The organism is Bacillus sp. RC51, assembly GCF_044908115.1.
Classification (GTDB): domain Bacteria; phylum Bacillota; class Bacilli; order Bacillales; family Bacillaceae_G; genus Bacillus_A; species Bacillus_A mycoides.
The window spans coordinates 403,699-519,041 of record NZ_JBIYCW010000001.1 but is presented as its reverse complement, the minus strand read 5'-3'; the positions used below and the strand labels follow the sequence as shown (position 1 = coordinate 519,041).

The 115,343-nt window shown below is 34.3% G+C and carries 112 protein-coding genes, 3 pseudogenes, 1 riboswitch and 2 other annotated features (2 of these 118 only partly in view); of the genes and pseudogenes, 29 read left to right on the top strand and 86 right to left on the bottom strand.

Annotation, left to right across the window (positions count from 1 at the left end; translation table 11 throughout):
• The 4 genes from thrB to ABH959_RS02655 form a co-directional block, all read right to left on the bottom strand.
• Positions 1-307: the beginning of a homoserine kinase gene (gene thrB / locus ABH959_RS02670; RefSeq protein ID WP_404492244.1), read on the bottom strand. Its footprint begins 587 nt before the window's first position; only the first 307 of its 894 coding nucleotides appear in the window; the start codon lies at positions 305-307; the stop codon falls past the left edge of the window.
• Entirely contained in the window at positions 304-1,362 is a 1,059-nt protein-coding gene (gene thrC, locus ABH959_RS02665; protein ID WP_404492243.1) for a threonine synthase, read from the bottom strand. Before thrC ends, thrB begins: the two co-directional genes overlap by 4 nt.
• A complete protein-coding gene (locus ABH959_RS02660) occupies positions 1,355-2,650 on the bottom strand; it encodes a homoserine dehydrogenase (protein WP_113938241.1) in 1,296 nt (431 codons plus the stop codon). The genes thrC and ABH959_RS02660 overlap by 8 nt, the downstream gene beginning before the upstream one ends.
• Before the next feature lie 306 nt (positions 2,651-2,956).
• Positions 2,957-3,189 (bottom strand) — a binding site (T-box leader).
• Between the two features lie 114 nt (positions 3,190-3,303).
• Positions 3,304-3,535, bottom strand: a binding site (T-box leader).
• A gap of 234 nt (positions 3,536-3,769) precedes the next feature.
• The gene (locus ABH959_RS02655; protein ID WP_404492242.1) at positions 3,770-4,408 is read right to left on the bottom strand and encodes a pyridoxamine 5'-phosphate oxidase family protein; all 639 of its coding nucleotides are present in this window, start codon (positions 4,406-4,408) and stop codon (positions 3,770-3,772) included.
• A gap of 81 nt (positions 4,409-4,489) precedes the next feature.
• Here ABH959_RS02655 and ABH959_RS02650 point away from each other — a divergent pair, with 81 nt between their 5' ends.
• Positions 4,490-5,098: an NUDIX hydrolase gene (locus ABH959_RS02650; RefSeq protein WP_404492241.1), complete on the top strand. Its 609-nt coding sequence runs from the start codon at positions 4,490-4,492 to the stop codon at positions 5,096-5,098.
• 49 nt (positions 5,099-5,147) lie between these two features.
• Here ABH959_RS02650 and ABH959_RS02645 read toward each other — a convergent pair whose 3' ends face one another.
• The 8 genes from ABH959_RS02645 to ABH959_RS02610 form a co-directional block, all read right to left on the bottom strand.
• On the bottom strand, positions 5,148-5,486 hold the full coding sequence (locus tag ABH959_RS02645) for an SdpI family protein (RefSeq protein WP_242308932.1): 339 nt from the start codon (positions 5,484-5,486) through the stop codon (positions 5,148-5,150).
• Positions 5,487-5,558: 72 nt separating this feature from the next.
• Positions 5,559-6,389 (bottom strand): peptidoglycan-N-acetylglucosamine deacetylase, encoded by an 831-nt coding sequence (locus ABH959_RS02640; RefSeq protein WP_404492240.1) that lies wholly within the window; start codon positions 6,387-6,389, stop codon positions 5,559-5,561.
• Between the two features lie 117 nt (positions 6,390-6,506).
• Entirely contained in the window at positions 6,507-7,379 is an 873-nt protein-coding gene (locus ABH959_RS02635) for an aminoglycoside 6-adenylyltransferase (protein WP_113938237.1), read from the bottom strand.
• Positions 7,380-7,512: 133 nt separating this feature from the next.
• Positions 7,513-8,184 (bottom strand): O-methyltransferase, encoded by a 672-nt coding sequence (locus ABH959_RS02630; RefSeq protein WP_113938304.1) that lies wholly within the window; start codon positions 8,182-8,184, stop codon positions 7,513-7,515.
• Between the two features lie 149 nt (positions 8,185-8,333).
• Complete coding sequence (locus ABH959_RS02625) at positions 8,334-9,053, bottom strand: 3-ketoacyl-ACP reductase (RefSeq protein WP_000818985.1); 720 nt, start codon at positions 9,051-9,053, stop codon at positions 8,334-8,336.
• Between the two features lie 168 nt (positions 9,054-9,221).
• Complete coding sequence (gene hitS / locus ABH959_RS02620; RefSeq protein WP_002135757.1) at positions 9,222-10,295, bottom strand: envelope stress sensor histidine kinase HitS; 1,074 nt, start codon at positions 10,293-10,295, stop codon at positions 9,222-9,224.
• Positions 10,292-10,969 (bottom strand): envelope stress response regulator transcription factor HitR, encoded by a 678-nt coding sequence (hitR, locus tag ABH959_RS02615; protein WP_085310518.1) that lies wholly within the window; start codon positions 10,967-10,969, stop codon positions 10,292-10,294. The genes hitS and hitR overlap by 4 nt, the downstream gene beginning before the upstream one ends.
• An 86-nt stretch (positions 10,970-11,055) precedes the next feature.
• Complete coding sequence (locus tag ABH959_RS02610; protein ID WP_113938236.1) at positions 11,056-12,816, bottom strand: ABC transporter ATP-binding protein; 1,761 nt, start codon at positions 12,814-12,816, stop codon at positions 11,056-11,058.
• Between the two features lie 275 nt (positions 12,817-13,091).
• Here ABH959_RS02610 and ABH959_RS02605 point away from each other — a divergent pair, with 275 nt between their 5' ends.
• Positions 13,092-13,856 carry an alpha/beta fold hydrolase gene (locus tag ABH959_RS02605; protein WP_002086164.1) on the top strand — a complete coding sequence of 255 codons (765 nt, stop codon included), beginning with the start codon at positions 13,092-13,094 and terminating at the stop codon, positions 13,854-13,856.
• 167 nt (positions 13,857-14,023) lie between these two features.
• Here ABH959_RS02605 and entFM read toward each other — a convergent pair whose 3' ends face one another.
• Complete coding sequence (gene entFM, locus ABH959_RS02600; RefSeq protein ID WP_113938235.1) at positions 14,024-15,316, bottom strand: enterotoxin EntFM; 1,293 nt, start codon at positions 15,314-15,316, stop codon at positions 14,024-14,026.
• A gap of 715 nt (positions 15,317-16,031) precedes the next feature.
• On the opposite strand from entFM, the gene ABH959_RS02595 reads away from it, so the two are divergent.
• The gene (locus ABH959_RS02595; RefSeq protein ID WP_002086168.1) at positions 16,032-16,202 is read left to right on the top strand and encodes a hypothetical protein; all 171 of its coding nucleotides are present in this window, start codon (positions 16,032-16,034) and stop codon (positions 16,200-16,202) included.
• Between the two features lie 43 nt (positions 16,203-16,245).
• Here ABH959_RS02595 and ABH959_RS02590 read toward each other — a convergent pair whose 3' ends face one another.
• Entirely contained in the window at positions 16,246-16,845 is a 600-nt protein-coding gene (locus ABH959_RS02590; protein ID WP_113938303.1) for a nitroreductase family protein, read from the bottom strand.
• A 266-nt stretch (positions 16,846-17,111) separates the two neighbouring features.
• A complete protein-coding gene (locus ABH959_RS02585) occupies positions 17,112-18,065 on the bottom strand; it encodes a D-alanyl-D-alanine carboxypeptidase family protein (protein ID WP_404492239.1) in 954 nt (317 codons plus the stop codon).
• A 218-nt stretch (positions 18,066-18,283) separates the two neighbouring features.
• On the opposite strand from ABH959_RS02585, the gene ABH959_RS02580 reads away from it, so the two are divergent.
• From ABH959_RS02580 to ABH959_RS02570, 3 genes are all read left to right on the top strand, one after another.
• Positions 18,284-19,285, top strand: a complete 1,002-nt coding sequence (locus ABH959_RS02580; protein ID WP_219302032.1) for a S66 family peptidase — start codon at positions 18,284-18,286, stop codon at positions 19,283-19,285.
• 201 nt (positions 19,286-19,486) lie between these two features.
• Positions 19,487-19,828, top strand: a complete 342-nt coding sequence (locus ABH959_RS02575; RefSeq protein WP_002086172.1) for an EamA family transporter — start codon at positions 19,487-19,489, stop codon at positions 19,826-19,828.
• Positions 19,821-20,159, top strand: a complete 339-nt coding sequence (locus tag ABH959_RS02570; RefSeq protein ID WP_002165951.1) for an EamA family transporter — start codon at positions 19,821-19,823, stop codon at positions 20,157-20,159. Before ABH959_RS02575 ends, ABH959_RS02570 begins: the two co-directional genes overlap by 8 nt.
• A gap of 35 nt (positions 20,160-20,194) precedes the next feature.
• On the opposite strand, the gene ABH959_RS02565 is transcribed toward ABH959_RS02570, so the two are convergent.
• The 12 genes from ABH959_RS02565 to ABH959_RS02510 all read right to left on the bottom strand — a co-directional run bounded on the left by ABH959_RS02565 (position 20,195) and on the right by ABH959_RS02510 (position 31,712).
• Positions 20,195-20,644 (bottom strand): DUF6376 family protein, encoded by a 450-nt coding sequence (locus ABH959_RS02565; protein ID WP_113938232.1) that lies wholly within the window; start codon positions 20,642-20,644, stop codon positions 20,195-20,197.
• Between the two features lie 244 nt (positions 20,645-20,888).
• Positions 20,889-21,110, bottom strand: a complete 222-nt coding sequence (locus ABH959_RS02560; RefSeq protein ID WP_063217781.1) for a hypothetical protein — start codon at positions 21,108-21,110, stop codon at positions 20,889-20,891.
• 195 nt (positions 21,111-21,305) lie between these two features.
• Positions 21,306-23,030 (bottom strand): thiol reductant ABC exporter subunit CydC, encoded by a 1,725-nt coding sequence (gene cydC / locus ABH959_RS02555; protein WP_113938231.1) that lies wholly within the window; start codon positions 23,028-23,030, stop codon positions 21,306-21,308.
• On the bottom strand, positions 23,027-24,748 hold the full coding sequence (gene cydD / locus ABH959_RS02550; RefSeq protein WP_113938230.1) for a thiol reductant ABC exporter subunit CydD: 1,722 nt from the start codon (positions 24,746-24,748) through the stop codon (positions 23,027-23,029). Before cydD ends, cydC begins: the two co-directional genes overlap by 4 nt.
• Positions 24,748-25,764: a cytochrome d ubiquinol oxidase subunit II gene (cydB, locus tag ABH959_RS02545; protein WP_002141342.1), complete on the bottom strand. Its 1,017-nt coding sequence runs from the start codon at positions 25,762-25,764 to the stop codon at positions 24,748-24,750. Before cydB ends, cydD begins: the two co-directional genes overlap by 1 nt.
• Entirely contained in the window at positions 25,751-27,154 is a 1,404-nt protein-coding gene (gene cydA / locus ABH959_RS02540; RefSeq protein WP_002012335.1) for a cytochrome ubiquinol oxidase subunit I, read from the bottom strand. Before cydA ends, cydB begins: the two co-directional genes overlap by 14 nt.
• A gap of 625 nt (positions 27,155-27,779) precedes the next feature.
• Positions 27,780-28,835, bottom strand: a complete 1,056-nt coding sequence (locus ABH959_RS02535; RefSeq protein WP_113938229.1) for an LLM class flavin-dependent oxidoreductase — start codon at positions 28,833-28,835, stop codon at positions 27,780-27,782.
• A gap of 16 nt (positions 28,836-28,851) precedes the next feature.
• Positions 28,852-29,793, bottom strand: a complete 942-nt coding sequence (locus tag ABH959_RS02530) for a ring-cleaving dioxygenase (RefSeq protein ID WP_404492238.1) — start codon at positions 29,791-29,793, stop codon at positions 28,852-28,854.
• A 52-nt stretch (positions 29,794-29,845) separates the two neighbouring features.
• Entirely contained in the window at positions 29,846-30,289 is a 444-nt protein-coding gene (locus ABH959_RS02525) for a MarR family winged helix-turn-helix transcriptional regulator (protein ID WP_113938227.1), read from the bottom strand.
• 101 nt (positions 30,290-30,390) lie between these two features.
• A complete protein-coding gene (locus ABH959_RS02520; protein ID WP_235661805.1) occupies positions 30,391-30,714 on the bottom strand; it encodes a carboxymuconolactone decarboxylase family protein in 324 nt (107 codons plus the stop codon).
• Positions 30,711-31,121, bottom strand: a complete 411-nt coding sequence (locus ABH959_RS02515; RefSeq protein ID WP_113938225.1) for a tautomerase family protein — start codon at positions 31,119-31,121, stop codon at positions 30,711-30,713. Before ABH959_RS02515 ends, ABH959_RS02520 begins: the two co-directional genes overlap by 4 nt.
• A gap of 45 nt (positions 31,122-31,166) precedes the next feature.
• On the bottom strand, positions 31,167-31,712 hold the full coding sequence (locus tag ABH959_RS02510) for a DUF4865 family protein (RefSeq protein WP_113734663.1): 546 nt from the start codon (positions 31,710-31,712) through the stop codon (positions 31,167-31,169).
• Positions 31,713-31,832: 120 nt separating this feature from the next.
• Here ABH959_RS02510 and ABH959_RS02505 point away from each other — a divergent pair, with 120 nt between their 5' ends.
• Positions 31,833-32,621, top strand: a complete 789-nt coding sequence (locus tag ABH959_RS02505) for a LysR family transcriptional regulator (RefSeq protein WP_113938224.1) — start codon at positions 31,833-31,835, stop codon at positions 32,619-32,621.
• Positions 32,622-32,785: 164 nt separating this feature from the next.
• Here the strand turns inward: ABH959_RS02505 and ABH959_RS02500 are convergent, their stop codons facing one another.
• From ABH959_RS02500 to ABH959_RS02470, 7 genes are all read right to left on the bottom strand, one after another.
• Positions 32,786-33,739: a branched-chain amino acid ABC transporter permease gene (locus ABH959_RS02500; protein WP_113938302.1), complete on the bottom strand. Its 954-nt coding sequence runs from the start codon at positions 33,737-33,739 to the stop codon at positions 32,786-32,788.
• 49 nt (positions 33,740-33,788) lie between these two features.
• A complete protein-coding gene (locus ABH959_RS02495) occupies positions 33,789-34,649 on the bottom strand; it encodes a branched-chain amino acid ABC transporter permease (protein ID WP_002135738.1) in 861 nt (286 codons plus the stop codon).
• Between the two features lie 22 nt (positions 34,650-34,671).
• The gene (locus ABH959_RS02490) at positions 34,672-35,373 is read right to left on the bottom strand and encodes a branched-chain amino acid ABC transporter ATP-binding protein (protein ID WP_113938223.1); all 702 of its coding nucleotides are present in this window, start codon (positions 35,371-35,373) and stop codon (positions 34,672-34,674) included.
• Positions 35,351-36,124, bottom strand: a complete 774-nt coding sequence (locus ABH959_RS02485; protein ID WP_002135736.1) for an ABC transporter ATP-binding protein — start codon at positions 36,122-36,124, stop codon at positions 35,351-35,353. Before ABH959_RS02485 ends, ABH959_RS02490 begins: the two co-directional genes overlap by 23 nt.
• 90 nt (positions 36,125-36,214) lie before the next feature.
• A complete protein-coding gene (locus ABH959_RS02480) occupies positions 36,215-37,432 on the bottom strand; it encodes a substrate-binding domain-containing protein (RefSeq protein WP_044444543.1) in 1,218 nt (405 codons plus the stop codon).
• 287 nt (positions 37,433-37,719) lie between these two features.
• Positions 37,720-38,637: a CobW family GTP-binding protein gene (locus tag ABH959_RS02475; RefSeq protein WP_181777958.1), complete on the bottom strand. Its 918-nt coding sequence runs from the start codon at positions 38,635-38,637 to the stop codon at positions 37,720-37,722.
• A 117-nt stretch (positions 38,638-38,754) separates the two neighbouring features.
• Complete coding sequence (locus tag ABH959_RS02470) at positions 38,755-40,191, bottom strand: flavin monoamine oxidase family protein (protein ID WP_113938221.1); 1,437 nt, start codon at positions 40,189-40,191, stop codon at positions 38,755-38,757.
• Between the two features lie 200 nt (positions 40,192-40,391).
• Here ABH959_RS02470 and ABH959_RS02465 point away from each other — a divergent pair, with 200 nt between their 5' ends.
• Together ABH959_RS02465 and ABH959_RS02460 are read left to right on the top strand one after the other, a co-directional pair.
• A complete protein-coding gene (locus ABH959_RS02465; protein WP_113938220.1) occupies positions 40,392-41,336 on the top strand; it encodes an L-lactate dehydrogenase in 945 nt (314 codons plus the stop codon).
• Positions 41,337-41,448: 112 nt separating this feature from the next.
• The gene (locus tag ABH959_RS02460; RefSeq protein WP_113938219.1) at positions 41,449-41,733 is read left to right on the top strand and encodes a YesK family protein; all 285 of its coding nucleotides are present in this window, start codon (positions 41,449-41,451) and stop codon (positions 41,731-41,733) included.
• A 46-nt stretch (positions 41,734-41,779) separates the two neighbouring features.
• Here ABH959_RS02460 and ABH959_RS02455 read toward each other — a convergent pair whose 3' ends face one another.
• The 3 genes from ABH959_RS02455 to ABH959_RS02445 form a co-directional block, all read right to left on the bottom strand.
• Positions 41,780-42,799 carry an AI-2E family transporter gene (locus ABH959_RS02455; protein WP_002031308.1) on the bottom strand — a complete coding sequence of 340 codons (1,020 nt, stop codon included), beginning with the start codon at positions 42,797-42,799 and terminating at the stop codon, positions 41,780-41,782.
• A 157-nt stretch (positions 42,800-42,956) separates the two neighbouring features.
• Positions 42,957-44,567: an amidase family protein gene (locus ABH959_RS02450; protein ID WP_404492237.1), complete on the bottom strand. Its 1,611-nt coding sequence runs from the start codon at positions 44,565-44,567 to the stop codon at positions 42,957-42,959.
• 107 nt (positions 44,568-44,674) lie between these two features.
• Positions 44,675-44,809: a hypothetical protein gene (locus tag ABH959_RS02445; protein ID WP_002012306.1), complete on the bottom strand. Its 135-nt coding sequence runs from the start codon at positions 44,807-44,809 to the stop codon at positions 44,675-44,677.
• A 217-nt stretch (positions 44,810-45,026) separates the two neighbouring features.
• On the opposite strand from ABH959_RS02445, the gene ABH959_RS02440 reads away from it, so the two are divergent.
• Positions 45,027-45,446, top strand: coding sequence for a GNAT family N-acetyltransferase (locus tag ABH959_RS02440; protein ID WP_002031303.1), 420 nt, complete (start codon positions 45,027-45,029; stop codon positions 45,444-45,446).
• A gap of 164 nt (positions 45,447-45,610) precedes the next feature.
• On the opposite strand, the gene ABH959_RS02435 is transcribed toward ABH959_RS02440, so the two are convergent.
• From ABH959_RS02435 to ABH959_RS02420, 4 genes are all read right to left on the bottom strand, one after another.
• Positions 45,611-46,213, bottom strand: a complete 603-nt coding sequence (locus ABH959_RS02435) for a nitroreductase family protein (protein ID WP_002012304.1) — start codon at positions 46,211-46,213, stop codon at positions 45,611-45,613.
• Between the two features lie 73 nt (positions 46,214-46,286).
• Positions 46,287-46,937 carry a DsbA family oxidoreductase gene (locus ABH959_RS02430; RefSeq protein ID WP_404492236.1) on the bottom strand — a complete coding sequence of 217 codons (651 nt, stop codon included), beginning with the start codon at positions 46,935-46,937 and terminating at the stop codon, positions 46,287-46,289.
• Positions 46,938-47,041: 104 nt separating this feature from the next.
• Positions 47,042-47,473, bottom strand: coding sequence for an Rrf2 family transcriptional regulator (locus ABH959_RS02425; RefSeq protein WP_002012300.1), 432 nt, complete (start codon positions 47,471-47,473; stop codon positions 47,042-47,044).
• A 118-nt stretch (positions 47,474-47,591) separates the two neighbouring features.
• Complete coding sequence (locus ABH959_RS02420; RefSeq protein ID WP_002012297.1) at positions 47,592-48,461, bottom strand: LysR family transcriptional regulator; 870 nt, start codon at positions 48,459-48,461, stop codon at positions 47,592-47,594.
• Positions 48,462-48,558: 97 nt separating this feature from the next.
• Here ABH959_RS02420 and ABH959_RS02415 point away from each other — a divergent pair, with 97 nt between their 5' ends.
• Both ABH959_RS02415 and ABH959_RS02410 read left to right on the top strand, forming a co-directional pair.
• Positions 48,559-49,464 carry a DMT family transporter gene (locus tag ABH959_RS02415; protein WP_113938216.1) on the top strand — a complete coding sequence of 302 codons (906 nt, stop codon included), beginning with the start codon at positions 48,559-48,561 and terminating at the stop codon, positions 49,462-49,464.
• Between the two features lie 186 nt (positions 49,465-49,650).
• Positions 49,651-50,057 (top strand): annotated as a pseudogene (locus ABH959_RS02410) (alpha/beta fold hydrolase).
• A gap of 117 nt (positions 50,058-50,174) precedes the next feature.
• Here ABH959_RS02410 and ABH959_RS02405 read toward each other — a convergent pair.
• From ABH959_RS02405 to ABH959_RS02375, 7 genes and pseudogenes are all read right to left on the bottom strand, one after another.
• Positions 50,175-50,795, bottom strand: a complete 621-nt coding sequence (locus ABH959_RS02405) for a YcnI family copper-binding membrane protein (protein WP_002126863.1) — start codon at positions 50,793-50,795, stop codon at positions 50,175-50,177.
• A 35-nt stretch (positions 50,796-50,830) separates the two neighbouring features.
• Positions 50,831-52,480, bottom strand: a complete 1,650-nt coding sequence (locus tag ABH959_RS02400) for a copper resistance CopC/CopD family protein (RefSeq protein WP_113938215.1) — start codon at positions 52,478-52,480, stop codon at positions 50,831-50,833.
• Between the two features lie 444 nt (positions 52,481-52,924).
• A pseudogene (locus tag ABH959_RS02395) lies at positions 52,925-53,032 on the bottom strand (glyoxalase); the annotation flags it as partial.
• Between the two features lie 60 nt (positions 53,033-53,092).
• Entirely contained in the window at positions 53,093-54,106 is a 1,014-nt protein-coding gene (locus tag ABH959_RS02390; RefSeq protein WP_002012286.1) for a CgeB family protein, read from the bottom strand.
• A gap of 308 nt (positions 54,107-54,414) precedes the next feature.
• Positions 54,415-54,834 (bottom strand): VOC family protein, encoded by a 420-nt coding sequence (locus ABH959_RS02385; protein WP_033730341.1) that lies wholly within the window; start codon positions 54,832-54,834, stop codon positions 54,415-54,417.
• Positions 54,835-54,920: 86 nt separating this feature from the next.
• A complete protein-coding gene (brnQ, locus tag ABH959_RS02380; RefSeq protein WP_113938647.1) occupies positions 54,921-56,279 on the bottom strand; it encodes a branched-chain amino acid transport system II carrier protein in 1,359 nt (452 codons plus the stop codon).
• 237 nt (positions 56,280-56,516) lie between these two features.
• Positions 56,517-57,209, bottom strand: coding sequence for an FMN-dependent NADH-azoreductase (locus ABH959_RS02375; protein WP_016092819.1), 693 nt, complete (start codon positions 57,207-57,209; stop codon positions 56,517-56,519).
• A gap of 312 nt (positions 57,210-57,521) precedes the next feature.
• On the opposite strand from ABH959_RS02375, the gene ABH959_RS02370 reads away from it, so the two are divergent.
• Positions 57,522-58,487 carry an arsenic resistance protein gene (locus tag ABH959_RS02370; RefSeq protein WP_113938648.1) on the top strand — a complete coding sequence of 322 codons (966 nt, stop codon included), beginning with the start codon at positions 57,522-57,524 and terminating at the stop codon, positions 58,485-58,487.
• Positions 58,488-58,612: 125 nt separating this feature from the next.
• Here ABH959_RS02370 and ABH959_RS02365 read toward each other — a convergent pair whose 3' ends face one another.
• Both ABH959_RS02365 and ABH959_RS02360 read right to left on the bottom strand, forming a co-directional pair.
• Positions 58,613-59,860 (bottom strand): DUF4153 domain-containing protein, encoded by a 1,248-nt coding sequence (locus ABH959_RS02365; protein WP_404492235.1) that lies wholly within the window; start codon positions 59,858-59,860, stop codon positions 58,613-58,615.
• A gap of 547 nt (positions 59,861-60,407) precedes the next feature.
• Positions 60,408-61,283, bottom strand: coding sequence for a LysR family transcriptional regulator (locus tag ABH959_RS02360; protein ID WP_002086234.1), 876 nt, complete (start codon positions 61,281-61,283; stop codon positions 60,408-60,410).
• Positions 61,284-61,421: 138 nt separating this feature from the next.
• Between ABH959_RS02360 and ABH959_RS02355 the strand changes: the two genes are divergently transcribed.
• Positions 61,422-62,090 carry a YczE/YyaS/YitT family protein gene (locus ABH959_RS02355; RefSeq protein WP_113938658.1) on the top strand — a complete coding sequence of 223 codons (669 nt, stop codon included), beginning with the start codon at positions 61,422-61,424 and terminating at the stop codon, positions 62,088-62,090.
• A gap of 440 nt (positions 62,091-62,530) precedes the next feature.
• On the opposite strand, the gene topB is transcribed toward ABH959_RS02355, so the two are convergent.
• Positions 62,531-64,675: a DNA topoisomerase III gene (topB, locus tag ABH959_RS02350; RefSeq protein ID WP_113938145.1), complete on the bottom strand. Its 2,145-nt coding sequence runs from the start codon at positions 64,673-64,675 to the stop codon at positions 62,531-62,533.
• Positions 64,676-65,113: 438 nt separating this feature from the next.
• Here topB and ABH959_RS02345 point away from each other — a divergent pair, with 438 nt between their 5' ends.
• Positions 65,114-65,659: a hypothetical protein gene (locus ABH959_RS02345; RefSeq protein ID WP_002141309.1), complete on the top strand. Its 546-nt coding sequence runs from the start codon at positions 65,114-65,116 to the stop codon at positions 65,657-65,659.
• 51 nt (positions 65,660-65,710) lie between these two features.
• On the opposite strand, the gene ABH959_RS02340 is transcribed toward ABH959_RS02345, so the two are convergent.
• Entirely contained in the window at positions 65,711-67,363 is a 1,653-nt protein-coding gene (locus ABH959_RS02340; protein ID WP_113938144.1) for a multicopper oxidase family protein, read from the bottom strand.
• Positions 67,364-67,481: 118 nt separating this feature from the next.
• Positions 67,482-68,765, bottom strand: coding sequence for an aminopeptidase P family protein (locus tag ABH959_RS02335; protein WP_113938143.1), 1,284 nt, complete (start codon positions 68,763-68,765; stop codon positions 67,482-67,484).
• A gap of 220 nt (positions 68,766-68,985) precedes the next feature.
• Between ABH959_RS02335 and ABH959_RS02330 the strand changes: the two genes are divergently transcribed.
• The 3 genes from ABH959_RS02330 (at position 68,986) to ABH959_RS02320 (ending at position 70,863) form a co-directional block, all read left to right on the top strand.
• Positions 68,986-69,978 (top strand): F510_1955 family glycosylhydrolase, encoded by a 993-nt coding sequence (locus ABH959_RS02330; RefSeq protein WP_113938142.1) that lies wholly within the window; start codon positions 68,986-68,988, stop codon positions 69,976-69,978.
• Positions 69,979-70,029: 51 nt separating this feature from the next.
• A complete protein-coding gene (locus tag ABH959_RS02325; RefSeq protein ID WP_181777956.1) occupies positions 70,030-70,203 on the top strand; it encodes a hypothetical protein in 174 nt (57 codons plus the stop codon).
• Between the two features lie 150 nt (positions 70,204-70,353).
• Entirely contained in the window at positions 70,354-70,863 is a 510-nt protein-coding gene (locus ABH959_RS02320; protein WP_235661793.1) for an urease accessory protein UreH domain-containing protein, read from the top strand.
• 54 nt (positions 70,864-70,917) lie between these two features.
• Here the strand turns inward: ABH959_RS02320 and ABH959_RS02315 are convergent, their stop codons facing one another.
• Complete coding sequence (locus ABH959_RS02315; protein ID WP_113938140.1) at positions 70,918-71,790, bottom strand: LysR family transcriptional regulator; 873 nt, start codon at positions 71,788-71,790, stop codon at positions 70,918-70,920.
• A gap of 142 nt (positions 71,791-71,932) precedes the next feature.
• Between ABH959_RS02315 and ABH959_RS02310 the strand changes: the two genes are divergently transcribed.
• Positions 71,933-72,640, top strand: a complete 708-nt coding sequence (locus ABH959_RS02310; RefSeq protein WP_113938139.1) for an alpha/beta fold hydrolase — start codon at positions 71,933-71,935, stop codon at positions 72,638-72,640.
• A 71-nt stretch (positions 72,641-72,711) separates the two neighbouring features.
• On the opposite strand, the gene ABH959_RS02305 is transcribed toward ABH959_RS02310, so the two are convergent.
• Positions 72,712-73,626, bottom strand: coding sequence for an HPP family protein (locus tag ABH959_RS02305; protein ID WP_113938138.1), 915 nt, complete (start codon positions 73,624-73,626; stop codon positions 72,712-72,714).
• 246 nt (positions 73,627-73,872) lie between these two features.
• Here ABH959_RS02305 and ABH959_RS02300 point away from each other — a divergent pair, with 246 nt between their 5' ends.
• Positions 73,873-74,103, top strand: a complete 231-nt coding sequence (locus ABH959_RS02300) for a DUF896 domain-containing protein (RefSeq protein WP_061689763.1) — start codon at positions 73,873-73,875, stop codon at positions 74,101-74,103.
• Between the two features lie 50 nt (positions 74,104-74,153).
• On the opposite strand, the gene ABH959_RS02295 is transcribed toward ABH959_RS02300, so the two are convergent.
• The 6 genes from ABH959_RS02295 to deoC all read right to left on the bottom strand — a co-directional run bounded on the left by ABH959_RS02295 (position 74,154) and on the right by deoC (position 78,954).
• Complete coding sequence (locus ABH959_RS02295; RefSeq protein WP_113938137.1) at positions 74,154-74,636, bottom strand: CcdC family protein; 483 nt, start codon at positions 74,634-74,636, stop codon at positions 74,154-74,156.
• A 15-nt stretch (positions 74,637-74,651) separates the two neighbouring features.
• On the bottom strand, positions 74,652-75,047 hold the full coding sequence (locus ABH959_RS02290; protein ID WP_113938136.1) for a DUF2871 domain-containing protein: 396 nt from the start codon (positions 75,045-75,047) through the stop codon (positions 74,652-74,654).
• A 181-nt stretch (positions 75,048-75,228) separates the two neighbouring features.
• Entirely contained in the window at positions 75,229-75,624 is a 396-nt protein-coding gene (locus ABH959_RS02285) for a cytidine deaminase (protein ID WP_002158324.1), read from the bottom strand.
• 33 nt (positions 75,625-75,657) lie between these two features.
• Positions 75,658-76,959 (bottom strand): pyrimidine-nucleoside phosphorylase, encoded by a 1,302-nt coding sequence (locus tag ABH959_RS02280; RefSeq protein WP_002141297.1) that lies wholly within the window; start codon positions 76,957-76,959, stop codon positions 75,658-75,660.
• A gap of 36 nt (positions 76,960-76,995) precedes the next feature.
• Positions 76,996-78,177, bottom strand: a complete 1,182-nt coding sequence (locus ABH959_RS02275) for a NupC/NupG family nucleoside CNT transporter (RefSeq protein WP_002035026.1) — start codon at positions 78,175-78,177, stop codon at positions 76,996-76,998.
• Positions 78,178-78,282: 105 nt separating this feature from the next.
• Entirely contained in the window at positions 78,283-78,954 is a 672-nt protein-coding gene (gene deoC, locus ABH959_RS02270; RefSeq protein WP_002012110.1) for a deoxyribose-phosphate aldolase, read from the bottom strand.
• A 156-nt stretch (positions 78,955-79,110) separates the two neighbouring features.
• Between deoC and ABH959_RS02265 the strand changes: the two genes are divergently transcribed.
• The gene (locus ABH959_RS02265; protein WP_113938135.1) at positions 79,111-79,473 is read left to right on the top strand and encodes a hypothetical protein; all 363 of its coding nucleotides are present in this window, start codon (positions 79,111-79,113) and stop codon (positions 79,471-79,473) included.
• A gap of 48 nt (positions 79,474-79,521) precedes the next feature.
• Here the strand turns inward: ABH959_RS02265 and ABH959_RS02260 are convergent, their stop codons facing one another.
• The 6 genes from ABH959_RS02260 to ABH959_RS02235 form a co-directional block, all read right to left on the bottom strand.
• Complete coding sequence (locus ABH959_RS02260; RefSeq protein WP_113938134.1) at positions 79,522-80,469, bottom strand: DNA-binding transcriptional repressor DeoR; 948 nt, start codon at positions 80,467-80,469, stop codon at positions 79,522-79,524.
• A 654-nt stretch (positions 80,470-81,123) separates the two neighbouring features.
• Positions 81,124-82,014 carry a Vgb family protein gene (locus ABH959_RS02255; RefSeq protein ID WP_113938133.1) on the bottom strand — a complete coding sequence of 297 codons (891 nt, stop codon included), beginning with the start codon at positions 82,012-82,014 and terminating at the stop codon, positions 81,124-81,126.
• A 115-nt stretch (positions 82,015-82,129) separates the two neighbouring features.
• Complete coding sequence (locus tag ABH959_RS02250; RefSeq protein WP_113938132.1) at positions 82,130-82,525, bottom strand: DUF3224 domain-containing protein; 396 nt, start codon at positions 82,523-82,525, stop codon at positions 82,130-82,132.
• 551 nt (positions 82,526-83,076) lie between these two features.
• Positions 83,077-83,607, bottom strand: coding sequence for a GNAT family N-acetyltransferase (locus tag ABH959_RS02245; protein WP_002126830.1), 531 nt, complete (start codon positions 83,605-83,607; stop codon positions 83,077-83,079).
• A gap of 241 nt (positions 83,608-83,848) precedes the next feature.
• Positions 83,849-84,292 carry a carboxymuconolactone decarboxylase family protein gene (locus tag ABH959_RS02240; protein WP_113938131.1) on the bottom strand — a complete coding sequence of 148 codons (444 nt, stop codon included), beginning with the start codon at positions 84,290-84,292 and terminating at the stop codon, positions 83,849-83,851.
• A gap of 685 nt (positions 84,293-84,977) precedes the next feature.
• Complete coding sequence (locus ABH959_RS02235; protein ID WP_002126827.1) at positions 84,978-85,928, bottom strand: nucleoside hydrolase; 951 nt, start codon at positions 85,926-85,928, stop codon at positions 84,978-84,980.
• A 341-nt stretch (positions 85,929-86,269) separates the two neighbouring features.
• Between ABH959_RS02235 and ABH959_RS02230 the strand changes: the two are divergent.
• A pseudogene (locus tag ABH959_RS02230) lies at positions 86,270-86,538 on the top strand (hypothetical protein).
• A 243-nt stretch (positions 86,539-86,781) separates the two neighbouring features.
• Here the strand turns inward: ABH959_RS02230 and ABH959_RS02225 are convergent.
• The 5 genes from ABH959_RS02225 to ABH959_RS02205 form a co-directional block, all read right to left on the bottom strand.
• Complete coding sequence (locus ABH959_RS02225) at positions 86,782-87,408, bottom strand: LysE family translocator (RefSeq protein ID WP_113938130.1); 627 nt, start codon at positions 87,406-87,408, stop codon at positions 86,782-86,784.
• A 234-nt stretch (positions 87,409-87,642) separates the two neighbouring features.
• Positions 87,643-88,722 carry a non-hemolytic enterotoxin NHE subunit C gene (gene nheC, locus ABH959_RS02220; protein WP_113938129.1) on the bottom strand — a complete coding sequence of 360 codons (1,080 nt, stop codon included), beginning with the start codon at positions 88,720-88,722 and terminating at the stop codon, positions 87,643-87,645.
• Positions 88,723-88,830: 108 nt separating this feature from the next.
• Complete coding sequence (gene nheB, locus ABH959_RS02215) at positions 88,831-90,039, bottom strand: non-hemolytic enterotoxin NHE subunit B (protein ID WP_113938128.1); 1,209 nt, start codon at positions 90,037-90,039, stop codon at positions 88,831-88,833.
• Positions 90,040-90,076: 37 nt separating this feature from the next.
• Positions 90,077-91,237 (bottom strand): non-hemolytic enterotoxin NHE subunit A, encoded by a 1,161-nt coding sequence (gene nheA / locus ABH959_RS02210; RefSeq protein ID WP_002135640.1) that lies wholly within the window; start codon positions 91,235-91,237, stop codon positions 90,077-90,079.
• A 605-nt stretch (positions 91,238-91,842) separates the two neighbouring features.
• Positions 91,843-93,669, bottom strand: a complete 1,827-nt coding sequence (locus tag ABH959_RS02205; RefSeq protein WP_044440488.1) for an APC family permease — start codon at positions 93,667-93,669, stop codon at positions 91,843-91,845.
• Positions 93,670-93,813: 144 nt separating this feature from the next.
• Positions 93,814-93,960: riboswitch (cyclic di-AMP (ydaO/yuaA leader) on the bottom strand.
• Positions 93,961-94,099: 139 nt separating this feature from the next.
• On the opposite strand from ABH959_RS02205, the gene ABH959_RS02200 reads away from it, so the two are divergent.
• Positions 94,100-94,228 carry a hypothetical protein gene (locus ABH959_RS02200; protein ID WP_002086273.1) on the top strand — a complete coding sequence of 43 codons (129 nt, stop codon included), beginning with the start codon at positions 94,100-94,102 and terminating at the stop codon, positions 94,226-94,228.
• A gap of 63 nt (positions 94,229-94,291) precedes the next feature.
• Here ABH959_RS02200 and panE read toward each other — a convergent pair whose 3' ends face one another.
• Complete coding sequence (panE, locus tag ABH959_RS02195) at positions 94,292-95,224, bottom strand: 2-dehydropantoate 2-reductase (RefSeq protein ID WP_113938127.1); 933 nt, start codon at positions 95,222-95,224, stop codon at positions 94,292-94,294.
• 176 nt (positions 95,225-95,400) lie between these two features.
• On the opposite strand from panE, the gene ABH959_RS02190 reads away from it, so the two are divergent.
• The gene (locus ABH959_RS02190) at positions 95,401-96,882 is read left to right on the top strand and encodes a hypothetical protein (protein ID WP_113938126.1); all 1,482 of its coding nucleotides are present in this window, start codon (positions 95,401-95,403) and stop codon (positions 96,880-96,882) included.
• A 206-nt stretch (positions 96,883-97,088) separates the two neighbouring features.
• Here the strand turns inward: ABH959_RS02190 and trhO are convergent, their stop codons facing one another.
• Positions 97,089-98,048, bottom strand: coding sequence for an oxygen-dependent tRNA uridine(34) hydroxylase TrhO (trhO, locus tag ABH959_RS02185; RefSeq protein WP_002086277.1), 960 nt, complete (start codon positions 98,046-98,048; stop codon positions 97,089-97,091).
• A gap of 493 nt (positions 98,049-98,541) precedes the next feature.
• On the opposite strand from trhO, the gene ABH959_RS02180 reads away from it, so the two are divergent.
• Positions 98,542-99,837, top strand: coding sequence for an Nramp family divalent metal transporter (locus ABH959_RS02180; protein ID WP_113938125.1), 1,296 nt, complete (start codon positions 98,542-98,544; stop codon positions 99,835-99,837).
• 59 nt (positions 99,838-99,896) lie between these two features.
• On the opposite strand, the gene ABH959_RS02175 is transcribed toward ABH959_RS02180, so the two are convergent.
• The 3 genes from ABH959_RS02175 to ABH959_RS02165 form a co-directional block, all read right to left on the bottom strand.
• Positions 99,897-100,757, bottom strand: a complete 861-nt coding sequence (locus ABH959_RS02175) for a M23 family metallopeptidase (protein WP_113938124.1) — start codon at positions 100,755-100,757, stop codon at positions 99,897-99,899.
• Positions 100,758-100,839: 82 nt separating this feature from the next.
• Complete coding sequence (locus ABH959_RS02170; protein WP_404492234.1) at positions 100,840-101,907, bottom strand: sensor histidine kinase; 1,068 nt, start codon at positions 101,905-101,907, stop codon at positions 100,840-100,842.
• Entirely contained in the window at positions 101,897-102,595 is a 699-nt protein-coding gene (locus ABH959_RS02165) for a response regulator transcription factor (RefSeq protein ID WP_016104516.1), read from the bottom strand. Before ABH959_RS02165 ends, ABH959_RS02170 begins: the two co-directional genes overlap by 11 nt.
• 142 nt (positions 102,596-102,737) lie before the next feature.
• On the opposite strand from ABH959_RS02165, the gene ABH959_RS02160 reads away from it, so the two are divergent.
• Entirely contained in the window at positions 102,738-103,268 is a 531-nt protein-coding gene (locus ABH959_RS02160; RefSeq protein ID WP_088039196.1) for a GNAT family N-acetyltransferase, read from the top strand.
• A gap of 65 nt (positions 103,269-103,333) precedes the next feature.
• Here ABH959_RS02160 and ABH959_RS02155 read toward each other — a convergent pair whose 3' ends face one another.
• From ABH959_RS02155 to ABH959_RS02135, 5 genes are all read right to left on the bottom strand, one after another.
• Entirely contained in the window at positions 103,334-104,962 is a 1,629-nt protein-coding gene (locus tag ABH959_RS02155; RefSeq protein ID WP_404492233.1) for a peptide ABC transporter substrate-binding protein, read from the bottom strand.
• Between the two features lie 156 nt (positions 104,963-105,118).
• Positions 105,119-106,444 (bottom strand): bifunctional S-methyl-5'-thioadenosine deaminase/S-adenosylhomocysteine deaminase, encoded by a 1,326-nt coding sequence (locus ABH959_RS02150; RefSeq protein WP_113938121.1) that lies wholly within the window; start codon positions 106,442-106,444, stop codon positions 105,119-105,121.
• Positions 106,445-106,497: 53 nt separating this feature from the next.
• Positions 106,498-106,857, bottom strand: a complete 360-nt coding sequence (locus tag ABH959_RS02145; protein WP_404492232.1) for a YunG family protein — start codon at positions 106,855-106,857, stop codon at positions 106,498-106,500.
• A gap of 121 nt (positions 106,858-106,978) precedes the next feature.
• Positions 106,979-107,584, bottom strand: a complete 606-nt coding sequence (locus ABH959_RS02140) for a pentapeptide repeat-containing protein (protein WP_113938119.1) — start codon at positions 107,582-107,584, stop codon at positions 106,979-106,981.
• A 56-nt stretch (positions 107,585-107,640) separates the two neighbouring features.
• On the bottom strand, positions 107,641-108,564 hold the full coding sequence (locus ABH959_RS02135) for an alpha/beta hydrolase (RefSeq protein ID WP_113938118.1): 924 nt from the start codon (positions 108,562-108,564) through the stop codon (positions 107,641-107,643).
• A gap of 209 nt (positions 108,565-108,773) precedes the next feature.
• Between ABH959_RS02135 and ABH959_RS02130 the strand changes: the two genes are divergently transcribed.
• Positions 108,774-109,535, top strand: a complete 762-nt coding sequence (locus ABH959_RS02130) for a DODA-type extradiol aromatic ring-opening family dioxygenase (protein WP_113938117.1) — start codon at positions 108,774-108,776, stop codon at positions 109,533-109,535.
• Positions 109,536-109,590: 55 nt separating this feature from the next.
• Here ABH959_RS02130 and ABH959_RS02125 read toward each other — a convergent pair whose 3' ends face one another.
• From ABH959_RS02125 to ABH959_RS02115, 3 genes are all read right to left on the bottom strand, one after another.
• Positions 109,591-110,805, bottom strand: coding sequence for a multidrug efflux MFS transporter (locus ABH959_RS02125; protein WP_113938116.1), 1,215 nt, complete (start codon positions 110,803-110,805; stop codon positions 109,591-109,593).
• Positions 110,806-110,921: 116 nt separating this feature from the next.
• Positions 110,922-111,782 (bottom strand): GNAT family N-acetyltransferase, encoded by an 861-nt coding sequence (locus ABH959_RS02120; RefSeq protein ID WP_113938115.1) that lies wholly within the window; start codon positions 111,780-111,782, stop codon positions 110,922-110,924.
• Between the two features lie 15 nt (positions 111,783-111,797).
• The gene (locus ABH959_RS02115; protein ID WP_113938114.1) at positions 111,798-112,517 is read right to left on the bottom strand and encodes a DUF554 domain-containing protein; all 720 of its coding nucleotides are present in this window, start codon (positions 112,515-112,517) and stop codon (positions 111,798-111,800) included.
• Between the two features lie 213 nt (positions 112,518-112,730).
• Here ABH959_RS02115 and ABH959_RS02110 point away from each other — a divergent pair, with 213 nt between their 5' ends.
• Both ABH959_RS02110 and ABH959_RS02105 read left to right on the top strand, forming a co-directional pair.
• Complete coding sequence (locus tag ABH959_RS02110) at positions 112,731-113,834, top strand: CapA family protein (RefSeq protein ID WP_113938113.1); 1,104 nt, start codon at positions 112,731-112,733, stop codon at positions 113,832-113,834.
• Positions 113,835-113,886: 52 nt separating this feature from the next.
• Complete coding sequence (locus tag ABH959_RS02105; RefSeq protein ID WP_404492231.1) at positions 113,887-114,114, top strand: hypothetical protein; 228 nt, start codon at positions 113,887-113,889, stop codon at positions 114,112-114,114.
• A gap of 99 nt (positions 114,115-114,213) precedes the next feature.
• Here ABH959_RS02105 and ilvA read toward each other — a convergent pair whose 3' ends face one another.
• A protein-coding gene (ilvA, locus tag ABH959_RS02100; RefSeq protein WP_002012149.1) for a threonine ammonia-lyase IlvA crosses the window boundary here: on the bottom strand, positions 114,214-115,343 show its 3' portion. 133 nt of this gene lie beyond the right edge of the window; only the last 1,130 of its 1,263 coding nucleotides appear in the window; its start codon lies off the right edge, out of view; it ends in the stop codon at positions 114,214-114,216.

Here is a 115,343-nt window from a genome sequence, read left to right as displayed (position 1 = left end):
GATTCGCAAGCTCTATTCCTGCTACAATCGCTGACGCGCTACTTCCTAGCCCTCTTGTCAGCGGAATATTACTAGTAACTTCTATTATATGGGGTGATAAAGAAGGACATACTTTACATGCCGTGCTAACAATTAAATTTTTATCGTCTTTTGGAATTGAATCGTCAAAAGAATGTATCACTTGCCACTTATCAGCTTCTCCCTTTACACTCACTTCTAAATATAATGACAAAGCTATTCCAACAGAATCAAATCCTGGTCCAACATTTGCTGTACTAGCAGGAACACGAACGCTTAATGGTATCACGACATAATCACCCCTTTTATATGATCTTTAATTTGTTCTATATTATTTGAAACACTTGCAATGTCTAATTTATTAGAAGAAATAGCAATATCAGGATCTTTCAAACCGTTTCCAGTTAATACTGCAACAACCGTTTCGCCTTTTTTGATTTTTCCAGATTGCACATGTTTAATGACGCCCGCTAATGAAGCATTCGATCCTGGCTCTGCGAAAACTCCTTCCGTTTTTGCTAACAATCTATACGCATGTAATATTTCCTCATCTGACACCATATCTATTTCACCATGAGACTGTTCGGCTGCCTCTACTGCATACGACCAACTTGCTGGATTACCGATGCGAATCGCTGTTGCAATTGTTTCAGGTTCTTCAATTACATGTCCTTTTACAATTGCCGCCGCTCCTTCCGCTTCAAAGCCGTGAATTCTTGGTTTCTTATAACCTTTTTCTTTCTCGTATTCACAGAAGCCCTTCCAATATGCTGTAATATTCCCTGCATTCCCAACAGGGATAGCTAGAACATCTGGTGCACTTTGCAACTGGTCACAAATTTCAAATGCTGCTGTTTTTTGCCCTTCAATTCGGTACGGATTCACTGAGTTTACTAATGTAATCGGCTCTTCTGCAGCAATATGTCTTACAGCTTTAAGTGCATCATCAAAATTCCCTTCTATTGAAATGATTTCAGCTCCATAGGCGACCGCTTGCGCTAATTTCCCATGCGCAATCTTTCCTTCTGGGATTACGATAATACATTTCATTCCGAGGCGTGCCGCATATGCGGCAGCTGATGCTGATGTATTACCTGTTGATGCACAAATGATTGCCTCCGCCCCTTCTTCCTTCGCCTTTGCAACTGCCATTACCATACCACGGTCTTTAAAAGAACCTGTTGGATTCGCTCCTTCATATTTACCGTATAACTGAATCCCTAATTGTTTTGATATATTTAATAATGGAATAAGAGGTGTGTTCCCTTCCATTAAGCTAACATCAGGTGTGTTTTCATTCACTGGTAAATAAGAAGCATACTGGTTTAATAATCCTTTATACATATTGTTTTTCCTCCTCAATAATGTAGTGGCTGTTTATTTCACTTGCGACAGCTTCTATCGCTCCTAAAACTCGTTCGAATTGATATTTTGAAGTGTGATGTGTCACAACAACGACTTCTGCAAGTTCACGATTCAAAGGTAATTGGATAACTTCTTTTAAACTTACAGAATAACTAACGAAACATTCTGTTATTTTTCGCAACATCCCAGGCTCATCTCGTAATGAAATACGTAAGAAATATTTCGAAACTACTTCTTCATCTCCTTGTAATTCGTACGGTTCTGGTTCTTTTAACACACTTTTATTTTTCGGAACTTGATTCATATTTTTAACGATTGAAATAATATCACTTACTACAGCAGAACCAGTCGGCAACTTCCCAGCTCCAGGTCCGTAAAACATCACTTCTCCTACTGCTTGACCGTGAACATACACCGCATTAAATTCATTATTAACATTTGATAACGGATGATGGTTTGGTAATAAAGTCGGTTCTACACTTAAGTGAATGGATGATCCTTGTTTCTCTGCTTTACCAATTAACTTCATAGTAAATCCTAACTTTTCAGCCATTTGTAAATCTTCTTTTTCGACCTTTCGAATCCCTCTTACTTGCACATCATCTAATGCAACATTCATCGAAAATCCTAAATTTGCAAGAATTGCTACCTTTCTCGCCGCATCTAGCCCATCTACATCCGCTGTCGGATCTGATTCTGCGAAACCCAATTTTTGTGCTTCCTGTAAAGCCTCTTCATACGACCATCCATTTTGACTCATCTTTGTTAACATGTAATTTGTTGTTCCATTTACGATTCCCATTATTTTTTCAATTTGATCTGACGCTAGCCCGTCTGATAATCCTCGTAATATCGGAATCCCACCAGCTACACTCGCTTCGTAACATAAGTCACATTCATTTTTATTTGCTAATTGCAAAAGCTCCGCACCGTATACGGCCATTAAATCTTTATTTGCTGTTACGACATGTTTCTTACTTTGTAAAGCCTTCACAATATGTTCTTTCGCTTCTTCAATTCCGCCCATTACCTCTACTACAATATCAATATTTGAATCATTTAGAACTTCATCAACATTACTTGTTACTACGATTCCATCAATGCAAACATCACGTTCTTTTTCCAAATCACGTACAACGACTGTCTTTACCTTTACTTTACATCCTGTATCAAGAGTAATTTTTTGATAATGTTCTTTCAAAATATGGACAACACCACTTCCGACAGTACCTAATCCTAATAGCCCAACATTAATAACATTATTCATCTTCTAATCTCCTCCTAAAATTTTATTTTTTATCTCTATCAATCACCTTGCTCTGCCATTTTTTCATGCAGGTGGTGGTTATTTCCGTACGTACTAATCGTTTCATGTTACCGCACCTCCTTTCAAAGTAATAAAGTGAAACTTTAATCAGTGGGGATTTTGTCCATTCCTCACTGATTATTAGTTGAACCAATCGGGCTTTTACGGACAGTTGATCTCCCATCTTACTCCCTCGTATCCGCCAAATTTTGAGATGGGAGTCTTACTGACCGTTAATGCGGGATAAAAAAACACACTCATCCCTAGGAAAGGGACGAATGTGTTTTCGTGGTTCCACCCTTGTTCCAACCCAGATTTATTTCCTTCTAGGTTGCTCAAGTTCAGATAACGGCTGATACCGTCAATAATTACTAGATTACTCGTTCACTATTGAAGTTCAAAGGTGGTAAGATCATTTCTCGTGTTAGGAAGCTCACAGCCTTTGGCTTCCCTCTCTGTAAACCGTAAAAATGTTCTCATGTCCTTATCGTTACTTTTTCGTTCATGTTTATTTGTTAACTCATTATACTCGCATAAAAAACAAAATCAATACTATTTTTAAATTATTTTTAATTTTCAATCTAATAACTATAAAAAAACACACTCATCCCTAGGAAAGGGACGAATGTGTTTTCGTGGTTCCACCCTTGTTCCAACCTAGACTTACTTTCTTCTAGATTGCTCAAGTTCAGATAACGGCTGATACCGTCAATAATTACTAGATTACTCGTTCACTATTGAAGTTCAAAGGTGGTAAAATCATTTTTCGTGTTAGGAAACTCACAGCCTTGGCTTCCCTCTCTGTAAACCGTAAAAATCATCTCATGTCCTTATCGTTACTTTTTCGTTCATGTCTATTTGTTAACTTATTATAGTTATGAAAATTTTAAAAAGCAAGCCTATTTTCACTCACTATTTTAAAGATACTTTTTTATTATATTTCACAATAACATTTTACAAAGACTTCTCTTATTACCTATATTTTAAATTTCTAACTTATAAATCAGCAGTTCATATATAAATAATTCATTCTAAAACGAGAAGCCTCCCACTTCCTAAAACTATATTTATAAAATATTTTTAATACAATCTTTTCGTATAACTTTCTTCTAAAGAACGCGCAACATCCTCTTCTGAAGCATTCACTTTCGCATGCTCTAATAACATCTTCGCTGCTGAAGGTAGCTCTTTTTTATTTAACCACGATTCTGGATCCCACATTTTTGAACGTATAAAAGCTTTTGCACAATGGATATAGCACTCCTCTATCTCAACAACAATTCCAAGTAACGGATTACGTCCATTCGCCTGCATTTCTTTCAAAATTTCTTCATCGTTTGTAATATATGCTGTACCGTTTATTCGGAGTGTTTCCCCAAGACCAGGAATAAAAAAGATTAACCCTACATTTGGATTTGAAATAATATTTAAAATTGAATCTATACGACGATTACCCGGTCTTTCTGGGATGATAATTTTATTTTCATTTAATACATATACAAATCCAGGTGCGTCTCCTCTCGGCGAAGCATCACACTCTCCGAATTTATTTGCAGTAGATAATACTAGAAAAGGCGATTTAGACAGGAAATCTACACAATGGTGATCAAGTGATGAAATAACTTTTTTCAAAGCCCGTTCACTTGGTTTCCCCAATATTTGTCGTAATTCTTCCTCAGTTGAAATTATTGATTTTATTTCCTTATTCTCTATCTTCACTAATAATCACTCCTTTTTCTTTATTTTCCCAAAATTCAATACAAATATTGTATAATAAAATTTGCAGAAAGGGGAATTAAAATGACAGAGTGGTTAACAATATTTGATCCTGAAAGAAATACACTTGGAAAGAAATTACGTGATGACGTGCATCGTGACGGTGATTGGCACGAAACATTTCATTGCTGGTTTGTAGAAAAAGATGCTAAGGATATGTTCTTATATTTCCAATTACGCTCTAAAAATAAAAAAGAAGCTCCAGGTATATGGGATATTACATCCGCCGGACATATTATGCATGATGAAGATGTACAAATTGGCGGTCTACGTGAAATTGAGGAAGAATTGGGTCTTTCCTTCCAAACGGCTGATTTAACATACAAAGGAATCTATAAAATAGATTATGAAATTTCAAACCTTACTGATCGTGAGTTTTGTCATATGTATTTTCACAATGTAATAAAGCCACTTCCATTTGCACCAGGTGAAGAAGTAGACGATGTGATGAAAGTACATGCAACTTCTTTTCTACAACTATTAAAAAGGGATATTTCATCTATAACGACTATTTCTGCTCTAAACAGTAAACCGATAACAATAACATTTGAAGATATTTATCCGTATGATCTTGAATACTATGAACTTGTTGTAGAACAAGGCAAAGAATTGCTAAAAAATAATAGTTTGTAAATAAAATATGACTCCCAGCTAATAATACTCGGGAGTCATGTTTTTTCCATTATTTCTCAAGTTTCTTTAAGCTTTTCTCTACTCGTATGATTAAACGTATAATTAACAATAGCATGACAGCCATAATCACTGCTGTTGTATGGGGATATCTAAACAATATACTAATAACACTTCCAATTAACATCATAATAAATCCATTTTGATTCATCACTTCTGCACTATACTTGTTACCCGCATCCCATAATTCCTTATTTTTCATTGATCGTTTCGTACGGTAACCGTATGCTGCGTTAATATCCGTTGGTGGATTTTTTTGAAGAATAAGTGCGGCAAGTATAAATATAATACCAATCAATATGCTTATTCCTATGTTTACTAGTGCATACATCAATCATATCCACCTCCTAACTTACACTTTCATTATACTATACAACTTTACATGTTCCAATTATTAACATTTTCACTTTCTCTCTTTAGATGTCTGGAACATACTTGGAAGTGTTACAAAACGCGCTCCTTTCGTTTTTAACTGTGGAATGATTTTGTCTAGCGCCTCTACTGATCCTTGTAAATGTCCACCTGGAGTTGAATGTTGAAGTATAACACTACCTGGAAATGAATTCCCTAACACATTATTTGTAATTGTATCAGCACTTACACCTTTCCAATCAACCGTATCAACACTCCACTGTACAATCATAAAATTTTGTTCTGTCGCCCACTTCAATTGATTTTCAAGTATTTCACCGTACGGCGGACGTATAAACCTCGGTGCATAACCAGCTAAACGATTTAATATTTCTTCCGTTTTTATAATTTGATTATGGTACTCAGCCTCATTTACTTTCGCTAAATTCGGATGACTATACGTATGATTACCAATTACATGCCCTTCATTAGCGATACGCTTTACTACATTTGGATACCTTTCTGCATTTTCACCAAGCAGGAAAAAAGTAGCTTTTACATTATGTTGTTTTAACTTATCTAAAATTTTTGGCGTAAATACTAAATCTGGTCCATCATCAAATGTAAGAGCCACTTCTGCTTTATTGTATGGTCCTGAAAATGCATACGCATATTTTTCGGCCCACGAAAATGGTGTCCATGACCCTCGATCCTCTTCTTTCATTTCGGCTTCATAATTTTGAGGAACATGTAATGCGTATGGCATCGCATTTACATAGTCTCCATAATAAAATGAATGATATGGCATATAAGCATACGAAATATTGCGTTCTAGCCCCAAAGGAAATGGAACGAACATTTCTGGTGAATAAAAATAATACATGATAAAAACCTCCCTAAAATTTCATATGTGATTCAGCTGCACTTTGTTAGAGAAATTCTTATTCATGAACAAAAATAAGACTGTCCGTAATTAGGACAGTCTTATTGATTTATATACTTAATAAATTACTTTACTATCTTTCGGTAATTTTCTTACATGCTTTAAATAACTCGACACTTTGTCATCGGCATCTTGCGGATATTGATATTCATAAGTGTTAGCAATTTCGTTCGCAACTTTCCTAAATAAATCACCCATTACGAAAAATGAATCCCAAATGTTTTCATATTCTGCATTTGAAAATGTCCTTTTAAACTGCTCCCAGACATCTTTTTCAACATATTGTTCGAAATGCTTTCCAAACTTCCCAGCATTAACTGTAAACTCTGTTTTCATACCGATATGCCACTCTAGCATTACAACCAACATATCTCGTACAGGGCCTTCAAGCATCCCTTTCGCATAAGAAAGTTCCTCGCGCCACAATCCTTTTCCTACATTTGTACTGCACCACCAAAATTCATTACAGCAATCCAAAAACTCTTTTTCTGTAGGCTTTTTTATCGTGTAATCATTATCGTTTGCTGGTGCAAACTCGCCAATACAATTATCTTTATCAAGTAGCAATTTACTTAAACTATCCTGTCCAATAAATTTATTTATTAAATCCCCTGGAACTAGCATTAAATCAATCCGGTTTCCATCCATAAACTGCATTAAATACGGAAATTTCCCGTCTTCATCCGCTGGAACTAACGACATTTCTTCCGGCATTTGCACAATCATTATTTCTCCAAATCTATTAATCCAACTATGATTACACGTAAAAGATTGTATATCTTTTACAACATAAATAATATCATAGTCTTGAAAACAATCTTTTTTCACATTTGGATTCACACGTGACCCATTCATGATGACAGCTCGAATTCTTTCATCCTCTTTTGCTGTATTTATAATTAAGTCTAGCATTTCTTTTTCCGTTCTCATCTACTCACAACCTCCAATTTTTTAATATAACATATAGCGTTATGTATATCGGAGGGCCTCGAGCTAACTGCGTTGTACACGATACACGTTATAATTGTTCAAACATCTTTTTCATTCCACTTATCTCCTTACATCATTCTTTAACGACTGCCATTACAAATCCATCGTATCCTTTACTTCCGACAGTTTGAAGCGCTGTAGCACTTACACGTGGCTCAGCAGCTATTAGCTCATAGAAATGGCGTATCCCTTGTACACGAGGATCGCTACTAGTATTATCAATAACTTCACCTTCACGTACTACGTTATCCCCAATAATTACAGTACCAGGGCGTGATAGTTTCAGTGCCCATTCAAAATAAGCAGGGTTATTTTGTTTATCCGCATCTATGAAAATAAAATCAAATGGTTCATACTTCTCATTTTCTATTTGTTTTAAAGAATCTAACGCTAATCCTAATCGTATTTCAATTCTATCATTCAAATTGGCACGCTCAATATTGCTCCGTGCAATTTCAGCATGCTTTTCACTTGCTTCTAATGTAACAATTCGCCCTCCAGATGGCAATGCTCTTGCAAGCCATATTGTACTATATCCGCCTAGAGTGCCAATTTCTAAAATGTTACGAGCTCCTTGAATTTGTACTAATAGTTGTAAAAACTTCCCTTGAGTTGGCGATACATCATGTGCCGGCAAATTAGCTGAAGCATTTGCTTGAAGAACTTCTTCTAATATAGAATCTTTCGGTATTAATACATCACTCATATATTGATCAACAGCGGTCCATTTCTCAATCGTACTCATGGAAATACCATCCCCTTCAAGTTTTTCATGCTTTTCTACCATTCACTTCTCATTATACCGACAATTCTGCTTTACATACAAAAAAATAAAAAAGGACACCCACTCCATTACAGAATAGATATCCCTTCTTTTGTTTATAAATTTATCCCTTACGGATTAGTAGACCAAAGTCCTGCTGATTTAATAAATGTACGTTTATTTAATTTCAGCTGCGCTACGATAAACTCTGCAATATCTTCCGCTTGCATTACTTTATCAGGGTTTCCATCAGTTAATCCTAAGTCTACAGCCATGTCAGTTGCTACTGTACTTGGAGTTAAAGCTGTTACACGGATATTATGTTTACGAACTTCCATTGCTAACGATTCTGTTAAACCAAGAACACCAAATTTAGAAGCACTATATGCACTTGTTACAGGTGCACCTTTTTGTCCTGCTGTAGATGAAATATTAATAATATCACCAGATTGTTGTTCAATCATACTTGGTAAAGCTGCACGAGTTGCATAGTATACACCCATTAAGTTTACTTGAATGATTTTTTCCCAATCAGCAACGTCTAATTCTAAAAACTTACCGAATTTAGAAATACCAGCGTTATTAATTAAAATATCGATAGATCCTAAACCGTTTTTTAATGTTTCAATTGCAGTAGTTACCTCTTCATATGAAGATACGTCAGCAGTCGCAATAACAGCTTTTACGCCTTCTGCTTCTACTTCTTTCGCAACTGCTTTTAAGTTTTCTTCTGAACGAGCTAAAAGACCAACATTTACGCCTTCTTTCGCTAATGCGATCGCTACAGCGCGACCAATCCCTCTACCTGCTCCTGTAATTAAAGCATTTTTCCCTTGTAATAATTCTGCCAAGTGTAACACTCCTTAATCTTCTCAGTTGTTTATTATATTAAAAGTGTATCTATGTTTATGTAAAAAGGCAATGATGCACTTTTATGTGCGTAGGTTACTTATAGGTAACTATAGTAATGGTAAATGCATTTTTAAAGAAAAATAGTGTTAGAAGGCCTCCTTCTAACACTATTTTTCTTCATGATTTGGAATACGCACAATAAATTCTGTACCATTTCCTTCTACACTCTCAACTTTTATTTTTCCTTGATGAAGGTCGAGTACTTTTTTTACAATTGCTAGACCTAATCCACTTCCTCCATAAGCACGGTTTCGTGAAGAATCCGCTTTATAAAAACGTTCAAAAATATGTTGTTTCTGTTCTTCGGATATACCAATTCCCGTATCATGAATACTTACTTCCAAGAATTCCTTATGTTCTTTTAAATGAATTGTAATCGTGCCACCATTTGGTGTGAATTTAATACTGTTATGAATTAAATTAATCCATACTTGGCTCATACTTTCTTTGTCTGCAGTAACACACACTTTATCCATATCGAGATCTAACTCAAGTCCTTTTTCATCCCAAAGAGGCTCACTATTTAACACAATTTGTTTCAACTGTTGATCTAATCGATAAGTGGCTCTTTCTGGTGAATACTCCTCTGACTCTAAAAGTGTTAGCTTCAATAAATTTTGACTCAATTTAGATAATCGCGTTGTTTCAGTTTCAATAATAGTAAGATAATGTTTTCTTTTTTCAACTGGTAGATTATCATCTTGTAGCGCTCGAGCAAATCCCTTAATAGATGTTAATGGCGACTGTATTTCATGAGAAACATTCGATACAAATTCTTGTCTCATTTTCTCCATTGCATTAAGTTCATCCGTCATATCGTTAATACTTTTTACAAGCACACCAATTTCGCCATCATACTTTTCTTCATTCCGTATTTTTACAGAGAAGTCCCCTTTTGCAATTTTTTGTATCGGTTCAATGATCGTCCAAATCATCGCCTCTCGCTTCGGTCTCATTAAAATCCCGATTAATGTCCAAATAAGAACGATAAAAACAAAGCCGACCATATCACTAATTAGAAAACTAATAAAAGGCGATACGTTTATTTCAAAAGCTTTCATTAGACTAGACGATACAAAAAAGGCTATCGACCAAATTATAGTAAGAAAAGCAAAGAGCGCTACTATCGCCCCTATTACTTTTAACATCTTCATCTTACTCATTCTTTCTCTTTTTCTCATTTACTTACCTCTAAGCGATACCCTAAGCCCCTTATCGTCCTTATACTAAACTTCGATAGCTCTTCTTGAAACTTTTCACGCAACCGATTAATATGAACGTCTAGCGTGCGTTCATTCCCTTCAAAATCATATCCCCATACGTCTTCTATTAATTGCTCTCTTGAACAAGTTCTTCCCGCTTTAGATCCTAATGTAAAGAGCAACTCAAATTCTTTTAGCGGCAGCGTCACCGTTTGTTCTCCGGCGTTAACTTCAAATGTTTTACGATTTAACAGTACATTCCCAACTTGAATAGATTGCGATACTGTAATTTGGTAACGTTTCAATAATGCCTTCACTCTCACAACTAATTCTAAAGGATCAAATGGTTTTACAAGATAATCATCTGTTCCGAGGTGAAATCCTTTTACTTTTTGAGATGTTTCACCTTTAGCAGTCAGCATAAGAATTGGGATATCATAGTATTTTCTTAATTCATAACATAAATCAAACCCATCCATATTTGGCATCATAATATCAAGAATCGCCATATCGACTTTCACTTCTTCTATTTTTCGAAGAGCATCTAATCCATCAACGGCCTCATATGTTTGAAAACCTTCTCGTTCCAAAAATACAGAAACAAGTTCTCTAATGTGCGGATCATCATCTACAATTAAAATTTTGGGTATCAAGGAATCATATCCTTTCTGCTTAACATACTTTTTGGCACTCTAAAATCAACAATCAGTGAAGTGCCCCTTCACTGATTGTTTTCATTCTATAATGCTCCTTCTTTAATTTTCAATTGTTGCATTGCAAATTCACGGTACATGTCATGTGTCCGTAATAACTCATCATGTGAGCCACTTCCTGTAAGATTCCCTTTTTCAATAAAGATAATTTTATCTGCATCTACAACAGTAGAAAGTCTATGCGCAATAACTAAAGTTGTTCTACCTTTCATTAAGTTATTTAACGCCTTCTGAACAACCGATTCCGATTTACTATCAAGACTTGAAGTCGCTTCATCTAACATAAGGATTTGCGGATTTCGTAGTAACGCTCGAGCAATCGCAATTCGTTGTCTTTGCCCTCCAGAAAGCTTCACACCACGCTCTCCAACTTCTGTTGCGTATCCACTTGGTAAATCATGAATAAACGCATCAACATACGCCATCGCTGCTACTTTTTCAATTTCTTCATCCGTCACTTCACCCTCAACACCGTAACAAATATTATCACGAATCGTTCCATCAATTAACGGACTATCTTGTGAAACGTAACCAATTTGACGTCGCCATGATTGTAATGAATATGCTGTAATTGGTTCTTTCCCTAATTTTATGAAACCACTAGTTGGCTCATAAAAACGTTCTAACAGCGAGAATAAAGTTGTTTTTCCGCTACCACTTGGTCCTACAATCGCCGTTACTTTTCCAGATTCAATCGTGAAATCGATATTTTCCAACACTTTCTCTTCTTCGTTATACTCAAAATGTACATTTTCAATAACGATCGACTGCTTCGCATTTGTAACATTCATACCTGTCTCATGATCTTCTACTTCATATTCTAAAATCGTATTAATTCTTTCGGTTGCACCAATTGCTTTTTGGAACTGAGTAAAGAACATAGATAACTGACTCATCGGCATAATAATTTGAACTAAATACAAAATAAATGCTACAAGTTCACCTGTTGTTAATGCACCACTAGAAACTCGCATTCCACCATACCCTACGATAATAACAAGCAATGCCATTAAAACAAAAGACATAACAGGTGAAATTAATGCTTGCACTTTTCCTTCTTTCAAACCAAATTGCAATAATTTTTGGATACCTGTATTACCTGTTTCATATTCTTTTTTTTCAGTATTTGAAGATTTTACTAAACGAATTTCTGATAGTACTTGTGTTAATACACTAGTAAAAGAAGCCGTTTCATCTTGAAGTGCTTTTGAAATCTTATACATTTTCCGTCCAAGTGGAACTAAAATTAGTACCGATAATGGAATAACCGTTAAAAGTAAAATTGTCATTTTCCAGTCTAAAACAAATAATACAATTAATGACCCAATAATTGAGATACCGCCTGTTAATAAGTTTGACAAATGCTCAGAAATTAATGTTTTAACAACACCTGTATCATTTGTCATACGACTAATTGTATCTCCCGTTCTGTTTTGATCATAATAAGACACTGGTAAAATAAGTACCTTTTTCCACAATCGTTCTCTAAGTCCAGCTACAATTTTTTGTCCAATATAATTCAGTAAATAAATTGACAATCCTGCAGCAATTGTTTGAATAATAAAGAATGCAATTAATCCAACAATTTGTCCCGTACTAATTGAAGAAAGTGAAAAATTATCAACTAAACCTTTTGTCAGCATTGGAATAAACAAACTCGCTCCAGTAGAAAGTAAGCTCATTATTAATGCAAAAATAAGAATGCCTTTCGGTGGATTTGTATCTTGAATGAGACGTAAAAACTGCCTCCAATTCCCTTTTTTCTTTTCTGTATTCCTAACTTCCATTGTCGTTCATCTCCTCGTTATAAACAAAACTATTCTTTCTAAAACTAGAATACGCTATAAATGTAAACTGAATGTAAACACACTTTTTTCTATTTTTACAAAATATACATATAAACTCATCTTTACAACAAGTATAAATATCTGATATTATTACCTGGTACTTATTATTATTCTATGTAAATTATAAACTACGCATAGAAAATATATAACTAATTTTATCAATTAGCTAATTTAAAACACTATATAAATCTCCAGCATTGAAAGGAGTATCCTTTTTGCAAACAAATAAACATTCCGAAAAGGAAACAATCATTTTTATTCATGGATTAGTTGGAAATCGCCGCGCCTTCAAAAAAGAGCATAAACGATTTTCTGCCTCCTACAACATTATAACTTATGATTTATTAGGTCACGGCGACGATAAAGGAGAAGCTATCGACTTTTCAATACAGCGCCTCGTAGATCAATTATTGAACTTGTATGAAAAAGAGGGAATTAAAAAGGCTCATATTTGTGCTCTAAGCTATGGCTGTTATATCTCTACGACATTTGCACAAATGCATCCAGAAAAAGTATTGAGTATTTGTCATATTGGTGGACATTATAATAACCCTTCCCGTTTATATAATGTTTTTCAGAAATTTTGGGAAAAACGTGGTGATGAATATTCATCTTGGCTTTCTCAGTATGCTAGTACTATTTTTCCAAGTGGAATACTAAGGGCAAATCCATTCGCTGTTATTTCACGAAATATTTATTACCGTTTCGGATTACAATTACACTCGTCCATTATTGCTGAGTCATTACGACACCGCTTAGAATTCGACTTAAAATCTAAATTAAAAGCACTTCCCCATCCTATATTATGGGTGATGGGAGAACATGATCATCTCTATAAATCTTGTCTCTTTGATTTGAAGTCCATTCTTCCGAACGTTTTATATAAAGAAATTCCATTAGCAGGTCATGCAGCAAACTTATTCCGTCCAAACTATTTTCATGATTTATATGCTAAGTTTTTGCATGGAAAATTGACATAAAGTGAAAATTTAATCAGCGGGGATTTGTCCATCCCCCGCTGATTATTATCCCGCAAATAGCAGGATAAATACTACTATACTGTTAGTTTATCCAACTATGAAAAAGGCTTCCCAAGTTTCCCTGGAAAGCCTTTTCTCTATACGAAAAGTATATAAAATACTTTTTCTTAGTATGCTTTTGTGTAACCTAATAGGTGCTTACTCCAGTAAGAGTTGCTTACAGAGCTAATGCGTACGCCAGTTGCGTCAGTTTCTGCACTGATGAACTGTCCATTACCTAAGTAAACGCCCATGTGAGAAGGACCTGATTTATAAGTATTTTGGAAGTATACTAAATCACCTGGTTGTGGACTGTTAGTCTTTGTTTTAGAGCTCCAGTATCCAGCAACTGTTTGACGAGCGCCTTTATGACCAGTTTGATTTAATACGTAGTGAATGAATCCACTGCAGTCAAAACCAGCAGGTGTTGTACCAGCAGTTCTGTATGGTGAACCATTTAAAGATCTAGCGAATCCAGCGATTGAAGATGTATCTCCACCTGTTGGTGCTGTTGGTTTTTGTACTTGGTTCGTACCTTGGTTCGTACCTTGGTTACCACCAGTAACTACATTGTTCACTCCGCCTTTTACAAACTTAACAAAGTCTGCACTTACGTAACCAGTGCGGCCATTATGGTTAATTTTATACCAACCATTTTCAGCGCCAGTAACGTTTAATACTGTACCGTTTGTTACCCCACCAATTACAGGGTTATATGTAGCTGGACCTGTACGTACTTTTAAAGCACCTGTGTTAACAACATATGATCCACCAGTTTGAACTGTAGTAGTATTGTTGTTGTTGTTTGTAGTTGGTTGCTGAGTTTCGTTAGACACAGCTGAACCACCTTTTGTTACGAAGTCTTTACTTACGTATCCAGTTCCACCATTGAAGTTAATTTTAAACCAATCTTGAACTTCACCTACAACTTGAACTGTTTTTCCTTTATTTACAGAACCTAAAACAGTATGAGATGCACTTGGGCCTGTACGTACGTTTAATGAAGAAACGTTTACTGTGTAAGTGCCTGTTCCTTGCTGAACAGTAGTAGTAGTTCCTTTATTGCCACCAGTTGTTACGAAGTCCCCACTTACATAACCTGTTTGACCGTTTACACTAACTTTGAACCAACCGTTTTCTTGTCCAATTACTTGAAGTACTTGACCTGATTTCACTTTAGAAATAACGTCATGTCCTGTACCAGCACCTGAACGTACATTTAATACATCAGCTGTTACTGTGTATTTTAATTCAGAAGTTGTTTCTACCGTTTTTGTTTCAGTTACAGTCGTTTGAGTTTGAGTTTGTCCATTAATTTCTTTTAGCGCATCATTTGAAACTTGTGCATGAGCAGAATCCATTCCAGGAACTGCTACACCTACTACAGATGCTGCTGCTAAACCTGCGATTACTTTTTTCATAAGTTGTCTTTACTTCCTTTCCCTACTATCCTCTTGAGAAAACTATAAACTTAGTACTTTACAATATTATCAAAGTAAAATATTCATCCAGTTCCATTTTTTAGCAAGAGTTTTATTTTTCACACATCATTTATTTTAAACGATTGAAGTGAATTTAGTGTGAACTTCATGTGAACTTTATCATTAAACAGTGTGTTTTTGCAATGCTTTTTTCAAATTTCTTATGTATTTCATTGAAAATTCGACATTCCATTCATTATCTTAATATATATTTTCCTTTTGCTATCCACTTTAAAAAACTCTATTAATCTAATACAATGCAAAGAATGTATTTTCTAGTAAAGTCCCTTCCATGAAGCATACTCTTATCATGACAAAAAATGCTTTTTTATCAATAGTATAATATTTTCAAAAAACTTTTTTTGATATATCCATCGTTTTTAAAAGATTTGACGATTTGTAAGATTTAACCCCAAAAATTCTGTTCTAATTTGACGAAAATACACATTCCACTATCTATTTTTCACTATCCATGGAATTTTCAGGATATTTATATTATCATATATAAAGTAGGATTTTAATCCATACAAATTTTATTCACCCCACACTGAAACCAATCGAACTTTTACAGGTCGGTATTCTATACGTATCATTGAATTTTGATATGGAAGCCTTACTGCCCGCAAATAGTGAGATAAAAAAAGGAGATATATTTATGAAAAACATAATAGATGATCCTATAAATAAAAATATAGAACTGTACTATGCTTTTTTTCAATTCGTTTCAATTATAACATTACAAAAAGTATCAACTATTGAAACACGTAAAAACAAATTAAAAAATCAGATGAAAAATTCCTACAAAAAAAATCCTTACTACTTATAAAAGGTGAACAGATTATATCTCTGTTCACCTTTTATTTTTTATTTTATTTGTAAATTTTCACACGAGTTTCTAATGGCTGATATTCTTTATCTCCTGCCGAAACTACCGGTTTACCAAATGGCATTTGCGCAGTTAACTTCCAGTTTTCAGGTACATCCCATTCTTTCCTTACTTCTTCATCAATCAACGGATTATAATGCTGCAATGTAGCACCAAAACCTTCAATCTCTAATGCTGTCCAAATCGCAAATTGCAACATTCCAGAAGATTGCTGAGACCATGTAGGAAAATTATCTTTATATAGTGCAAAGTTCTCTTGCAAACTTTCTACTACTTTACTATCTTCGAAATACAAAACTGTTCCATAGCCACTTTTAAATGCATTCATTTTCTCTTCAGTAGGTGCAAAATTATTTTCAGGTACAATTTTTCGTAACGTTTCTTTCGTAACATTCCATAATTTGTCGTGTTGTTCACCTAGTAATACAACAACTCTTGCACTTTGAGAATTAAAAGCCGAAGGTGTATGTTTCACAGCATGATAAATCACTTCTTGAATTCTTTCATCAGAAACTACTTGCTCTTTACTAATCGCGTAAATAGATCTTCTGTCTTCAATTGCTGAGTAAAAATCTTTTGCCATTACAATTCCCTCCAATTTTTCATTTGAGGCAGTATCATATGTACGAAGCATATAATGCCCCTTGAACTTATTATTAAGTTAAGAACTTATTATTAATAAGTTCTTAACTTAATAATATCAACAAACAAAAACAAACTCAAATGATATCACTTAAGTTTTTACTTCCTATACGTCAAAGAAAAAAAACAGTTTATCGTCACCAAAATCAAGGTTCAATAAACTGTCTGTCTTATTTTTATAACAATCTCATTTACTTCTTTCTTCACCTAATTAAGTAATTGAAATGCATAGGACATTAATTTATTTGTTTCTGTAAAACGTTTTGTTTTACTTTTTGTCCCCATAACAACTGTAATAATACGATTATCGCCTTGTTTTGCAGTACCTGTAAAACAATACCCTGCGCTATCTGTAAATCCTGTTTTTAATCCGTCTATTCCTTCTATATATAAAGCTTTATTATTTTTGTTTAACATCTCATTTGTGTTTGTAACATTAATATTATTAAATGCTAACTGACTTTGACGTAAGTGAGTCACTTCTAATATCTCTGGATAGTCTTTTATAAGATGATACGCTAATTTCGCTACGTCAGCTGCTGTCATTTTTGTTTCACTTCCGTCGGGCTCCTGCAATCCGGAAGCATTCGCGAATTTAGCTTTATCTGACATTTCTAACTGCTGGGCTTTTTCATTCATAAGTTGAACAAAGTTTTTTTCTGTCTTAGCTACATGTTCTGCTAAAGCGACAGCCGAATTATTAGCCGATTCAATCATTAACGCATGATACAAGTCCTTAACAGTTAATGTATCATTTGCTTGCATCGGGATTTTTGCACCCTCTGTTTGTGCCGACTTTTCACTTATTTTCACTGGATCTTCCCAGTGGACTTTCCCATTATGTATACTCTCTAAAACGAGATATGCTGTCATCATTTTTGACATACTAGCAGGGGCAACAGCTTCATTTTCATTATTTTGATAAATAACTTCTCCATTACTCGCATCGATAATAATAGCTGCTTTTGCATCAATTTCTGGTGGTATATATTTTGGTGGAACTACTTTTTCAGATAGCCCTGTTTTAGGTAGCTCTGCCACTTGTAAAGGCTGAGTATCTACTTTTGTTTCACTCTTTTGAACCCCTTGGAAAAAGGACCAACATATACCCAGAATTACTACTAATAGGATTGTTAATCTTCCCCATTTTAACCGCTTCATTCTAAAACTCCTTTAGCAACCTTTTATACACTCATGTTTAACCATAACAACAATTACTTTATATCGTCAAGGTAAAAAGTATATTTATTCATCTACAGCAATTATAATTTCAACCTCGTTCTCTTTTTCATATGTGTTACACTAAAAACAACAAAATATAAGAATATTCAATAACATCGAACCACAAAAACACTATATAATAGAAAGGATTTATACAAATGATACTTCCAAAAGCATTGAAATATGGCGATACAATTGGCATCTACTCTCCCTCTTCACCAGTAACCTATACTTCTCCAAAGAGATTTGAGCGAGCAAAATTATACTTAGAACAGAAAGGTTTTCATATATTAGAAGGTTCACTAACAGGTCAATATGATTATTATCGCTCCGGGAGCATTAAAGAACGTGCTGATGAATTAAATGACTTGATTAGAAACCCTAACGTCTCTTGTATCATGTCGACAATTGGGGGACTGAATTCAAATTCATTACTACCTTACATTGATTATGAGACTTTTCAAAAGAATCCTAAATTAATGATTGGCTATTCAGACACAACAGCATTATTACTAGGAATTTATGCAAAAACAGGAATTCCTACATTTTATGGTCCAGCACTTGTTCCTTCTTTTGGTGAATTTGAGCCTTTCGTAGATTGCACGTACAAATATTTTGCGGATACTTTATTAACTGATCAACACCTTCCTTACAACATAAACCAGCCATTATTTTGGTCAGATGAATTTATTAATTGGGAAGAAAAAACGAAAGAAAAAGATCTTCGACCGAACAATTGGATTTCAGTAATTGGTGGGAAAGCTACTGGACGTATTATTGGTGGGAATTTAAATACTATACAAGGTATTTGGGGTAGCCCCTATATGCCACTTATTCAAGATGGTGACATTCTCTTTATTGAAGATAGCTCAAAAGATGCAGCTACTATCGAAAGAAGTTTTTCATTACTTAAAATTAATGGCGTTTTTGATAAAGTTTCAGGTATCATCCTTGGAAAACATGAGCAATTTGATGATTGTGGTACAAATAGAAAACCTTACGAAATATTATTAGAAGTATTACAAAATCAAAAACTTCCTTTTCTAGCCGATTTTGACTGTTGTCATACTCATCCAATGATTACTTTGCCAATAGGTATTCAAATAGAGATGGATGCAACAAATAAAACGATACAAATTATAGAACAGTGGAAAATCTAACTCTACTAGCTCTATTATTTTCAGCTCTAAAGCTACGCATTGCCTCCTATTGTTTTACATTAGAAGACATGATACTATATATTTTGGAATGTGAAGGAATAAACAAAAATCATTTCAATATGCCTTCTATATAATAAGAATCTATTGATTATATACAGCGAGTTTACACGCGTGTATATAAATGTAAAAGAGAGTGAATATATGAAACCAACTATTAAAAACTATGTATTTTTACATGTGGCCTTCTTGATATATTCTATCATTATGGTTTACATGAAATGGGCATCTCAATTCCCTATTGCATCAATTTCATTTTTTATTGCTTACTTCGGACTTGTTGTACTTTTATTCGGATATGCAATTCTATGGCAACAAGTCATTAAGAACTTTGAAATTTCTAGAGCATATTCACACCGTGGAATTATAATACTGTGGTCAATGCTTTGGTCAGTATTCCTATTTGGAGATACGATACAGTGGAATCACATACTTGGCGCAGCTATTATTATCGTCGGAATTGTGGTGGTGACAAAAGATGAATAGTTATATGTTATTATTGATATTTGGGATAATTTTAGCCAATTACTCACAAATATTATTAAAAAAGGCTACTTTACAACAATACGATTCTAGAATAAAAGAATATGTGAATCCTTATGTTATCATCGGCTACTTTTTATTTGTAATTAATGCCGGATTAAATGTGATCGCCTTAAAGGGCTTGGCATTAAAGCAAGCATCTGCATTAGAATCATTAAGTTATATCATCATTTTAATTTTCAGTTGGTACTTCCTAGGGGAGAAAATCACGAAACGAAAAATCATTGGCAACATTATTATTGTCATTGGTGTAATCATCTATTGTATTCAATAACAAAAAGATCCGTTTATGATAAACGGATCTTTTTGTTATTGCCCTAAATTTTGAACCTTATCTTTCAAATCACCAACTTGTTCTATCGTCTGCATAAGCTCAGAGTTTTTAAACTGCTCTACATTCATTTTTCCTTCCTCTATCTTTGTCATAGATGTATCAATTAATGTATTTAACTTTTCATTATAACCGACGATTTGCTGGTGAAGATCCTTCGCTACATCTGGTGGTGTTAATTCATTAAAAGCTGGTATATCTTGTTTGATTTCAGTAAGTTTCGTTTCTAGTTCTTTCCGGGCTTCCCCATCCTTAACAGCCTTTTCAGCTAATGCTGGCGCTTCATTTGCAAATGCACTTATTTCATTTACATAGTCTGTCGCTTTTTGAGCGTAATCTATGGAGTTCTTCCCTTCCTCTACTAGCGAACATCCCATCAAACCAATTGAAACTACAATTGAAAGTAACATTGTTTTTGTAAACTTCATTTTTACCTCCTAAATAATTCCCATACTTTTATTCATTTATAAACACTTTATTTTCTTCTTATACACTTTATCACATCATATCTTATTTTTTAATCTTCCTCTTATACATTCTAGAAAAATCATTATTATCCTGTTCAACATGTACCTCGAAACTATCTTCATTTAAATATAAAAACAGACATACTTATTTTTCAGTACGTCTGTTTTCCAGGTACGTATAACTCTCACTAATTAAAGTTTCTCTTTATCCTCTCACATGCCCTATTACTGTTATAATATCTATGTCTATATGTACACTAATAATATCTTCTATAATGTCTGTATATCCTTGGCCTAAAGGTGTTCCGTAATGTAATAAAATTTCTTTTTTTTCATAAACTGACTTCGGTACTGTAAAAATAAATTTCCTCAGATTCCGCTCATCAGCAGGCTCCAAAATTAAAACAATGCCATCCTCTTCAAACATATAATCACGCCTTCCAACAATCCATTCACTATGGCTCAAGTATTGCCTTGAAAGGATAGATTTTAAACACCCTTTCTAACAATATATAACCATTTCATGATCAAATAGCTTATACGGCTTATATGATTTCACCACAAATACAAAAAAACACGAACCTTGAACTACCAAGAATTTGTGTTTTTTTGCATTTCATTCCTATATGCCTTTATCAAGCTCATATAACCTACGATATTTCTCATTTTCTTTCAGTAGCTGTTCGTGACTACCTTGCATAGCGATTTGGCCACTATCAAGGAAAATAACTTCATCTACATGTTCAATTCCTACAAGATGATGTGTAATCCAAATAACAGTCTTTTCTTCTGTTGCAGAAAACATTGTTTCTATTAAGGCTAATTCCGTTTTAGGGTCTAAACCGATAGTCGGTTCATCAAGTACAATGATTGGTGTTTCTTGCATAAGAGTTCTTGCAAATGCTACCCTTTGCCTTTCTCCGCCAGAAAACCTCTTTCCCATTTCATGCATTTTTGTTTGTAATCCATCAGGAAGAGAAGCAATGTGTGGTGCTAGCTGTGCTTTCTCTAAAGCTTTCCATATCTCTTCATCATTAGCCTCTGGTTTACCGATCCGCACATTATTTCCAATTGTCGTATCGAATAAATGTGGTTTTTGGTTTAATACAGAAATATATTTTGACAAAAAATCCGTACGAGCTTGTTCACCATTCAATATAACTTGGCCATTCACCGGACGTAGTGCCCCAGTTAACAATTTTAGTAAAGTAGATTTCCCTGTTCCACTTCTACCTAAAATAGCAATTTTCTTTCCTGCCTTTATTTGCAATGATACATCTTTTAATACAGGTTCATTACTATCCGGATAATTATACGACACATTACTCAGTTCGATATCTACATGTTTTGATACAACGTATTCTTTATTTACAGGTAACTCCTTACCCTCATCCAAAGCGCTCTCACTTTCTACGCCATTAAGCCGATGAGCAGATTCTACATAAGATGGAATTCGATCGATAGCATCTGATATAGGGATAAGCGCATTTGTCACAGATAATGTCATTAATACGAAAGCTGCGATAACTGTAGGTGCAATCTGTTCACTTGCCGCTGCATTTCCAGTCCATATAATCATTGAAATGACTACAATACCTACTGTTAAGTGAATGAGACTGTCTCGAATATGGTACCAGCGTTTCACGCTCTTTTCTGTCTTTAACAACTGGACATTTTGCGCTACATACTCATTAATAAATTCATCTTTTCTACCACTCGCCTGCCAATCAGATAACCCAAATACAGCATCTGTCAATTGTTGATACAAACGATTTCTTCCTCGCTTCAAAGCAACATGATGTCGTTTCATCAAAAGTAGTGATACGAATGGGAGAAGAAAAACAATAACAGCTAACATACAAGCTGCGATAAGTGCAAATACTAAGTCAAATGCACCGATAACAATTACGAAAATGCTATATACAACTAACGCTAATATACTAGGGAATATTGTACGTAAATATAGATTCTGTAAATGTTCAATATCCTCAGACAATACACCTAGTACATCACCAGTTTGAAAGCGTGAGCGGAAAAATAACGCCTGTGGTTCTACAATTCTATATAGTTTCGTTCTCATTTTTTCTAATATACGTAATACAACATCATGCCCAACTAAACGCTCTAAATAATGAAAGACCGCTTGTCCTATACTAAATGCACGCGTTGCGACAATAGGAACATATACAGCCATTACATTTTCCGGTCTGAGAGCAGATTTAGAAATTAAATAACCTGAAATGAAAAGTAACATCGCACCCGAACTAACTCCAAGAAGCCCAAGGAAAATAGTCAAAGTCATTCTACCTTTATTTTGCTGTATATAAGGCTTAATCCAGTTACTCATCGCGCTCCCCTCTCTTCGCTATGAAAATGTAATGTCTCATTCGTTAAAAGTTCTTCATATGTTCCGTTTTCTATAATTTTCCCTTTATTAAAAATAAGAATATGATCCATTTGCTTCATCCAATGTAGACGATGTGTTGCAAGAAATACTAACTTACCTTCAAACAGACGTAACATCGATTGCTTTATTTCAAATTCAGTTTCAATATCAAGATGTGCTGTAGGTTCATCTAATAAAATGATTGGCTTTTTACTTAAAAGGGCACGTGCCATAGCGACACGTTGTTCTTGTCCGCCACTAAGCATACGTCCACCTTCTCCAATTCTTTCGTACATCCCATGTGGTAATGATTCAACGAGCGAACGAAGACCAACTTCATTAATAACTCTCTCAACTTCTTCATCAATTGTATTCGTTTCATAGAAACAAATATTATCTTTTAATGAAAGCGGAAAAATATAAGGTTGCTGCGGAATATAAGCAATATTTTTTTGCCAATCTTCTCGAGTAGATTCACCAATTTCCACACCATTTACTAACATCTTCCCACCCGAAGGAGGTAGAAATCCTGCTAACACATCGATTAACGTTGATTTCCCTGCCCCACTTTCACCAATAATGCCTATAGCACCGTTACCTTGCCAAGTAAAATCAATTCCCTCTAATATAGCCTTTTCAGATTCATCATTATTTACTTTTACATCTTGTAATTTCAAACTACTAGAAGAATTCCATACTATATCTACATTTGAATCTTTCTTTTCTATTTCTTTTTGTTTCTGTAGAATTTCTTCTATTTGCTCCATTGCAAGTTGTCCATCTAATGTAGCATGATAATTCGCTCCAACTTGCTTAATCGGCAGAAAATATTCCGGCGCTAAAATTAAAATCGTAAGAGCTGGCAACAGTATAATTGTCCCATCTATTAACCGTATCCCTAATCCAACTGCTACAAATGCAATTGATAAACTCGTAAAGAAATCTAATGCAAAAGAAGAAAGAAAAGCAACTCGCAAAGTACGCATCGTTGCTTTTCTATATCGTTTACTTACTTTTTCAATCTTTCCTTCGTGCTGTTTACTTTTCCCTAAATACTTTAATGTTTCTAATCCTTTTAACGTATCTACAAAATGATTAGAAAGTACACGATATGTCTCATATTGGCTATCCGCCATTTTCTGCGCTGCTAATCCTAGAAGGATCATAAATATGATCACAATTGGAATCGTTACAACTAAAATGATTCCCGACTCAATGTCCAGTGTAAAAACATATAGAACAATTAGCCCTGGAACGATACTACTTCTAATCATTTTAGGAATTGTCAATTCAATATATGTTTTAAATTTCTCAATACCTTCTATCGATAAAGTAACCAGATGACCAGTCCCATTCGTTTGGACAAATCTCGGCCCTAACGTAAAATATGCTTCTATTAACTGTTTACGTAATGCAAATCCTGTTTTTTCAGCGAAACGCTCAACCAATATTTGCGATGTTCGCACCAACATTTGGCGTGCTGCAAACGTGATCCCAAAATAAACAGTTTCACTTAGCACAGCTTGCACTGTTTCTCCATGAAATAAAAATGTGATTGCTCGTGCTAAAAACACTGTCTGCGCAATGATACTACACGCCTCTAGAATGCTAATAAGACTTAAAGTTACATATAAAACTCGGCTACCAGGATACGACGGAAGTCCTCTTTTTCTTTTCATTAGTACTCCAAATCTTTGTCTGACTTAACAGGTTGTCTAAATACATAGAAACTCCATATTTGACTACCGATAACAAACGGTAAAATCGCAAGAGAAAAATAGCTCATCAGTTTTAATGCATAAGGTCCTGATGCCGCATTATAAATTGTCAAATCATTTACCGCTCCTAATGAGCTAATCATGACACGCGGGAACATACCGATGAACACACTTGCACTTAACAAAATGATTGTTAAACTCGTCATAAAGAAAGCCCAACCATCTCTTCTTCTTTTATTTAATAAAGTAGAAACAAATAGCGCTACAAAAGCTCCAATTGGAACCATTAGCCACTCTGAACCATGTGCGGTGAAAATATCTGTTTTCCATAACCCTACAGCTGCAAAAACAAGAAGTGTTATTAATGCAAAAGGTGCAATCTTTGTCGCGGCAATACGTGCGCGTTCTCGTAATTTTCCTGTTGTACGTATAGTAAGGAATTGCAAACCATGAACAATACATAGAAGAAGAAACATAACTCCCCCAAGTAACGCAAATGGGTGAAGTAATTTCATAAATCCGCCTACCATATTTTTACTTCCATCAATTGGTACACCTGTCATAAAGTTTGCGATTGCAACTCCCCAAAGTATAGGAGGTAGCAAACTTCCAATAAACATGCCCCAATCCCAGAAACTCTTCCATTTATGATTTTCTATTTTCGCACGGAATTTAAAGGAAACACCTCTTATAATTAATGCAAGAAGCATAAACACAAATGGAATATAAAACCCACTAAATAAAGTTGCATACCAGTGCGGGAATGCCGCAAACATAGCGCCACCAGCACAAACAAGCCATACTTCATTTGCGTGCCAAAACGGCCCAATTGTATTTAAATATATACGTTTTTCCAAATCGTTTTTCCCTAAAAACCTTGAAACGATTCCTACACCAAAATCGAAACCTTCAAGTACAAAGAAGCCAACGAATAAGGTTGAGATAATTAGAAACCACAACTCATTAAGAGATAACATACTCTTCCTCCTTATCAAATGGATCATGGCTTTGATAATCCTTTTTCGTTTTCTTATTCGCATGTCCTTTAATGATACGAACGAATAAGTAAACAGTAATTCCTCCAACAATTAAATATAGTGATGTGAATGAAACAAGAGAGAATAATACTTCTCCAAATGAAACGTTTGGAGATACAGCATCTTCTGTTTTCATAACACCGAAGACAACCCAAGGCTGACGTCCCATTTCAGTCATGATCCATCCTACTGTATTACCGATAAACGGTAGTGCAATTGCATATACCATTATTTTTAAATACCAAGGGTTTTCAGTTAAGCGATCTTTTCTTGATAAGAACCAGCCGTACATTCCTAAAAGAAGCATGAATGTTCCACTCATTACCATCGCTCTAAAACTCCAGAACATAGTATGTACTGGCGGAATATAATCTCCAGGTCCATATTTTTCTTCATATTGTTTTTGAATTTGATTCATCCCTTCAACTTGACCGCTAAATTTATCGTATGACAATAGACTTAGCATATAAGGGATTTGAATTTCAAACGAATTTTCTTTCTTCTCTGTATCAATTTTCGCAAATACTGTAAATGGCGCTGGATCCTCACTCGTATTCCATAATGCTTCAGCTGCTGCCATTTTCATCGGATGTGTCTTAATTAAATTTTGTGCTTGTGCATGACCGAAAAATAATACCAATGCAGTTGTAATTGTTCCAACAACGATAGAAACTCGGAACGATTTTTTAAACACCGCAGTTTCTTGACCTTTTGATATTTTCCATGCACTTACACCTGCAATAAAGAATGCACCAGTTGCAATTGCCGCTGTGATTGTATGTGGGAATTGCACCCATAATTGTGGATTTTGAATAATCGCCCAAAAATCATTCATTTGCGCACGTCCATCTGCTGCCATTTCATATCCTACTGGGGCATGCATAAATGCACTTGCAGTTAAAATCCAAAATGCTGATAACATTGTTCCTATTGAGAGGAGCCAAATACATAAAAGGTGAACTCGCTTCGGAAGTTTATCCTCACCGAATACCCATAAACCTAGGAATGTAGACTCAATGAAAAATGCTAATAAACCTTCAATTGCAAGTGATGGTCCGAAAACATCACCAACAAAACGTGAATACGTTGACCAGTTCATACCAAACTGAAATTCTTGTAAAATACCTGTTACTACACCTACTGCGAAGTTAACAAGGAATATTTGTGTCCAAAACTTTGTCATCTTCTTATAAATTTCTTGTCCCTTTACCACATACAACGTTTGCATTAACGCAATGATAAAAGCTAAGCCTATAGACAGCGGAACGAAAAAGTAATGAAAAATCGTTGTTGATGCAAATTGTATTCGTGCCAATTCGAGCGTTTCCATGCTAAAGTCACTTCCTTCATATTTTTTTATATCGTAATATCGATTGAATTGTATGAATTCACTTCATAACGAACAATTCAATCATTTGGAAATACAAAAAGATAAATTCGTTTATGTACTTTCTGAAAATATAGATTGTCAGTTTTTTAGATAATTACAAAAGAACTTTCTTCATACGATTTACCTTTTCACTATTTCAGTAGTGTTTTATTCGTTAATCGAATTGTATAATATACTTACATAATAAATTCAGGTGATTTTTGACGTATTATTGACAGGATTTTGTCTGAAATATGTCTTTTGTAATTTTTTTGAATTAGATTTTTCACATTTTAAAAACGTACTTTTCAAACATACAACACACTCTTATATCAATTATTATTATGTTTTTCTCTTCATACGCTTGACTTTCACCTTAAAAAATGTCCTGGAATCAAACCTGAAAACACGTTAGATTTTTGTCAAGAGAAAAATGTATTTCCAAAATTCAAATCAACAATATTGTTATTCACAAATAGAAAAAAACTCCCCTTTCTCTAGACATAAAATTCGTTTTTTTGTCATTTTTCAAACTGACTAAATAAAAAAGTACCGAGAATAGATTATATTCCCGGTACTTTTTTCATTATTTCGTTGTATATTTTCTAACAGCCGGCATAATTTCAGTAGCAATTAATTCAATGTTTTTCTCAATCTTATCAAATGGTACACCGCCAAAATCAATCTGTGCCATAAAACGTTGCTGTCCAAATAATTCATATTGATAAAGCATTTTTTCAATAATTTGTTGCGGGCTACCAATCATTAACGCATCACGGTGATCTACTGCGTTAGTAAATTGTTGTTTTGGATACCCACCACCGCGTAGCGCAAGCATACCAGCATTAATATGAGGATAATATTCACTAAGTGCATCTTGTGAATTTTCTGCTGTATAAAATAAACTTGTTGTCGCAATTGGTAATGTTGCTGGATCAAAACCACTTTGCTCAGCTGCTTCACGATATGCATCAACCGAAACTTTAAAATTAACAGCTGGGCCACCAAGTGTCGTAAGCATCATTGGTACACCTGCGCGTCCTGCCTTAATTGCACTAGCAGGTGGCCCTCCAACAGCACGCCAAATTGGCATATTGTTATTTTTAGCTCTCGGTATAATTGCCGCATGTTCAAGTGGCGTTCTAAACTGCCCTTTCCATGTTACACTTTCTTCTTTATTTATTTTTAATAAAAGATCCATCTTCTCTTCAAATAGTTCTTCATAATAATTTACATCGTAACCAAGTAAACTATATCCCCCAATACGAGATCCACGACCAGCAACGATTTCAGCACGACCACTAGAAATTAAATCAATTGTGGCAAAATCCTCATATACACGAACCGGATCTGACGTGCTTAATACTGTTGCGGAACTCGCGATTTTAATGTTTTTCGTAGCTTGTGCAATAGCTCCTAAAATAACTGTATGAGCTTGCGTTGTAAAATGCGCTTGATGACTTTCACCGACAGCAAACACATCAATTCCAGCTTCATCTGCTAACTTAGCTGTTTCAATTAGTTCATGAATTCTTTTTTCTGCACTTATTTTCGAACCATTATGCGGATTTAAAATATGATCTCCAATTGAATATAATCCAAATTCAATTCCCTTACTTGTATCAATACGGTATTTTTCCATAGTTGCTCTCTCCCTTTTAATAAAGCGGTATTAATTTCTCTTCAATCTCTTTTCTTCTCTCTTCTAAAAATGGTGGTAAATCCAGCTCTTTTCCTAATTCTTCAACTGCTGAATCTACTGTAAATCCTGGTCCATCCGTCGCAATCTCAAATAAAATGCCATTTGACTCACGGAAATATAAACTTTTAAAATAAAAGCGATCGATAATCCCTGTTGATTGGAACCCTTTATCTTTCACCGCTTCATTCCAATAACTCAGTTCTTCATCATTTTTCACACGAATAGCTAAATGATGAATACTTCCTTTTCCTGGTCTTTCACTCTCCCCATCTTGCTGTTTCACCAAAATTTCTCCAAAAGATTGACCATCAATAGATTGATAAATCCCCTCATCGTCTGAACGAGATACTTCTTTATAACTAAACAAACCTGTTAATGTTTTTGATAATTTATTTAAACTGCGCACTGTCATTTCAACTGTTCCCATGCCTAAAATACGATGATTCTGCTCTACAGAAGATTCATCCCATGCAGTCCAATATTCAGGCACCTCTTCATCTTTATTATTTAACAGCACTAACCGTAGACCATCTGGATCTTCAAAGTGCAGTGCGTCTCTTCCGGCGTAAGTTGTAATTTCCCCAAGCGCCACCTGGAGTGACTCAAAACGTCTCTTCCAAAATGTAAGACTTTCTATTGAAGGTACGAGCAAGCCTATTTGTGTTATTGCATTTGTACCACGGATTGTTCTACCTACATTCGGCATTTCAAAAAATGATAATTCAGTTCCGGCACTCCCTGTTAAATCACCATAAAACAAATGATACATAAATGGATTATCTTGATTGACTGTCTTTTTCACCCGGCGTAATCCTAAAACATCTCGATAAAAATTATTATTCGTTTTCGCATTTTTAGTCACCATAGAAATGTGGTGATGTCCTGGAATTGTATACATAAAACTTCCTCCTCTTTATCACTTGATTAGTCAATTGATTAAGTAAAAAAAATTACTCATTCGGTAATTCTTTTTTTTCACTATGCTTATGAACTTTTGACATCAACTCGTATAGTATTTTCTGCTCTTCTTCATTTAATACATCATCAAAAAATGATGATTGAAATGCAAGTTGCTCTGGCAATGCTCTTTCTAAAGCCGCTTCCCCTTGCCCTGTAAGACTAATTGTTTTCGTTTTCCAATCTTGTTTTCGTATAATATATCCTTCTTTTTCAAGACGTGTTAACATTCGAGAAATGCCGCCTTGTGTAACGGTAACCTTTTCTGCTAACTCCATTTGTGTTAATGGCTGATAAGTCCGTATTTGCAAAAGCACATCAAATTGGGCTGTTGTTAAATCAAAACGTTTTAAAAACTCATTTGACATTTGATTACTTTGGTTCGTAAATCGTATTAAACGTAGCCATATTAACGATCCTATCGTATTTTCACGCATGTTTCATCACTTCCTAGCGTTGATCTTACTATCACTTTACCACTCAAGTGATAGTAATGCAAGTAGAAATATGTTAAAAATACCTCCCAAAATCATTATTCTTAACTTTCCATTTCATTCATTGCTATATTTAAAGCTGCCACAGCTTTTGGCCAACCAACGTAAAAAGCCATATGTGTTATTAATGCAACTAATTCATTCTCCATTATCCCATTTTGTTTAGCTAGCTTCAGATGAAATGATAATTGTTCTGTATTACCAAGACTGATTAGTGCCGACAATGTACATAAGCTTCTTTCTCTTAATGTTAAAGCGGCATCCCGCCACACTTCCTCAAATAATATCTCTTCACTATAATGAGAAAATACAGGTGCTATTTCTCTCATTTTCTTTGGAATATAAAATTCAATTGGTTCATTCATCATTTTGCTCCCTTCATTTTTACCAATTGTGCCATCCCTTGACCAAATGACCAGTTTTCAGCATCTGTCTCATGTAATGTAATAAAAATGTCAGTAACTTTTACGTTGGAACATTCCGAAACTTCAAAGGATATAGATTGATACAAACCTTTTTTCTGTTGTACTGTTCTTCCAGGTCCACATGTAATAGAAACATGAATCATATTCTCAGTTCTCATTTCTCCTCTTTCCAACAAATAATATGGATTATACAAAAATTGATTTCGTTGATAAGGTAAAAATATTTGAAAATAATCATTTTCAGGGATGTTAAAATGTTCAATTAATGAAAGATGGATACATTCACCTATCTTTTTCAACTCTTCTTTATTTACTATATCTTCATGATAATAAACGTTCACAAAAGGCATACATTTTCATTCCTTTTTCTTAATTTAGCATTCAACAACATATCCTCATGAAATATGTAAAATCTCATAAATAGTAACATCGTCCATTACATCTATTTCAGGCTTTTCCTTATAAAAACTGAATTGACTATATCCCCACTTATCCGGATTATAAACTATTACATTTCCTAAACATTTTTCTATGTTTTGCACATTTTCATTTACTTTATTTAATTGCGTCCCAATCAGCGATTTACTTTGAGAAATACTCCCTGCATATTCAACAGCATATCTACTTTTTCTAAAATCATTACTTAAATTAACAACTAATGGAACACCTATATTTATTTGTTGCCACCCAAACGATTGCAAAATATTATCGTAATACCCTTCGAATATAAATTTGTTCATCCCTTCATGACCATTCCACATATATAAAGGTGCATAACAGTTATAGAAATTCCCATCCTTACCTGTCTCAGTAATTAAATAAGCCTTAAAATTTAGTTCTTGAAAACCATCAGTTTTAAACCCATTATCCTTTACCCTTTTTTTAATAATCTCCATGTCATAATCCTTTGGTAAAATGACCTTATATTGCATACCAATCATGTTTATCACTCACTTTCGATCTTATATACATAATGATAAACCGATGATCGGCTGACGTAAAATAGGTATAAATTATGTTTGATATCATTTATAATGATACCGTATAAGGGGCTGAAATGAATGGAAATAAATGATCTTATTATATTCAAAACTGTAGCTAACGAAGGATCTATTAGTAAAGCTGCTAAAGAGCTAGGCTATGTACAACCAAATGTAACTGAGCGAATCAAAAAATTAGAACAAGAATTGGAAACACCTTTACTACATAGAGATAACAAAGGTGTCTCCCTGTTACCTTCTGGTGACATTTTATTAGACTACACGAATAAAATATTAGCTCTTTTAGAAGAAGCGAAAGATGAAATTAAAACAAGTGCTTCTTCTTATGTAATAGCGACGTCACAATCTATTTTGACTAATTATTTAAGTATGCGTATTAAAGAAAATTTCAGGAATTATCAAATATATATAGAAAGTAGTAGCCATTTACAAAAACTACTACAGCAACAAAAAGTTGATATGGTCATAACTTATGAGGATTATCCCGACGCAGCGTTTAAAAAAGTATTCACCACTTCAATTTCTGTAGGCTTATTAAAAGCGAAAGAACAGTGTAACATTGACTTTTCAAAAGAACTTTTCTTTGTTAGTAACGATAAAAAGTGCCCTTTTAGAAATATGACAATACAATTTCTAAAAGAAAACAATCTATCTCAGCATCAACTTCAACAGTTAGATTCTTATTCGCTTATTGAAGAGTTTATTGTTGAGGGAAATGGGATAGCTTTTTTACCGATTAGAAATGATAAATTAGTTTCAGTTGAAAATGTCGCGGTTGAAAAACTACCTATTAACTTCTTTACAACTCGAGACTTAAATAAAGTGATTCCAGGTGAACTATTTAATTAATAAAGAGGCTACACTTGTCGTATTTTACGGGTAAATAGATATCCCTTTTCGAATCGCTAATATAACTTCATATACTATCGTACGGCCTAATAAAATAAAAAGGGATGTTACCTAGTTAATATGTCTAACTACTAGGACATCCCTTTTCATCTTGAAAACTTATTTTACACGTTCTGCTCCACCCCTGTGCTCTTCTCCTTCTTACCCCTTTTAAAATTCTTCAACTTCTTAACTGTTCCAACTAACCCTTTCGGAAAAACTAGTAGCACGATAATGTACAATAAACCAAGAATAATCGTCCATCGTTCAAAAATCGGATACTCTGTAGCTAGTTCTGATAAATAATATTTTAGTGATTCAATAATTCCTGCTCCAGCAATAGCTCCGATTAACGTTCCAACTCCCCCAATCATTGTCATCAATAATGCATTTAACGTCATTTCAATTGAAAATACCGTCGTATTTACAAAGCGTAATGTGATGACAAATAAACCACCGCTAATCGCTGCAACTACTCCTGCAACAACACTAGCAATAATTTTATAATGAAGAACTTTATAGCCAAGTGCTTCAACTCGTTGTTCATTTTGTGAAATCGCCTTTAATACTTTCCCAATTGAAGACTTTGTGAAAAGACGTAACAAGATGAAAATGACGATTAGACATATAAATGTTATATAATAAAATGTAAAACGATCACGGAATATATCTGGTACACGAAATGTAAATCCATCTCCTCCGTGAGTCAGTGAACGCCATTTTTCAGCAAGTACAAAAAACAGCTGGGAAATAGCGAGCGTTAACATTGCATAAAAATGACTTTTCAGCCGTAAAGAAAGCAAACCGATTATATAACTAACGATGGCTGATACAATAATTGCGGCTGCTATTCCTATAAAAAAGTTCGTTATAGACACCCCTTGCCGATCAAATAAGAGTGCCACACCATACGCCCCTATTCCAAAGAACATACAATGGCCGAATGATACAATTCCTGTATATCCAAGTAATACATCAAAACTCATTGCAAAAATAGCAAAGATGAAGATTTGAGTGAACAAAATTAACAAGCTCCGTGAATCATTTACGAATGGAAATACACTTAAACAAATGAGCATAAATACTCCGAAGTATACTTTAATTCGATTTGATGTGCTGTTCACCGTTTCACCCCTTTTCACCAACAAGGCCCGTTGGCTTCACTATTAAGAAAAATAGTAACATTAACATATTAATTGCAAGTGATAAATCCGGTATAAAATATGCTGTAAAAGCACCAGCTAATCCAACAATTAAAGAAGCGATTGCTGAACCTTGTACGCTTCCTAATCCTCCAATTATCACTACTATAAAAGCTAAAATCGCATACTGCATACCCATCTCGGCGAAAATAACACCTGAATACGGTGCTAATAAGAAACCTCCCAAAGCCGCCATCCCTGCTCCTAATAAAAAGACGAAAGAAAATATCGCTTTTACATTAATACCGAGCGCTTGAACCATCTCTTTATCCATTACACCTGCGCGAATCATAAGACCTATCTTTGTTTTTTTGAGCAATAATAGTAAGGCAATGTAAATGATGATCCCAATTAAAATAACGAATAGACGATATTTAATTAATATAACGCCTTCAAATGTATAACTACCTTGTAACCATAACGGTAATTTTGCAGCAATTGGATTAGGACCCCAAAATATTTTGATGCACTCGCTAAGAACGAGCATTCCTCCGAGTGTCACGAGAAGCTGCCGCACATGGTTTCCATACACTGGTCTAATAAGAAATCTTTCTAAAATGAAACCGAGAAACATACCCATAGCGACTGCCCCAATTAGCGCTAATAAATAACTATCTGTCATATTAAATAACCAAACACCTGTAAATGCTCCCCATGCAAATAAACCGCCATGCGCAAAATTTAGTACGCTCATTAAACCGAAAATAAGTGATAGACCAGACGCTAATAAAAAAATAAGCATCCCTGTCGAAACGCCATTTACAAATAAGTTAATTAGCACATCCACGTTCTATCCCCCCGTATCAATGTTAAGAAATACCTAAATATTTATGACATGTTTCCTTATCCTCTCGCAGTTCCTCCATGAAACCGTTATGCACAATGCGCCCATTATCCATAATGTAAAAATAATCACCGATTTGACTAGCCATCATAAAATTTTGTTCAACAAGTAAAACAGTCGTTTTTTCCTTCATTTTCAAAATTGCTACCATTAATTTTTCTATCATAATTGGAGACAGCCCTTTACTCGGCTCATCAATAAGTAATAAACCATCACTATTAATAAATGCTCTTGAAATTGCTAGCATTTGCTTTTGCCCTCCGCTTAAGAGTCCGCTTTTTTTGTGCCAAAATTGCTTTAAATCTGGAAATAATTCAAGCATCCAGTCTATTTTTTCTTCCGCTTCTTCTCCCTTCCCCCTAGCAAGAGCGAATGTTTCTTCTACTGTCAGGTCGTGAAAAATACCTTGATTTTCTGGTACATACCCTATTCCTTTCCTTGAAATTAAATGTGTAGATAATCCATTTACTTGTGTACTATCATAATAAACTTCTCCATTTGCTATCCGGTGAAACCCCATAACCGAGCGTAATGTTGTTGTTTTTCCAGCTCCATTTCTTCCAAACAATACTGTAATCGTTCCCTTCTCAACCGAAAGGGACACCCCTTGTAAAATATGAAACTGATCTAAATACGTCTCTATATTATTCACTTGTAGTAGTGCCACTATATAATCCCCCTAAATAAGCACTTTGTACTCGCTCGTCTTTCATCATTTCTTCCGGCAATCCTTCAGCCAATAACTCTCCATGAAATAAAACGATAAGATGATCTGATAAATCTAGCACCATATCCATTTTGTGTTCGATAAGTACGATTGTGCTCTCTGGATTCTTTTTAATATTTTCGATTACTTGTAATATAGCCGGAACTTCCTCAACAGAAATACCTGCTGTCGGCTCATCTAGTAGTAATACATCCGTTTTTAATGCTAATAACATAGCAAGCTCTAACTTTCTTTTTTCTCCGTGAGCTAAATCCTTAGCTAATACGTCCCCTTTCTCGTGAAGGAGTACTGTCTTCAAAAGACGTCTCGCTTCTCCAGTTTGCTGCTTTAACTTGGCTGCATTCGGAAAGAAACTGTAATAATCCTGAACAAACGATTGAACACTTAGACGTACATTTTCAAGCACTGTTAGCTCTGGAAAAATATTTGTCAGCTGAAAAGAACGACCAATCCCCAAGCGCGTTCGATCTGAAATTGATAATTTTGTAATATCCTGTCCTTTAAAATAAACTTCACCTTTCGTCGGAGAAATTTGCCCACTTAATAAATTGAATAGTGTTGTCTTTCCAGCACCATTCGGTCCAATTATTGAAATGAGCTTTCCTTTTTGTACCGTTAAATTAACATCCTTAATAACATGATGATCCCCAAAAGATACACAAAGATTTTTCGTCTCTAACAAATGTGTCATAAAATCCCTCCCACTGAAAGCCATGTTTATGAAAGAAACAAGTATAAAGAGGGTATTCCCTCTTTATACAAAAACAACAGAAAATTCAGTCTATTTATTCTGAATTGATGGTTCTGTCTCTTTCATCGTTAATTCTCTCTCTAACACTGGTACTGGATAATCAACACCATCTTGCTTTTTCAGCGTTATAGAATATAGAGTTTGTAATGCTTGATGATCCTTCTCTCTAAATTTCATCTTTCCTTTCGGTGTCTCAAATTCCATCCCTTCCATTTTCTTAATAAGTGTATCTACATCTGTATCGCCCTTCGTTTTCTTTAAAGATTCGACGATAGAAATTGCCGCTGACATTCCTCCTGCTGTAAACAGATCTGGAACAGCACCATTAAAACGTTTTTTATGTTCTTCTACTAGCCAATCGTTCACCTTATTCTTTGGAAGTGAGTGATAATAAACAGAAAACCCTTGCATCCCTATTAGCGCATCCATCGTTTTTAATGCTGGTATATCAGGTGCACCAGTAGAAATTTTAATACCTTGCGCTTCCACATTCATATCTTTCAACTGTTTCCATGGTGAATTCGCACCTGCCCAAACGATAAATAAATAATCTGGTTTTGAGCTAATAATATTTTGAATATTTGCAGTGAAATCAGTTGAATTCGTATCCGCGTATTGCTCGTTTACAATATTCGCACCTAATTTCTTTGCTCCCGCTTTAAATGCTGCAATCCCTTCACGACCGAAAGCATTATCTGGAGCAAACGTCGCAATCTTTACATCTTTTTTAGCAATTGAGGCAGCCCCAGCAATCGCATCTTGCGAAGAGTTTCTACCTGTTCTAAAAATATATTTATTCCAGTTCTTCCCGGTAATACTATCAGCAACTGCTGGTTCTACAACCATAATCTTTTTATACTCTTCAGCTAGTGGTAAAACTGCTAATGTATCACTTGAACTAGATGATCCGACTAAAAAATCAACTTTCTCTTCTTCTAATAATTTCGTAGCTTTCTTAACCGCTACATCGGCTTTCGTTTCCGTATCTTCTACAACAAACTTAATCTTCTTCCCTTCCACTTTCCCAGTTCCACCAGTTGCATAATCTAACCCTAATTCAAACCCGTTCACTGTTTGTTTTCCATACGATTCTAATGGACCTGTTAACGAAGCAAGAACCCCTACCTTAATCGTTTTTTCATCTTCTGTACTTGTCTTCTTTCCCGAACAAGCTACTGTTACTAATAATGACCCTAAAACACAACCAGTAACCACCGTTCTTAGCCATTTACGTTTTTTCATCGACATTGTGATCCTCCCCATACTTTACTTTCTGATAGAATCAAACACGCCAAATTCCCCTGTCCGTAATCATGACTTTAAAATTGGTAATGGAAAACTCTTGTAGTAACCTCTACATTCGGCACAAATCTATAATCACCTTCCTATTAAATGGAAACGGACATACAATCAATATATATTCCGTTGTTCAAATGAAATTACTGTTTCACTACAGTAATCATCACGCAAAAAGCTGCAAATAATTAACTTAATTCATTAAGTCAATTATTTGCAGCTTACCTAAAAAAAAATGATTAATTATTTTCGACTTTCTCTAACCCCTCAACCAATTGCTTCTTATCTAATCCTTCCCCTATTACTACCAAATTTGTCGGGAAACCGAAGTCTTGTTCCAGTAAAGTTGGTACGCCAAATGAATATTGGAATAAGTGAGGGTATTTATCTCCATGGAATTTCACAAATCCTTTTACGCGATAAATACTATCTGGTAAATTCGAAAGCCATTCGTATAATTTATCTTGATCAATCGATTTCGTAAATTGATACGTCATCGTTTGTATATGTAAATGCTGTTTGACATGTAGTGTCTCATGTTCCCCATCATTCGTAAATTCAGCTTCTTCTATGTCTTCTAAAGATATATTACAATATTTTGTTTCAAACAATTTCGCATGATTATTTATTGCTTTTACGTCTTCAAGTACTTTGTGCTTATCCGAATCTGTTAATAAATCTGATTTATTAATAAGAATATGACTTCCATATTTCATTTGCTCATGTAATAGCTGTTGTACATTTGCACTTAATATACTTCGGTTTAACCATCTTACTGCATCTAATACGACTACTATAGATTTCACTTCAAGGAAAGGAGCTAAAATTGGTGATACACATGCATCTAACACTTCAATTGGATGTGCGACACCTGTTGTTTCTATATAAATTACATCTGGTCTTTCTTGTTGATATAAAGAATGTAATTGAATTTCAAGCTCTTCTTTTAACGTACAACAAATACATCCTTTCAGAAGTTCCCTTAACACATTCTCTTTTCCAATAATATCTGTATCTACCGAGTATTCACCGATTTCATTCATTAAAACTGCAACTTTTCGATTTTTCTTCTTTTCTGCTAATAATAAATTTTGCAGCAATGTTGATTTTCCGCTACCTAAAAAACCACCTAATATATGAATTTCTACTTTACTCATTCGACCGACCATCCATTTCTCTACTTCAAATTTATTCAAAGCGTAATTATTACGATTTATATTTATCATTTTATTAAAAGAATACCTATTTGTAAACAAAACTGCTAGATTATCGTTTCATTTTCCATTCACTTCATGAGCAACTCTAATTCCAGACTCGATTGCTCCTTGCATCCATCCATGTGTTAATGTCGTATGTTCTCCTGCAAAGTGCACTCTACCCGCTGGCGGCGTAATATATGGAAACAATTCAAGCTCTTGCCCTGGTTCAAAAGCTGTAAATGCTCCGCAAGAATACGGATTTTGACTCCAGCTAAAAGATTCTCCCGCAACATACTCACTATAAACCACATTTCCATATATTTGCGCTAAATTTTTCAACGCATAACGAATACGTTCTCTATTCGAGAGACTATCCCACGTTAACGCCTCATCTGCCCACGTATAACTCACTAAAACGATAGCCGCCCCTGGTGTATGAATTCCATAGCTCGGATAATATGTAAAGCGGATAGGTAAATCTGTAATTGACTTACCACCATATTGTCCTGCTCTTTCCCAAAATCTACTTTTAAACTCTATCGCAATTTTAGTTGAAGCAATATAATTTAATTCACGAATTGCCCGCCTTTTATAATAAGAGAATAAATGATATGGCTGAACTTCTACAAATCGCAAAGCTGAAAATGGAATTGTGACAATAGCGATGTCACCAGTTACTATAAATGAATTTAACGTTTGTTCATGTGTTACTTGCATCATTACTTTATTATCTTCCTGTATAATTTTTTCTACTTTATACGACATAAAAATATTATCCTTTAGCTCTGGTAAAAATGAATTTGGTAATTTATCCATTCCGCCCGTTATCTCATAATATTTCGTCGTTGAAGTGAAAAAGATTATTTCGCGTAATACTTCAATTAAAGACATTCCCATGTATGCTTCCATATCAAGAAGTACTCCGATCATATCTATTGCCCCATCTGAATAATACTCGGTTAAAAATGAACCGAGCGAATATGTTTTATACTTTTTTTCAACAATAATCCAGTTTTTATTAGGATCTTTCTTAATATAATTAAGTATCGGTTCCAATACCTCTAACATTAATCCTTCTGCCGTTTTCCCCTTTTCTTTATCTAAAACTGGATATCCAAGTACACTTGGGTCCTTTTCAAACACATCCAATCTCGTTCTTTTGTTATTCGTATAAATTATATCTGAAGAAGTTTTATTAATAAAAAGGTTTAACGGTAGTTTAAATTTACGAATGTAGGCTAAAGTTAAATCATGAGTATCCGGAATACGCATAGGACCTGCGTTAAAATATAATCCTGCACTAAATGGTTCCCGAATCGTATACACCCTGCCACCTATTCTGTTATTTGCTTCTATAATCGTTACCTCGTGCCCAGCCTCTTTTAATAAAGATGCTGCAACTAATCCAGACATCCCTGCACCGGCAATTGTAATCCGTTTGGGGTTATTCGTTTTGGCAAGCCCTTCATGAATAATTTGAAGCATTTGTTCCATCGATAATGGATTCCCCATGCCCATTCCCCTTTTATGAAGGATTTTACTGAATTATATTCGTTTAACAGGATTCCTATGTTTCATTCAAGCAATTGAGTGGATACATTTTCAATCACTTGAATATCTTTTATAAAATGTAATAAAATAGATATGAAACTATAGAAGTAAGACGTATTATCTTACATAATAAAATTTATGAAATAGCGAGGAATTTTGAAATGAAAAAAGGTATTAACCGTGTTGTATTAGTAGGAACAGGAGCAGTTGGATGTAGTTATGCTTACTGTATGATTAACCAAGCTGTAGCTGAAGAATTTGTTTTAGTTGATGTAAATGAAGCAAAAGCTGAAGGAGAAGCAATGGACTTAAGCCATGCCGTACCTTTCGCACCAGCTCCAACAAAGGTTTGGAAAGGTAGTTATGAAGATTGTAAAGACGCAGATCTTGTTGTAATTACAGCTGGATTGCCACAAAAACCAGGTGAAACACGTTTAGATTTAGTTGAGAAAAACGCTAAAATTTTCAAACAAATTGTTCGTAGCATTATGAATAGCGGCTTTGATGGCATCTTCTTAATCGCAACAAACCCTGTAGATATTTTAACTTACGTAACTTGGAAAGAATCTGGATTACCGAAAGAACGCGTAATCGGTTCTGGTACAACTCTTGACTCAGCTCGTTTCCGCTATATGTTAGGTGAGTACTTCGATATTGGACCTCATAACATTCACGCTTATATTATCGGAGAGCACGGTGATACAGAACTTCCGGTGTGGAGTCACGTATCAATTGGTATTCAAAAACTACAAACGCTTCTTGAAAAAGACAACACATATAACCAAAAAGATTTAGATGATATTTTCGTAAACGTTCGTGATGCAGCTTATCACATTATTGAACGAAAAGGTGCTACATACTACGGCATCGGCATGTCACTTTTACGTGTTACGAAAGCAATCTTAAGCAATGAAAACAGCGTATTAACTGTATCAGCATATCTTGAAGGTCAATACGGCCAACAAGATGTTTATATCGGCGTACCTGCTGTTTTAAACCGCGGCGGTGTTCGTGAAATTTTAGAAGTTGAACTAAGTGAAGAGGAAGAATTAAAATTCGATCACTCTGTTCAAGTATTGAAAGAAACAATGGCTCCTGTTCTTTAATCATATTTTCCAATCAAAAAAGCAATCCGATTTATATTGGATTGCTTTTTTATATTTTTATAGTTCCCCCTCAATTTAAACAGTAATATTATCTATAAAAAGGGGTGATTTCATGAATGATTCTTTGACGATTGCAATCCTCTTGCTAGCTGTAGCATCCTTAATACTTTTCCTCTTCTTAATCATCAGAACGCTATTTCCAACTAAAAAATATGATAAGAATCTCGGATTGATTCTAATTATTTTAAGCTTGTTAGCAATACCGATAAGTATCTTCCTTGTAGGAGGATGGGCAGGTATGGAAGTTAGTGTAATCGCAGTCTTTATTTTTGCTGCTGTTATTATAGCTTTAATCGCAAATACCTTCATTAAACTACCTCCTCCAAAGAAAAAATAATAAATGACCGATGTTTTCATCAAGAGAAAACATCGATCATTTTCTATCACTTATTATCTTTAATCGGTTCATCATTATTTACATCAAGTACATCTAATAAAAAGATAAAGATTGGAATCCCAATAATAAGCCCCCATATTCCGAGGAAATGCTCTGAAAAGATAAGAATCATAAATGTATAAAAAACAGGTAAATTCGTTTTTGCAGACATAAATTTTGGATTTAATAAATAACTTTCCAGAGCGTGGATTACTGTAATGAACACTAGTATGTAAACAACATACACAACCCCGCCGACGTTATAGGCAATGATACAAAGTGGAAACAAGGAAATGATAACACCAGCAACTGGAATCAAACCGAGTAGAAAGACCATGACAGCCAATACAAGAAGCTGTGGAAATCCTAAAATGACAAGCGCAATTACAGTGAGCACACAATTTACAACCGCAATTAAAAACTGTGCTTCAATCACTTTTCCGAACGACCTTGCAAACCTTTCACCGAAATATGCAATCTCCTCATAAAAAATTTTCAGCTTACTATCTTTAAATTTCGAAGTAAATGCTATAATGCGTTCTTTTTCTAATAAGAAAAATAAACTTAAAATAAGAGAAAGTAGTATTTGTAAACTGACTTTTCCTATGTTTGCTATCGATTGATAAATGACATCTACACCTTGTTCGATATATTTCGATACTTCCATTCCATTAATTGTCGAAAGTGCATATTTAATTATCTCGTTATCAGGTGGGTTTTGAAAAAACAATTTAAATTGATAAATCAATTGTGAAATTTGTATCGTTAGTACAGGCAAATATTTATATAGTGTAGTTACAATAAACGTCACTAATACAATATATAAACCAGCAATAACCACTTTCCTATTTACTTTTAATTTTTTTGAAATAAACTTTTGAAATCGATCCATCAAAAACGTGAGAATAAACGTAATTAATATTAAATTAATCATACTTTTTAATCCATACAATACAAGCACTAATATTATTAAAACGAGAAACCGTTGAAACCCTCTACTTCGAAAGAAATTTTTCACTTCATTCATTAAAAATTAACCTCCCCCTTCAATGGATGGAAATTGGATATATTACATTTTATGAACTTCTATAGACAATCTTTCTTACTAATTAGGAAGAATCCTTTTTTTCTTTTTTAATGTCTGATTTTTCATCTAATACTTTTCTAAAAACTATTTTTCAACTCTATATTTTAGGAGAACGTCTATTTTTAGATTGCTGTTCATACGCATATCCAATATTAAAAAGTTCTTTTTCACCAAACTGTTTCCCAACAAACACTACACCTACCGGCTGACCATCAGAATCATATCCTGCCGGCACTGCTAATTCTGGATAACCAGCCACAGCTGATAGAAGAACTTCATCGTTATTAATCATCACAAGAGCATCCAAACCTTTTTCTACTAAATACCTATCTAGCTCTTTTCTTGCATTTTCTTGACTCGTTTGAACTATTTTTTCAAACTCATCTTTCGTTATAGCAGATTTCTCAGAACCCTCAATTAATGTTTGTCCATACTTTATTCGTCGTTTACTATCCTTTTTATTAAACGCTATAATCTCTTCTAACGATTTTACTGGCACATTTTTTTGCCGTGAAAGATAATCGTTAACATTATGCTTGAACTCATATTCTAATGTTTGCAGATTATCTACACCCTCGCTGTTTAACTGAACATCATCAGTCAATATTGCACCTGCATCTTCAAGGTCCTTTCTAATCTTTTTCGCTACTGCTTTTCTAATTTCATCTTGTTGTTCTATAGAAAAAAGAATCCCTATCTTTTTCCCCTTTAATCCATCTATCGATAACTCCTTCGTATAATCCATTCTATCTCTATCTTTCATTTTTTCTATCATAGCATCTTTTCCATCATAACCTACCATTGAATTAAATAGCGTTGCTGCATCTTTGACCGTTCTTGCCATTGGCCCTGCTGTATCAAGTGTTTCAGCTAACGGGATAATTCCTGTTCTGCTAACCATACCTAAAGACGGACGTAACCCAACTACTGATTGTTGCGTTGCCGGTGCTACTATGGATCCCGTCGTTTCCGTCCCGATTGCAAGCGGTGCAAAATCAGCTGCAACCACTGTAGCAGATCCTGAACTCGATCCTGATGTATCAAATGTAATCGGGCCATATGGATTTAAATTTTGTCCTTTCTTCCCACTATATCCACTTGGCATTGTAAAAGATAAATAATTCGCCCACTCAGACATATTTGCTTTTCCTAAAACAAACGCCCCTTCTTCTTTCAACTTCTTCACAATCATCGCATCTTCATCTGCAATCCAATCTTTTAATACATAAGTTCCAGCACTTGTCGGCATAACATTCGCTGTTTGTACATTATCTTTTACGATGACAGGAATGCCGTATAAGTTCGATTTCTTATTTAAAAATCTCTCTTTATCTAACTGTCGTGCTTCCTCCATTGCATTAGGATTAATCTCTGTAACAGCATTTAATGATATTCCATTTTGATCATGTTCTTGTATTCTAAAAAGATAAATACTCGTTAATTCTTCATATGATAATTTCCCATCATCAACCATTTTTTGAAGCTCATCCACAGTCGTATTTACAACTTCTTTTTCTTTTATCTTTATATTATCTATGTCGATCCCTTTAAGCTGATTATGTATCGGTTTTAACACTCTGTCTTTATCATATACAATACGCTCAGGTTCCTTTGGAAAATAATTTTTATACACGTAATATCCTCCGGCACACACCAATAGAACAATACCTCCAGCGATAGACAACGTTATCTTTACCCATTTTTTCATGTTGCTTCCTCCACTCTAAAAGTTGCTCATTTATATAAAAAAGAGAGTTACCTTTTACTTAACTCTCTCCAATCAAAATGCTAAATGAAAAAATGAAAGATTTCAATCTAATTACTTTTTTTTTGCATTTGCTTTGCTAACAATTCCTTCACCTGATTATATGTTAACCCTGAATTTTTATTTAAACGTTTCACTTCATCAACATCAGTACCGACAACTGTATATTTTTTCTCATCATTCATGTTCCCACTTCCTTTCTCACCAGATTATTTCTTATATTTCTTCCCTAAATGCACATAAATTAACACCAATACGAATAGGGAAGCTGGACTAAATTAAATAGACGAGACAGATGATATAGTATTCAATAACTAAAAGGAGTTCTGTTGCGTAAGAGGAATAGATAAAAATATCTCGAATTTATATACTTATTGAATTTAAGGACATGGAGGATGCATTTTGAAAACATATGAGTTTAAACATAACATTCCAACATTGGAAGAGTACAAATATTTGTGTGATTCTGTTGGATGGACTAATTATATGAATTTTGAAGTAGCGGATACTTCACTGAAGCATTCTATTCACTGCATCACGGTCAAAGATAATGAAAAAATTGTGGGCATGGGGAGAATTGTTGGTGATGGATCTATCTATTTCTATATTCAAGATATAGTGGTTCATCCGGATTATCAGAAACATGGTATTGGGAAAGAAATAATGCATCTTTTGGTTGCATACTTAAATGAGAATGCCCCTGATAAGGCGTTTGTCGGTTTATTTGCATCACAAGGTAAAGAATCGTTCTATGAAAAATTTGATTTTAAAAATTACTCACCAAACATGACGGGGATGTTTACTGTCATTTCAAAAACATGATAGATTTTTAATTGTAGGGAAAACTTCGATTCATATGAAAGAAATTATTCTTGCAGTAACCTTTTCCACAATCGCATTTAAACATTACATACGAAAGGAGAGTACATATATAGCTATATATGTACTCTCCTTTCATTTATTTAACTCTGTATATATTAAATTTCTTAATAAAATTTCACTACATCTTCAGTAGGTAAGAATGTTCTTTCCCCTGGTTGTTCATTTGGCTCACCAAATGGCATTTGTCCTACTAAACTCCACTCCGCTGGAATATTCCATGTTTCTTTCACTTCAGCATCTACGATTGGATTGTAATGTTGTAATGATGCGCCAATTCCTTCAGCTGATAATAACATCCATACAGTATGTTGTAACATTGCATTACCTTGATGAGACCAGAATGGGAATTGATCTTTATATAACGGTGCATTTTCTTGCATTTTTTCTACAGTTGCTTGATCTTCAAAGAATAAAACGGTACCTACACCTGCATGGAAACCTTTTAGTCTTTCTACAGTCGCTTCAAAGTTTTCTGCTGGTACGCGTGATCTAAGCGTTTCTTTTACGATATCCCAAAACTTTTCATGCTCTCCATCCATTAATACAACCATACGGCCACTTTGCATATTGAAAGAAGTTGGTGCATGTAAAGCTGTTTTTAATACTTCTTCAATTCTTTCCTTTGTAATTGTAGCGTTTTTTGTTACTTTACGAATTGAACGACGGTTCACGATTGCTTCTTTTAAGTTTGTTGTAGTTGCTGACATTTTAATTCCTCCAAATATATGTTTTATTATTTTTATTTAAACAAATCAATTTGAGTCTTTCATGCAAGACGAATTAGCAATATCCATCCGCCTTACATTGCATACCTTCAAATGAATTTGTTTTATCCTTTTCGATTTCTTTATCAATTACTCTTTCTAGCGTTTCTTTACTAGCAAGTCCTTGAATGACTTCATCTCCAATCATTACAGTTGGTACCGCCATAATATTCGATTCATCATATGCATGTTGAATCGCTTCTTGATGTTTTTCTTTATATTTACGAGTTACTAAAGCATCTTTAAATTCTGCTTCAGGAAGCCCTACTTCTACCGCTAATTTCGTTAATACATCAATATCTTCAATGTTTTGCTCTTCTTGGAAAAACGCAGTAAATACTCGGTGATGATACTCATTTCCAAGTCCACGCTCTTTCGCAAATTGGCACCCTTCAAAAGCTAAATGTGTATATGGATGCGGAGAAACACGTGGCAGACGCATTTCAATCCCTAATTTTTTTGCAGTAGGAAGAATGAAAGAATCCCATGAACCTAACTTATCTGGCTCGTTCCAAGGATCTATTTTAGAATATGGACTTGGACGCAATTCAAATGGCATCCATTCGATTTCTACATCTTTCTCTTTCGCTACTTCATCTAATGGACCTTTTGCTAAAAAGCAAAACGGGCATATAAAATCTGAGTATACTTTCATTTTCACAGTCATATTATTTGCACCTTACCTTCTTTTTATTTTTTAAATGTAACCAAAACGGTTACAATTTCGAGAAAAAAATATGCATTCCCTTTTAGAGACTTGCAATTATCATATTATGCATTCATTTTTTGTTGTAAAGATTCAAATAACTGCCCCATCGTAATATTTCTCAACACTTCTTCCATCGCAGATTGCGCCTGAACTAAAATAACCTCTAAAACAGCTTGAATATTCGCCCCAATTGGACAGTCTGGATTCGGTTTTTCATGAATGTGAAATAGTTTGTCTTCTTCCACTACATTCACTGCATGATACACATCTAATAATGTGATTTCATGTAAATCCTTTAATAATCCCGCGCCACCCGGACCGCGTTTGACGTATACAAACTCAGCTTGTTTCAAGTAAGACGTTATTTTTCGAATTACTACCGGATTTGTATTTACACTTTCGGCCATATAGTCCGAAGTACAAACTGAAGATGGATTGTTTTTCAAAATAGATAAAATATGAACAGCTATAGAAAAGCGGCTACTAATTTTCATTGTGATTACCACCTCGATGTAATCATTATAGTTACAACTAGAGTATAAGTCAATCCTTTTTACAAATTTTTTAAAGCAAATAAAAAGTGCCCCATTACAATATATGAGACACCTCTTCTTATTCTGCAAACAAGTCTTGAAATTCTTCAATAAATAGCTGCACAGCGATTGAAGAATCCTTTAATGAAGGAACAGCTAAAGCAATTTCTCTCCATACTTGTGGTTCCAATTCTCTCGTTTGTATATTCTTTGGTAAACTCGTTAAAGATAACTCAGCCAAAATTGCGATTCCTAATCCTTCTTGAATCATATTTAAAGCTGTTGTAACTGTGGAAATTATATATTCAGCCCGAAGTGGTACGTTCGCTTGTTTAAACATATCGATAATGGGTGGTTCGTACCCACCCTTACATAATATGATCGGTTCATTCTCTAAATCACCTATTGTAATAGAATCGTTCTTACAAAGAGGATGATCCTCTCTTAAGACAACAACCATTTTCCCCTTCGTTAAGGGCACGATCTCCATATCTTTATTAGGCAAGATAACAATTCCTATATCAACAACCCTCGATACTAACCAATCTTCAACTTCTTTAATCGTGCCTTCACAAAGAACGACTTCTAAGTTCGGATACTTCTCCTTAAAAAGATTTATCATTTTGGGTAAGAAATGTGCAGAAGCACTCGGAAAACTCCCAATTCGAATCGTCCCAACTTCGTGCCCTTTCTCCATCGCTACTTCTTGTTCAATCTTCTCAACGCCGTTTAAGATTTCTCTAATATGTACAAGAATTCTATTTCCAACATCCGTAACGATTAGCCCTTTTCGTTTATCGCGTATAAGAATGGTAACGCCTAACTCTGACTCAATGCTTGAAATCGCATGACTTACAGCTGGCTGTGTCATATTTAACATCCCGGCAGCCTTCGTAAAACTCCCTAATTCAACCGTTTTAATTAAAACTTGAAGTTGTGTAATGGTCATAACTAATCACTTATACTCCTTATAAAAAAGATTCATTTTATTTATCATAGTCGATATCATATCATAGTGAAATGGAATACAACAAGGAGGGATTACAGTGACACAGCTTTCTCGAACTAAGACGGCCATAATCCTTACATTTCTCGTTATTATGTGGGGAATTAATTGGCCGTTATCAAAATTCGCTCTGCATTACACACCACCCGTACTCTTTGCAGGGATTAGAACATTAATAGGAGGATTTATCTTACTTACTTTCGCATTACCGAGATACAAACAATTAAATTTAAAGGAAACTTGGCATTTATACTTTATTTCATCTTTACTCAATATTATTTTGTTTTACGGACTACAAACTGTCGGACTTCAGTATATGCCCGCCGGACTCTTCTCCGCAATCGTATTTCTCCAACCTGTCTTACTCGGCATTTTCTCATGGATTTGGCTTGAAGAATCTATGTACGGCTTGAAAATTTTCGGACTTATTCTTGGATTTATTGGTGTTGGGGTTATTAGCTCTAGTAGTTTAACTGGACATATTTCTATTATCGGTGTACTACTTGCTTTAGGGTGCGCTATCGGCTGGGCACTCGGCACAGTATTTATTAAGAAAACTGGACACCGCGTTAATGCTATTTGGATGGTAACACTTCAGCTTATTATTGGCGGACTTTGCTTAATCGGATTTGGTTCAGAATTTGAAAGCTGGTCTAGCATCGCTTGGAGTATACCATTTGTAAGTGTACTACTATTCATCTCGTTCTTTGTTATTGCAATGGGATGGCTCGCTTACTTTACACTTGTAGGAGCTGGTGAGGCAAGTAAAGTTGGGGCTTATACGTTCCTTATCCCACTGATCGCTATTATTGTAAGCTCTATTTTCTTACATGAGGCCATTACAATTAGCTTATTCATCGGACTTTTATTTATTATCGTAAGCATTTGTTTTGTAAATATAAAGCCGAAAGCACTTGCTGTAAGGCAGCAAGTTGAAGTGAAATAAATAGATATGAGAAAGGAGTCTACCACTTGTAGGCTCTTTCTTTTTTACCATTTTATCAGTACAGTCACTTAACATCTTAGCAAAAGGGAAATTTTTCTTTTTTATTGTATGATGATAATTAAGTAGAAAATATTATCTCTAATACATATGTATGGACTAACAATTCTAATCATAAGGGGGAATTATATGGTTTTACAGTATAAAGAATTTGGAGATTTAAGCTCTCCACTTATGGTTTTTATTCATGGTGGCGGAGTCAGTGGATGGATGTGGGACAATCAAGTTAAACATTTTACTAACTTTCACTGTCTTGTTCCTGATTTACCCGAGCAAGGGGAAAATAGTAGTAAGGATCATTTTTCAATACACTTTAGTGCTGAAAAAATCATTGAATTAGTTGAAGAAAAAGGACAAGGTAAAACTGTTATAGTAATCGGGTTTTCGTTAGGTGCTCAAGTATTAATTGCACAGGTATTATCATTCCTAAAATCGGTCATGGAATCCCTTTAGCAAATCCCAAACTATTTAATACTTTAATTGAAAACTGGCTTAAGCACGATAACCTACCAGAAGAAGTAATGACAGTCAATTGAGCTCCTTAGCTTAATAAACCATGTTGTATTTGTAGCTCTAATCCCCTCGAAGCTGCTTAATCTCAAAATTTTATTAACAAAGGTCTCATTACTTTCAATGAGACCTTTCAATGTTCCCTACTTTTTACGACGTACTACAAAAACACACGTACCTACGGAAGATACAATCGCTAAAACTGATAAGACAATTGCTATTGTTTGCATATTACTTGTACCTTCATTTTTTTCCACACTAGATACTTCACCATGTTCTCCTGTTAATGATGTACCTTTTGCAATCGTAGTAAGTGAGTGGGGCTTTTCAGCTTTCTCATCGCCTGTCCATTCAACAATTTCTCCATCTTTATACTGTTGATATGCATTCCAAGCTATTTGTTGCTCTTTATCTGGATTTTTAGCAACGAAAGTAAATCGTTGGAACTGACCAGGTAAAATCCCTTCTCCTGTTGCTTCCCATATTACAGTTTTAACTTTTCCAGCTGCATCTTTTTGTTCTTCCACTTTCCACCCTGGCACTGGCTCGTACTGTTGAAACTCGACTCCAGACGGTATTTTCAGTGTGACTTTTGTTGTTGCCATATTCTTTTCAACAGGTACCTTTATTGTATAAGTCTCCCAAGAGCTAACGTCAGAAGTTGCTGGTTTCACAGTTACGTGAGCACTAACAGGTAACGAAAAAATCCCCATTGCAATTATTGTTGCGATCATTGTTGTTCCTAATTTTTTTATACGTTTCATTTTCTATAAACTCCTTTTCATTTATAACGTCTTTTTTATCTGCCACCTACAATAAATTTATAATCCGTATCGAAACTATCAAGAGATTTTGTTAATCCGTGAACTTGTATATTCCAGTTTCCTGTCATGTTAATATACATACCGTCCGCTTCATATTCTCCCGGTGACACTGCCGAAACTTTAAATGAACCTTTGCCCATATTCATATCTAAAGATTGAGTCGTCAATACAATTTGTTCCATATCAGTAACAGGCTGTCCATTCTCATCCTTCAAAGTAATATGAAATGTATTCTGTCCTACCTTATTAGGACTTACATGTAAAGTAAGTTCATATCCATTATCTAATTGTTTACTCTCTGTAAAAGGTCCCGTAGGAGGCATCGGCGGCGTTTGTACGTTTGTCATAAAAGCTACGATTACGAAAACGATAATTCCAATGATAAACTCTACTTTCACCGTAGCTCCTAACCTTTGCTGCGCTCGTATTCTCCCTTTCACATAATGAAAAATTCCCAATATCCCCATACACACGAATAAAAGTATCTTTGCTAATAAGGCCAATCCATACTTCGTATCAAATAGGGAATGGATCGTGGGAATAAAAAATGTACTGTTAAAGAGACCCGTTAATAAAATCACAATGACAGCACCTGTTGCCCATGGCGAAAAACGCTTAATCGCATCCCAATACATAGTCCACTTGTCATCCTCTTTACGTAACAGAAGAACAATCGATGATAGCCCCCCCATCCATAACGAAGCTGCGAATAAATGCAGAAAGTCCATAACGACAGCAATTTCTTTAAACCTTATACCATATGCGTGACTATTAAAGGCTTTCATAACAAGTAACCCAATAAATAATACAATTGGAATGCTCCATACTTTAAACGACGAAAGCTTCTCACGCTTCACTGCAAAATATGTAACAATCATCAGCATACTAATAAGAGCCATTTGAGTGATCCATACATAACGAAAAACAGATAGTTGTAATGTTTCTTTTAATAATATAGGATTGAATGCTTCTAACCACGAAACATCAGCATTTATTTTCGCCTGCAATGGTAGATTGAATAGTAAACTAATAAATATCCCAAATAATGATATCCATATTATTTTCTTACTCCTCGACTGAACTTGACTTGCACTTCCTTTATAAAGGATAAGGTTAAATAATAGAACACCGATAAATAGAGAAAAACTTGTATATAAAATTCCGCGTTCCATAATCATATCGATTTGGGGAACATAGCCCATCTCTTCTACTTTTATATCATCTGTTCCCGCTTCTGCTAGTCCAATACGGAATGGAATAACTCCTTGAATTGGATGTCCATCAGCTGAAATAGCTTTCCACTGAATAGAGTAAAGACCATTTTTGAGATTCTCTTTTAAACCAGCTTCTAATAATTTTTTGTTTTTCGTATCAATATGAGCATCTTTTAAATCTACTCTTTGACCTGAGGTATCTCTTACGAACAATATATTAAAACTTGAAACTTGTATGTCCTCATCGAATTCAATTTTCACAACAGATGGTGCTTTCTTTAACGTTTCATTTTCAGCAGGATTTGATTTCACAACGTACGCATGAGCGGATGCGCTTTTTGGTATCAATATGATCAACACGCACGCAATTAATAGCCATGCCCCTAGCCTTCGTATTACTTTCACAATCATTTCACTTCTTTCTTTTTCGTCACTACACTTTCATTACTTTTTACTTCCCAAGTTTTATTTCTTGATAAAATATTAACCTGATTAAGTATAAGGATTTATTTAGTATCACTCTCTATTTATTCCTCACCTCTATACTTCTAATATAATAGTAGCTACCTTCATAGATATTACTAATATTTTTAAAGTTGATTATCATTATAGCATAAAATATATTTATGTAAGTTCCCTAAGAAGAAAAGTTATCGTGAATCATTTGTGAAGAAAATGTGAAATACATAAAGTGAAACTTTAATCAGTGGGACTTTTACGGGCATTCGATCTCCCACCTAACTCCCTCGCATTCTCCGACTTTTGAAGCGGGAATCTTATTGCCAACAAATAGCGGGATAAATAAAAAAGGTATTACGTTATTACGCAACACCCTTTCTCCATAATACACTTCCTTTACTTCTCTTCCGGATAATGACAATAATTAATGATCGTGCCCTCTGTATCCGCTAGGTTAAGATAAATTAATCTTCTACCATGCTTATTCATTCGAAGTGTATGCTCTTCCATTCAAATACCTTGTTCTTTACATATGTTGTGTTTCAACACATTCTTTCCCTATTTTTAAATTTCATTTTCTTTTTTAGGGTTCATTTCAATTATTTTTAACAGCTGTTGTACCCTTTTATCATATGTATGTTCGATTAGCGTTCTCTTCAGCCCTTCCATCGCAATTTTCTTTCTTTGTGCCGGGTTCGATAAATATCTTTCAGCTTTCTCTATAAAATCAACCGCTGAGGTAAATGTCTCAATTTGTACCCCTGGAATATAACACTTTTCTAAATCTGAACGAATATCCGTCATTTGAAAAGAACCTGTACTAGCTATTTCGAATGTACGATTATTAATAGAACAAGCATTTACTTTTACTCTATTTCTATTAAATGTTAAATCCTCTATCGAGCGATGTATATTCATGTTGATTTTACTTTTTTTGTAATATCCTATACTGTTTTCGTAAACCAAAAATGGTAAAAGTAAAATTTTATCTTTCAATAACTCATAACTTTTTAGTCTATCCCAATTACAACCTATAATTAGAGTGTTTTTAGTCACTAAGTACTCTGCAATTGAATCAATAAATGCGAGCCGATTATCAAAAGCAGTCCCTATGAAACTAATATCAAATATGTATTCCTCTTCCCTAAGTATCGGCGTATATACAGGAGGTTCTGCTGCTAAAGGCAAATAATATACATTATCACAACCTAAATCTTTATAAAAATCAATACATCCTGTATCTTGCGTAAACACATAATCATAGTCAAGCACTAAGTTTTTCGTCACATCTGTAAAGTAAGGGTCATCTGTAAGCCAGAGTGCAGTTTTAAAGTTGTATTGTTTTAAATCTTGAATTCCCTTAATTATCCCTTCTTCAAAACCATGAAATACAATAATGAGTGCCGGTTTTATCTTTAAAGCCGTTTTCACCAAGTTTTCGTATGTTACCATCGTTACATTACGAATTGCCTTTTTCAAACTATTATATATAGATTCCTCTAGCGCCGGAAAATAGACAGGAACACTAGATGTAACAAATAATACGTTAAAATTTTCAGCACTATTTGAAATCTCCACAGATAACCACTCTCCAATACATGAAATTCACAATTTATATTATATGTATTGCATAAAATATATAGTTGGTTATAAAGCACTCTTTTTCTTTCATATATTACTGTGCAAAATGAGGATTGCTTACCCTATAGTCGGCTCCATTTGCTCGCAAATACTAAAAAAAATCATGCCCACTCCTACAGGATAGTGGATAGCTTCTCATAATATATATTCAACATTCCGAAATACTTTCGTCGAAATATTGAAAAGTATACAAATAAAAAGGCGTTACATTAGTACGTAACACCTTTCACAACAATACACTTCCTTTATTTCACTTCCGGATAATCACAATATTCAATAATCGTCCCTTCCGTATCCGCTGGGTTAAGGTAAATTAATCGTCTACCATGCTTATTGATGCGAAGCGTATGTTCTAACGTTCGAATCCCTTGTTCCTTTAATTCTTCTAAAGCCACATCTAAATCGTCTACACGATACGCAACATGATGGACACCTTTCCCTTTTTGCTTTATAAATCGTGCTATTGGAGAAGTCGTATTATTCGTTGGCGCAAGTAATTCGATTCTATCACCATCAACTTCAAGAATAGCTACTTCGCTTTCAACACCAGGTGCTTCACTTACGTATCGATCTATTAAAGTTCCTGATAAAACCTTTTCATAAAACTGTATCGTACTATCTATATCACGAACTGCGATCCCGATATGGTCAATTGTTTTTTTCATTTTATTTCCCCTATTACTTTATTTTTTCTATTCTTATCAATAGTAACAAAAAAAGTTATAGAATCAAATTCTATAACTTTTTTCATTTAACTTATTTTCTTATTCGCACTAGCTGCTGGTTGCACTCCATTTTTCGTTTTTACAACGCTAATACCATAGCCGATAAATCCACCGATAATCGCTGGGAAGATCCAGCCTAATCCTACTTCCTGCATCGGAAGGAATTTAGTGAACACTTGGCTTACTACTTCAATGTTAACTCCAGCTGCACTTAATCCATCGAATAAGCTGATGATAAATGTTACGATTAAGCTCACTTGATAAACTTCAGCTCTACCTTTGAATAACGAGTGGAAGAATGTTAAGAAAATCAGCACGATTGCTAGTGGATAAATTGCTGTTAATACTGGAACAGAAACTGCGATTAATTGTGTTAATCCTACGTTTGCAACAATAGCACTAAACACACATAACGTAATTGCAATTACCTTGTAAGGAACATTTGGGAATAGCTTATGGAAAAATGAAGAACACGCTGATACAAGTCCCACACTTGTTGTTAAACAAGCAACTGTAATCATTAACCCTAATAATACCCCGCCATATGATCCGAAATAGTAGTTAGAAACTTTTGCTAATACTTCTCCGCCGTTTTCTAAATGTCCAAGCTTCGCAACGCTTGAAGCTCCCATATAAGAAAGAGCTGTATAAATAATTGCTAAAATAGATGCAGCGATCAGTGTTGCTTTTGCACAAACAACCATAATTTGTGTTTTCGTTTTCGCACCTTTTTCTTTAATTGCATTAATAATGATGATCCCAAATACGAACGATGCAAGCGTGTCCATTGTTAAGTATCCTTCTTGGAATCCTTTGAAAAATGCATGTGATGTATATCCTTCAACTGGTGCTTGCATATCTCCAATTGGATGAATAAAAGCAACGATTACTAAAATACCGATGAATGTCAATTTAATTGGCGTTAATATTTTTCCAACAATATCGACAATTTTCGCAGGATTTAGCGAAAAAAAACAAGTGATGCTAAAGAATATAATTGTGAAAAGAATTAAAGGTGTAGAACCTAATCCCTCTGGCATAAAAGGCTTAAGACCAATTTCATAAGAAACATTTCCTGTTCTTGGTATTGCAAATAACGGACCGATCGCTAAGTATAAAACTGTTGTAAACACAATCCCGAATACCGGGTGAGCACGACTTGCTAATGACTGTAAATCATCTTTACCCGAAAAACCAAATGCTAATACACCTAGTAATGGTAAACCTACTCCTGTTACTAAAAATCCAGCGTTAGCAATCCATACATTCTCTCCTGCCGATTGACCAAGCATCGCTGGGAATATTAAATTTCCTGCTCCAAAAAATAGTGCAAATAACATTAATCCGATAACTACTATGAACGAAAACGGTACTTTATTCGCCATAATATAACCCCCATTCAAATTTCCTTATTTCATTTTCCAATTTTAACTAATTGAATTTTCTGAATATTTAATTTAAGTATCAACTATTCTTGAACTCATTATAGTTTGTTATATAATATTTTGCAATACTATTTTCAAACTTTTCATTCATTTTATGAATATACATTTTTTAACATGGAAATTAGACTAAAAAACCAACATGGTCATCCATGTTGGTTTTACATTTACTATCATTAATTAAAATTTCGCCGCTACTTTCTTAACGTTATCCAAACCTTCTTCAACAATTTGCTGTGAACGATCTGGATATTGATTGTGTCCTTCAATTACAACTGTCTCTGGATTTGCAATTCCCCAGAATCCAAGTACGTTTGTAACGTAATTAACAGCCATTTCCATAGGAGCCATTTGTTCAGAAGAGTAATCTGAACCACGAGCACCTAAAACAACTACTTTCTTATCACCAACTAAACCTTCTGGACCGTTCGCTGTATATTTAAACGTTTTTCCCGCTTGAGAAAGATATGAAATATACGTGATTAATGGTGCTGGTACTGTAAAGTTCCATAATGGGAATGCAAATACTACTTTTTCAGCTTCTAAAAACTGGTTTAAGTACTTATCCACTGTAGCAACTGCCTTCTCTTCTTCAGCTGTTATCTCCATTCCTTGACTACGTTTATATCCACCTGAAATAGCGATATTTCCGTAATACGGAAGATCTAATGCGAATAAATCTAACTCCGTAATTTCTGTATTCGGATTTGCTTCCTTATAAGCACTTACAAATGTTTCATACATTTTTGAACTAATTGCTTGCTCCGCTGGACGATCGTTTGCTTTTACAAATAATACTTTTGACATTGTTTTATTCTCCTCTACTTTTGTATTTTCTTCTTTTTTACCAAATAACGAGCTAAATAATCCCATTTTCTTCACCTAAACTTTCTTATCATATTCATTATTCATCATCATAAAAATTCTTATTCTAATAAAAAGTTCCAATAGATACCTTAACCTAAGTAACTCAAAACTTTTTGTTATTTAATTACCTTATGTAAGTGATTGTAATACATCTACTTACTTTAGTCAAGTAACTTCTTAAAAAGAAAAATATCTCGGATTAAAAACAATAAAGAAATATATTTCCTCATTCAAAATGATAAATTCGAAAACACATAAGTGAAATCCCTTGTATAATACAACTAGAGAGAGAAATTCATCTATAGAGAGGATTTATTAATGAGTACTTTAGAAAAGATTCAAACCTTTATCATTCTTGCAGCTGTTATATTCGGGGTTATATTAGGACAATTTAATATGATACATATGTATTCGGAAAAATTTATTGTTCCCTTCTTATTTTTCATGCTTTATGGATTATTCCTCAGCATCCCATTGAAAGAAATAAAAAATGGATTCCGTAATTTAAAATTCGCTGGAACGAGCCTCACCATTAATTTTTTATGGACACCTTTACTCGCTTGGGGGTTAGGAGCACTATTTCTTTCAGATCACCCGGCACTTTGGGTTGGATTTATTATGTTAATGGTTACTCCATGTACAGATTGGTATTTAATTTTCACAGAGATCGCAAAAGGTAACGTCGCATTATCTACATCAATTCTACCAGTAAATTTAATTTTACAAGTACTACTGCTTCCAATTTATTTATTTTTATTTGCTGGTGTAATGAAGACTGTAGCGTTTTCTATTTTAGTAGAAAGTATTGTTATCGTAATCGTCTTACCATTTTTACTTGCGCACGCTACAAAATTCATTATGCATAAAATGAAAAAAGCTGAAACACTTGAGAATAAACTCATTCCATTTTTCAGCTCTGCTCAAATTGTATTTTTAAGTTTAGCAATAGTAGCGATGTTTGCCTCACAAGGTAAGTACTTATTACAAAATATGAATGTTGTTTTATTGTTACTTATACCAGTATTACTGTTCTTCATAATTAACTTTATACTAGGACAGTTTGTAGGACGTATGATGCATTTATCCTATGAAGACACTGTAAGCCTAAGCTTAACAACATTAGCGAGAAACTCGCCTGTTGCACTCGCAATTGCTGTGACTGCTTTTCCAGACGAGCCTCTTATCGCGCTTGCATTAGTGATTGGACCGTTAATAGAACTACCAGTACTAGCGTGTGTGTCACAAGTGTTATTACTTATTAAGAAAAAACAGCAATACACATAAAAAAAACGTCCTACTTTGGGACGTTTTTTTATTGTCGAGAAAGTATAGAAGTAACGATACTTATCGGCTCTAAGGATTTTATACGTTATAGAAAATTAGCTTGTCGTTACGTTAACAAAGTCTTTCTAATTAAAAATTATAGGGAAAGTAAATATAACGAAAGCTGCCCAAAGTCCGTAAATTGGCAAATACTTCGTAACGGCATCTTGGATAGCTGTCGGTCCTGATTTGTTTTGTAGAAAACGCATATAGGAAAACATGATCCAAATTAGATTTGCCCAGATCAGTATGTTTACTCCTAAGACAGCAAGTCTATTAGGTGTAATCCCGTAAGAAGAAAGTCTGAATACGATGGCTGACAAAGCCACAGTGTCAATAATAAGCGCAAGAACAATTAAGGCAAAATTGATATAATCTGAAATGTTCTTTTTCTCGTCTGATTCACTCTCAACAATGGAAAATATGGTAACAGCCAATACACCAAGGAGTATTCCGTTGAAGGCCATTAGGAAATTGCGGTCCAAGAACGGATTTTTCCCGACCCATATAACCGTTATAAGATAAATCAACAATGTGATCAAGACGAGAGGACTAAAAATTTTAGATATGTATGGTGTAATATTCTTAGCAAGTTTAAGATTCATTGATGCCAAGTATGCAGCCACAATAGCGAGAGCGGCAGCACCAAATAAAATAACATTACTAAAATAGAAGTCTTCTATATTCAAGTCAACAAACCTAAATAACTGCATGGTTAATGCTGCTAATACCATTCCGCTCACTGCCATGCTGGCGTAGAGAATACCATATTCCAAATTAAATTTAATATAAGCTAATCTCGTACTTCCTTTTGAATATTCATTTCCTGTAAACGCAAGCCCTACTAAGACCCATAACAATATAGGAAGATGTAAATAAGCAAGGATACTGCTGTCTTTATAATTTAATGGCAACATATTAAGATACAACCCGGAAATCAGGAATAACGATGCAAGGAAATAAATAATACTTTTTTCCGGAGTATTATTGTAAACAAAATAGGCAGCGATAAAGGGAATTATACCAAAAGCCAGGTTAATTGGAGCAATTGCTTCCTGCTCGACAAAGTGGAAAATGATTCTAGTGCTTAGCCCAGCTAGAATAGCTAACATGCCCATGAATAAGAAACCTTTTTGAAACAACGATACTTTTTCTTTATTTGTCGTTTCCTTGAAATGCAACCTTTCATACCAAGCACTTAGCACCTGAGAATCAGGGTTTTGGACCCATGCTTGTGAGAATGACTTTTTAAAAGCTTTTGGGTCTTTTCTATACATTCTCTCCAACTCATGAGGGTTATCCATATTTTCAATAATCAAATTGTTAATGTCCATAGTTATACCTCCTCTAATTTTAAAAATAACGTTGTTACCTTTTCCATAAAAAGCACCACACTTATTTATTCTGATTTTGATTTTAATATAAAGTTTATCGTTTTGCAATAAATTTTTATTACTTTAGATAATATTTTTGTTGTATATTTTTATTCCAAGCAAAAACAAAAAGCATTCCTCATTCAAAGAAATAATCAAAATGATATAAACGTCCAATTTAATAACACCTTTTCAAACAATTATTTCAAATAAATTTTAGTGCTAGTATACAAAACTCTGTAATTATAAAATAAAAAAGCATGACATAAAATTGTCATGCTTTTTCTTTTATATCTATATTTTTAAACCTAATACAGAACATTTTACTCGGGAAAGAGCTTTTTCATTTGTTGAAACCACTTATGTCCTTATATAAAAAGCTCTTTACTAATAAGTAATCTAATTACTGCTTTTTTCAAATTAGTAAAGAACTTTTTATCCCGGCTCAATTTTTCGTAAGATGTCTTTATTACTTGATTGGAGGCTATTTTTGCTTTGTTCATATCTCCTAATCAGCCATTTCCCAAAATTGAGATGCTACTTTGGAAATTCTTTGGTCTTTTAATTTTACTATTACAGGCTCTAACTGAAAATCAAATTGTTTCAATTCAAAAAGCGTTGTATGTTCTAAAAATGATGATGTGTAATCCATTCTTGGAATAACGGATAATCCTAGTCCTCTACTAACAAGTGCTACAACCATCCTTATATCTTTACACTCGATAATGATATTTGGCTTGACTTGATGTTCATCAAATACTTTGAAAAGGTCTTCATTGAAGGAGAGTCCTTCCATTGCTCCTAGCATAATGAATGGAAACTGGGCAATCTGTTCAATCGTCACATGCTGTGATGAAAACGAGGCTGCCCAACTTGATGGAATAATCACAGCGGTTGGTTGTTTTTTTAATATTTTCATCTCATATTGTTCACTATTGCCCAATCGTAAAAGTAAGGCAACATCAATTTCTCTTTGTTCTAGTCTTTTTAATAATTCTTCTGAATTTCCAGTTACTATTTTTATTTTGACATTAGGGTATTGTGTTCTAAACGTACTAACATAGTCAATGAGCATATTCGAACATGTAGACGATACACCGATACTTACTGTTCCGCCTATACCTTGTTCAATTTCTTGAATTTGCTGCTTTACATCTTGAATTTGCATTAACATTTGATTGGCATATTGGTATAGTATTTCACCTGTTGCTGTAAGCTCCCATTTTTGACGATATCGATGAATTAAAGTTGTGCCAAGATCAGTTTCAAGCTTTTTTAATAATTGGCTAAGTGGGGGCTGCGCGATATGGAGCACTTCTGCTGCCTTAGAAATGCTTCCTTGTTTCACAATTTCTTTAAAGTAATATAATTGCCTGAAATCCATTGTATCTCTCCATCATATGTTTTTTGATATAATTAGTTTATCATATATATATTTTTCATATGTCGAATTTAGCGTTATATTTAATTCTATAGCTATAGTCTTTATATTGATAATATTAACTAGAAAGTGAGAGATACTATGAATCATTGGAGCAGAACCTTGAAGCGCATCATCTTATACGTGCTCGGGTTATTTTTTATGTCGATGGGCATTAGCATGTCGATTCAAGCAGGATTTGGTGTATCGCCTGTGTCATCATTAGCATATGCAAGTACGCTAACGATTGGTTTATCGGTTGGTGTGACAATGGCGCTTGCAAATGTTTTATACATTATTATTCAAGTGATATTAAGTAAACGAATGGAGTTAAGTGAATTTGTGAGTCAATTCATTATTTCGTTTTTATTTGGTTTTTTCATGGATGCAACGCTCTTCCTTGTACAACTTTTCCCTGCACCTGAAACTCTCCTTGCTCGAAGTGTATATTTGATTATTAGTTTATTTGTTATAGCGGTCGGTTTAATGGGCTATACAACAGCGAAACTGCCATTAATGCCGTATGATGCGTTAACTTATGCAATTAGTGAAAAATTTAATTTAAAATTCGGTAAAGCAAAAATTTTGAGCGATTTAATAAACATTTGTGTGGCTGGTGCAATCTGTATAGTTTTCATTCAATCATTAGGCTCAATCGGAATCGGCACACTAATTGCCGCCTATTTTATCGGCAAAATTTTAGGGTGGATGATACCGTATTATCAACCACCTCTCCAACAATGGGTATTTAAAACAGAAAAGGCTGTCTAAGGAATCATAATAAAGTACAGGAAAAATAGATGAATCAAATTCCTCAGCCGAAATCAAATAATGAATTTTACACCTTACCAAGTGCCAGTCCACATTAGGAATGGCACTTCTTTATTACTGCCTTTTCTTTGACCTTCTATCACTTTGGTTAAATGATAAAACAAACATTGTATTAAAACTAACCTGCCGTTTAGTTAAAGAAGGATCTTTAAACAACTTTTTTATATTTTAAAAGACTTTATTGCTACTTAACACTATTTCATACCATCTTTTCAAACAATTATTTCAAATAAATTTTAGTGCTAGTATACAAAACTCTGTAATTATAAAATAAAAAAGCATGACATAAAATTGTCATGCTTTTTCTTTTATATCTATATTTTTAAACCTAATACAGAACATTTTACTTGGGAAAGAGCTTTTTCATTTGTTAAAATCACTTAATTCTCAAACACAAAATTAATCTTATTATCTTTCCACTCTAACTTCGCATCAAACGTTTTCTCGCCTTTTTTAAAGCCTTTAATTAAATCGGTCTTCTCACCTTTTAATAGTTTCGTCATGTTTTTTTGCGAAATAGCTTTGCTTAAAATCTTCTTCGAGATGGTAAAGTCACATTGTGTTGTATTGTAGTTAGAACAACCGTAAAACGTTGACTTATCAATCACATCGCCATCACACTTTTTGCAGCTACCGACCTTTTTACCTGTTGTAAATTTCGATCCTTTTCGCTCAATCGATTCAACATGTAATCCGGTGAAATCCCATTTCTCCGACATTTCTACCGCGTCTTCAATAATTTTAGCTGATAGCTTTTTCGTTTGCTCCATAAATGTCGCTGGTGAAGCTGTACCTTCTCCAATTTCCGCAAGGCGTTGCTCCCATTTTGCTGTCATTTCTGGTGAAGCCAGTATTTTATCACCGATTGCTGTAATTAATACTTTCCCTTTATCGGTTGCGTACACTTGGTTTTTCTGTACATCTATATATTTACGGTCTTTCAGCATTGTAATAATACCAGCACGAGTGGCCTCAGTACCTAAACCTTCTGTTTTCTTCAATACTTTCTCAAGCTCTTCATTCTCTAAATACTTACCGGCCGTTTTCATTAACGTAATGAGTTGTCCTTCTGTATAACGTTTCGGTGGCTGTGTTTTTCCTTCTTTCACTTTCACCTTTACAACTTTTCCTTGTTCACCTTCAGCTACAATTGGAAGAATCGTTTCGTCATCTTTATCATCTTGGAAAATAACTTTACGCCAACCTTCTTGAATTTGCTGTTTTCCTTTCGAAATGAACGCAGCACGTTCGTCTACAAGAGTTGTAATCGTTGTGTAGTCAAAGATTGCTACTTCATAATGCGCCGCAATAAGTCTTCTTACGATCATATCGTAAATTTTCTTTTCATCACCTGATAGTTTGCTTGGATTTGTCACTTGCTCTGTCGGTATAATTGCGTAGTGATCTGTAACTTTCTTTTCATTCACATAACGCTTATTATTCATAATTGATTCAATTGGTGCTGGCAATAAACCTTTATATTCATCAAACTGACTTAACTTCTGTAAAATATCAGGGAAAGTCGCTGCTTCTCCTTGTGTAACATAGTTAGAATCCGAACGTGGATAAGAGACTATCCCTTTTTGATATAGTGCTTGCGTGATATCTAGCGTCTTTTTCGGTGAAAATTTAAAGGCTTTATTCGCCGTTGCTTGCAGTGCTGATAAATTAAATAAAAACGGTGGCTGAAACTCTTTACGCTCCGTTTTCATTTCTTTTACTACAGCCGGTTTGTTTTGACAAAACGCTGCAATTTTATTTGCCAAATCAGGATCATTTAAGCGGGACTCATTATCTTTCTCCCATTTCCCCTCATACTTCTTTCCTTCTATATTAAAGGTTGCGAAAACTTCCCAAAACGGCTCTGACTTAAAGTTCTCAATTTCTTTCTCACGCTTTACGATGAGTGCTAATGTTGGTGTTTGTACACGACCAGCGGAAAACACATCATTCATTCCTTTTTTCTTTAGCAAAATACTAAAGACACGCGATGCATTCATACCAACGACCCAGTCAGCGCAAGATCTTGTATATGCTTCGTAATACGTATTAATCGTATCTGCTTCATCTAGTAAGTTTTTAAATCCTTGATAAATAGCTTGCTTCGTTAAAGATGAAATCCAAAGACGCTTCATTGGCTTTTGCACGTTGCAAAGATTAATAATATTTCTTACAATCAGTTCCCCTTCACGCCCAGCATCGCCCGCGTGAATAATTTCTGTTACCTGTGGATTATGTAACAGCTGTTTCACAACGTTAAATTGCTTATACTTTGACTTTGTTACCTCAAATTGAAAACGCTCTGGAATCATCGGCAATGTATTAAGTGACCATTTCTTCCACTCAGCGTGATAATGTTCTGGATTACATAACTGCGTCAAATGACCAATTGCCCATGTACAGTACGCTCCATTTGGAAATAACTCATTTGCTTCTACTTCTAAATACCCATCTTTCCGGCGATATTTAAACTGTGAAACAAGAGCCAAACCTTGATCTGGTTTCTCGGCAATAATTAATTTCATCTTCTAACTCCCTATCTGTATTCCAGTGTTACTTTCATTGTCTATCTGTTTAGAAGCGATGATAAAACAACCATCTTATTTATCATTCGCGGTTTGCCTCACAAATGGGAGACCTATAATATTATACGCCTATTCTTTATGGCTTCACAATAGAAACTCATTATATAACACTTTCTTTCTCATGCTTATAGACAAAAAAGACGCTCAAAAATCGAACATCTTTTCCATTCACTACTACTTGCTTACATATATTCTCTCAAAATAAAAATACAACAATTCTTTATGAAGCATCGTCCACTAAGATAACCATCATTATTTGAAAATTATATTGAACTTACCTTTTTAAAATTGTGCAGATAATTTGCAGATATATATTAGCATAAGTACTCTCCATTTGAACATATGATGAAGTGAATGATAGGACAGGGAGGTATCATGATGTTCGCTTATACGTTAACTGCCTTAACACTTTGTTGTATCTCGATTATTATTACATCATATATTTCTAAACGTAAGGGTACCCTAATGGAGTATATGGTATTTATTATGTCTTTTAGTATGTGTATCGGTTTAAGTATAGGTTTTTATTTAGGGATTCTCTTCAAAGGAGAATTACTATATTCTACTTTGCTTGCTATTTTGATTAGTGGGTTTATCGGTTTTTTAGTCGGTCTACGTTTTCACCTATATACTGCTTTAGAAGGACTGTTCTCTGGATTAATGGCAAGTATGATGGGAGCAATGATTACAGAAATGTTAAACGCTCAACAAGCCCACAGTATACTGTTCATTAGTCTTTTACTTACTATAACAATAACTATGTCATGTATAATTCAACTTTTATCAGAAACCTTTTCTACTTTTATCCAACGGCGTTTTTTATTATTACTTTCAATTAGTGTGGTAATTATCGTTGCCGTGTTCGTGACATTCCCCGATCATACTCCCCCATCTTCATCCGGGCACGATCAACATATGCATTAACACTTGCAACGAAAATGAATAAGCAGCTATCCATCGGATAACTGCTTCATATTATTCTGGCTTATTAGGAATGTTAGGGTTTGGAACATAATCAGATTTGTAATCTGTATATTTCACTTCTGTTACCATCCCGGCTGAAGCATGGTGTAAATCATGACAGTGGAACATCCATTCACCCGGATTGTCTGCTACAAAGGCTACTTCATATTCTTCTCCTGGTTTTAAGTTCAATGTATCTTTCACAATTGGGGAACCTTCTATCGGTTTTCCATCTTTACTTAACACTTGGAAGAAATGACCGTGTAAATGCATCGGGTGATCGTCCATTTTAGAACGATTTACCAATTTTACTTTTACTAAATCACCCTTTTTCACTGGAATTGGGTCAATATCCGGAAATACCTTTCCATTAATTGTATATACCATTTCATTTCCATTCATTTGTGTATTCAAGTCCATATTATATGTGGCAGTATACTGCTGATCTAACGTGAAACCACCTAATTTTTTAGCACCATATTTCGTCATATCTAATTTCGATAATTTTTCTTTTTCATCTGCTTTATCTTTCATCTCTTTGCTGCCATCATATTCAATAACAGCTTTCATTCCTTTGGCACCTTTATTTGCTGAGTGGTCTTCCACATACCATTTCCCAGTATTATTAGCAGTAAATTCAATATCATAACGTTCACCCGGTGCGATTGAAATTACTTGATCCTTTATAACTTTTGGATCGTTTATTGGTTGACCATCTGTCGCAATTACTTTTATATCATGACCGTGAACATGTATATCATGTGATAGATAACCAGCATTAACGAGTCGAAGACGAACTTTATCTCCTTTATTCACTTTTAATGGTTCTACTAAATCCCCACTTTTACCATTGATTGTGAATAAATCATACATACTCATATCATGACCTTCCATCTTCATCTTTCCATGGTCCATTCCTGCCATATTGCCAGAGTCTTTTTTATCACTCTTCATGTCCATACCGGAATGATCCATGCCTTTCATATCATCATTCTTTTTCGTATTTTCATTACCCTTAGATTTATTACCGTCTGCTTTTTCTGTTTTCCCTTTTGTCATTTCTTTTAACTGCTTATTAATTTCTTCTTCATCTGTTACCCATTCATCTAACATTAATGTGTAATCTTTATCATACTTTTCATTTGTATCCTCTACAATAAGAGCACCATACAAGCCTCTATCTAGTTGATTTACAGAATCTTGATGTGAATGATACCAATACGTTCCTGATACGTTCGCTTCAAATTCATAGGTGAAACTTTTTCCTGCTTCAACCGCATCTTGCGTCACACCTGGAATTCCATCCATGTTATTTGGGACAGGATACCCATGCCAATGAATAGATACTGGTGCAGATAATTCATTTTTTAATGTCACTTTAACCTTTTCACCTTTTTTCACTCTAATTTCTGGACCTGGGGATGAGCCATTAAATGTCCAGACTGGAACAATAACACCGTTACTTAGCTTTTGCTTTTCTTCTTTCGCTACTAAAGTAACTTCTGGCCCTTTTACAACTTTCAATGGTTTTGTAGCCGTTTCAGTCTGTGTTGTTTTTTTATCGTCCATATTTTTATGATCATTTGTTGTATTCGTGGTCGCAGAACATGCAGCAATTAAAGATATTACGGAGACTGTAACTGCTGTTAATACAAATCTCTTCAATGAAAATCCCTCCTTTTTCTTTTTCAAGATTATTATAGAAGACAATTTTCAAGAAAATATGGAGGTTTAAAATGGCCCAAATAAAAAGACGCCCAAAATTGAGCGCCTCTTCTAATAATTATTTCGTAACAACTTCATCTTCTTTTACATTCACATTATTTTCACTCATAAACTCTTCAATCTCTTCAACTTCTCTAATGATATCTTTTGACAAGTTTTCATACCCATCTTTTGTTACAAGGATATCATCCTCAATACGAATTCCAATTGATTCTTCTTCAATATAAAGACCAGGTTCGATTGTTATAACCATACCTTCTTCTAACACTCTATCTTTGTATGTTCCTACATCGTGAGTATCTAAACCAAGGAAATGGCTGACGCCATGATAATAGTATTTTGATAACTCTTCATCTTCTTGAATTAAACCAATTGCTTTACACTCTTCTGCCAGTACCTTTTTTGTATGCTCATTTAATGCAGTAAACTTTAATCCTGGCTTAATAAGCTCAGTTGTTTCTTTCAATGCTTTTAACACTATATTATATATTTGTTTTTGGCGACTAGAGAATGTTCCACTAGCTGGGAATGTGTAACTAATATCAGCGTTGTAGTAATCTTTTTGAGCACCTAAATCGAGCAGCACTAAATCACCATTTTGAATTTGTGCATCATTATCTTCATAATGAAGGACTGTAGCATTTTTACCACTCGCCAAAATTGTATTGAATGCATGATGTTTAATTCCAGATGATTTAAGCGTAAAATCAAAATGAGCTTCTAATTCATATTCCATCACATCTGCTTTTGCATGCTTCAGCACGTTATAAATACCCTCTTTAGTTACAGCAATCGCTTCTTTAATGATTTCAATTTCTTCTTCCGTTTTAAACACTCGTAATTCACAAATATGCGGATATACATTACCAATTAAAACGTGTGGATACTGTTCTCTTACATGTTTAGCAAACGCTAACGTTTTCGTCTCAGTACCCTTCCACTCACGACGCTCTAAATCTAAATACAGATGCTTCGCATTTTCTGTGAAAAGTGTATTTACCATTGTCTTCTCAAAGCTTTCTATATATACAACTTTTTTTATGCCTGAAATTTGTTCTGCATCTTCTTTAGAAACTGTTTTACCGTCCCATTTTTCCGTTACTGGATCTGATTTTTCAATGAAAAGAGTTTCTTCCACACTATTTCCAAACTTTTTCAACATGAAAATAACATTTGGCTCATCGATTCCCGTTAAATAGTAAAAATTTCGATTCGGCACAAATTTATAATGTGCATCGGCTGACATATGAGGTGCTTGCCCAGCAAATAAAATAGTAATAGATTCATCCGGTAATGTGTTTACTAATCGTTCTCTATTTTGAGCAAAAAATATTGATTTCATAATAATCCCCCTTGCATTCTATGTATGCTTTTAAAATTAATTATCCAATACAATTCATTCTATTATTGTTATAATTTTTCGTCAATTAATAGTGCTCATATAGAAAATAAAACTTTCATACTAGGCGCTCTTTCACTCGCAATTATGCATACCACTCCACAATTTCTTGACATTTATTCCATATACTTAAAATCTCATATATAGAAAGGAGTCTACAAAAGTGAAACATTATGTAGCAACAGGGTTAGTAATTACTTCTTTATTAATAATTACAGGATGTTCTAGCAATGCTGAAACAGCACCAGCTAAAAAAGAAACGGTGCAATCTCAGCCAAAAAATAAAGAAATAGCAAATACGATCCCGCAAAACTTCTATAAAGAAATTACATCTGGAAAAATCGAGCACATTCATGGAATTGGCTATGCAGGAAATATGCCTGGGATTTCTATCGCCACGCACAGTGGTATAAAAGTTTATCAAGATGGCAAATGGTTTGAAACTACTACACAGTTACACGATTATATGGGCTTTCAGGCAACAAAAAATGGATTTTTTGCTAGCGGGCATCCTGAACCAGGAGCAAACTTAAAAAACCCTTTAGGATTAATGAAAAGTTCTGATGGCGGTAATACCCTTGAAAAGCTAACGTTTTATGGAGAATCTGATTTTCATAACCTTGCTGTCGGATATAATACGGAAGCAATTTATTTATACAATGAGCGTCCAAATTCTAAATTACAACAAGGTTTTTATTTCAGTACGAACAACGGACAAGATTGGAAAAATAGTAAATTAAACGGTCTTTCAAGTACAATCCATTCCTTTTCAGCACATCCAGATCAATCTAGTGTAGTCGCGGTAAGTGCTAAAGACGGTGTATATTTGTCTACAGATTATGGAAATACATTTGAACTATTTTCTAAACCAGTTGAATCGACCGCAGTGACATTAAGTAATGAAGACATTATCTATGCCTCTATTAATAAGCAAGCTGAGCAACTGATTACGAAGAAATCAATTGCTACAAATGAAGAAACAAACTTACAGATTCCATCTTTAGATTCTAAAGATACAATTATGTACATATCACAAAATCCTCAAAATTCAGCTGAAATAGTTTTTGCTACAATGAAAGCAAATGTGTTCCTCTCTACAGATGACGGTAAAACGTGGAAACAGCTTACTAGAAATGGAACATTCCAATTTAATTAGAAAGGTGAATATAACGTGTTTTCTACAATTAGCGAGTGGAGTTATCAACTCATGTCTCCTTTAATGGCTATCGCGAATGCTACGAAATCAATTCCTCTTTTATTTGCGTTTTTATTAGGCATTGTAGGTACCCTTTCTCCTTGCCAATTAACAGGAAACATTAGTGCTATTACACTTTATCCCGCATTAACGGGCAGTAAAACTCCCACCTCAAAATTCGGATAGGACAAAGAAGTTAGGTGGGATATCAACTGCCCGTAAATGCCCGATTGGTGAAGGCTAATAATCAGTGGGGGATGAACAAAACCCCCACTGATTAAAGTTTCACTTTATGGCAATCAATCTTTACAAAAGGGACATGCATGGAAACATATATTGTTATTCATTTTAGGAAAAATAATAGCTTTTACGACACTTGGACTATTAGTATGGTTCTTAGGAAAAGAGATTCAGCAAATATTAACTTTGTATTTCCCATGGTTACGAAAAATAATTGGACCTTTATTAATTTTAATGGGGCTAATGTTGGCAGGTATTATAAAAGGAAGAAGTTTCTTCTCGATCAAATTTATACGAAAACAAACCGAAGTTAGCTCATTTTCACTTGGATTCTTCTTTTCTTTAGCTTTCTGTCCGACTATGTTCGTTCTATTTTTCGGAACGTTAATCCCTTTATCTTTCTCATCTAATTATGGATACTTGTTTCCGACATTCTTTTCGATAGGAACTGCTCTACCTATCGTTGTACTTATGTTCATCATCTCCTACCTTGGATTAAATGGGACTTTACTGAAAAAGAGCCGAAAAATAGGAAAAAACATTCAGCGTATAGCCGGTGTTCTCCTTATATTAATCGGGCTTTATGATACTGTCCTATATTGGTAATACACACAAAAGGTAAGCTTCAGTGAAATGAGCTTACCTTTTGTATCATTTTATTCATTTTTTCTTTTGTTGTAGTTGGCTTAGTAAATTCGTAACAAACGCCAGAAACAGTGAGTCATTTTCTTTTTTAGGTGACCATTGCATAATAAGTTGTCGTGGAATTTTAATTTCTATCGGTTGCACGATGAAGTCATGAATAATTTGTTTATGAAGTCCTGATACTGGAACGATTGTTATCCCTTTAACTTGTAAAGCCAGTGCTAACGCCGAACTAATTGTCTCTGATTCCATCACTTTATTAACTACTATTTCATTTTTCATCAAATATGGTTCAAGTACTTCTTTACAACCAGAGAGCGGCATTATAAAAGGATAATTTTTCAACTCTTTCATTGTAAGACCAGATGGAACTGACTTAGAAGAAACCATAACATACGGATCTTCACCAATTACATCATAATGAAATCCTGGTATTAAATTTTCTTTTATAGAAATAGAAAAATCAGCACTTCCAGAAGACAGCCAATCTAACACTTCTTGATAGCTTCCTTCTCGAACTGCAAGCACATACTGACTTTGATCAAAATTACCTAGTTCGATACACTCCGCCAAACAATATACAGTAACTGAAGGATATGTAGCTAATACAATCTTATACAAGTTATTATTTTTTAATTGTAAAGCTGTTTCTTCAAGGTTTTCATACTCCATTAGAAGTCGATCTACACAAACTAAAAATTCTTTTCCATTTTCAGTTAAAACAGTTCCTCGTCTAGAGCGATCAAATAATGTTATCGCATATCGTTTCTCTAATTTGTTTACGATATGAGTTATAGCCGGCTGTGTCATATGTAACTCCTTAGCTGCTAAACTAATGCTGTTCAAACGAGCCACGTATTTAAAAACTTTAAAATCAAAAACGTTCATTCTGTTCTCCTTATATAAAAGTTATTTATATCATCTATAAATAAGCTTCATTATATTTATCAACCCACTTCATATACACTAATTATACATCATCAATATTACGAAAAAATAAACATATAAACATTAGAGGAGTGTTGATTAAATGAGTACTTACGTTTTAGTACATGGAGCATGGCAAGGTGAATGGGCATGGGATTTAGTAAAACCTCAACTAGAGGCTTTCGGACATACAGTTATTACACTAGACTTACCTGGAAGTGGGAAAGATACAACTCCATCACAAAATATAACATTAGATTCCTATGTTAATGCAGTAACAGCTACTATAGATCAACAAAATGAAAAAGTTATTCTGGTTGGACATAGTATGGGTGGAATTGTGATCACTCAAACCGCTGAGCTTATACCAAATAAAATCGATAAATTAGTTTATCTTTGCGCATTCTTACCACAAAACGGCGAAAGTCTTGGTAGTAAATTAAATGGAGAAACCGGACCACAATTCTCTATAAATGAGAATGACTTGACTGCAGAACTTGTACCAGAGTTGATTGAACAAACATTTTTAAATGCTACAGAAGACGGTTCTATTAAAGGAGCATCTTTTAATCAAATGCGTCCTCAACCACTAGGACCGTTCCAAAAAGAGCTAAAAATATCAGAAGAGAACTTTGGAACTGTAAATCGTATTTATATCGAAACAACTCTAGATAGAGCGATTCCGATTGATTTTCAGCGCCGAATGAATACAGAAACTACTTGCACAAAAATAATTACTTTGGAAGCTGATCATTCACCATTCTTTTCTAAAACAACAGAACTTGTGAATTGCTTAAATGAGTTAAGCTAAATTTCATTTAATGAAAATAGACACCCGTGGGTGTCTATTTATTATGCTAACTAGGGATTGTATTTTCTTCTCTACATTTGCATGCCCTTTTGCTTCATCTCCCACTTCTTATACAGTAGTACTGCGCCAAATAAAAATACCCCTGCAACAAATGAACCTACTGGTAACATCTTTATCATTTCATCAGGAAATACGAGCGGAAGTAATGGGAATGCATACGCTGCTGGAATACGTACTCCAACGATTTTTAATAAAATAAGCATCAATATCATATTTAATAAAGTGACTACAATCCATGAATCAATTGCAAAATACAATAAAGTTCCAACAGTCGCCGATATAGTTAATACTACTATTTGTTTAAATGCCATTTTTTCATTGTACATCGGTTTTTGAAGTGATTCATACACAACGACTAGAATTGGCGGAATAACCGCTAATTGTTCATAACCAGTTATCCAACATAAACTGATCCATACAAAATTTAAAAATAGAAATACAACCATATATTTATATTGGATTTTAACTTTTCTCTCAATACCGTTGTTCAATTTAAAAATAAGAACACCAATCATTAAAATAAATGTCAAAACGAAGACTGAGATAACAAATGACCATTCCGTCGCATTTGTTACTAATGGTAATAAACCTGTCGCAATAGATGGTGCTAAATTGGATTGAATAACACGTAAAAACAACATCATTAATATAAGTGTTAAGCTAACTTTTCCTATATAGGAAATATCCATTTGATTCACTGCAAAACCAATAACAGCTGTTATTGACGGCGCAATAAAGATTTTTTCTGGTTGTCTTAGCCATCCCGGCTCACGATATGCCCATAAAGCTATTGCCATCGCAGCTATTTCCGGCAAAATTACTTCTGGATCATCTAATAGTACACCAGCTGTAACCATCGCTAATATAAATAGAATTGCAATGCTATATGATATGATTGTTTCTTTCCTTGAAATTACTGAATTCATTATTACATACTCCTTTTTGCTTATTACTCTCATAAAGTAAAACAATACCCTATATACCCTACTTAGGTATTGTATATTAACATCTTTTCTATTTCAAGTATTTGTAGTTTTTTCATTCTTTATCACCCCATACACTTACAAAACAAGGAATGTTTATAGGCATTGACACTTATTAAAAGATAGGTTAAAATAACTATATATTAGTAAGTAACTAATGTAATTAAATCTAACTAGAGGTGAAAACAAATGAAAAACATTTTATTCCGTATTAACGAATTATCAAAAAAAGAAAAAGCATCTGGATTAACAGTTGATGAAAAACAAGAACAACAAATGTTGCGTCAAAACTATACAAAAACATTTCGCGGGAGCTTAGATTCCATTTTATTAAACACAAAAATCGTTGATCAAAATGGTCTTAACGTTACACCAGTTGCATTACAAGATGCTCAAATACGTTTAAAATTAAGCAAATGAAATCAAAGCTAAAAAAACAATCGTATAAAACATAAAAAGAGCTGAAATTCCTATATAGAAATTCCAGCTCTTTTTATTGTCTTTTCTAATTTAGTAAACGAGCGATACATCGCAATTCTCCACGATACAATCATCGCAAAAGCGAGTAAGAAAAACATTCCACTTAATTGGGTTAAATCAATCGACTGACTTAAATATGATTTCAATGCTACCCGGACAGCTAATAAACCAACTAAAATAAATATGAACGCTTTTGATGGTTTCATATATATGTCTTCGCCTCTTATTTCGAACTTAGATGTTTTAATAAGAAATATAGAGAAAATAAGTCCTAGGCTAATTGCCTCTACTATTTCTAACGATGTTAACCGAAACTCTGGTAAAAAGTACATCATTGCACCAGTGCTCATAAAAATTGGCGGTAATATAATTTTCTTTTTTGTTACCGGTTTTTTCGCTGACTTAAAGCGAAGAAACATAACTCCAACGGCCATACAAACCGCTACTATACTTGATAAAAGTGCTAAACTCATACTCTCCACTCCTATCTATTTAAAAGATTTTTTGAGCAAAATCATAAACCAAACGAGCCCAACACTTATAATGACATGACCTAATCCAGCCATATGGCTTAAACCATTAAAGTCAGTTCCATTTACTTGTAGAAGACCTCTAAATACCATTGTAGCGATTGTAAAAATAAGTCCTATGTTATAAACAACAAACCACGCACGAAAACTTTTTGTTTCACGGACATTAAATACTTTAAATAGAGCTAAAGCGATCAAAAAGAATACGAAGCCGAGCACTAATACGTGTGTATGCACTAATTGCAACATAGTGGATCCTTTAATTCCTTGTGCTTTCGTATACTCTCTTGCAAATACACCTGATAATAAACCAATAATTAAGTAAATGAATGCTGCATTATATAATTTCTTCATTATATTCCTCCTGCTGTAGAACGACAATTCATATTGTCACTTTCTTTATTCACTGCAATCATTTTACGCAAAGTTTATGAACGGAATATGAACAGAGTATTACATTGTTAGTCTTGCGTTTTATTTTTTGAAAATAAAAAAGACCATTCCCCAACTATTCATTGTGGAATGGCCTTTTAACTTATTTTAAATCTTCAATTGAAAAGGCACCAGGAAGTAACTGCTCTACAGTCACTTCTTTTTCATCGCCTTTTACATTTGTTAGTAAAACTGGCATTTTCGGATTACAAAATTCAGCAATAACTTGTCTACATGCACCACATGGTGAAATAGGTCCGTCAGTTTCTCCTGTAATGACTAAGTAACTAAAGTCGCGCTCACCTTCTGATACTGCTTTAAAGATCGCTGTTCTTTCTGCACAGTTACATAAACCGTAAGAAGCGTTTTCTATATTACAACCAGTATAGATTTTACCTTCTTTCGTAACTAATGCTGCACCAACAGGAAATTTAGAATACGGAATATATGCTTTTGACAACATCTTATTTGCTTCTTCGATATATTTTTTCTTATCCATATTATTTCCTCCTCAAAGTAAATGTAATTATGATTAGTCAGTAATAACTGTATGAACTAATTTAGGAGCCACTGCTGTTTCAGCGATAGAAATGTTTTCATAAATTTTAGCTTTTACATCTTCTACATTTTCGCGATTTGCATAAATCGTTACGAACGGCTCGCCTTCTTTTACTGCATCGCCAACTTTTTTACGTAACATTAATCCTACCGCTAAATCGATTTCATCTTCTTTTGTTGCACGGCCAGCACCTAATAACATAGCTGCGATACCGATTTCATCTGCAACAATGTTTGAAATCACACCTGAAGTTTTTGCAGGTACATCAATTACATACTTCGCCTGTGGCATTTTTTCTGGATTATCTACAATTGAGCTGTCTCCGCCTTGGTTGCTTAAGAACTCTTTAAACTTCTCAGTTGCTTTTCCGTTTTCCATCACTTCAATTAGCATTTCACGAGCTTCTTCTAATGTATTTGCTTTTTTCGCAAGTACGACCATTTGGCTTCCTAATACAAGTACTAATTCTGTTAAATCTTCTGGACCTTCGCCTTTTAAAGTATCAATTGCTTCCTTCACTTCTAGAGCGTTACCAATAGCAAAACCAAGAGGTTGTGACATATCTGAAATTACCGCCATCGTTTGACGTCCAACATTATTTCCGATACGTACCATTGCATGAGCTAATTCTTTTGCATCTTCTTCGGTTTTCATAAATGCACCAGCACCTGTTTTTACATCAAGTACGATTGCATCAGCACCAGCTGCAATTTTTTTACTCATAATTGAACTTGCAATTAGAGGAATTGAATTTACTGTTCCTGTTACATCACGTAATGCATAAATCTTTTTATCAGCAGGTGTTAAGTTTCCTGTTTGTCCGATAACAGCCACTTTGTCACGGTTTACAATATCAATGAACTGTTCTTTCGTAATTTCAACGTGGAATCCTTCTACCGCTTCTAATTTATCAATTGTCCCGCCCGTATGTCCTAAACCACGACCAGACATTTTTGCTACTGGTACATCTAAAGCAGCGACTAATGGTCCTAATACTAATGTTGTTGTATCACCAACACCGCCAGTTGAATGCTTATCTACTTTAATGCCTTCAATTGCTGATAAGTCGATTGTTTCTCCAGACTCAACCATTGCCATCGTTAAATCTGCACGTTCACGATCCGTCATATCTTTAAAGAAAATTGCCATTGCAAGTGCACTCGCTTGATAGTCAGGAATACTTCCGTCTGTATAACCGTTAATAAAGAAATTAATTTCTTCAGTTGTTAATTCTTTTCCATCACGTTTTTTCGCAATAATATCTACCATTCTCATTGTAATCACCATTCCTTTTTATATTATATGAATCTGTTAAAATAATAAGCCAACGATTGTTGCTGATAAGAAACTTACTAACGTTGCACCGAAAAGTAATTTCAAACCAAATCTTGCGACTACATTCCCTTGTTTTTCATTTAAGCTCTTAACTGCCCCAGCAATAATTCCAATTGAAGAGAAGTTTGCAAATGAAACTAAGAATACAGATATAATCGCTGTCGTTCTATCTGAGAAATTAAAGTTTCCTTGTGCTAAATCTGTCATCGCAACAAATTCATTTGATACAAGTTTTGTCGCCATAATATTCCCTGCGTTAACTGCTTCATGCCATGGAACACCCATAATAAATGCAAATGGTGCAAATACATAACCAAGAATTTCTTGGAATGAGATACCGATTACACCTTTAAATACTGCATTAATGAATGCGATAAGGGCAACGAAACCGATTAACATAGCTGCTACTGTAATCGCAACTTTAAATCCATCTATAATGTATTCCCCTAATACTTCAAAGAATGTCTTTTTCTCTTCTTCTTGTACTTCTAACATATCTTCTTCTTCAGTAACTTCATACGGGTTAATGATAGAAGCAATAATGAAGCCACCGAATAAGTTAAGCACTAAAGCGGTTACAACATATTGCGGTTTTAATAACACCATATATGATCCAACGATAGACATAGATACTGTAGACATTGCAGATGCACATAATGTATACATTCTTTTCTCTGGCAATAATCCTAGTTGTTTCTTAACTGAAATAAACACTTCAGATTGTCCTAAAATCGCAGAAGCTACCGCGTTATATGATTCTAATTTCCCCATTCCATTTACTTTACTTAATACTAGACCGATAGATTTCACAATAATAGGTAATACTTTAATGTGTTGCAAAATACCTATTAAAGCTGATATAAATACGATTGGCATTAATACACTTAAAAAGAATGAAAACTCTTTTTGATTTACTAATCCACCAAATACGAAATTCACACCATCAGCGGCATATTTTAATAATTCTCCAAAACCATCTGCTATTCCACTAATTAATATATTCCCTACGCTTGTATTTAATAATAAAAACCCCAAAATGAATTGTAATATAACCATCGTTATGATTGGGCGATATTTGACTTTCTTTCTATCATTACTAGCAAGCCAAGCGATACCTAAAATCAATACGAGGCCTAAAACACCGATTAAGTATTTCATAAGCCGTCTCCTCCCATTCGTATCCGCTTACATTCTTTTCAATTGTTAAAGCAATAGATACACTTTACTTTAAACGTGTATCTATTGCTTTTCACACTTTATTGATTAGTAGTTATCTGTAGCACCTTTTGCATCATTTAATACGATTGCAACACTAGCACTTGCTCCAACGCGAGAAGCTCCAGCCTCTACCATTTTGTCTGCATCTTCACGTGTACGAACGCCGCCAGATGCTTTCACGCCAACGTTTGGTCCAACTGTTTTACGCATTAATGCGATATCTTCTGCAGTTGCTCCGCCAGTTGAGAATCCAGTTGAAGTTTTTACGAAATCAGCGCCAGCTTTTACTGATAATTCACAAGCACGAACTTTTTCTTCATCTGTTAGAAGGCAAGTTTCAATGATTACTTTTACAAGAGCTTTTCCTTTTGCTGCTTGTACTACTTCATAAATATCTTTTTCAACGAACTCATTGTCGCCATCTTTTAAAGCACCTACGTTGATTACCATATCAACTTCAGTTGCACCTTTTGCGATAGCATCTTTTGTTTCGAATGCTTTTGTTTCAGTAGTGCTTGCTCCTAATGGGAAACCGATTACAGTACAAACGTCTACATCATGTCCAGCTAATTCTTCAGCAGCTAGCTTTACCCATGTAGGATTAATACAAACTGAAGCAAATTTGTATTGCTTTGCCTCTTCGATTACTTTCATAACATCTTCTTTTGTAGAATTTGGTTTTAAAATTGTATGGTCAATTAACTTTGCAATGTTCATTATCTTCACTCCTCATATCTTTTAACAACTTCATTCTAACTCTTAGTTGAACAAATGTAAATACACTTTTGAACTTTTGTTCATTCTTTTTCAGAAGGGAATTTCTAGTAATACATTGAAAGTAGTATAAGCTTGTAAATAAAGGATGTGAACCACTTGTTTAAGTCAAAATTCTTTATATTCACATTGCTAGTATGCACCTCACTATCCATATTTATTTTTTATAAAAGGGATGTTATTTTCCAAGAAGGAAACCCAGTTCCATTTGCTTCAGCTATGTCTAAGATGGTTATTCAAGATAAAGAAATGGTGGAAGTAGAACCGATAGATAATCAATACCCCTACTTAGTAAAGCGCGGAAAAATGGAACCTTTTATCGATATGATGGAGCAAGATGGATGGAGTTTTGTAGATAGAGATATTATGGCTAACTCACTAATTTTTGAAAAAGGAGATCAATCAAAGAGCGTTCCTTACAAATACTTTACAAGGTACTACACATTGATTTATTCATACTAAAAATAAAAGGCTTTCTCAAAATTAATATTTTGAGAAAGCCTTTTATTTCTAACCTTTTTGATAATGTAACAATTCTTTCGCTGTATGCTGATCTATAATTAGTACATTTGCATACCCGCCACGTAACGCACCGTCAATTGCTTTTATTTTTCTATTACCACCTGCAACTAAAATAGAACGTTTCTTTAACTTTAACTCTTCTAACTCAATTCCAATTGTACGCTTATTAATTTCTTCACTACTAATATTTCCATCTCCGTCAAAGAAACGTGAACAAATGTCACCGACTGCTTGTTTTTTCAGTAAGCTAGTTTCATCCTTATCTAAATATCCTAATCGGAATAATAACGCTTCATCACGCACTGTTCCGACAGTAAAAATTGCAATATTCGCTTGTTTTCCCATTTCAATAATGTGATGAATATGTCGATCCTGCTCCACTAATTCTTTTGTCACCGCATTATCAAATATAACTGGAAGAGGTAGATTTCTTGGCGTCGTTTGAAAAGCATCTGCAAATAACGCGATCGTTTCATTCGCATATGTATTTACACTTGAGTGACTAATGCCACCTTTTAACTGGACAACCTCTACACCTTTCACATGTTGCGGTACGATTTTTCTAGCGATTTCATACATCGTCATTCCCCAGCTTACACCAACGATATCACCATTTTTCACTGTCTTTTCCATATACTCAGCTGCATATTTACTAATATACTCCGTAATCGTTGCATATTCTGGTACTGGAGAAAATACGACATGCGCTTCTAACAGGTTATACTTTTCTTTAAGTAAGTTCCCGACGTTATCTAAATCAGCAAACGGATCAGCTATACTAATTTGAACAAATCCTTTTTCTTTCGCGTACTTTAATAATCTTGAGATTGTCGGTCTTGAGATATTTAATTTGTTAGCAATTTCTTGCTGACTATAATCTGATTGATAATATAATCTTGCAACTTCAACGCTTAATTGTTGTTTATCCTTATCCATAGTAACTCATTACATATCCTTTCCTGTATTTCCTTTTCGTTACAAGCATTATACAGCTTTATGCAAAAAAATTCGACTCCCTTATTTATCAACCTAAACTTCTACTCCACTTAGGATTTACAATGAAACTTTTATTTTTTAGCTTCATACACTCGATACAAATGATCTTGAATCAGATAAAGTGAAACTTTAATCAGTGGGGGTTTTGTTCATCCCCCACTGATTATTAGCCCTCACCAATCGGGCTTTTACGGGCAGTCCGACTCCCACCTAACTCCCTCGTATTCGCCGAATTTTGAGGTGGGAGTCTTACTGCCCGCAAATAGCGGGATAAATCGATTCATATTTAATTCATTCTTTTTGTTCTTTCTGTAGTAACAATAACAAACATTAAATATCGTTTATGGAACTTCCTTAACGTACGGTAAAGCCAAGTTTTTTAATATAGAAATTCCTTAGCGTGCGAAATTCACGTTTTGATGGCGAGACCCCATCGCCATCAAGCTAAAATTTTATAGTACCCCCAGAACGAAATTTTGTGCTACTTGTAACAAAAAAGCACATTTTTTCGTTTTGGGGAGCAACCAAATTCTTAACTTGATGGTGATGGGATATTTACTTTTCTAAGCTTGATAGCGATGGACGATATCCCTATTACGTAATGATTGTTAGACGTCCAATTTGATTACACTCTTCAGCGAACCAAAGATCGCCATCCGGACAAAACGTGATACCATGTGGCTCTGCATTATTTGTAGGTATCGTATATTCCGTAATAACTCCTTCAACTGTAATACGGCTGATTTTGTTACCTCCCCATTCTGTGAACCAAAGATCTCTGTTATTCCCAGGTATTATGGCATGAGGACGAGCGTTCGGCGTCGGTATAACAAATTCTTTGATCTCACCTTCGAACGTAATTCTACCAATTTTATTGCCTATGATTTGCACAAACCATATTGCTCCATCTGGGCCGCTCGCAATTCCAACTGGCCCGGAGTTGGGTGTTGGGATTGGATATTCTTTGACCTCACCTTTAGTGGTTATTCTCCCAATCCTATTGTTCTGATTCTGTGTAAACCATAATGCACCGTCTGATCCCAGAGTAATAAAAGAGGGAAATGATTTGGAGTTAGGCAATTCAAACTCGGTGATTTCCCCTGACTTTGTTATTCTTCCGATCCTACCATTATTCATTTCTGTAAACCATATTGCTCCATCTGGTCCTTCCGTTATGCCAAAAGGTGCGGCGTTCGTTGTAGGGAGTACATATTCTTCAAAAAGACCGTTCATCGACATTTTACCGATCTTGCTTGAGTTATATTCCGTAAACCATAAGTCACCGGTCTGGTCCGAGATAATTGACATAGCTCCTGCATTTGCTGTCGGAATGGGAAAAGAATTTATTTCACCAGTAGCATTTATTCTACCAATTCGATTCCCTTTCTGTTCCGTAAACCACAATGCTCCGTCTTTTCCTACGGTTATTCCATATGGTCCTGAATCTATTTCATTGACCACATATTCTTGTATCGTGATCCTCATATCATTTCCTCCCATTGAAAATTTTGAGTCTTGTTTTTCGGTATAATTTAGTTTAAAAAAGGACATTCCTGGTATTACAGTGGATGCCCTTTTTGCTAAATTATAAGATATTTTGTTAGAATTCAAAGTCTAGAATCATTTTACTGGTTTGACCTGTAAACTTATAATTATAGGACCCTTTCAGGCTTTCTAATTCACCAGTAGCTTTGATGATTATTGCAGGGGAATCTAGATTTCCTTTATCAAATATCCCTTGCTCTATAGCTATAAATGTCCCTCGTTTTCCCTTATAAATTCCTTCGAAATGTAAAAATCCAGAAATTTTAGCAGTAGCCAAGTGACCATCATCTATAGTTGATTCTAAATAATATAATAAATATTCAACAAAAGCTTTTCCTTTTAATTCACCGTCAATATCATATTCGACATGGGCAATATTAATAGGGAAATCTTTTCTAGTGTCATTGACTGGCTTTTCATCCCATTTACTTACTGTAAATGTTACTTCCATACGCGTAAACCTCCCTTCATCATTAGATGAGTAATCTACCTCCAGTATATCACCTAAAAAGTACCATCAATAATTATATCTCATAGGAGTGTTTCTAAAGTAACGGATGCTGCTGGTAAGACCCTGTTAAGAGCAAAAGACGACTTATTTTTTGTTCTTCTTATATGACATTGAAAGTAAATTTTTATTTAACAGTTTACTTTCATTTTTATTAAAAAAGAACACGTAGAAATTACTACATGTTCTTTATGAGACGGTTCATTTTTAAATATTACGTATCTTCTAGATTTTTCTTATTATATAGTTGTGTCCTTCTATTTCTTTTCCCTCATTTCAACAGCAAAGTTCATGATCTCTTCCTCTGTTAATTTTTCTTCAGTGGTTAAGATCGGACGGATTACTCTATACGTTTCTTAATTATTTCAATTGTACTAGAAATTGTGAATTAAAAAAGAGAGCCGTAGCCCTCACTTCCAATTAATAGCAATTAAGGATGCTTCGAGGGTATTTAATAGTCTACATTTTAAGGAATGTAGGCTAAGTAATATAAGTTAATCTGTTATTAATTTTGAATAAATACTTAGATCAATAAACTTTTCATTAGATTTTTCACACTTTCTCATTGTCCCTTCGAATGTAAAGTTTAACTTTTGTAAGACTTTTATTGAATTGATGTTTTCAGATTCAACTTTTGCTTCTATTCTATTGAATTCTAAAGTACTAAACGCATAATCCATTAAAGAGAGAATGGCTTCTGGCGCATACCCCTTACCCCAAAAAGCTTTACTAATATCGTAACCAATTTCTGCTTTGGCGTTTTTGAAATCAAATGAATTATAACCACAAGAACCGATAATTTCATTTGATTCTAATTCAATTATTGAATAACGAATAGCTCTGTTTTCCCGAGATAACTTATCAAGCATTTCAATCATATCTACCGCTTGGCTTTCATCAGTAAAACTATTGATATTCATAAATTTTGTAACTTCTGGATCCGCCCAAATTGTAAACATGCTAGCTGAGTCTGATACTTTCATTTTTCTTAAAACTAATCTTTCGGTTTGTAGTTCTGTAATCAATATTTTTACCTCCATTATGTTTTTATTTTGGGGTCAAGATATTGATATCTGCGCATAGTTCAGTCCCTTCGTGTTTCAAGATAATATTATTATAAAAGCTATAAAGGATGAACCAATAAATTTCAAAAATTTGGTTATGTTACAGTTTATGATAACTGCGTAATAAAGAAAAATGAAACAATTGTATTGTGATTTTTAAACATCTTTAATTTTATTCTTATTTACCGTTCGTTGAGAGCAATTATTTTTTAGTTGCTGTATTTCCCATTGCAATAGAAATTCTATTCCAACTGTTGATTTGATTAATTACCAGAACAAGGTCAATATATTGTTTCTCGTCATAGTGTTCACGTACTCGCTTATATAGGTCTTCAGGAACTCTTTTAGTGGGAATTAGAGTAATATGCTCAGATAGTTCAAGAGCAACTTTCTCTTCAGGTGTATAAAAATCACATTCATTCCAAGCATTCAAGCAATAAATTCGTTGTTCGGTTTCACCTATCTTACGGGCATCTGATGTATGCATATCCATGCAGAAAGCACAACCGTTAATTTGAGAGACTCTAATCTTTATAAGTTCTCTAGTAATTCGATTAATTGTAGATTTCTTAGTGTACTTCTCCATATCCATCATAATTTTCATGCCATCAGGTGCAACATCATAGTAGGAAATTCTTTGACTCATAAGGCAAGACCTCCTTTGATTTTAAGATACTTATAATTATACCTTCATACGAACATTCGTGCTATTTTTTTGTTTGTAAAGCATTCGAAATCAAAGAGAATTTCAGTTATAGACAGTGTAATTAGTTGTTTCATGGTACGTAAATATCGCAAATGAGTAACCGTATTTTCCAAACAAATATTTTCACTTTTTAATTACTTTATTATTACCGTCAGAATAAATTGAATAACTCTATTAATTTTTAAATGATTTTATTATAAATGAAACAATTTTATTATCACCAAACAACTACATAATTTTGATCAAACTTTATTCGAAAGCTACAGTGTTTTTATCTTCCTATAGTTATTTATGGGGATTTAGTTAATTTTTTCGTTTTGGAGAACAACTAATTTCTTAGCTTGATAAGCATGTGACGAGGCCCCCTGCCCGTCAAGCTAAAGTTTTAATGTACCCCCAAAATAAAAATTTTCTTTCACTACAGTTAATTACTTTGAGAAGTCAGCGGATTTTTTCATTTTAGGGGGATTTTGTTTTGTTAGCTTGATAGTGATGGGATACAGCCAACATTTTGGAAGTTTTATATGCTAAGCGAATTTTAACCTAAAAAAGTCGAATTCCTGTACGTTAAGTGAAGTGGCATTTCATTCACATAATCCCTATTATCTGAAGTTAATAAAGTCTGTTACACTCTCTTCTTTAAAAACGTTTCCATAATATCCTTCTTGAATCTTTTATAATCAAGCTGAAAAGCTACATTATGCGTTTTATAGCCTGGATTAGTAGCAAAACGAAAGTCTGCAATACTTTGACCAAATCCTTCTCCTTGATCAGGAATTACTTTAATGGGTACTCTTGAAAGGCCAACAGCCTCTTGATTCAGCAAATACCACACTGTTACAAAATCATGCATAGGGCTTCCACTTATACCAGGATTAGACTTGGAGTAGAATTTATAATAATAGTCTAACATAGGTTTGATGATGAGTCCTGCAAGATCCTGTGTATTCCGATGAAATGCATCGATTTGCTGGACCATTTCGGGTGTAACAATCGCATGTTGAGTCACATTTAAAGGAATAATTGTCAAGTTCTTTGCATGCTGCAGAATTAAGTTTGCTGCATAAGGGTCTGAGTAAAAGTTAGCTTCAGCCACAGCAGTTACGTTACCTGGATAGAAAAAAGCTCCCCCCATGCAAATACATTCTCTTACGTTTCGCATTGTTTCTAAATTCAACACAAAAGTCGTAGCTAGCGAAGAAAGTCTTCCTAAATTGATAATTGTAAGATCTTCTAAATTTGATTCTATAATTTGATAAATATCATTTAAAGGATAAACTGGATATGAAATTTCAGGGGGAATGATAGGTCCTAATCCGACTTTTCCATGTACCTCAGGGAAATACTGAATCAATATACCTGTCAACGGTACAGAAGCACCAAGGAATACGGGTATCTCTTCTCTTCCCGCAATGTACTTCAAATAGTTAATATTTCTTATTGCATTTTCTCTGGATACATTTCCATAATCGGCTACAATTCCTACAAGTTGAATGTCTTTACGAAAAAAAGTGTACAGTATAGCAAACGCATCATCAATCCCCAAATCTGTAAACAGGAGAACCTTTTTTTTCATATCTCTTCCTCCAAAATCTATAGAATCCTACTTTCACTAATGATGTAGTGATCAGACTAAGCTTGTATGTATATATTTTATGTATTCTTAAAGAGTGGATTCTATTCACTTGAAATAGCTTTGCTCATCTAAATTTGATATTATGTTCAAGCGTAAGTTTCTGTTCTTAAGTTCATAGGCATGGTGTGCTATCCCATGCCCATCAACTTAAGAATTTTTTAACACCCCAAAACGAAAAAACAAGTTAAATTCTCATAGATAACTATCTTATAATTAATTATATAATTTATTTTTCAATATAATAATATAAAGATATTACTCTTAAAAGGGGGGGATTCAAATTGGTTAAAAACTTACCTTTATACTAATAGTTATTTTAATACTAGATGTAAGTTCTTCTACATTAAGTACGGACGGATACTTTTCTCCAGTTATAGAATGGTCTTTAATGATTATAAGTATTATTTTAAACATTACTGCAGTTATAGGCTTATCACTACACGTCTTTGTATATCAACCTATGAAAAGATTTGAAAAAATTAAAATGAGATCTTCAAATAAAATAATTATATTTGAGGTAACACCACCTCGCCATCGAGTGTTGATTTAGAAAAAAGTTTAATTATAAATATTTTATGATATTCAATAAATTTAACTTATAAAAATATTTTTATTCTTATTCAACTATCCTGCCCCGTTAGTTTAAGTACATTTCTTCACAATTTTTACAGTGATAGTAACATAAATACCCAACAAAAAATCATCTCACCTCTAGAAATCTATAATGGTAGTTTTAGAATAAGTGAATAAGAGAAATAACCACCATTGATTATTTCTCTTTTCATATACATATTTATTTTTGGAAAAATAACCTAACTCCAAATGCTAATAATACTGTACCAGTAATACCCTCTATTGTACGGTTCACTTTTTCTTTTCGTAAAAAAGTTCTTAATTGACGTATTAGTGAGATATAAAGTAAATACCATATTGCTGTCAAAGTCGTAAATGTGAGTCCTAACAACAGAAATTGGAAGAGATGACTTTGATTGCTCACAATAAATTGGGGTAGAAAACTTAGGAAAAATACAGCCGTTTTCGGATTTAAGATTGCCGTGGTAAATCCTTGTCTAAAACTTTTAATCGTACCAATATCCTTAGAGTTCATTTCCACTGAACCTGACATATCTTCTTTTTTAGAAAAGGCACTTTTAATTGACTTTACAGCTAAGTAAATTAAATAAAAAGCCCCAGCATATTTTATTAATGTAAATAACATAGAGAATTTCATTAGGATAGCAGAGAGTCCTAGTGTAGCCATTATTGTATGAATCATCATTCCAGATACCGTTCCTAAGACGGTCCTTATCCCACCATTTCTACCATGCGAGATAGTGTTTTTTGTAACTAAGGCAAAACCGGGACCAGGCATTATTATGATTAAGATTGCTGTGAGGATAAATAACAAATAATTTTCCATGTTCTAGTATTTCCTTTCCAATTTTTAGTTTTGCCTATAGTATAGCTTTTTTACTTAAAATATTAAATATAAAAAGCGTGATCAGGAGTTTATCGAGGTTATTAGTATCAATTTGACCAAACATTATCCTAAAGTTACATTGATAAAACAAACGGCAAACTTATGGGTAAAATTACAAGCTCGGCTCTCACAAAAAACGGGATAAAAAAATAAACAGCGGAACTAGTCCACTGTTTATTTCGTCACACCCTCATGTAATTTTTCTGTATAATCTTTTACATCCTTCCAGCTATCTTTCGCTGTATTTAAATCTTCTTTTATAAAGGTAAATTCTTCAGGGCTGATTCCTTTTACGTTTTGTAGTAAATTATTATATTTCGCACCTACCGTATACCACTGATTTGATATGTTTTGCAGTGCTGTAATTGCTGCATCAATTGTTTCTGTCATATTAGTCGTTTTATTTTTCACATCTGTCAAAATTGCCACTTCTGCTTGTGCTCCTGAAATTCTATTCTTTAAACTGGCTATTTCTCGTTCTGCATTTGCAATATCTTTTTTTGCGATCGCAATCATCGGTCCGCCCGCAAGACATGTTATTAGTGCTACGCAAAGTACGCCACCAGCAATGACCATGTCGTTACTCTTTTTAATCGAATCGTTATATGTATTTATTTGTTGCTCTAGAGCTGGAATACCAGCATTCGTACTCGCCAAAATCGAGGTTAATTGATTCGTATCCTCTTTAAAACTATTTGTGTCTTTCGCCATTCTATCGCGAAAAGCTTTCAAATTCCCTAATAGTACATCTACCTCATTTTGATTCTTTAAAATATCCGCATACAACTTTTCTAAATCCGCTTTTAATTTACCGCTATCCTTTTGATCAATCGCTGCTAACATGTCATTATAATACGCTTGAAAAGTATTATTGTAATTAATAATATTTTGATCCGTTTTCATAATTTGAGGCTTCATATTATTTAACCAATACGCCGCATTAATTTTTGCATCTCTTTGATGCTGAATCATATTTCCTTTAAACTCACTATTAATTGAACTTATTTTACTCAAATCAGTCTCTTGCTGATTTTGAATTAATTTTGCATATGAATCCATTGCGAATATGCTCGATGTCGTTTGCGCCATTACATCTTGGAATCCTGCTGGACCGAGAGAATAATTTTTTGCATTTTCTTGTAATGTTTTTACGTTTTGTTCCGCTGCAAAAGGATGTAAAGGAAGTGCATTACTCGTTGCCACCCCAGCAATCATGATCGTTAAAAGACATTTTTTATAAAATCTTTTCTGCATACTTTTCACCCATTCTCTTTATAAGGATATAAAAAAGCTCCTGCTCACAACTGAACAGGAGCTTCAACTCATTCATCAATACTTAACGCTCTAACGATTCGTATTCGATTATGCTTTTTTCGTATCTACTACTTTAATATCTTCAGCATAGATTTTTTCTGCATAGTCTTTAATGTTCTTCCAGCTATCTTTCGCAATGTTTAAATCTTCTTTAATGAAAACAAGGTCATTTGGACTAATTGAATCTACATTTTGAAGTAAAGAATTGTATTTTGATCCCATTGTGTACCATTGATTTGAAATGTTTTGCAACGCTGTAATTGCTGTATCAATTGTGTTTGTTAAATATTCAGTTTGTGTTTTAATGTTCGTTAGTCCTGCCACTTCTAATTGCGCAGTTGTAACTTGTCCTGTTATCTTTTGAATTTCTGCCTGTGCATTATCAAGCTCTTTCTTCGCTAAGACGATTCCTGCAGTACCACCACCTACTGCTGCTGTTCCACCTGCAATTAATGCGATTCCTAGCGGAGTTCCTGCTCCCGTAGCAATTACAACCGCACCACCGATAATTGCAATTGGGCCTAAAGCTGTCGCAACAGATGAACCGATAATAATTGCATTATATTTACTAATTGCTTCATTATACGTTGTAATTTGATTTTGCAGAAGCGGAATTCCAGCATCTTGACTAGCCAAGATAGATGTAATTTGATTTGCATCTCCCTTGAAATTTTGAGTATCCGACGTCATTTTATTTCGGAATTTCTTTAAGTCTTCTACTAACTTATCTACTTGCGCTTTATTTTCAGTAATACTACTTGATAATCTAGTTAGACCTTTCGTAAGAGTTGCTTTATCCTTTGCATCAACCGCAGCAACTAAAGTATCATAATAGTTTTGGAATTTCGTATTGTAATTAATGATATTTTGATTTGTTGAAATAAGCTGTGGCTTCAATACATCTAGCCATTGTTGTGCATTCCCTCTAGCTGTATCTTGATGCTGAATCACTTTACCTTTTAAAGATGTATCAACTGACGTTACGTTCCCAAAGTTAACATTACCTTGTTTAATAATTGTTAAAGCGTACAGATCCATTACTAAAGCGTTAGAACCTGTTCTTTCCATCGCATCTTTAAGGCCTTCTGGTCCTAATGAATATTCGTCATAATCATTATATGCTTTTGCTACTGCATGAATTGGAGCTTGTTTCACTGTACTTTCAGCTGCATACGTATGGGCCGGCATAATATTCCCTGCTGTAAATACTGCCATAAGTGCTGATAGAGCCATTACTTTATAAGGTTTTTTTGTCATTTTTCTTCTCTCCCTATATCGCTAATTATTTTTCTGTTTAATGTACTTCAACGTTTGTAACGTAATCTTCAAATTGATTTGTTTGCTTATTCATTTCATCACTTACTTTTTTAAGTTGATTGAAATGTTTTTGAAGTAAACTACTGTCTGTATACGTGCCTTCTTCAATATTTGTTTGAATTTGGATCATATTATTATTTAAAACTTTCCAATCCGTTAATAACGTTTCTAAAGTTGTAATTTGGCGATCAATTAGTTCTGTAAAGCTACTTACTTGATCTTCAACAAATGTAATTTGAGTCGCCTCTAATTCAGTTTGTGATAACTTCTGAATAAGCGGTAATAGCTCTTTTTGCTTTTGTTGAATACGAAGAGCTGCTTCCCTCGTTTGACTATCTGCAGCATTTACAATTTCATTACTTAAAGTACCGATAGAAACAAAGTCGATTGTTTTCGTTTGTGCAGTTTGATTTGTGATTGTAAATACTTGTTTACCGATATTAATAGAACCTTTAATAATTTCTTGCGGTCTATTCAAAATAGTAGTTAATTCAGCTTGAATTTCCCCTTGAATTCTTTTAATATCTTCTCTTAATTTCACAATATCTCCACTTGATCCTTGAAGTGTTTTTATTGCCTCATCAGCTTTAATTGATAAGTTGTTACTATCTTTGTCTAATACCGTTTTAAATCGATTTAACTCTAATAAATCTTGCTCCATACTCTCTTGAATGCTTTGGACTTGCAATTGTAATTTTCCATATGCGTTTGTAAAATCTGCTTTTGCCTGTTCATCTTCATTTACTTTTCCTGCTAGTTCATAGAGCTTACTATAATAACTATTAAATCTTGTGCTGTATCTCATCATTTCTTGATTTAAGTCGATTAGCTTCGGATTATATTCATCAATCCACTCTCGTACATTCGTTTTTGCAAATTTTTGATGATTCGTTAAACTACTCATAGCGTTTACCTTAATGTCTGGCTGTTGCAAAATAACTAATCCGTATGCTTGTATAAGTGGTGACTGTGACCCTAACATTCTAATTGAATTGGATAATGTATTTGGAGCAATTACATTTTGCGCATATACTGTTTTCACTTCTGTTTGCCCCTCCTTAGCGTAAGCGCTTACAGGAACGAAGCAACTCGTAGATACTGCTGTAACCAATAACCCTGTAATTAAAGTCTTTTTCACTTTAACTCCTCCTATGTATTAGCAACTATTACTATCGCATTTTATTATTCTATTTTCTTGCAAATGATTTGAGATGGTTAAAAATAGAGAACGTTCTCACCGTGAGTCATGTACGAACCATCTCTCTCAAACTTTATTTCTACAGTACTTACTTATTGTTATAAAACACTTCATAACTTTTCATATGTGCTTAGTATGAATAAAACTGTATAAATTTTCTATTTTATTGCGATTTCCACATTCACACAGTGAATATATTACATGAAAATATTATTCATTTTAAACTAATTAACGTATGAAAGTATGAAATTTCGTTTTGTTTTCATGTAAGTTTTGTACTGTAAGGTCATTTAAACACAGCTATTTATATAACGTAAAGAAGTATTTTAATTCCCTTTATTTTCAAGATCTCATGTCCTTATCTCAAAATAAAATTCAATTCACTTTCTCGATTAAACTATCTATATACCACAACAGGAAACACTACATATTCATAATCATTAAAATTATACTAATATACTTTTTTGGATCCATATGCAATTATGCATAGCATATACACAAAAAGGATAACTTCACTTTCGTGAAGTTATCCTTAAAAAATTTCCTTACTTTTTCAAATGATACGGTACTGTCGTAATAACAACATTTCTTTTATAGAGTAAATACGCACGAATGAGTAAACTAGACTGATTATGAAGAATGTTATGCCAACCTTTTTTCGGAATAAACTGTGGTATAACGACCGTAACTCGGTAATTTGATTCACTCGCTTTATATTGCACTGTGTCAATAAATTTTGTAAGCGGCTGAATAATGCTTCTATAATGAGAATGTAATGTAACAAGCCTTACTTCAGGTTGCCACTTCTCCCATTTCTCTTCAAATTTCTTTTCCTCTTCTCTGTCAAAAGCAACATATACAGCGATAACTTGATCTGCAGAAAGAGCTTTAGCATAGTTCAATGAATTTTCTACTACATGAGTCATACCAGCTACAGGAACGACAATTACATTCCCTTCAATCGGAACAAGTGGTTCACAAGTTTTTAAACTTAATTGATCCCCCACTGCATCATAATGCTTCTTTATTCGATGGAACAAGAAGATAATGGCAGGTAAGAAAATAAGGATCGACCAAACTTGTGCGAATTTAGTTAAAAAGAACATACTCATTACGATAAAACTAATGACTGCACCAATTAAATTAACCGTTAATCTTAAAGCCCATCCTTCAGGCTTTTCACGAAGCCATTTTAGTACCATTCCAGTTTGAGAAAGTGTAAACGGAATAAATACCCCTACTGCATATAGCGGAATCAAGTGTTCTGTTTTCCCCTGAAAAGCTACAATTAAAATAATCGAAGAAATCCCAAGTATAATAATACCGTTTGAATAACCTAGGCGGTCTCCTCTAATCGTAAACATTCTCGGTATGAACTTATCTTTTGCAAGATTAACCGCTAATAGCGGAAATGCAGAATAACCTGTGTTAGCCGCAAGAATTAATATTAAAGCTGTTGTACCTTGTATGAAATAGTACATGAAATTACGTCCAAAAGTTTGTTCAGCAATTTGTGAAACGACTGTTACTTCCTTACTTGGATTAATTCCGTAATAATAAGCTAAAAAGACAATTCCAGAAAATAAAACTGCAAGTAATGCACCCATTGCAAGCAATGTTTTCGCTGCATTGTTAGGTGCAGGATCTTTAAAGTTTGGAATTGCGTTAGATATCGCCTCAACACCCGTTAATGCAGAGCTACCTGATGCAAACGCTCTTAACAGTAGAAATAAACTAATTCCTGCAACTGGTGTTCCAATTGGCGAATGTAGCGTAGGTGAAACGTGACCAGTCAAAATATTATATATTCCTACACCAATTAATATAAATAATGCTACAACGAATAAATAAACCGGATATGCTAAAACGGAAGCTGATTCCGTTACGCCTCTTAAATTTAAGATGGTAATCAATATGACAAATATAATCGCAATGATTACATTATGTGCATGTAAGCTAGGAAAAGCAGATGTGAGCGCATCTGTACCCGCAGATACACTTACTGCAACCGTTAAAATGTAATCAACTAATAAAGATCCTCCTGCTATTAAGCCTGGATTCATCCCTAAATTCTCTTTTGATACAACATATGCCCCGCCGCCATGAGGGTAAGCAAAAATAATTTGTCGATAAGATAAAATAAGAGCTGTCAATAATACTAATACCCCAATAGCAATCGGAATGGAATACCAATAAGCTACTGCTCCAAGACCTGCTAAAGCAATTAAAATTTGCTCTGGTCCGTATGCAACCGATGACAATGCGTCAGAAGATAAAATTGCTAGCGCCTTCGTTTTATTAAGCTTTTGCTCTCCTAACTCAGTTGATTTTAACGGCCTTCCAATTAAAAACCTTTTGATAGATGAAACCAACGCTGTCCACTCTCCAATAATTTTGCACGAATTTTTCTGCTAATTACAGCGGATAAACTATTTCTTCAGAAAACAAAAAATGTCTACAAGCCATAATGAAATAGACTTGTAGACATTATTTTTTTTGTCGCACAAGCTCCACCTTCCTTCTCAATATAACGCTTACGAGGTTAGCTGTCGGATTCGGGCCTATGAGTAGCCCTACCTTTTTCAAGGATTCACCCCATTGGATTATGTACTAATCCATAAGAACGGGTCCCCCGCACCATGCGGCTTCAGCGATTTAGAAAATTGAAACTGTGGATTATAATACTCCTTTATTTTCAAAAAGTAAACAAAAATTTTAAAAAAGAAAAAAATTAAAACGATTGCGCATAATCCACTGAAAAATATACATAATGAATACTAAAAATCCACAAAGGAGACCCGTATGTCTAAAGAAAAGAAGCCACTTTTTTCCGATTCATATTTAGATGCAGTAGCAAATGAAATTAATCAGCTATATGGTAAACGTGAAAGAGAACGAAATACGACAGATAAACCGAAAAGAAACGAATAAATTGTCAAAAAGAAACAAAAAAAAGGATAGCAACATTTATATTTTGCTATCCTTTACTCTTTTTCATACCATTTCTTTAGTAAAAATCATTTTTTCATATACCTTTAAATTTTGATACACAACACTTAATAAAGGCACATCTATAGACATTTCCTCTGCTAATTTCAATAAGTATCCTTGTAAATGCTTCCCTTCAATGAGCGAACCTTTTTCCATATCCCGTTGCATAGATGACTTCATATCATACGAAATTTTATCAATCGTTTTCATATGTTCCTGGGCGATATTGTCCTTAACTGGAGCCCCCATAGATTTCATGATTTGCACTGATTCTTCAAATAAGTTCCTAATAAATTCTCGGCCTCCATCACTCTCACGAATCGGTCCTATCGGCGCACGCATTAATGTTGTCACACCTGACATTACGGTGATAAATAAATATTTATGCCACATATCTTGCACAATATTTTCACTTAAAACAAAACTAGCTTTTGTATCTGCAAATATTTTAGAAATAAGCTTTATTCTCTCTGAATCTTGAGGCTTAATTTCCCCAAATACAAGTCTGTTGGCAACACTAGTTTGTACGATTTCTCCTTGATCGTTTAACGTCGTCTCGATAAAGCATAAACCGCCAATTACTTTTTCCACGCCGAATTCCTTTTGTAATAGTGTTAAATGAGCGATACCATTTAACACTGGAATTATTACTGTATTCTCTCCTACAAATGGTTTCAAATCTGTTATTGCCTCGTTTAGGTGATACGCTTTTGTTGAGAATAAAATCACATCAAATGGAGTGGTAATATCTTCTTTCGTTATTAGCTTCGGTTGAAATGAAAAATCGCCGTTAATACTTCGGATAACAAGACCTTTTTCCTCTAATTGTTCTTTCCGTTTACTACGTACGAGAAAAGTTACATCTTCTCCCTTTTCGGCAAGTCGTCCACCAAAAAAACCTCCAACGCCTCCAGCTCCTAATACTAAAATACGCATAATACATCCCCCTTTTCAAAACACAATTCTACTCCTTTTAGTATACATAACATTATACATGTCACCTAATAAATAAGCTGAATTTTCATTCTTAATTATATAAAAATCCCGTGGTTATTTTTTAGCAGATTAGGGCATGTTGTTTCTATAGCTTACATTGAAAGGAAACAATATAAATGGAGGCAATACAAACGATCGAAGAAAAATATGTATCAACAGCTATTTTTCAATTTATTTTCCCATTTTCGTTCAAAAGTGGATATGAACAAAATATGTTCCCTTTCTTACAAAAAAATGATTTCCGGCCCTTTCGACTCGATCATCTTGAAGATGAAAATACATATTACGGGGAGTTTCATGTTTCACATCAAAATATGGAAGCATACTATCTTTCATTTACGAATAAAATTCTCTTCCCTCATTCTGAGCATCAAAAAGGATTACAGCGCTATTCTAAAGATCTCAATTTAAACGGCCATTTAACAACAAATCTTATCTCTGTCCCATTCACAGTGCACTCAATTGATGTAACACTTTGTCCTTATGAACTTGGGTTTCTAACAATCCGAACAGAAGTTAACATCTCTCCAAATATGACATTATCAGAAGCAATAGAATTCGCTGCACGATTCCGCGTACTTGAAACGAGAGATGAAATGGACGAAAGCATTTGCATAACATGTGCGGGGAAAAAATATTCCCAAGTTGAAAAGTTCATTTTCGGTTATTTATTTAACGGTTTAACAGATTTTTTTGAAAAGAAAAGATTAAGAAGTTCTTACTTTCAAACTTTTCCTTTTTTTGAAGACCAAAGAATGTACGTGCAAACTTTGTTATCGCTAAAACAACATATGGAACTTAACGTTATTGATGTTTATCGTACTTCCAGTCTTTCTGGATTAACAAGTGATGGTAAACCGTATGTAAGTGCGAACAATCTCCCTTATATAAATGATTACTTGAAACAGCACGCCTATCAAAGGTGGGCTCCTAATCGTTATTTCATAATGGAAGAACATATTTTCACATGTATTACGAACGAAGATGATAATAAAATAGCTAAACTTGCTAGCCAAATGTATGGGGAGTTTTATTACGCTTTATTATTAAACTTATTCCATAAAATTGTATTGTTAAAAATGGCAAACGCTTATGCTGAACTAAATATTGAACAAGATACAAATGAGATAGAAAAGTTAATTTACTCTATTAATTCGTTTACAGCTAATTATTTTTCTTTAGAGTTAGTATCTCAGTCACAAAGTGAAGATATTTTCTTTCGTTTAAGAAAACTTTTCAATATTGAAATACTGTTCACGAATGCGAAACAAAATCTTGATGGCTTGTTTAAATATCAAGAAAATGTTGCATCTAAAAAAGATAGCCTTTTATTATTAATTTTAACTCTCTACTCTGTAGTGGGCCAAATGTTTGGATTTACACTAATTGATCTTATAGGAAAAAAAAGTGAGGGGCATGTAGTTTCTTATACTCCTCTTGAATATTTCGCCCTATTTTTATCTATTAGTGGGATATGTATATCTCTAATTTTAGGTGCTCACAGTTTATATCAATGGGCGATGCAACATAAAAACCGAAAAGCATGGGTAAAACAAACTGTACTTTCTGCCGTTAAAGAAAAAGAAGATAAGAATTAAAGACGATTATTTTCAAATTACAAATTCATGGCGCGCTTCAGTAAATGAAATTTTTATCAGCGATTTTCCGAGTATATCGGTGCAACTCAAAATATATCGGCGATTTTTTAAATATATCGACTTACCGACAAAAATTGACAAAAAAGAAGTTACTCTAAAATAAACTTTGGAGTAACTTCTTCTCGTTTTTGTTAAACTAATTCCGCTTACTTACCTGCTTCGATTTTTTCTAATGTAGCAGCTACTTGCTCTTCAGTTAATTCGTGTTGCACGATATAACGATTACGTGGGTGTACACGACATTCATGAGAACATGCACGTAAATGTTTTGCTTCACTTTCTTCAGAACATAAAATTTTCTTGTTACATTCAGGGTTTGCACAGTTTACATAGCGCTCACAAGGTTCACCTGTAAAATGATCTTTACCAACGATAACGTGCTCTTTTTGGTTTACTGGTACAGCGATACGCTCATCAAATACGTAACATTGACCATCCCAAAGTTCACCTTGTACTTCTGGATCTTTTCCGTACGTTACAATTCCGCCATGAAGCTGGCTTACATCTTCATAACCTTCGCGAACTAACCAACCTGAGAATTTCTCACAACGAATTCCCCCTGTACAGTACGTTAAAATCTTTTTACCTTCAAGTGTTTCTTTATTTTCTCTAATCCAATCTGGTAATTCACGGAATGATTCAATATCTGGTTTAATTGCACCTTTAAAGTGTCCTAAATCAAATTCATAATCATTTCGTGCATCAATAATAACTGTATCTTCTTGTTTCATTGCCTCATAAAAATCTTTTGGTTCTAAATACTTCCCAGTAATCTCTTTCGGATTAATGTCGTCTTCTAGACGAAGTGTAACTAACTCTGAACGAGGACGTACGTGCATTTTCTTGAATGCATGTTCATCCGCCTCATCAATTTTAAACACGATTCCAGCAAAACGTGGATCATTATTCATCGCTTCCACGTATTTTTCTGTTTGCTCAACAGTTCCAGAACAAGTTCCGTTAATTCCTTCTGTCGCTACAAGAATTCTTCCTTTTAACTCAAGTGATTTACAAAATTCTAAATGCTGTTCAGCAAATTCTTCTGGATTTTCAATTGTTGTGTACATGTAATACAGTAATACTCTATATGGTTTTGTAGTTGCCAATGTATTTCTACCACCTATCTAAATTTTAAAATCATGTATAAGTTAACGTTCATATCAAAACATATATAATAAGAAAATACATACTAAATTGTACTTAGCCTATTTTCTTCTATTTACAATTTTTTCTACAAGTTAACAAAAATAAAAACAAGATTACAGAACAAAACACTACGGTTAGGTTGTAATCCCAATATATTATATATCATACAATTTCATTTCCATCAATTAATATGCTGTAATATAAGCTGTATGTTCACATAAATTTCAAAAATAGCCCTATAATTTATTATCTTCTCCCTTATTCATCAACCATAAACTCCCAAAATATTTTTGCATCGTCACACCATTCATTGCACACAGTCATATAATTTGCATTAAGGAAACTTTTATGTTCAAATGAAATTGCCACATCATATATCTAAATGTATTGAAATAATGAGTAAGAATAAAGTGAAACTTTAATCAAGTTAAGATTTCAAAGGGGAATACTACTATGAATAAAGATATAACAAAAGATAAACAAGTCCCTTCTCAAAGTACAACAGTTCAATCAGCCCATTTAGCGTTAAGTGGACAAACAAAAGGCTTTAAAAGACTGTTACCATTCTTAGGACCTGCTTTTATCGCATCAGTTGCTTATATTGATCCTGGGAACTTTGCTACAAATATCGCAGCTGGATCACAATATGGGTATTTATTGCTTTGGGTAATACTCGCTTCTAATTTAATGGCTGTATTAATTCAAACTTTATCAGCTAAATTAGGAATCGCTACTGGGAGAAATCTTCCTGAAGTAGCTCGCGAAAACTTCCCCAAACCAGTTTCCATCGGTTTATGGATTCAAGGTGAACTCGTTATTATGGCTACAGATTTAGCAGAATTTATCGGGGCAGCACTTGGATTGTATTTATTATTTGGAATTCCGATGTTACCAGCTGCTTTAATTACAGCAGTTGGATCATTTATTATTCTTGAATTTCAACGCAGAGGCTTTCGTCCATTAGAAGCTATCATAACAGGTATGATTTTTATCGTTGTTATCGCTTTTGGTATCCAAGTCTTTTACGCAAAACCGGAATTAAGCCCTCTACTCTCAGGACTTTTCACTCCAAAATTCCAAGGTGTAGATAGCATCCTTTTAGCAGCTGGAATTTTAGGTGCGACAGTAATGCCGCACGCGATATATTTACATTCGGCCTTAACGCAGCGCCGTGTAGTCGGAACAAATGATGAACAAAAGAAAAAGATTTTCCGCTTCGAATTCATCGATATTATTATTGCAATGGTTATCGCTGGAGCAATTAATGCAAGTATGTTAATTGTAGCAGCTGCACTATTCTTTAAAAACGGCTTGCACGTTGAAGACCTTGATGTTGCTTTTAACCAGTTCAGTAATTTAGTCGGTCCTGTATCGGCTGCATTATTTGGAATTGGACTTTTATCAGCAGGTTTATCTAGTTCTTCTGTTGGTACGATGTCTGGTGATATTATTATGCAAGGATTCATTCGAATGCATATTCCGTTATACTTACGCCGATTTATAACAATGATTCCGCCTCTCGTTATTATCGCTTTAGGTGTAAATCCAACTTACGCTCTCGTTATGAGTCAAGTTGTCTTATCGTTCGGTATTGCCTTTGCATTAGTACCACTTATTATGTTTACAAGTAATAAGAAGATTATGGGCGCACTCGTCAACCATCGCATTACAACATTTATCGCGTGGTTAATCGCTGCACTTATTATCGCTTTAAATATTTTCTTACTGTATCAAACATTTGTAGGTTAATAAAAAAGGGTATTCCAAATTTAATTTGGAATACCCTTTTTGGATGAAATGATTTCCTTCTACTTACCACTTATGTATGTCCCTCTTTCTGGCATTATCGCACCTTTTTCAGTTCGAAAATAAAGTGGTAATCCTTCCGAAAGAAATATGCTCACCTTAGATGGATCCTGCCTTTGATGATGAATATGTAAATGCGGCTCACTTGAACTTCCTGAGTTACCAACTTGGGCAAGAAATTCTCCTTCATTTACATGTTCGCCTTCCCTCACTTTAATTGATCCTTTCTTTAAATGGGCAAGAAACAAAAATGTACCTGTTTCATCCAGTCGTAAATAAATATGATTTCCCGCCATCGATTGAAAATCATCCGATCCCGGAACTAAATCTATTTCATCATTTTTAATTGATACAACTGTCCCAGAAGCTGGTGCCATTACTTTCGCTCCATATATTCCATAATCCTCTAACTTACTACTTTTCACTTCAGCAGGTGGAATGAGAATATCGTATGCCCATCGTTCATTTGGTTTTATAACGTGATAGTTCGTTTCTAATTTATCGCCGCCCCAACCTATCAATGCTCGTTCATTCAAAGGAAAACGAACGACTACTTTAGGACTCATAGACTGTACATCTACCGGGTATGCAATTCTCCCAATGTTAGCGAACCACCCCACGGGCCAAGCTCCAATGGTAGAAAACAGAACTATTAATAGTAGCGTTCCATCTATCCGCTTTCTAAAAATGCCTTTCCAAACAAACATTACTGCTGAGCCTATTAAGAGACAAACTGAAATTACACTAAAAGCCTGTATAATCCACCACACAAAGACTGATGTAACGCCATTACCTAAATAAACTAAACTCCAACTTATAATTAAAAAAGCAACTATAATCGCTAATAAAAATCTCTTCCACATGCTGTATCCCTACTCTCCTATCTTTGTTCCCCATGATACGAAGTAAAAATTACGACATATGAAAGAAATACTTACGACTTTCTTACATTTCTTTATACCGCGGTAAAACGATAGTGAAAACCGTTTCTTTATCGTTACTACGTACAGTGATATCTCCTTTATGAAGTTCCGCTATACTTCTCGCAATTGCAAGCCCCATTCCTTTTCCACCCGTATGAGAGCTACGTGATTTTTCACCACGATAAAACTTTTCAAAAACGTAAGGAAGGTTCTCATTCGGAATGCATTGTCCAAAATTTTTAATTTCTATTTCAACATTCATATCTCTTTTAGAAAATTGAATTAAAAGCTCCTTTCCGTCTTTCCCGTACATAATACTATTACTAATTACATTTTCGAATAGCCTCACCATAACCGCCACATCCATTTCCACATGTAACACCTTATCACCTTTAATACAAAAGCTCATATCGGCATCATCTAGTTGTGGTACAAAATCAATCATGATTTGTTCAATGAACGCTTTCATATTTACTACACTTTTATGTAATTCGATCTCTCTATAATTTATTTGACAATATTCTAACAAATCATCTACTTGATTTTTCAATTCATAACTTTTTCGCTTTAATATACTTACATACTGTTCACATTCTTCTCTATTTGAATGCAGCTGATTTCCTAACAGGTCCGCGTAACCTATTAGGGATGTTACAGGTGTTCGTAAGTCATGAGAAATATTACTAATCATTTCATCTTTCATTTCTTGCGATTTTTTTTCATTCTCTATAGACTCTTTTAAACTTTTGGCCATTCTATTAACATTCGCTGCTAATTCACCAATCTCGTCATTTTTTGAAATAGGTATATGTATTTCCAAATTACCATTACTTATTTCCTTCAGACTCTTGTTAATTTCAGATAATCTTTTCATCGTTGTTTTTGTCATGAATGCAAAGTATATTGTAGTAAAAATTAAAAAAACTATTAAATATAAAAATGAATATTTTTCCTCTAACGCAGTAACATGACTATATATATTTCCAATTGCAATTTGAAACGCTATTATACTTACAGTTGCTAAAAAAATGCTACATATGAATGCGATAAAAAACTTAGCTCTCATGCCTTGTAATGATTTAATCTTCAATTTTATATCCGACTCCCCAAACATTTTGAATAAACTTCGGCTCTTTTGGATTCTCTTCAATTTTATTTCTTAATCTTGCAATATGAACCATTACTGTATTATTACTTTCATAGGCCCTTTCTTTCCAAACGCTTTCATATATTTCTTCAATAGTAAACACACGATTCATTGCAGCGGCCATTAAGTACAAAATATCATATTCAGTTTTCGTAAGATTAATTGTTTCTCCATATAACATTACTGTTCTCGACACTTCATCTATTTCTAAACCTCTAATGTTTATTTCCTTTTTTATTACTTGAACAGCATTTTGATTGAAATATGTATACCTTCTTAATTGAGCTTTCACTCTTGCTATAAATTCAATTGTACTGAACGGCTTCACAATATAATCATCTGCCCCAGTACTAAATCCAACGACTTTATCTATGTCCGATGATTTCGCGCTTAAAAACATAATTGGTAAACTATATTTCTCTCTTATCCTTCTACACAATTCAATCCCATCCATTTGAGGCATCATAACATCAAGGATAGCAAGTTGAACATCATTATTATTCAGTACCTCTAACGCCTCTTCTCCGTTGTCAGCACTAAAGACAGTAAAACCTTCTTGTTTTAAATTTTCATTAACGAATCGAATAATATCTCGATCATCATCTACAATTAAAATTGAGTTTTTCTCCATATCTAAACCTCTTTTTGAAATATATTCCACAATTAATTTTAACATAAATCAAAATCATCATTACACCTTGAATAATCTTTATTTTCAGATTAAATTATATAATAACAACACATTCTAGTTTCAGAAGAAATGGAGTGAAGGCATGTTTCCTATATTAAAAACCAACCGGCTCATTTTACGAGAACTTACCGAAGAAGATGCACCGAGTATATTACAGTGCTTTTCTAATACCGATGTCCTGCGCCATTATGGCCAAAAACCATTGCAAAATTTGGATCAAGTAAAGCAAATCCTTAATAATTTTAAGTTGGGTTACAACGCAAGAAGCGGCATTAAATGGGGAATCGAATTAAAAGACAAGAAAGGTCTCATTGGAACAATTGGTTTTCATGATTGGTCTTCCGAACATAAACGAGCAAATATAAGTTATGCCTTTTTCCCTGAACACTGGGGAAATGGATATGCGACTGAAGCGGTTTCTGAAGTTATATCATACGGTTTCCACACACTTCATTTAAAACGTATCGGAGCAATTGTCTTTCTTGAAAATGAGGCTTCAAATAAAGTACTATTAAAATTAGGTTTTGAAAAAGAAGGAGTTCTAAAAAACTATATGTATCAAGATGATATCCCCTATGATACGAATTTTTATTCTTTATTAAAATCGGTTTAATAGATATAATTCAAAAAAAAGAAACCTCACTTTTAAAAGTAAGGTTTCTTTTTTGATTAATAGTTTTACTTATTATCGATATAAGCATTCTTATAAGTATAAACGCCACCAAATTGATGCTTTTCAATTCCTTTTACATAATCCCTTTGTACATAAGCGGAACCAATATGATAAAGCGGTGCTACCGCAGCGTCCTCTAATATGACCTGCTCAGCTTCTCGCAACACTTCCCATCTTTTCTTTTGATCTAGTATAAGATCATTTTTAGCTTTTTTTATTAGCTCATCGTAATGAGGATTAGAATAATTCATTTTATTATTTGGATTACTTGTCGTAAATAGCTCTAAATAACTAATTGGATCTTTATAATCTGGTCCCCAATTTACCATAGATATATCGTAATCACCTGTTTGTTCTAATTGTAACTTTTGCTTAAATGGCTGTTGTTTAATTTGTATCGCGAGTCCTTGCAAATGCTTTTCTAAGTCACCTTTTATATATTCCGCCATACGTTTTGCGTTATCTTGTTCAAACGTTAAAAACTCGAGTTTTATTTGTTCTACTCCAAGTTCTTTTTTCGCTTCTTCCCAAATCTTTTTCGCTTTTTGTAAGTCGTATGGAGAAATATCTCCGTTTTCTTTTCTAAAATCTTTGCCAGTCGCTTCATTTATATGACCAACTGGTACAAGTCCACTTGCAGGTTTTGCGCCGTTATTAATAAAGTGAGCTACAAAATCTTCTTTATTTAACGCTAATGAGATAGACTGACGCACTTTCTTATTTGCTAACGCATTATTTTTTTCATTAAAACGGAGCATTGCAATTCCAGGATCGCTCGACATATGTAATTCCTTATTCCCTTTATACTTGTCTACAAATTGAGAATTAATTGGTACTCGATCCAAATCGCCAGCTTCATATAAATTTACTGCTGTCATTGTATCCTTCACAATTTGAAAGTTTATTTCTTCTAATTTCACTTTCTTTTTATCCCAATATGTATCATTTTTCTTTAATTGAAATTCTTGTTCATGCTTCCACTTCTCTAATACAAATGGACCGTTATATATGAGATTACTAGGTTCCAATGCATAATTCTTTCCTTGTTCTTTTAAAAATGATTCGTACTGTGGTAAGTATATAGGTAACGCTAACAACTGTAAAAAATACGGAATTGGCTGTTCTAGTTCCACTTCTAACTTATAATCATTTATGACTTTAACCCCAAGTTCATCAAGAGGCATTGTTCCCTTATTTATCTCTTTCGCATTTTTCACGTAAAAGAGCATATACGCATATTGAGACGCTGTTTCATGACTTACCGCCCGTCTCCACGCAAACATAAAATCATTGGCTGTTACACTGTCTCCATTTGACCATTTTGCATCTTTACGCAAATCAAATGTATATTTTTTACCATCTTCACTTCTTTCAAACGACTTTGCTACTGCTGGAATAGGCTGATCTTGATCATTTAATACATACAACCCTTCAAATATGTTTTGCATAACGTGCGCTGACGTACCATCCATCGTTTTCGCAGTATCAAGAGAAGGAATTTCTTCTGATACCGTTACATTTAATACTTGTTTTTTTGCCTCTGTGTCACTTTTATTCGCTTTATTATTACAAGCTGTTAATAATAAAGTTGTAACAAGTGCCATTACCATTAAATGGCTCTTTTTTCGCTTCATGAGTTGTTCTCCTTAAAAATATGATATTGTAAAACGTTATATATTATAGCAGAAATACTAACAGAAAGATGCGACATTCTTTTGAATATTTATTCGTTCAAGAAAAAAAGCTATCCTTTTAAAAAAGGACAGCTTTTTCAACTGACATATAAATACCTATCTTTGTAAACCTCGTTTATAACGACTTGCTTCAAATATAATACGCTCTTCATCTAATGTTTTACATTCACCATTCCAAACGACACGTTTACCATTAATAATTACATCGCTTATATCTTTTCCACTAGCTGCATACACAAGATGTGACAACACTTCATCTGCCGGTTGTAAATGCGGCTTATTAGATGGGTCAATCGTAATAAAATCAGCACACTTACCAACCTCAAGTGAGCCCGTTTGTTTCATCCCGATTACTTCAGCAGCTCCTTTAGTCGCAAGTGTAAGAGCTGTTTCAACTGGTAATGCTGTTGCATCTTGATGAATACCTTTTTGTAATAAAGTCGCTATGCGCATTTCTTCAAACATATCTAAATTGTTGTTAGACGCCACACTATCTGTTGCAATCCCTACTTTCATTCCTGCTTCTAGCATCGCTTTTACATTTGCTATACCAGAACCTAATTTTAAATTACTATTCGGGTTATGAGCTACTCGAACATCATGTTCTGCTAAAAATGCACGCTCATTTTCATTTAATACTACACCGTGCGCAATAACTGTTGGGCGTTTAAACAATCCGCAACTTGCTGCATATTCTACTGGACGCTTCCCATACTGTGCTTCAATATCACGTACTTCACGCTCTGTTTCAGAAAGATGAATATGAACCATCGTTTGATTTTCTACTGCAATACGTGCGCATTCTTCTAACAGTTCTGTGGAACATGTATATGGACTATGCGGTGCAACCATCGTAGTTAACATACCACTTTCGTTATAGTAACGCTTCACATATTTCTCAGCTTCTTCAATTGCTTTCTTTTCATCATCTTTCGTTCCGAAGCTAAATAAAGTTCTTGAAACAGCAGCTCGCATTCCGCTCCTTGATACCGTTTCCATAATTGCGTCTTGATCTACTCCAATTGGATTAAACATGTCAGAGAATGATGTTGTACCACTTTTCACCATTTCAAGTAATCCTAATTCCGTGCTAGCGACCGCAAGCTCTGGCGTAAATTGACTTTCAAGTGGCCAAATTCTCGTCTCAAGCCATGGCTGCAATAACATATCATCTCCGATACCTCTCAAAAGGCTCATAACAACATGTGTATGTGTATTGACAAGCCCTGGTAAAACCCACTTTCCTTTCATGTCAATTACTTCATCTACTTCAAAATCGTTAGCGAATTCTCCGCTCTTTACATCTATAATTTGATCATTTTCTACAATGATATATCCATTTTCTATCACTTCATTTTGTTCATTCATCGTTACGATTGTAGCGTTTACATAAGTTGTTTTCAAAAGTATTTCCCCTTTCAACTCTATGAAGTTCCTTTTAATAAGTTACCACCATTATAGTAACTTATTAAAGATTAAGAGTCAAAAGATAATTTTAATTCTTTCGTTGTCTTTTCCTTCAAAATGCTATATTGTTTTTCATTTGTATCTGCAAATGCTTCTTCACGGCTCGACTTCATGTCCATATAGTTTAATGTTTCATGAAATTGGGTCCTAGTAAAATCATACCTTTTTCCATCTACTATATTGTAAAAATGCCATACTTCACCTATCTTCGTCTTTATTATCTCTCCCCCGCACAATTCTTGGACAATAAAGGCCGTTACACCACATTGTCCCTTTGCTGGGCTTTCGCTCGTCCACTTAGAACTCGTTTCTATTGACCAAGATTTTCTTAATGCTTCATATAGTTGTTTAATCTTTATGCTATCCATATTCAGCATCTCCTGACATTAGCAGTTTTACACATCATATGTAAAAGCGGTAAAAGGCAATTTTTCAAAATCATTACTATTTGTAACACCGTTCAATATATTGAACGGTGTTACAAATGATTTAATTCACCTTTGCTCCATAACATCTCGCAACTGCAACCGCCTGCGCTATATCTAATTTCACGTTTTTTAAATCAAAAGCTTTAAAATCAACTCTATCAACTACAGCTCCTCTTAAATCCGCACCACTAAGTTTCACCTTACCTAATTGTGCGCCCGTTAAATCCGCTTCACGCAAATCTGCTTTTTCTAAATTACATTCATATAGGTCAGCTTCAATTAAACGTATACCCTTTAACATTTGTTTACTTAAGTTCGCGAATCTTAAATTCGTATATGACCAATCACCCGATATAATTGTTATTCCGTCTAAATTCGCCTCTTCGAAATCCGAACCAGTCATTTTACATTCTTCAAACTTAGATACAAATAAATTCGCACCAAAAAACCTACAATTAGCAAATGTAGTTCCTTGATGGATAGAAGCATTAAAAAGAGAACCAGTAAAATCGCATTCTATGAAATTACAATTTTCACTAAAAACTTCTGATGCATCTATCCCTCTAAAACGGCATTTTATGAAGGTACAATTTTTCAATTCCTCTTCTTTTATCCAGACATCTTGAAAATCTATTTCTACATATTCTTTATTTACAAATTCGCTCATAATCAATCCTCCAATTTTTCAAAAAACCTCACTTCAGCATGAAGTGAGGTTTCTTCTTATACAATATGCTCATCTAACCATGAAATCAAATCTTGAAATACATCTTCTCTATTCACTTCATGGAACATTTCATGTCTACCATTTTCATATAAACGAAGTGTTACATCTTTCACACCACATTTTTTATAGTTTTCGTATACTTCTTTTACACCTTTCCCCATATCCCCAACAGGATCACGATCTCCTGAAAAAATATGTATTGGAAGGTTTTTCGGTGTTTTCTTAAACTCTTCTAGTTTATTTACTTCTAATACCCCAGAAAATAATTCACGATAAAAGCTTGTTGTACAAATAAATCCACATAAAGGATCCGCAATATATTTATCAACTTGATTATTATCTGAAGATAACCAATCAAATTTCGTACGATTTGGTTTAAAGTGCGAATTGAAATTTCCGAAAGATAAAAAGTTCAGCATCGGACTTTTCGTTTTCTTTCCGCGAAGTTTCATCTCAATTGTCGCTACTTTATGACCGATACTTCCTAATAGCCCTGGATCTCCACCAGTTCCTGAAATAAGGAATCCATCATATAATTCACCTTTCAGTTGTACAGCACGCCTAGATAAAAAAGAACCCATACTATGTCCAAGTAAAAATAACGGGCATGTCTGCTCTTTTCTTATCGTTTCTGATACAAAAATAACATCAGACACAGCCTCATTCCAGCCTACATTTGGTTTAAAATGACCATAATCTTCTTCTCTTTTTACTGTTTTCCCATGACCTTTATGATCATGTGCATAAACACCATACCCAGCTTCTAATAAAGCAGCAATAAAGTCTGTATAAACACCTGCATGTTCTGTCATACCATGTGCAATTTGAATAATCCCTCGCGGATCTCCTTCTGGTAGCCATTTACGTAAATAAATTTCCGATCCATCCAATGCCGTAACGAAACTTTCCTGTATGCTCATTCCGACAGCCTCCAAATCTATTATGTATATCTTTTTTTATAATGAATAAACATTCATTATTCTTATTATGTATTATATGCAATTGCTTTCATTATGACAAATGATCTATTTTTCCGATTACATATTAAACTATTCTCTTGACGAATTTAAATTAAAATTATATAGTTACTTACATAAAGTAATTAATATATTTTTAGGAGGTTTTAATCATGATGCCCTCACTATTTTTAGCACATGGATCACCTATGCTTGCTATTCAAGATACAGACTATACACGATTTTTAAAGACACTTGGAGAAACATATAAACCGAAAGCTATTGTTATTTTTACCGCTCACTGGGAAAGTGAAGTATTAACGATCTCCTCTTCAGATAACGAATATGAAACAATTTATGACTTTGGAGGTTTTCCTCCTGAGTTATACGAAATCAAATATCATGCGAAAGGCTCTTCTAGCATTGCGTCTATGCTAGAAACAAAATTTAAAAACAAAGGCATTCCAGTCCATCATAATATGACGAGAGGTTTAGATCATGGTTCATGGACACTCCTGCATCGTATGTACCCAGAAGCCAATATTCCTGTCGTACAAATATCAGTAAATCCATTCCTTCCTGCAAAAGAACAATTTGAAATTGGAGAAGCACTAAAAGGACTTGGACAAGAAGATATTTTAGTAATCGGCAGCGGAGTTACTGTTCATAATTTACGAGCATTAAAATGGAATGAAACAACTCCGGAACAATGGGCGATTGAATTTGATGATTGGATTATAAATCATATGCATACTAGCGATAAAGATGCATTGTTTAACTGGGAAAGAAATGCTCCTCATGCACAATTAGCTGTACCAAGAGCGGAACATTTTGTTCCTCTATTTATCGCGATGGGTAGTGGTGAGAACGACGGTACGGTCATTCACCGTAGCTACGAGCTTGGTACATTAAGTTATCTTTGCCTTCAATTTTAATGAAAAAGGATGAAGCAATATTGCTTCATCCTTTTTCTGTTTTTCATTCACATAGTTAACTAACTTCCAAATGTCGTTTCTCTGATACCTCTTCGTTCTTACTATGAAAATAAACCCAAATGCACGCAATAAATAATAGTGATGATGTAGAGAAGAAAACATATTGGAAGCCTGCATGAGCTGCAATTTGTCCACCAAGTACTGGCCCAATCATATTTCCTAAAAACTGAAACGATTGATTATATCCAAATATTCGTCCCGTTACATGGGTTGGCGTATGTTGTTTTAGTAGAGTTTGTACGGAAGGTAATAGTCCTGCTTGTGCAATACCTAATAAAAATCGAAGAATTAATAGTTGCCAAGCTGAGGTTACAAATGCTTGCGGAATAAAAATAATTCCTGCAGCAAACAACGCTACAACTAACGTTTTTTGAGGTCCAATATGATCTGATAATCTTCCTAGCTTAGGAGCTGCTAAAATTACTGCTAATCCTGTCGCAGACATGACTGCACCTGCAAGCATTTCAATATGATCTGTTCCTGGTCCTGCCAAATGCTTTACGTACAACGTAATAATAGGTTGAATCGACATATTTGCAAGCTGAATAATAAACGTTGCTACAAATAAACTTATTATTAAATGTTTTGCAGGGACCATCGTCCATACTTTCTTCGGCTGTGCCTTTTTTTCTTTAGCAGAATGTTTCTCCTCATGTAAAAAGAAAAAGACGATAAGAAAGGAAAGGAATAAGAAAGCTCCTGTAACTAGAAAAACATGGCGCATTCCAATTAACTCTGACAAATAACCTCCGAGTATCGGCCCAAGTAATGAACCGCTCACGCCTCCAGTTGAAATTGTAGAAATTGCCCAACCTGAATGTTCTTGCGGAGTTTCTGCAGCAATAAGTGTCATCGCTGTAGAAAGGAAACCTGATACCGATCCCATTAAAAACCGAAGTGCGACTAATTGATACACATCTGTCACAAACCCCATAAGCGTCATAATTATCGCCATACCAAGGCTAGCACGTATAAGCATCAATTTCCGTCCATGTATATCACCGAGCTTTCCCCATATCGGTGATACAATCGCACCCATTAAAAATGTTACACCAAATGCAAGTCCCGACCACTGTGCAATACTAGCAGTGCCGGTCACCCCTAATTCCTCAATATAAAAAGATAAAAAAGGAATTACTAAACTCATACCGGCTGCAGTGGTAAAACAACCTAGCCAACAAATCATTAAATTTCGTTTCCAGTTGGCCATTTTCACACCTTCTTTCATTAGATACCCATTCTACACCCTTTCTTGTAAAAAGTTTAGTAATTTGCTTTATACATAATAAAAATCTATCCCTTTGCATTCTTTGCAAAGGGATAGATTTAATTATCTCCTATGGGTATTAAACGTGCATTACAGCACCTCTCATAAAACTCAATCGGACCTGCTTGTCCTATAATTGCATAATCATATCCGCTTTTCTTCATGTTATATAAACAATGATTCAATAACGTCTTCCCAACACCGTTCACACGATTATGTTTCGCTGTACCCATCGGGCCAAACAACCCTTTTTTTCCTCTCACAACATCGTAACAAGCGAAACCAATGATTGCTCCTTCCTGCTCAGCAATAAAAATAGGTAACTCCTCTTTATATGTCCGAAATCCATAATCTAAAGATTTTAACCAACGTTCACCAAATTCATCCTTAACAAAACGTGCCAACTTTTCAAAATCAGAAAAGACAGCTCTTCTAACATTAAAATTATTATAAATAGGATTAAATCTTTTTAAATCAACGGTTAAGTCTCTTGACTCAGATGTAATACTCAACAGCTCTTTTTGCACGTTTTTACTTATAACCTTTTCAAGAACTGTATCAACTTGAAACAGTGCATATAAAACATGACCTTCATTTATTAATACTTGCTGAAAACGGTCCATCCGTTTCTTTGCTACTTGTAAAACTTCTATCGTCTTATTTGAAACTTTAAACTCCCCAACATTTATGTATTCTATTTCATTTGCATAATATTGTTGGAGCAATGATATTTTTGCTAAAAAATCCATACCCACCGTGTGAAATAAATACATATGTAACTCCGCGCAAACTCCATTACCTTCCTTACAAGCTCCTATAAATAGATGCATAGGATGAATAATACCTTTATTACACTCAACCTCTCGCGTTGCAATCTCCAATATTTTATGTGCACGTTTTGTAAATTGAAATTCCTCCATATACATCCCTTCCCCCTAATAACTTGATATCAAGCCGTAAATATATATAATTGAAACAATTATCCCAACTACTAATATCCCTGGAAGTAAATTTGCTACTTTAATTTTAATGAATCCAAGTAAGTTTAATCCAATTGCAAAAATCATAATACCACCAGTTGCTGTCATTTCAACTATAAATTGATTCATTAATTTCTCTGGTACAAAACTATTAATTTGTGTTGCAAAAACCGCAATCCCTCCTTCATATAAAATAACTGGAATCGCCGAAAATACTACGCCAATTCCTAAAGTTGTCGTTAATATAATAGAAATAAACCCATCGATAATCGCCTTTGTAAATAAAATATCATGATTTCCGCGAATCCCGCTGTCGAGTGCACCAAGTATGCCCATCGCACCAATTGCAAAAATTAAAGTAGCTGTTACAAACCCTTCTGATATGCTCCCTTTCCCTTTCGATCCAACTTTATTTTCTAGCCAATCCCCTAACAGTTTTAACCTTTCTTCTAATTGTAGCCATTCTCCGATGACGGTACCAATAACTAAACTTAAAATGACAACAAGAAAATTTTCACTTTTCAATGCCATTTGAAGTCCAAGCACAGTAACCGCTAAACCGATTGCATGCATAATTGTTCCCTTCATACTTTCTGGAATCCTACTAAATAATTTTCCTAGTAAAGTACCAAATATAATACAAATCCCATTTACAACTGCTCCTAATATAACCATTTCTCATTCTTCACCCTTCGAATTCTTTATTTCTATATTTTGGTTTATACATTGATTTACAGGTTACCTATATGTTAACGTAATATTGTGAATATTAACAAACGTTTTTCACTACATAACCCGCTATTTTTTTGTAACTATACAAAGACCGATTGCCTTTAGTAGATTCATTGTTAATCTAATTGCGGGATAAACTCAAAAGGGAAGGTATTTATGAAAACTTTACTAAAACGATTTCTGTTAATAGCCTTTTTCATTACACCAATTGTTTTATTAATCAACTACTCTTTTATTTCAAAAGCGAAAGACAAACCTGATATGCAAAACAAATCTAGTAAAACAGCTTCAAAAAGCGAAAAGAAAACCGAAGACCCTGAAATCACACTCACCTTCTCTGGTGATACAATGTTCGATTGGCAATTACGTCCCGTAATCGAAAAAAATGGGGCTGATTATCCATTCCAACACGTAAAAGAAGAAATAACGAAAGCTGATATTTCTTTTGTTAATTTAGAGTCAGCATTTACAACGAGAGAAAAAAGAGTACCTGGGCAACAATTTTGGATTAAAAGTGATCCATCCACACTACAAGCCATTAAAAATACCGGATATGACATCGTGAACATTGGCAATAACCATACGCTTGATTATGGGCAAGATGGACTACTAGACACCATTTCTCACGTCGAAAAATTAAAACTACCTTACACTGGAGCCGGAAAAAATGCTGAAGATGCTTATACTGCTCGTGAACTAACTGTAAAAGGAAAAAAGTTTAAATTTCTTTCCTTTGTACGCTTTATGCCCAACTTTAATTGGGTAGCTGGTAACAATAAACCCGGCGTTGCAAACGGATATGACCTAGATCTTGTAACAAAAACGATTCAAGAGCAAAAGAAAGATGCTGATTATGTAATCGTCTATATGCATTGGGGCGTCGAAAAATCTAATCGTCCAATAGAATACCAGAAACAATATGTTCCGAAAATGGTAGAGGCGGGTGCTGATGCAATCGTTGGAAGTCACCCGCATTGGTTACAAGGATTTGAGTATTACAATAAAGTTCCTATCGCATACTCGTTAGGAAACTTTTTATTCCCGAATTATGTAAATGGAAAGAGTGCGGAAACAGGCGTATTAACTTTAACCTTTAAAGGTAAGGATGTCCAAATGTCATTCAATCCTTACATCATTCGCAACAACCAAGTTTCTCCTGTAAATGAAGAAGAAAAGAAAAAAGCACTGCAATATTTACAAACGGTTTCAACTGATGTAGAAATTGATGATACTGGGAAAATAATAAATAAACGCAACTAAACAGCACGAGATTCATTTCTCTGTAACATACATTATGGGATAGGTGATGTATATGCTGAAAAACTTATTAGAAAATATAAGTCTGTTAGAAAACGTGTATAAAATATCTATAGCGATCCTGCTTTTATGTTCATTTTTTTCTGTTAGACTTCTAAGAAAAATAAAGCGAGAGAGAAAACTTACTCCCTTTGAATTTACAATGTATGTAATCATTTGTATTGCAATACTTTTTTGGTTAACTAGCTTTATCCTTCTTGAATATGGAGCGTATTTCGTTTAACTTTCAAAGAATAAAAAAGATAGAACAAGCAGGATTTCCCTCCGCTTGTATCTACCTTTTTTATTTCAAGTAGAATTGTATGTTAACTCTTTTCATTTATTAAATAAGTAAATCAAACAGCACAGGATTTTTATTAAGCTCCACGAATTGAATGTTATTTTCTTGAAAACGAGTAATTAAAGCTTCATAGTCTTCCTTATGCTTTAATTCTACCCCCACTAAAGCTGGACCATTTTCTTTATTATGTTTCTTAATATACTCAAAGCGAGTAATATCATCTTCCGGTCCTAATCCTTTATCAAGAAACTCTCGTAGTGCTCCTGAACGTTGCGGAAATTCAATGATGAAATAGTGCTTTAATCCTTCATGAATAAGGGATCGTTCTTTCATTTCTTGCATTCTATCAATATCATTATTTCCACCACTTAACGTGCATACAACTGTTTTTCCCTTTATTTCATCTCTGTATAGATCAAGTGCCGCAATAGAAAGCGCACCAGCTGGCTCTGCTACAATTGCATTTTTCTTATACAGTTCTAAAATCGTCGTACAAACCTTTCCCTCTGGTACTAAAACTATGTCATCAATTACATCTTTACATGTTTCAAAAGTTAACTTTCCTACCTTCTTAACAGCTGCACCATCAACAAAACTATCAATCTTTTCTAATGCAACATTCTCATTTTGAAGAAAAGCCTCTTTCATAGATGCAGCTCCCATCGGTTCTACACCGATTACCTTTGTAGTAGGACTAACCCCCTTTACATATGTACCAATACCAGATGCTAATCCACCACCGCCAATTGCTGTAAATATATAATCAACTGGTTTCTCCATATCATGCATAATTTCAACAGCGACTGTTCCTTGACCAGCAACGACATACGGATCATCAAACGGATGTACAAATGTCATCCTATTTTCCACACAATAGCGCTGCGCCTCTTGGAAAGAACTATCAAATGTATCACCAACTAATACAATGTCTGCGAAATCACCACCGAAAAATTCAACTTGTGATACTTTTTGCTTAGGTGTCGTTGTGGGCATGAAAATTTTTGACGGAATCTTCAATAAATTACACGTATAAGCAACTCCTTGTGCATGATTACCAGCACTTGCACAAACAACACCATTTTGTAACTTTTCTTTCGGTAAACTTTGAATTAAATTATACGCACCACGAATTTTGAAAGAACGAATAACTTGTAAATCTTCTCGCTTAACAT

Bases quoted from the DNA above. Each gene is read 5' to 3' on its own strand.
- ABH959_RS02465 (WP_113938220.1), top strand. From the start codon at position 40,392: ATGAAAAAAGGTATTAACCGTGTTGTATTAGTAGGAACAGGAGCAGTT.
- ABH959_RS02295 (WP_113938137.1), bottom strand. From the start codon at position 74,636: ATGAGTTTAGCACTTTTATCAAGTATAGTAGCGGTTTGTATGGCCGTT.
- ABH959_RS02430 (WP_404492236.1), bottom strand. From the start codon at position 46,937: ATGACTGTGAAAATGAAAGTATACTCAGATTTTATATGCCCGTTTTGC.
- ABH959_RS02575 (WP_002086172.1), top strand. From the start codon at position 19,487: ATGAAACCAACTATTAAAAACTATGTATTTTTACATGTGGCCTTCTTG.
- ABH959_RS02290 (WP_113938136.1), bottom strand. From the start codon at position 75,047: ATGAAGAAATTATATAATGCAGCATTCATTTACTTAATTATTGGTTTA.
- ABH959_RS02580 (WP_219302032.1), top strand. From the start codon at position 18,284: ATGATACTTCCAAAAGCATTGAAATATGGCGATACAATTGGCATCTAC.
- ABH959_RS02175 (WP_113938124.1), bottom strand. From the start codon at position 100,757: ATGTGGAAGAGATTTTTATTAGCGATTATAGTTGCTTTTTTAATTATA.
- cydD (WP_113938230.1), bottom strand. From the start codon at position 24,748: ATGAAAAGAAAAAGAGGACTTCCGTCGTATCCTGGTAGCCGAGTTTTA.
- hitS (WP_002135757.1), bottom strand. From the start codon at position 10,295: ATGAGAAAAAGAGAAAGAATGAGTAAGATGAAGATGTTAAAAGTAATA.
- ABH959_RS02570 (WP_002165951.1), top strand. From the start codon at position 19,821: ATGAATAGTTATATGTTATTATTGATATTTGGGATAATTTTAGCCAAT.
- ABH959_RS02480 (WP_044444543.1), bottom strand. From the start codon at position 37,432: ATGTCGATGAAAAAACGTAAATGGCTAAGAACGGTGGTTACTGGTTGT.
- ABH959_RS02565 (WP_113938232.1), bottom strand. From the start codon at position 20,644: ATGAAGTTTACAAAAACAATGTTACTTTCAATTGTAGTTTCAATTGGT.
- ABH959_RS02590 (WP_113938303.1), bottom strand. From the start codon at position 16,845: ATGGCAAAAGATTTTTACTCAGCAATTGAAGACAGAAGATCTATTTAC.
- ABH959_RS02405 (WP_002126863.1), bottom strand. From the start codon at position 50,795: ATGAAACGTATAAAAAAATTAGGAACAACAATGATCGCAACAATAATT.
- ABH959_RS02250 (WP_113938132.1), bottom strand. From the start codon at position 82,525: ATGGAAGTAACATTTACAGTAAGTAAATGGGATGAAAAGCCAGTCAAT.
- ABH959_RS02485 (WP_002135736.1), bottom strand. From the start codon at position 36,124: ATGACACATTTGTTAGAGACGAAAAATCTTTGTGTATCTTTTGGGGAT.
- cydC (WP_113938231.1), bottom strand. From the start codon at position 23,030: ATGAGTAACTGGATTAAGCCTTATATACAGCAAAATAAAGGTAGAATG.
- ABH959_RS02355 (WP_113938658.1), top strand. From the start codon at position 61,422: ATGAATCATTGGAGCAGAACCTTGAAGCGCATCATCTTATACGTGCTC.
- ABH959_RS02190 (WP_113938126.1), top strand. From the start codon at position 95,401: ATGGAGGCAATACAAACGATCGAAGAAAAATATGTATCAACAGCTATT.
- ABH959_RS02460 (WP_113938219.1), top strand. From the start codon at position 41,449: ATGAATGATTCTTTGACGATTGCAATCCTCTTGCTAGCTGTAGCATCC.
- ABH959_RS02315 (WP_113938140.1), bottom strand. From the start codon at position 71,790: ATGAACGTTTTTGATTTTAAAGTTTTTAAATACGTGGCTCGTTTGAAC.
- ABH959_RS02130 (WP_113938117.1), top strand. From the start codon at position 108,774: ATGATGCCCTCACTATTTTTAGCACATGGATCACCTATGCTTGCTATT.
- ABH959_RS02595 (WP_002086168.1), top strand. From the start codon at position 16,032: ATGAAAAACATAATAGATGATCCTATAAATAAAAATATAGAACTGTAC.
- thrC (WP_404492243.1), bottom strand. From the start codon at position 1,362: ATGTATAAAGGATTATTAAACCAGTATGCTTCTTATTTACCAGTGAAT.
- brnQ (WP_113938647.1), bottom strand. From the start codon at position 56,279: ATGGCGAATAAAGTACCGTTTTCGTTCATAGTAGTTATCGGATTAATG.
- ABH959_RS02375 (WP_016092819.1), bottom strand. From the start codon at position 57,209: ATGGGATTATTTAGCTCGTTATTTGGTAAAAAAGAAGAAAATACAAAA.
- ABH959_RS02115 (WP_113938114.1), bottom strand. From the start codon at position 112,517: ATGGTTATATTAGGAGCAGTTGTAAATGGGATTTGTATTATATTTGGT.
- ABH959_RS02285 (WP_002158324.1), bottom strand. From the start codon at position 75,624: ATGGATAAGAAAAAATATATCGAAGAAGCAAATAAGATGTTGTCAAAA.
- ABH959_RS02520 (WP_235661805.1), bottom strand. From the start codon at position 30,714: ATGATGAATGAACCAATTGAATTTTATATTCCAAAGAAAATGAGAGAA.
- ABH959_RS02650 (WP_404492241.1), top strand. From the start codon at position 4,490: ATGACAGAGTGGTTAACAATATTTGATCCTGAAAGAAATACACTTGGA.
- ABH959_RS02385 (WP_033730341.1), bottom strand. From the start codon at position 54,834: ATGAAAAAAACAATTGACCATATCGGGATCGCAGTTCGTGATATAGAT.
- ABH959_RS02630 (WP_113938304.1), bottom strand. From the start codon at position 8,184: ATGAGTACGATTGAGAAATGGACCGCTGTTGATCAATATATGAGTGAT.
- ABH959_RS02120 (WP_113938115.1), bottom strand. From the start codon at position 111,782: ATGGAGGAATTTCAATTTACAAAACGTGCACATAAAATATTGGAGATT.
- panE (WP_113938127.1), bottom strand. From the start codon at position 95,224: ATGCGTATTTTAGTATTAGGAGCTGGAGGCGTTGGAGGTTTTTTTGGT.
- ABH959_RS02155 (WP_404492233.1), bottom strand. From the start codon at position 104,962: ATGAAGCGAAAAAAGAGCCATTTAATGGTAATGGCACTTGTTACAACT.
- ABH959_RS02455 (WP_002031308.1), bottom strand. From the start codon at position 42,799: ATGAATGAAGTGAAAAATTTCTTTCGAAGTAGAGGGTTTCAACGGTTT.
- ABH959_RS02255 (WP_113938133.1), bottom strand. From the start codon at position 82,014: ATGAGGATCACGATACAAGAATATGTGGTCAATGAAATAGATTCAGGA.
- ABH959_RS02110 (WP_113938113.1), top strand. From the start codon at position 112,731: ATGAAAACTTTACTAAAACGATTTCTGTTAATAGCCTTTTTCATTACA.
- ABH959_RS02475 (WP_181777958.1), bottom strand. From the start codon at position 38,637: ATGAGTAAAGTAGAAATTCATATATTAGGTGGTTTTTTAGGTAGCGGA.
- ABH959_RS02530 (WP_404492238.1), bottom strand. From the start codon at position 29,793: ATGTATACAATTCCAGGACATCACCACATTTCTATGGTGACTAAAAAT.
- ABH959_RS02200 (WP_002086273.1), top strand. From the start codon at position 94,100: ATGTCTAAAGAAAAGAAGCCACTTTTTTCCGATTCATATTTAGATGCA.
- deoC (WP_002012110.1), bottom strand. From the start codon at position 78,954: ATGAACATTGCAAAGTTAATTGACCATACAATTTTAAAACCAAATTCT.
- nheC (WP_113938129.1), bottom strand. From the start codon at position 88,722: ATGCAGAAAAGATTTTATAAAAAATGTCTTTTAACGATCATGATTGCT.
- ABH959_RS02645 (WP_242308932.1), bottom strand. From the start codon at position 5,486: ATGTATGCACTAGTAAACATAGGAATAAGCATATTGATTGGTATTATA.
- ABH959_RS02300 (WP_061689763.1), top strand. From the start codon at position 73,873: ATGAAAAACATTTTATTCCGTATTAACGAATTATCAAAAAAAGAAAAA.
- ABH959_RS02335 (WP_113938143.1), bottom strand. From the start codon at position 68,765: ATGAAATCAATATTTTTTGCTCAAAATAGAGAACGATTAGTAAACACA.
- ABH959_RS02635 (WP_113938237.1), bottom strand. From the start codon at position 7,379: ATGAGAACGGAAAAAGAAATGCTAGACTTAATTATAAATACAGCAAAA.
- ABH959_RS02660 (WP_113938241.1), bottom strand. From the start codon at position 2,650: ATGAATAATGTTATTAATGTTGGGCTATTAGGATTAGGTACTGTCGGA.
- ABH959_RS02325 (WP_181777956.1), top strand. From the start codon at position 70,030: ATGTCTCCTTTAATGGCTATCGCGAATGCTACGAAATCAATTCCTCTT.
- ABH959_RS02160 (WP_088039196.1), top strand. From the start codon at position 102,738: ATGTTTCCTATATTAAAAACCAACCGGCTCATTTTACGAGAACTTACC.
- ABH959_RS02225 (WP_113938130.1), bottom strand. From the start codon at position 87,408: ATGGAAAATTATTTGTTATTTATCCTCACAGCAATCTTAATCATAATA.
- ABH959_RS02505 (WP_113938224.1), top strand. From the start codon at position 31,833: ATGGAAATAAATGATCTTATTATATTCAAAACTGTAGCTAACGAAGGA.
- ABH959_RS02510 (WP_113734663.1), bottom strand. From the start codon at position 31,712: ATGATTGGTATGCAATATAAGGTCATTTTACCAAAGGATTATGACATG.
- ABH959_RS02420 (WP_002012297.1), bottom strand. From the start codon at position 48,461: ATGACCATTACACAACTTCAAGTTTTAATTAAAACGGTTGAATTAGGG.
- nheB (WP_113938128.1), bottom strand. From the start codon at position 90,039: ATGACAAAAAAACCTTATAAAGTAATGGCTCTATCAGCACTTATGGCA.
- ABH959_RS02260 (WP_113938134.1), bottom strand. From the start codon at position 80,469: ATGGATAAGGATAAACAACAATTAAGCGTTGAAGTTGCAAGATTATAT.
- ABH959_RS02145 (WP_404492232.1), bottom strand. From the start codon at position 106,857: ATGGATAGCATAAAGATTAAACAACTATATGAAGCATTAAGAAAATCT.
- ABH959_RS02445 (WP_002012306.1), bottom strand. From the start codon at position 44,809: ATGAATGATGAGAAAAAATATACAGTTGTCGGTACTGATGTTGATGAA.
- ABH959_RS02165 (WP_016104516.1), bottom strand. From the start codon at position 102,595: ATGGAGAAAAACTCAATTTTAATTGTAGATGATGATCGAGATATTATT.
- ABH959_RS02525 (WP_113938227.1), bottom strand. From the start codon at position 30,289: ATGCGTGAAAATACGATAGGATCGTTAATATGGCTACGTTTAATACGA.
- ABH959_RS02515 (WP_113938225.1), bottom strand. From the start codon at position 31,121: ATGCCTTTTGTGAACGTTTATTATCATGAAGATATAGTAAATAAAGAA.
- ABH959_RS02235 (WP_002126827.1), bottom strand. From the start codon at position 85,928: ATGAAAAAAAAGGTTCTCCTGTTTACAGATTTGGGGATTGATGATGCG.
- ABH959_RS02640 (WP_404492240.1), bottom strand. From the start codon at position 6,389: ATGTATTATTTTTATTCACCAGAAATGTTCGTTCCATTTCCTTTGGGG.
- ABH959_RS02360 (WP_002086234.1), bottom strand. From the start codon at position 61,283: ATGGATTTCAGGCAATTATATTACTTTAAAGAAATTGTGAAACAAGGA.
- ABH959_RS02610 (WP_113938236.1), bottom strand. From the start codon at position 12,816: ATGGAAGTTAGGAATACAGAAAAGAAAAAAGGGAATTGGAGGCAGTTT.
- topB (WP_113938145.1), bottom strand. From the start codon at position 64,675: ATGAAATTAATTATTGCCGAGAAACCAGATCAAGGTTTGGCTCTTGTT.
- ABH959_RS02135 (WP_113938118.1), bottom strand. From the start codon at position 108,564: ATGAGCATACAGGAAAGTTTCGTTACGGCATTGGATGGATCGGAAATT.
- ABH959_RS02275 (WP_002035026.1), bottom strand. From the start codon at position 78,177: ATGAAATACTTAATCGGTGTTTTAGGCCTCGTATTGATTTTAGGTATC.
- ABH959_RS02310 (WP_113938139.1), top strand. From the start codon at position 71,933: ATGAGTACTTACGTTTTAGTACATGGAGCATGGCAAGGTGAATGGGCA.
- ABH959_RS02450 (WP_404492237.1), bottom strand. From the start codon at position 44,567: ATGAAAAAATGGGTAAAGATAACGTTGTCTATCGCTGGAGGTATTGTT.
- ABH959_RS02435 (WP_002012304.1), bottom strand. From the start codon at position 46,213: ATGTCAGCAACTACAACAAACTTAAAAGAAGCAATCGTGAACCGTCGT.
- ABH959_RS02535 (WP_113938229.1), bottom strand. From the start codon at position 28,835: ATGGAAAAATACCGTATTGATACAAGTAAGGGAATTGAATTTGGATTA.
- ABH959_RS02400 (WP_113938215.1), bottom strand. From the start codon at position 52,480: ATGATTGTGAAAGTAATACGAAGGCTAGGGGCATGGCTATTAATTGCG.
- ABH959_RS02140 (WP_113938119.1), bottom strand. From the start codon at position 107,584: ATGAGCGAATTTGTAAATAAAGAATATGTAGAAATAGATTTTCAAGAT.
- ABH959_RS02500 (WP_113938302.1), bottom strand. From the start codon at position 33,739: ATGCTCATTTGTTTAAGTGTATTTCCATTCGTAAATGATTCACGGAGC.
- ABH959_RS02180 (WP_113938125.1), top strand. From the start codon at position 98,542: ATGAATAAAGATATAACAAAAGATAAACAAGTCCCTTCTCAAAGTACA.
- ABH959_RS02560 (WP_063217781.1), bottom strand. From the start codon at position 21,110: ATGTTTGAAGAGGATGGCATTGTTTTAATTTTGGAGCCTGCTGATGAG.
- ABH959_RS02470 (WP_113938221.1), bottom strand. From the start codon at position 40,191: ATGGGGAATCCATTATCGATGGAACAAATGCTTCAAATTATTCATGAA.
- ABH959_RS02105 (WP_404492231.1), top strand. From the start codon at position 113,887: ATGCTGAAAAACTTATTAGAAAATATAAGTCTGTTAGAAAACGTGTAT.
- ABH959_RS02585 (WP_404492239.1), bottom strand. From the start codon at position 18,065: ATGAAGCGGTTAAAATGGGGAAGATTAACAATCCTATTAGTAGTAATT.
- ABH959_RS02345 (WP_002141309.1), top strand. From the start codon at position 65,114: ATGTTCGCTTATACGTTAACTGCCTTAACACTTTGTTGTATCTCGATT.
- ABH959_RS02305 (WP_113938138.1), bottom strand. From the start codon at position 73,626: ATGAATTCAGTAATTTCAAGGAAAGAAACAATCATATCATATAGCATT.
- cydB (WP_002141342.1), bottom strand. From the start codon at position 25,764: ATGTTATCTCTTAATGAGTTGTGGTTTCTAATTATCTCAACCTTATTC.
- ABH959_RS02125 (WP_113938116.1), bottom strand. From the start codon at position 110,805: ATGGCCAACTGGAAACGAAATTTAATGATTTGTTGGCTAGGTTGTTTT.
- ABH959_RS02240 (WP_113938131.1), bottom strand. From the start codon at position 84,292: ATGAGTCAAAGAATTTCCTACTATGATGTTGCACCTGATGGCATGAAA.
- ABH959_RS02425 (WP_002012300.1), bottom strand. From the start codon at position 47,473: ATGAAAATTAGTAGCCGCTTTTCTATAGCTGTTCATATTTTATCTATT.
- ABH959_RS02365 (WP_404492235.1), bottom strand. From the start codon at position 59,860: ATGGACATTAACAATTTGATTATTGAAAATATGGATAACCCTCATGAG.
- ABH959_RS02370 (WP_113938648.1), top strand. From the start codon at position 57,522: ATGAGTACTTTAGAAAAGATTCAAACCTTTATCATTCTTGCAGCTGTT.
- entFM (WP_113938235.1), bottom strand. From the start codon at position 15,316: ATGAAAAAAGTAATCGCAGGTTTAGCAGCAGCATCTGTAGTAGGTGTA.
- ABH959_RS02280 (WP_002141297.1), bottom strand. From the start codon at position 76,959: ATGAGAATGGTAGATATTATTGCGAAAAAACGTGATGGAAAAGAATTA.
- cydA (WP_002012335.1), bottom strand. From the start codon at position 27,154: ATGGAAACGCTCGAATTGGCACGAATACAATTTGCATCAACAACGATT.